This is a genomic window from Peribacillus sp. FSL E2-0218 (assembly GCF_037992945.1).
Taxonomy (GTDB): Bacteria; Bacillota; Bacilli; order Bacillales; family DSM-1321; genus Peribacillus; species Peribacillus simplex_B.
This window is the reverse complement of record NZ_CP150304.1, coordinates 2,051,070-2,166,412: the sequence shown is the minus strand read 5'-3', so window position 1 is coordinate 2,166,412 and position 115,343 is coordinate 2,051,070. Positions and strand designations below refer to the sequence as shown.

115 protein-coding genes and 2 pseudogenes (2 of these 117 cut by a window edge) are annotated in these 115,343 nt (G+C 40.9%); 35 read left to right on the top strand and 82 right to left on the bottom strand.

All coding sequences use genetic code 11. The annotated features are described in order from the left end of the window. Window positions 1-271 carry the 3' portion of a hypothetical protein gene (locus tag MHI53_RS10500; protein ID WP_061141622.1) on the top strand. It extends 86 nt beyond the left edge of the window, so the window shows 271 of its 357 coding nt (coding positions 87-357); its start codon lies off the left edge, out of view; its stop codon occupies window positions 269-271. 23 nt (window positions 272-294) lie between these two features. Here MHI53_RS10500 and MHI53_RS10495 read toward each other — a convergent pair whose 3' ends face one another. The 3 genes from MHI53_RS10495 to MHI53_RS10485 all read right to left on the bottom strand — a co-directional run bounded on the left by MHI53_RS10495 (window position 295) and on the right by MHI53_RS10485 (window position 3,612). Beyond that, window positions 295-1,686, bottom strand: coding sequence for a HAMP domain-containing sensor histidine kinase (locus MHI53_RS10495; protein ID WP_340373423.1), 1,392 nt, complete (start codon window positions 1,684-1,686; stop codon window positions 295-297). Continuing rightward, window positions 1,670-2,317: a response regulator transcription factor gene (locus tag MHI53_RS10490; RefSeq protein WP_061141624.1), complete on the bottom strand. Its 648-nt coding sequence runs from the start codon at window positions 2,315-2,317 to the stop codon at window positions 1,670-1,672. Before MHI53_RS10490 ends, MHI53_RS10495 begins: the two co-directional genes overlap by 17 nt. An 83-nt stretch (window positions 2,318-2,400) precedes the next feature. Further along, window positions 2,401-3,612, bottom strand: coding sequence for a cellulase family glycosylhydrolase (locus MHI53_RS10485; protein ID WP_340373673.1), 1,212 nt, complete (start codon window positions 3,610-3,612; stop codon window positions 2,401-2,403). A 603-nt stretch (window positions 3,613-4,215) separates the two neighbouring features. On the opposite strand from MHI53_RS10485, the gene MHI53_RS10480 reads away from it, so the two are divergent. Next, window positions 4,216-5,796 (top strand): histidine kinase N-terminal 7TM domain-containing protein, encoded by a 1,581-nt coding sequence (locus MHI53_RS10480; protein WP_340373422.1) that lies wholly within the window; start codon window positions 4,216-4,218, stop codon window positions 5,794-5,796. Between the two features lie 227 nt (window positions 5,797-6,023). On the opposite strand, the gene MHI53_RS10475 is transcribed toward MHI53_RS10480, so the two are convergent. The 8 genes from MHI53_RS10475 to MHI53_RS10440 all read right to left on the bottom strand — a co-directional run bounded on the left by MHI53_RS10475 (window position 6,024) and on the right by MHI53_RS10440 (window position 14,130). Beyond that, entirely contained in the window at window positions 6,024-7,247 is a 1,224-nt protein-coding gene (locus MHI53_RS10475; protein ID WP_340373421.1) for an MFS transporter, read from the bottom strand. 155 nt (window positions 7,248-7,402) lie between these two features. Beyond that, complete coding sequence (locus MHI53_RS10470) at window positions 7,403-7,873, bottom strand: MarR family transcriptional regulator (RefSeq protein ID WP_061141628.1); 471 nt, start codon at window positions 7,871-7,873, stop codon at window positions 7,403-7,405. Window positions 7,874-8,093: 220 nt separating this feature from the next. Then, a complete protein-coding gene (locus MHI53_RS10465; protein ID WP_340373420.1) occupies window positions 8,094-8,267 on the bottom strand; it encodes a hypothetical protein in 174 nt (57 codons plus the stop codon). Window positions 8,268-8,489: 222 nt separating this feature from the next. Next, complete coding sequence (locus tag MHI53_RS10460; protein WP_061141629.1) at window positions 8,490-9,320, bottom strand: carbohydrate ABC transporter permease; 831 nt, start codon at window positions 9,318-9,320, stop codon at window positions 8,490-8,492. Next, the gene (locus MHI53_RS10455) at window positions 9,320-10,195 is read right to left on the bottom strand and encodes a sugar ABC transporter permease (RefSeq protein WP_260320168.1); all 876 of its coding nucleotides are present in this window, start codon (window positions 10,193-10,195) and stop codon (window positions 9,320-9,322) included. The genes MHI53_RS10460 and MHI53_RS10455 overlap by 1 nt, the downstream gene beginning before the upstream one ends. A gap of 122 nt (window positions 10,196-10,317) precedes the next feature. Further along, window positions 10,318-11,583, bottom strand: coding sequence for an extracellular solute-binding protein (locus MHI53_RS10450; protein ID WP_340373419.1), 1,266 nt, complete (start codon window positions 11,581-11,583; stop codon window positions 10,318-10,320). Beyond that, window positions 11,580-12,692 (bottom strand): LacI family DNA-binding transcriptional regulator, encoded by a 1,113-nt coding sequence (locus MHI53_RS10445; protein WP_340373418.1) that lies wholly within the window; start codon window positions 12,690-12,692, stop codon window positions 11,580-11,582. The genes MHI53_RS10450 and MHI53_RS10445 overlap by 4 nt, the downstream gene beginning before the upstream one ends. Before the next feature lie 112 nt (window positions 12,693-12,804). Beyond that, complete coding sequence (locus MHI53_RS10440) at window positions 12,805-14,130, bottom strand: alpha-glucosidase/alpha-galactosidase (protein ID WP_340373417.1); 1,326 nt, start codon at window positions 14,128-14,130, stop codon at window positions 12,805-12,807. Window positions 14,131-14,258: 128 nt separating this feature from the next. Between MHI53_RS10440 and MHI53_RS10435 the strand changes: the two genes are divergently transcribed. Further along, the gene (locus MHI53_RS10435; RefSeq protein WP_340373416.1) at window positions 14,259-15,152 is read left to right on the top strand and encodes an AraC family transcriptional regulator; all 894 of its coding nucleotides are present in this window, start codon (window positions 14,259-14,261) and stop codon (window positions 15,150-15,152) included. A 406-nt stretch (window positions 15,153-15,558) separates the two neighbouring features. On the opposite strand, the gene MHI53_RS10430 is transcribed toward MHI53_RS10435, so the two are convergent. Beyond that, complete coding sequence (locus tag MHI53_RS10430) at window positions 15,559-16,020, bottom strand: GNAT family N-acetyltransferase (RefSeq protein WP_340373415.1); 462 nt, start codon at window positions 16,018-16,020, stop codon at window positions 15,559-15,561. Window positions 16,021-16,364: 344 nt separating this feature from the next. Then, window positions 16,365-17,765 carry an MFS transporter gene (locus MHI53_RS10425; RefSeq protein ID WP_340373414.1) on the bottom strand — a complete coding sequence of 467 codons (1,401 nt, stop codon included), beginning with the start codon at window positions 17,763-17,765 and terminating at the stop codon, window positions 16,365-16,367. Between the two features lie 493 nt (window positions 17,766-18,258). Between MHI53_RS10425 and MHI53_RS10420 the strand changes: the two genes are divergently transcribed. Next, window positions 18,259-18,447, top strand: coding sequence for a YetF domain-containing protein (locus tag MHI53_RS10420; protein ID WP_340373413.1), 189 nt, complete (start codon window positions 18,259-18,261; stop codon window positions 18,445-18,447). After that, window positions 18,440-18,646 (top strand): YetF domain-containing protein, encoded by a 207-nt coding sequence (locus MHI53_RS10415; RefSeq protein ID WP_340373412.1) that lies wholly within the window; start codon window positions 18,440-18,442, stop codon window positions 18,644-18,646. The genes MHI53_RS10420 and MHI53_RS10415 overlap by 8 nt, the downstream gene beginning before the upstream one ends. Before the next feature lie 325 nt (window positions 18,647-18,971). Here MHI53_RS10415 and MHI53_RS10410 read toward each other — a convergent pair whose 3' ends face one another. From MHI53_RS10410 to MHI53_RS10395, 4 genes and pseudogenes are all read right to left on the bottom strand, one after another. Further along, complete coding sequence (locus MHI53_RS10410) at window positions 18,972-19,226, bottom strand: hypothetical protein (protein ID WP_340373411.1); 255 nt, start codon at window positions 19,224-19,226, stop codon at window positions 18,972-18,974. A gap of 123 nt (window positions 19,227-19,349) precedes the next feature. Then, a pseudogene (locus tag MHI53_RS10405) lies at window positions 19,350-19,561 on the bottom strand (sugar ABC transporter ATP-binding protein); the annotation flags it as partial. A gap of 1 nt (window position 19,562) precedes the next feature. Continuing rightward, window positions 19,563-20,615: a Gfo/Idh/MocA family oxidoreductase gene (locus MHI53_RS10400; protein WP_340373410.1), complete on the bottom strand. Its 1,053-nt coding sequence runs from the start codon at window positions 20,613-20,615 to the stop codon at window positions 19,563-19,565. A gap of 23 nt (window positions 20,616-20,638) precedes the next feature. Then, window positions 20,639-21,364 (bottom strand): ThuA domain-containing protein, encoded by a 726-nt coding sequence (locus MHI53_RS10395; RefSeq protein ID WP_340373409.1) that lies wholly within the window; start codon window positions 21,362-21,364, stop codon window positions 20,639-20,641. 1,147 nt (window positions 21,365-22,511) lie between these two features. On the opposite strand from MHI53_RS10395, the gene MHI53_RS10390 reads away from it, so the two are divergent. From MHI53_RS10390 to MHI53_RS10370, 5 genes are all read left to right on the top strand, one after another. Further along, window positions 22,512-23,504, top strand: coding sequence for a LacI family DNA-binding transcriptional regulator (locus MHI53_RS10390; RefSeq protein ID WP_340373408.1), 993 nt, complete (start codon window positions 22,512-22,514; stop codon window positions 23,502-23,504). A 159-nt stretch (window positions 23,505-23,663) separates the two neighbouring features. Further along, a complete protein-coding gene (locus MHI53_RS10385) occupies window positions 23,664-24,893 on the top strand; it encodes an extracellular solute-binding protein (protein WP_061141642.1) in 1,230 nt (409 codons plus the stop codon). Between the two features lie 16 nt (window positions 24,894-24,909). Next, window positions 24,910-25,773: a sugar ABC transporter permease gene (locus MHI53_RS10380; RefSeq protein ID WP_340373407.1), complete on the top strand. Its 864-nt coding sequence runs from the start codon at window positions 24,910-24,912 to the stop codon at window positions 25,771-25,773. Continuing rightward, a complete protein-coding gene (locus MHI53_RS10375; protein WP_061141644.1) occupies window positions 25,773-26,594 on the top strand; it encodes a carbohydrate ABC transporter permease in 822 nt (273 codons plus the stop codon). Before MHI53_RS10380 ends, MHI53_RS10375 begins: the two co-directional genes overlap by 1 nt. Window positions 26,595-26,643: 49 nt before the next feature. Beyond that, window positions 26,644-28,317 carry an alpha-glucosidase gene (locus MHI53_RS10370; RefSeq protein WP_340373672.1) on the top strand — a complete coding sequence of 558 codons (1,674 nt, stop codon included), beginning with the start codon at window positions 26,644-26,646 and terminating at the stop codon, window positions 28,315-28,317. 193 nt (window positions 28,318-28,510) lie between these two features. Here the strand turns inward: MHI53_RS10370 and MHI53_RS10365 are convergent, their stop codons facing one another. Continuing rightward, window positions 28,511-29,767, bottom strand: a complete 1,257-nt coding sequence (locus MHI53_RS10365) for an ABC transporter permease (protein ID WP_340373406.1) — start codon at window positions 29,765-29,767, stop codon at window positions 28,511-28,513. Between the two features lie 243 nt (window positions 29,768-30,010). On the opposite strand from MHI53_RS10365, the gene MHI53_RS10360 reads away from it, so the two are divergent. Continuing rightward, window positions 30,011-31,359, top strand: a protein-coding gene (locus MHI53_RS10360; RefSeq protein ID WP_340373405.1) for an IS3 family transposase whose coding sequence is annotated in 2 segments (ribosomal slippage) — window positions 30,011-30,455 and window positions 30,455-31,359 — 1,350 coding nt in all. Because the reading frame shifts where the segments join, the coding sequence is not laid out codon by codon here. An 89-nt stretch (window positions 31,360-31,448) separates the two neighbouring features. Here the strand turns inward: MHI53_RS10360 and MHI53_RS10355 are convergent. The 7 genes from MHI53_RS10355 to MHI53_RS10325 all read right to left on the bottom strand — a co-directional run bounded on the left by MHI53_RS10355 (window position 31,449) and on the right by MHI53_RS10325 (window position 38,159). Beyond that, on the bottom strand, window positions 31,449-32,846 hold the full coding sequence (locus tag MHI53_RS10355; RefSeq protein WP_340373404.1) for a right-handed parallel beta-helix repeat-containing protein: 1,398 nt from the start codon (window positions 32,844-32,846) through the stop codon (window positions 31,449-31,451). A 476-nt stretch (window positions 32,847-33,322) separates the two neighbouring features. Further along, the gene (locus MHI53_RS10350; protein WP_340373403.1) at window positions 33,323-33,640 is read right to left on the bottom strand and encodes a putative quinol monooxygenase; all 318 of its coding nucleotides are present in this window, start codon (window positions 33,638-33,640) and stop codon (window positions 33,323-33,325) included. 191 nt (window positions 33,641-33,831) lie between these two features. After that, window positions 33,832-34,443, bottom strand: a complete 612-nt coding sequence (locus MHI53_RS10345; protein WP_340373402.1) for a hypothetical protein — start codon at window positions 34,441-34,443, stop codon at window positions 33,832-33,834. Between the two features lie 283 nt (window positions 34,444-34,726). Further along, window positions 34,727-34,990: a hypothetical protein gene (locus tag MHI53_RS10340; RefSeq protein WP_061141650.1), complete on the bottom strand. Its 264-nt coding sequence runs from the start codon at window positions 34,988-34,990 to the stop codon at window positions 34,727-34,729. Between the two features lie 181 nt (window positions 34,991-35,171). Next, window positions 35,172-36,887 (bottom strand): GMC family oxidoreductase, encoded by a 1,716-nt coding sequence (locus MHI53_RS10335; RefSeq protein ID WP_340373401.1) that lies wholly within the window; start codon window positions 36,885-36,887, stop codon window positions 35,172-35,174. A 21-nt stretch (window positions 36,888-36,908) separates the two neighbouring features. Next, window positions 36,909-37,670, bottom strand: a complete 762-nt coding sequence (locus MHI53_RS10330; protein WP_340373400.1) for a gluconate 2-dehydrogenase subunit 3 family protein — start codon at window positions 37,668-37,670, stop codon at window positions 36,909-36,911. A 279-nt stretch (window positions 37,671-37,949) separates the two neighbouring features. After that, window positions 37,950-38,159, bottom strand: coding sequence for a twin-arginine translocase TatA/TatE family subunit (locus tag MHI53_RS10325; RefSeq protein ID WP_061141653.1), 210 nt, complete (start codon window positions 38,157-38,159; stop codon window positions 37,950-37,952). Between the two features lie 385 nt (window positions 38,160-38,544). Here MHI53_RS10325 and MHI53_RS10320 point away from each other — a divergent pair, with 385 nt between their 5' ends. After that, on the top strand, window positions 38,545-38,892 hold the full coding sequence (locus tag MHI53_RS10320) for a cytochrome c (protein ID WP_081092365.1): 348 nt from the start codon (window positions 38,545-38,547) through the stop codon (window positions 38,890-38,892). 729 nt (window positions 38,893-39,621) lie between these two features. Here MHI53_RS10320 and MHI53_RS10315 read toward each other — a convergent pair. Beyond that, complete coding sequence (locus tag MHI53_RS10315; RefSeq protein ID WP_340373399.1) at window positions 39,622-40,473, bottom strand: aldo/keto reductase; 852 nt, start codon at window positions 40,471-40,473, stop codon at window positions 39,622-39,624. 736 nt (window positions 40,474-41,209) lie between these two features. On the opposite strand from MHI53_RS10315, the gene MHI53_RS10310 reads away from it, so the two are divergent. Then, entirely contained in the window at window positions 41,210-42,127 is a 918-nt protein-coding gene (locus MHI53_RS10310; RefSeq protein ID WP_340373398.1) for an AraC family transcriptional regulator, read from the top strand. A gap of 686 nt (window positions 42,128-42,813) precedes the next feature. Here the strand turns inward: MHI53_RS10310 and MHI53_RS10305 are convergent. The 3 genes from MHI53_RS10305 to MHI53_RS10295 form a co-directional block, all read right to left on the bottom strand. Continuing rightward, the gene (locus MHI53_RS10305; protein WP_061141659.1) at window positions 42,814-43,116 is read right to left on the bottom strand and encodes a hypothetical protein; all 303 of its coding nucleotides are present in this window, start codon (window positions 43,114-43,116) and stop codon (window positions 42,814-42,816) included. A 112-nt stretch (window positions 43,117-43,228) separates the two neighbouring features. Continuing rightward, entirely contained in the window at window positions 43,229-44,479 is a 1,251-nt protein-coding gene (locus tag MHI53_RS10300) for an ABC transporter permease (protein WP_340373397.1), read from the bottom strand. Then, on the bottom strand, window positions 44,472-45,371 hold the full coding sequence (locus MHI53_RS10295) for an ABC transporter ATP-binding protein (RefSeq protein WP_340373396.1): 900 nt from the start codon (window positions 45,369-45,371) through the stop codon (window positions 44,472-44,474). Before MHI53_RS10295 ends, MHI53_RS10300 begins: the two co-directional genes overlap by 8 nt. A 452-nt stretch (window positions 45,372-45,823) precedes the next feature. Here MHI53_RS10295 and MHI53_RS10290 point away from each other — a divergent pair, with 452 nt between their 5' ends. From MHI53_RS10290 to MHI53_RS10270, 5 genes are all read left to right on the top strand, one after another. Continuing rightward, entirely contained in the window at window positions 45,824-47,560 is a 1,737-nt protein-coding gene (locus MHI53_RS10290) for a HAMP domain-containing methyl-accepting chemotaxis protein (protein ID WP_340373395.1), read from the top strand. 267 nt (window positions 47,561-47,827) lie between these two features. After that, window positions 47,828-48,214, top strand: a complete 387-nt coding sequence (locus MHI53_RS10285) for a MarR family transcriptional regulator (RefSeq protein ID WP_061141841.1) — start codon at window positions 47,828-47,830, stop codon at window positions 48,212-48,214. Window positions 48,215-48,259: 45 nt separating this feature from the next. Continuing rightward, complete coding sequence (locus tag MHI53_RS10280) at window positions 48,260-48,898, top strand: nitroreductase family protein (protein WP_340373394.1); 639 nt, start codon at window positions 48,260-48,262, stop codon at window positions 48,896-48,898. Between the two features lie 48 nt (window positions 48,899-48,946). After that, window positions 48,947-49,240: a putative quinol monooxygenase gene (locus MHI53_RS10275; RefSeq protein ID WP_061141664.1), complete on the top strand. Its 294-nt coding sequence runs from the start codon at window positions 48,947-48,949 to the stop codon at window positions 49,238-49,240. A gap of 232 nt (window positions 49,241-49,472) precedes the next feature. Further along, window positions 49,473-50,147 carry a hypothetical protein gene (locus MHI53_RS10270; protein WP_340373393.1) on the top strand — a complete coding sequence of 225 codons (675 nt, stop codon included), beginning with the start codon at window positions 49,473-49,475 and terminating at the stop codon, window positions 50,145-50,147. 84 nt (window positions 50,148-50,231) lie between these two features. Here MHI53_RS10270 and MHI53_RS10265 read toward each other — a convergent pair whose 3' ends face one another. Next, the gene (locus tag MHI53_RS10265) at window positions 50,232-50,816 is read right to left on the bottom strand and encodes a LysE family transporter (RefSeq protein ID WP_061141666.1); all 585 of its coding nucleotides are present in this window, start codon (window positions 50,814-50,816) and stop codon (window positions 50,232-50,234) included. Between the two features lie 110 nt (window positions 50,817-50,926). Between MHI53_RS10265 and MHI53_RS10260 the strand changes: the two genes are divergently transcribed. Beyond that, complete coding sequence (locus MHI53_RS10260) at window positions 50,927-51,481, top strand: XRE family transcriptional regulator (protein ID WP_061141667.1); 555 nt, start codon at window positions 50,927-50,929, stop codon at window positions 51,479-51,481. A gap of 169 nt (window positions 51,482-51,650) precedes the next feature. On the opposite strand, the gene MHI53_RS10255 is transcribed toward MHI53_RS10260, so the two are convergent. The 12 genes and pseudogenes from MHI53_RS10255 to MHI53_RS10200 all read right to left on the bottom strand — a co-directional run bounded on the left by MHI53_RS10255 (window position 51,651) and on the right by MHI53_RS10200 (window position 61,686). Continuing rightward, window positions 51,651-52,430, bottom strand: coding sequence for a sulfite exporter TauE/SafE family protein (locus MHI53_RS10255; RefSeq protein ID WP_340373392.1), 780 nt, complete (start codon window positions 52,428-52,430; stop codon window positions 51,651-51,653). Between the two features lie 52 nt (window positions 52,431-52,482). Next, window positions 52,483-52,710: a sulfurtransferase TusA family protein gene (locus tag MHI53_RS10250; protein WP_340373391.1), complete on the bottom strand. Its 228-nt coding sequence runs from the start codon at window positions 52,708-52,710 to the stop codon at window positions 52,483-52,485. A 34-nt stretch (window positions 52,711-52,744) separates the two neighbouring features. Next, window positions 52,745-53,872, bottom strand: a complete 1,128-nt coding sequence (locus tag MHI53_RS10245; RefSeq protein WP_340373390.1) for an MBL fold metallo-hydrolase — start codon at window positions 53,870-53,872, stop codon at window positions 52,745-52,747. Between the two features lie 136 nt (window positions 53,873-54,008). Next, window positions 54,009-54,581: a sulfurtransferase TusA family protein gene (locus MHI53_RS10240; RefSeq protein WP_340373389.1), complete on the bottom strand. Its 573-nt coding sequence runs from the start codon at window positions 54,579-54,581 to the stop codon at window positions 54,009-54,011. 54 nt (window positions 54,582-54,635) lie between these two features. Next, on the bottom strand, window positions 54,636-54,932 hold the full coding sequence (locus tag MHI53_RS10235; protein WP_061141671.1) for a rhodanese-like domain-containing protein: 297 nt from the start codon (window positions 54,930-54,932) through the stop codon (window positions 54,636-54,638). Window positions 54,933-55,085: 153 nt separating this feature from the next. Beyond that, window positions 55,086-55,565: a DsrE/DsrF/DrsH-like family protein gene (locus MHI53_RS10230; RefSeq protein WP_061141672.1), complete on the bottom strand. Its 480-nt coding sequence runs from the start codon at window positions 55,563-55,565 to the stop codon at window positions 55,086-55,088. A gap of 326 nt (window positions 55,566-55,891) precedes the next feature. Then, window positions 55,892-56,425 carry a hypothetical protein gene (locus MHI53_RS10225; protein ID WP_340373388.1) on the bottom strand — a complete coding sequence of 178 codons (534 nt, stop codon included), beginning with the start codon at window positions 56,423-56,425 and terminating at the stop codon, window positions 55,892-55,894. Between the two features lie 289 nt (window positions 56,426-56,714). Further along, window positions 56,715-57,635 (bottom strand): ribokinase, encoded by a 921-nt coding sequence (rbsK, locus tag MHI53_RS10220; RefSeq protein WP_340373387.1) that lies wholly within the window; start codon window positions 57,633-57,635, stop codon window positions 56,715-56,717. Window positions 57,636-57,648: 13 nt separating this feature from the next. After that, on the bottom strand, window positions 57,649-58,662 hold the full coding sequence (locus tag MHI53_RS10215) for an aldose 1-epimerase family protein (protein WP_061141675.1): 1,014 nt from the start codon (window positions 58,660-58,662) through the stop codon (window positions 57,649-57,651). Window positions 58,663-58,742: 80 nt separating this feature from the next. Next, window positions 58,743-60,089, bottom strand: a complete 1,347-nt coding sequence (gene fucP / locus MHI53_RS10210) for an L-fucose:H+ symporter permease (RefSeq protein WP_061141676.1) — start codon at window positions 60,087-60,089, stop codon at window positions 58,743-58,745. A gap of 41 nt (window positions 60,090-60,130) precedes the next feature. After that, a pseudogene (locus MHI53_RS10205) lies at window positions 60,131-60,566 on the bottom strand (hypothetical protein). A gap of 97 nt (window positions 60,567-60,663) precedes the next feature. Continuing rightward, window positions 60,664-61,686 carry a LacI family DNA-binding transcriptional regulator gene (locus MHI53_RS10200; RefSeq protein ID WP_340373386.1) on the bottom strand — a complete coding sequence of 341 codons (1,023 nt, stop codon included), beginning with the start codon at window positions 61,684-61,686 and terminating at the stop codon, window positions 60,664-60,666. A gap of 289 nt (window positions 61,687-61,975) precedes the next feature. On the opposite strand from MHI53_RS10200, the gene MHI53_RS10195 reads away from it, so the two are divergent. Continuing rightward, on the top strand, window positions 61,976-62,755 hold the full coding sequence (locus MHI53_RS10195) for a hypothetical protein (protein ID WP_340373385.1): 780 nt from the start codon (window positions 61,976-61,978) through the stop codon (window positions 62,753-62,755). Window positions 62,756-62,843: 88 nt separating this feature from the next. On the opposite strand, the gene MHI53_RS10190 is transcribed toward MHI53_RS10195, so the two are convergent. The 7 genes from MHI53_RS10190 to MHI53_RS10160 form a co-directional block, all read right to left on the bottom strand. Next, window positions 62,844-64,439 carry a long-chain fatty acid--CoA ligase gene (locus MHI53_RS10190; RefSeq protein ID WP_340373384.1) on the bottom strand — a complete coding sequence of 532 codons (1,596 nt, stop codon included), beginning with the start codon at window positions 64,437-64,439 and terminating at the stop codon, window positions 62,844-62,846. A 73-nt stretch (window positions 64,440-64,512) separates the two neighbouring features. Then, complete coding sequence (locus MHI53_RS10185; RefSeq protein WP_340373383.1) at window positions 64,513-64,917, bottom strand: PaaI family thioesterase; 405 nt, start codon at window positions 64,915-64,917, stop codon at window positions 64,513-64,515. Window positions 64,918-64,991: 74 nt separating this feature from the next. Further along, window positions 64,992-66,176 (bottom strand): thiolase family protein, encoded by a 1,185-nt coding sequence (locus MHI53_RS10180; protein WP_061141680.1) that lies wholly within the window; start codon window positions 66,174-66,176, stop codon window positions 64,992-64,994. Between the two features lie 92 nt (window positions 66,177-66,268). Then, window positions 66,269-67,417, bottom strand: coding sequence for an acyl-CoA dehydrogenase family protein (locus MHI53_RS10175; RefSeq protein WP_061141681.1), 1,149 nt, complete (start codon window positions 67,415-67,417; stop codon window positions 66,269-66,271). A gap of 60 nt (window positions 67,418-67,477) precedes the next feature. Next, window positions 67,478-68,650: a thiolase family protein gene (locus MHI53_RS10170; protein WP_340373382.1), complete on the bottom strand. Its 1,173-nt coding sequence runs from the start codon at window positions 68,648-68,650 to the stop codon at window positions 67,478-67,480. Window positions 68,651-68,706: 56 nt separating this feature from the next. After that, on the bottom strand, window positions 68,707-69,984 hold the full coding sequence (locus MHI53_RS10165) for an MFS transporter (protein ID WP_340373381.1): 1,278 nt from the start codon (window positions 69,982-69,984) through the stop codon (window positions 68,707-68,709). A 92-nt stretch (window positions 69,985-70,076) separates the two neighbouring features. Continuing rightward, window positions 70,077-71,690 carry a long-chain fatty acid--CoA ligase gene (locus MHI53_RS10160; RefSeq protein WP_340373380.1) on the bottom strand — a complete coding sequence of 538 codons (1,614 nt, stop codon included), beginning with the start codon at window positions 71,688-71,690 and terminating at the stop codon, window positions 70,077-70,079. 420 nt (window positions 71,691-72,110) lie between these two features. Here MHI53_RS10160 and MHI53_RS10155 point away from each other — a divergent pair, with 420 nt between their 5' ends. After that, on the top strand, window positions 72,111-72,518 hold the full coding sequence (locus MHI53_RS10155; RefSeq protein ID WP_061141684.1) for an Hsp20/alpha crystallin family protein: 408 nt from the start codon (window positions 72,111-72,113) through the stop codon (window positions 72,516-72,518). A 72-nt stretch (window positions 72,519-72,590) separates the two neighbouring features. On the opposite strand, the gene MHI53_RS10150 is transcribed toward MHI53_RS10155, so the two are convergent. From MHI53_RS10150 to MHI53_RS10110, 9 genes are all read right to left on the bottom strand, one after another. Further along, window positions 72,591-75,722, bottom strand: a complete 3,132-nt coding sequence (locus MHI53_RS10150) for an SMC family ATPase (protein ID WP_340373379.1) — start codon at window positions 75,720-75,722, stop codon at window positions 72,591-72,593. Then, the gene (locus tag MHI53_RS10145; RefSeq protein ID WP_340373378.1) at window positions 75,719-76,864 is read right to left on the bottom strand and encodes an exonuclease SbcCD subunit D; all 1,146 of its coding nucleotides are present in this window, start codon (window positions 76,862-76,864) and stop codon (window positions 75,719-75,721) included. Before MHI53_RS10145 ends, MHI53_RS10150 begins: the two co-directional genes overlap by 4 nt. A gap of 462 nt (window positions 76,865-77,326) precedes the next feature. Then, entirely contained in the window at window positions 77,327-77,755 is a 429-nt protein-coding gene (locus MHI53_RS10140; protein WP_340373671.1) for a DUF2621 domain-containing protein, read from the bottom strand. 77 nt (window positions 77,756-77,832) lie between these two features. Beyond that, window positions 77,833-78,138 carry a DUF3219 family protein gene (locus MHI53_RS10135; protein WP_340373377.1) on the bottom strand — a complete coding sequence of 102 codons (306 nt, stop codon included), beginning with the start codon at window positions 78,136-78,138 and terminating at the stop codon, window positions 77,833-77,835. 124 nt (window positions 78,139-78,262) lie between these two features. After that, the gene (locus tag MHI53_RS10130; protein ID WP_061141689.1) at window positions 78,263-78,490 is read right to left on the bottom strand and encodes a sulfurtransferase TusA family protein; all 228 of its coding nucleotides are present in this window, start codon (window positions 78,488-78,490) and stop codon (window positions 78,263-78,265) included. A 37-nt stretch (window positions 78,491-78,527) separates the two neighbouring features. Further along, complete coding sequence (locus MHI53_RS10125; protein WP_340373376.1) at window positions 78,528-79,583, bottom strand: YeeE/YedE family protein; 1,056 nt, start codon at window positions 79,581-79,583, stop codon at window positions 78,528-78,530. A gap of 260 nt (window positions 79,584-79,843) precedes the next feature. Next, the gene (locus MHI53_RS10120) at window positions 79,844-80,305 is read right to left on the bottom strand and encodes a cytochrome c biogenesis protein CcdC (protein WP_061141690.1); all 462 of its coding nucleotides are present in this window, start codon (window positions 80,303-80,305) and stop codon (window positions 79,844-79,846) included. Between the two features lie 114 nt (window positions 80,306-80,419). Next, the gene (locus MHI53_RS10115; protein WP_100532534.1) at window positions 80,420-80,779 is read right to left on the bottom strand and encodes a response regulator; all 360 of its coding nucleotides are present in this window, start codon (window positions 80,777-80,779) and stop codon (window positions 80,420-80,422) included. A 208-nt stretch (window positions 80,780-80,987) separates the two neighbouring features. Continuing rightward, a complete protein-coding gene (locus tag MHI53_RS10110) occupies window positions 80,988-81,695 on the bottom strand; it encodes a cytochrome c biogenesis protein CcdA (RefSeq protein ID WP_061141692.1) in 708 nt (235 codons plus the stop codon). Between the two features lie 253 nt (window positions 81,696-81,948). Between MHI53_RS10110 and MHI53_RS10105 the strand changes: the two genes are divergently transcribed. Beyond that, the gene (locus tag MHI53_RS10105) at window positions 81,949-82,122 is read left to right on the top strand and encodes an aspartyl-phosphate phosphatase Spo0E family protein (RefSeq protein ID WP_081092349.1); all 174 of its coding nucleotides are present in this window, start codon (window positions 81,949-81,951) and stop codon (window positions 82,120-82,122) included. Between the two features lie 191 nt (window positions 82,123-82,313). Here the strand turns inward: MHI53_RS10105 and MHI53_RS10100 are convergent, their stop codons facing one another. Then, the gene (locus tag MHI53_RS10100) at window positions 82,314-82,703 is read right to left on the bottom strand and encodes a DUF4183 domain-containing protein (RefSeq protein ID WP_340373375.1); all 390 of its coding nucleotides are present in this window, start codon (window positions 82,701-82,703) and stop codon (window positions 82,314-82,316) included. Window positions 82,704-82,831: 128 nt separating this feature from the next. Between MHI53_RS10100 and MHI53_RS10095 the strand changes: the two genes are divergently transcribed. The 3 genes from MHI53_RS10095 (at window position 82,832) to MHI53_RS10085 (ending at window position 84,711) form a co-directional block, all read left to right on the top strand. Continuing rightward, the gene (locus MHI53_RS10095) at window positions 82,832-83,191 is read left to right on the top strand and encodes a DUF4183 domain-containing protein (RefSeq protein ID WP_081092350.1); all 360 of its coding nucleotides are present in this window, start codon (window positions 82,832-82,834) and stop codon (window positions 83,189-83,191) included. 133 nt (window positions 83,192-83,324) lie between these two features. Further along, a complete protein-coding gene (locus tag MHI53_RS10090; RefSeq protein WP_340373670.1) occupies window positions 83,325-84,071 on the top strand; it encodes a polysaccharide deacetylase family protein in 747 nt (248 codons plus the stop codon). 241 nt (window positions 84,072-84,312) lie between these two features. After that, the gene (locus MHI53_RS10085) at window positions 84,313-84,711 is read left to right on the top strand and encodes a DoxX family protein (protein WP_340373374.1); all 399 of its coding nucleotides are present in this window, start codon (window positions 84,313-84,315) and stop codon (window positions 84,709-84,711) included. Window positions 84,712-85,281: 570 nt separating this feature from the next. On the opposite strand, the gene MHI53_RS10080 is transcribed toward MHI53_RS10085, so the two are convergent. From MHI53_RS10080 to thrC, 5 genes are all read right to left on the bottom strand, one after another. Further along, window positions 85,282-86,406, bottom strand: coding sequence for an NADH-dependent flavin oxidoreductase (locus MHI53_RS10080; RefSeq protein ID WP_340373373.1), 1,125 nt, complete (start codon window positions 86,404-86,406; stop codon window positions 85,282-85,284). 65 nt (window positions 86,407-86,471) lie between these two features. Next, window positions 86,472-86,786, bottom strand: coding sequence for a thioredoxin (trxA, locus tag MHI53_RS10075; RefSeq protein ID WP_340373372.1), 315 nt, complete (start codon window positions 86,784-86,786; stop codon window positions 86,472-86,474). Between the two features lie 47 nt (window positions 86,787-86,833). Further along, window positions 86,834-87,220: an IDEAL domain-containing protein gene (locus tag MHI53_RS10070; RefSeq protein ID WP_061141697.1), complete on the bottom strand. Its 387-nt coding sequence runs from the start codon at window positions 87,218-87,220 to the stop codon at window positions 86,834-86,836. Window positions 87,221-87,306: 86 nt separating this feature from the next. After that, window positions 87,307-87,732 (bottom strand): Rrf2 family transcriptional regulator, encoded by a 426-nt coding sequence (locus tag MHI53_RS10065; protein WP_340373371.1) that lies wholly within the window; start codon window positions 87,730-87,732, stop codon window positions 87,307-87,309. Between the two features lie 653 nt (window positions 87,733-88,385). After that, the gene (gene thrC / locus MHI53_RS10060; RefSeq protein ID WP_061141847.1) at window positions 88,386-89,651 is read right to left on the bottom strand and encodes a threonine synthase; all 1,266 of its coding nucleotides are present in this window, start codon (window positions 89,649-89,651) and stop codon (window positions 88,386-88,388) included. 157 nt (window positions 89,652-89,808) lie between these two features. Between thrC and MHI53_RS10055 the strand changes: the two genes are divergently transcribed. Continuing rightward, window positions 89,809-90,696 (top strand): LysR family transcriptional regulator, encoded by an 888-nt coding sequence (locus MHI53_RS10055; protein WP_061141699.1) that lies wholly within the window; start codon window positions 89,809-89,811, stop codon window positions 90,694-90,696. A 244-nt stretch (window positions 90,697-90,940) separates the two neighbouring features. Here the strand turns inward: MHI53_RS10055 and MHI53_RS10050 are convergent, their stop codons facing one another. From MHI53_RS10050 to MHI53_RS10020, 7 genes are all read right to left on the bottom strand, one after another. After that, window positions 90,941-91,342 (bottom strand): RDD family protein, encoded by a 402-nt coding sequence (locus MHI53_RS10050; protein WP_061141700.1) that lies wholly within the window; start codon window positions 91,340-91,342, stop codon window positions 90,941-90,943. A gap of 390 nt (window positions 91,343-91,732) precedes the next feature. Beyond that, window positions 91,733-91,948: a YneF family protein gene (locus MHI53_RS10045; protein ID WP_034312934.1), complete on the bottom strand. Its 216-nt coding sequence runs from the start codon at window positions 91,946-91,948 to the stop codon at window positions 91,733-91,735. 84 nt (window positions 91,949-92,032) lie between these two features. Beyond that, window positions 92,033-92,473 carry a sporulation inhibitor of replication protein SirA gene (gene sirA / locus MHI53_RS10040; protein WP_061141701.1) on the bottom strand — a complete coding sequence of 147 codons (441 nt, stop codon included), beginning with the start codon at window positions 92,471-92,473 and terminating at the stop codon, window positions 92,033-92,035. 272 nt (window positions 92,474-92,745) lie between these two features. After that, window positions 92,746-94,749: a transketolase gene (gene tkt / locus MHI53_RS10035; RefSeq protein WP_340373370.1), complete on the bottom strand. Its 2,004-nt coding sequence runs from the start codon at window positions 94,747-94,749 to the stop codon at window positions 92,746-92,748. Between the two features lie 236 nt (window positions 94,750-94,985). Then, window positions 94,986-95,219, bottom strand: a complete 234-nt coding sequence (locus MHI53_RS10030; protein WP_061141703.1) for a DUF896 domain-containing protein — start codon at window positions 95,217-95,219, stop codon at window positions 94,986-94,988. 64 nt (window positions 95,220-95,283) lie between these two features. Continuing rightward, the gene (locus tag MHI53_RS10025; protein WP_061141704.1) at window positions 95,284-95,940 is read right to left on the bottom strand and encodes a recombinase family protein; all 657 of its coding nucleotides are present in this window, start codon (window positions 95,938-95,940) and stop codon (window positions 95,284-95,286) included. A 12-nt stretch (window positions 95,941-95,952) separates the two neighbouring features. Next, window positions 95,953-96,264, bottom strand: coding sequence for a LysM peptidoglycan-binding domain-containing protein (locus MHI53_RS10020; protein WP_061141705.1), 312 nt, complete (start codon window positions 96,262-96,264; stop codon window positions 95,953-95,955). A gap of 156 nt (window positions 96,265-96,420) precedes the next feature. Here MHI53_RS10020 and lexA point away from each other — a divergent pair, with 156 nt between their 5' ends. Beyond that, a complete protein-coding gene (lexA, locus tag MHI53_RS10015; RefSeq protein ID WP_061141706.1) occupies window positions 96,421-97,044 on the top strand; it encodes a transcriptional repressor LexA in 624 nt (207 codons plus the stop codon). A gap of 179 nt (window positions 97,045-97,223) precedes the next feature. On the opposite strand, the gene MHI53_RS10010 is transcribed toward lexA, so the two are convergent. Continuing rightward, entirely contained in the window at window positions 97,224-97,838 is a 615-nt protein-coding gene (locus tag MHI53_RS10010; RefSeq protein WP_061141707.1) for a glucosaminidase domain-containing protein, read from the bottom strand. 221 nt (window positions 97,839-98,059) lie between these two features. On the opposite strand from MHI53_RS10010, the gene MHI53_RS10005 reads away from it, so the two are divergent. Continuing rightward, the gene (locus MHI53_RS10005; protein ID WP_061141708.1) at window positions 98,060-98,347 is read left to right on the top strand and encodes a hypothetical protein; all 288 of its coding nucleotides are present in this window, start codon (window positions 98,060-98,062) and stop codon (window positions 98,345-98,347) included. Window positions 98,348-98,497: 150 nt separating this feature from the next. Here MHI53_RS10005 and MHI53_RS10000 read toward each other — a convergent pair whose 3' ends face one another. From MHI53_RS10000 to MHI53_RS09990, 3 genes are all read right to left on the bottom strand, one after another. Continuing rightward, window positions 98,498-100,090 carry a hypothetical protein gene (locus MHI53_RS10000; RefSeq protein WP_340373369.1) on the bottom strand — a complete coding sequence of 531 codons (1,593 nt, stop codon included), beginning with the start codon at window positions 100,088-100,090 and terminating at the stop codon, window positions 98,498-98,500. A 628-nt stretch (window positions 100,091-100,718) separates the two neighbouring features. After that, window positions 100,719-100,898 (bottom strand): hypothetical protein, encoded by a 180-nt coding sequence (locus MHI53_RS09995; protein WP_061141709.1) that lies wholly within the window; start codon window positions 100,896-100,898, stop codon window positions 100,719-100,721. Window positions 100,899-101,037: 139 nt separating this feature from the next. Then, window positions 101,038-101,262, bottom strand: coding sequence for a helix-turn-helix transcriptional regulator (locus tag MHI53_RS09990; protein ID WP_057913529.1), 225 nt, complete (start codon window positions 101,260-101,262; stop codon window positions 101,038-101,040). Between the two features lie 133 nt (window positions 101,263-101,395). On the opposite strand from MHI53_RS09990, the gene MHI53_RS09985 reads away from it, so the two are divergent. Continuing rightward, window positions 101,396-102,034 (top strand): XRE family transcriptional regulator, encoded by a 639-nt coding sequence (locus tag MHI53_RS09985; RefSeq protein WP_340373368.1) that lies wholly within the window; start codon window positions 101,396-101,398, stop codon window positions 102,032-102,034. Window positions 102,035-102,671: 637 nt separating this feature from the next. Here the strand turns inward: MHI53_RS09985 and MHI53_RS09980 are convergent. Next, complete coding sequence (locus tag MHI53_RS09980; protein ID WP_340373367.1) at window positions 102,672-103,361, bottom strand: N-acetylmuramoyl-L-alanine amidase; 690 nt, start codon at window positions 103,359-103,361, stop codon at window positions 102,672-102,674. Between the two features lie 329 nt (window positions 103,362-103,690). Here MHI53_RS09980 and MHI53_RS09975 point away from each other — a divergent pair, with 329 nt between their 5' ends. Together MHI53_RS09975 and MHI53_RS09970 are read left to right on the top strand one after the other, a co-directional pair. Continuing rightward, a complete protein-coding gene (locus tag MHI53_RS09975) occupies window positions 103,691-104,755 on the top strand; it encodes an ATP-binding protein (RefSeq protein ID WP_340373366.1) in 1,065 nt (354 codons plus the stop codon). A 76-nt stretch (window positions 104,756-104,831) separates the two neighbouring features. Continuing rightward, window positions 104,832-105,758, top strand: coding sequence for a phosphotransferase (locus MHI53_RS09970; RefSeq protein WP_340373365.1), 927 nt, complete (start codon window positions 104,832-104,834; stop codon window positions 105,756-105,758). 571 nt (window positions 105,759-106,329) lie between these two features. Here MHI53_RS09970 and MHI53_RS09965 read toward each other — a convergent pair. After that, a complete protein-coding gene (locus MHI53_RS09965) occupies window positions 106,330-107,688 on the bottom strand; it encodes an IS1182 family transposase (RefSeq protein WP_340373364.1) in 1,359 nt (452 codons plus the stop codon). A gap of 463 nt (window positions 107,689-108,151) precedes the next feature. Between MHI53_RS09965 and MHI53_RS09960 the strand changes: the two genes are divergently transcribed. Both MHI53_RS09960 and MHI53_RS09955 read left to right on the top strand, forming a co-directional pair. Beyond that, window positions 108,152-108,658 (top strand): AAA family ATPase, encoded by a 507-nt coding sequence (locus MHI53_RS09960; RefSeq protein ID WP_061141715.1) that lies wholly within the window; start codon window positions 108,152-108,154, stop codon window positions 108,656-108,658. 358 nt (window positions 108,659-109,016) lie between these two features. Then, window positions 109,017-110,231 carry a GAF domain-containing sensor histidine kinase gene (locus MHI53_RS09955; protein WP_340373669.1) on the top strand — a complete coding sequence of 405 codons (1,215 nt, stop codon included), beginning with the start codon at window positions 109,017-109,019 and terminating at the stop codon, window positions 110,229-110,231. Window positions 110,232-110,330: 99 nt separating this feature from the next. Here MHI53_RS09955 and dnaN read toward each other — a convergent pair whose 3' ends face one another. Together dnaN and MHI53_RS09945 are read right to left on the bottom strand one after the other, a co-directional pair. Then, complete coding sequence (dnaN, locus tag MHI53_RS09950) at window positions 110,331-110,942, bottom strand: DNA polymerase III subunit beta (protein WP_340373363.1); 612 nt, start codon at window positions 110,940-110,942, stop codon at window positions 110,331-110,333. Further along, window positions 110,903-111,466, bottom strand: a complete 564-nt coding sequence (locus tag MHI53_RS09945; protein WP_340373362.1) for a DNA polymerase III subunit beta — start codon at window positions 111,464-111,466, stop codon at window positions 110,903-110,905. Before MHI53_RS09945 ends, dnaN begins: the two co-directional genes overlap by 40 nt. Before the next feature lie 455 nt (window positions 111,467-111,921). Between MHI53_RS09945 and MHI53_RS09940 the strand changes: the two genes are divergently transcribed. Both MHI53_RS09940 and MHI53_RS09935 read left to right on the top strand, forming a co-directional pair. Further along, on the top strand, window positions 111,922-112,251 hold the full coding sequence (locus MHI53_RS09940) for a multidrug efflux SMR transporter (RefSeq protein WP_061141718.1): 330 nt from the start codon (window positions 111,922-111,924) through the stop codon (window positions 112,249-112,251). A gap of 28 nt (window positions 112,252-112,279) precedes the next feature. Beyond that, the gene (locus MHI53_RS09935; RefSeq protein ID WP_061141719.1) at window positions 112,280-112,633 is read left to right on the top strand and encodes a multidrug efflux SMR transporter; all 354 of its coding nucleotides are present in this window, start codon (window positions 112,280-112,282) and stop codon (window positions 112,631-112,633) included. Between the two features lie 128 nt (window positions 112,634-112,761). On the opposite strand, the gene treR is transcribed toward MHI53_RS09935, so the two are convergent. The 3 genes from treR to treP form a co-directional block, all read right to left on the bottom strand. Next, window positions 112,762-113,475 (bottom strand): trehalose operon repressor, encoded by a 714-nt coding sequence (gene treR, locus MHI53_RS09930; RefSeq protein WP_061141720.1) that lies wholly within the window; start codon window positions 113,473-113,475, stop codon window positions 112,762-112,764. Between the two features lie 15 nt (window positions 113,476-113,490). Continuing rightward, window positions 113,491-115,173, bottom strand: coding sequence for an alpha,alpha-phosphotrehalase (gene treC / locus MHI53_RS09925; protein WP_340373361.1), 1,683 nt, complete (start codon window positions 115,171-115,173; stop codon window positions 113,491-113,493). Window positions 115,174-115,255: 82 nt separating this feature from the next. Further along, window positions 115,256-115,343, bottom strand: partial view of a PTS system trehalose-specific EIIBC component gene (gene treP / locus MHI53_RS09920; RefSeq protein WP_340373360.1) — the end only. 1,364 nt of this gene lie beyond the right edge of the window; 88 of the gene's 1,452 nt are visible here — the last part of the coding sequence; its start codon lies beyond the right edge, outside the window; its stop codon occupies window positions 115,256-115,258.

Below are 115,343 nucleotides of genomic sequence, written 5' to 3'. Positions count from 1 at the left end.
ATATCTGGCAAACACATGTGGAAGGTCTGATCATCTGCGTCATCATCAAGATGTAAAACCTGTCTATGCGAAAATTGTCGATGCAGGCGATGCTTACTTTCGCTTCCATGAATGTAAAAAAGATTACCAATTGGACATGGCAAGGTCCAAAACTTTCCTAACAAAGGGGGCTAGTAGAGCCCTGATCTCTAAAATCCAGCGAACATTCGAAGATAATTTAAAAAGGGGTTCGGAATTTTTAATTCCGAACCCCCTCTTGTCTACAAACTGAAGTATCACCAATGTGGTGATGATTCACTGTGTTTCAAACCAGATCGTAAAGTGAATGTTCTCTCCTTTTAAAGTTGCTTCGTATCTTACATCATTTTTTGCCAATATATTGGCCACTATTGCCAGGCCTAAACCCGTTCCGGAAATTTCTTTATTTCTCGATTCTTCTATAACATAAAAAGAATTCCATATATTTTGTAAATGTTCTTTTTTAACTATCGTTGTTTTATTTATTATTTCGAATTTCAAACTGCCGTCGGGTTCATTGTTCAAAGTTATGAAAATAAAAGCCTCTTCCCCATATTTAATCGCATTGGCAATGAGGTTTTTGAAGACGATATCCATTTGGCTTTTATCTGCTTTCACCATGCAATTCCCGGCTGAAGCCAAGTCCTCGCGCACTTCCATGCCTTTATTACTCAATAAGATTTTATAGTGAACAATTAACTGTTGAAGAAACGCTCTTAAATCAAACGTTTCCGTGCTGATATCCAGTGCCTGCACTTTAGCAAGCAGAATTAAGTGGTCCACCATATCAGAAGTATTCTTCACCTGCTCTAGAATGACATTCGTATATGTACCATCATCTAAGCCATCCTTTATACCAACTGTATAGGCTTGTATTAATGATAAAGGTGTCTTCACCTCATGGGATATGTTAGATACCAAGGAATTCAAATTTTGATTTTTCTGTTCCAATTGCAGATGGGCATTTTTCAAGCGACAGCTCATATCATTGATAATGTGAGATAGATCTTCAATTTCATCACCTGACTTTATATGTACTTGTTTAAAGTCCAAATTGGCAATATCTTTCGCCACGCTTTTCAGCTTTTCCAATGGAGTAATGATTTTTTTGGAATAATAGGCAACCAACAATAACGTAATGATGGTCCCGAAAGCGATGGAGTAAAAATACAATTGATTGATAATTTTCATGGCATCGGAGTTATGGACGATAACTGCCCCGATTAAAACCAGATGTCCCTCCTGCTCATATAATAGTGTAAGCAAGCTGGATTTAATTTTCCCTTGGTTATAAAGCTGTTTGACTGGAATGCCCTCGCTTACTTTTTTTAATGTATCCTCGGACATCCAAAACTTGTTCAATGGAATTTTCTCTTTATATAGACTAAATTGCATCCGCTCATTCAAATCATCGATATTCCCTTTGTTTTCGATGACGACAATCGTGACATTGTTAATATTTTCAATGGAACTTTTCATTTCCCTTATTTCACTGATACTCATTTCATTTATTTCATCATAAGTTGATGTAAGTTTTTGTTTCATCTTATACAAATAATAATCAGATAGAAAATAGTTGTTCAATAAATAGGAAGCACCGAAAACGATAACCATTATGATGCTGACCATCGATAATAGCTTAATGCTTATTTTATTGCTCTTTATCATGAAAGCTATACCCCAATCCCCTATGCGTGAGGATATTATCGGCACCAATCTTGTCGCGCAATCTATTGATGTGAGTGTCGACTGTTCTTTCTTCGCCGATATAGCTCATCCCCCATACCATTGATAACAACGTATCACGAGCCAAAATCTGACCTTTATTTTTATACAAAAATGTCAGCAACTCAAACTCTTTTTTGGAGAGCTTGACCTCTTTACCATTTTTGTATACTTTCATTTTCAGGTAATCCATTTTTAAATCCCTGATTCTGACTGTTTTTTCCAAACCAAGCATTTTTTTGACTCTAATGATCAAAATTCGCGGGTCAAATGGTTTACGTATATACTCATCGGCACCAATATCCAGAGCACGGAATTCATCATCATTGGATGATCTTGCTGTAAGCATCACCACTTTCACCAAGCTCACTTTCTTTATTTCAGAACAGACTTCCATGCCGTTTAATTTTGGCATCATCCAATCGAGTACAACCAAATCGATTTTATGGGAAAAGAAGAGGCTCAGAGCCTCATCGCCATCGTATGCAACATACACATTGAATCCTTCCTTCTCAAAATAAGTCTTCAATATGTCTGTCAATCGTTTTTCATCATCAGCTATCAAAATATTCATTAAAAACTCTCCTTATACCATCAAAAAAGTGAAACCTTATTATTAAGACTTCACTTTTTTTTATGTTTTATTACAAATCGAAGTTAATTTCCCTTTAATTCCTTTTTCAACACATTCCAAATCGGATTATTTACTTCTATTTCTTCTCGGTTTGGCTTTTCTCCATTCTCCAGCGCCTCCCAGTATTTCCAATTTGGCGCCTGATTCCCGAGTTGATAATCCATCCCTTCCCACGTATCTTCACGGAATGCATAAAAGGCCCAATGCCATCCATATTGGTTGAAAATTGAAATGAGGTCAGCCATATATTTATCTGAGCCTTCCACTAATCGATTTATGCCAAATTCTTCGACGATAATTCGATTTGCTGGTATGTTGTTTTGTTTTGACCATTTCGTTACAGGTTCCAAAAATTCCTCTAATGCATTTTTGTTAAACACTTTCTCCGTTTGCCTTTCTCCCACTACTACCGGCCCAGGATATTTATAGGTAAATCCTTTTCGTTTATTTTGACTGGTCATTTCATATGGCTCATACATATGGAACGCATATAAAACTTTATCGTCCTTAATCGGTTTTAAATATTCAAATGCCCATGGCGTTGCATACAGACCCGAATTAAGGATTATGGGTGTTTCTTTATCCACCGTTCGAACAGAATCGACGATCGTTTTATACAATTCATTTAAATCGGCTGCTGTATGTTCTACATTGTTATACCACTCCCGATAATCCTCTGTCCAAAAATCACCGAAACCTGTAGCTGTTTCGGGATGTGGTTCATTAATCAGGTTATAGCCTACCACAGCCGGATGATTCTTCAATCTCTGTGCAAGATCTCTCCAAAATGATGCAGATTGTTCATGATACTTAGTATCTTTCCAAATACGATCATCATTTTCATAATGATTGAACTGCCTCCAACGGTTGCCCGGAAGACTAAGCACTGTCAGGACAACTTTTGATCCCCGTTCATACGCAGCATCGAGATCTGCCTCCAACTCTGCAAAATCCTCCTCAACGATCCCTTCGTATTCATTTGCACTACCTATCAGAAAATCTCTTTCAGGATGAACATCAGGCTTGTCATTGAACAGGAAGTCACGATCCTTTGCCCATTTATCCGGAGCCAAGCGAATAAATTCTATATTGAACTCCTTCGCCGCTTTGTAGTTTTCGGGTAAAGATGTGGAATTCATAAAATTCGCTCCTCTTTTCTGTTTATCCCAAAACGCCATTTTCCCATTTGATTTGTTAGCAATTAATTGTGGTTCATCTTCTTCCTCCTGTTGCATCGTACTGCAGCCCGAGACGGCTAGTATCATCATTGTCAATATAATGGATAGCAGAATTTTCATGGATTTCATTAGGTTCGCTCCTAAACTTGTTTTTTGAAGTCTTCCACTTCACATCCATTGTAGAAAATGTTTGTTACAGGAATATCACAATCACCACTGAACCAACAATCATGATTTGACTGGCTTGCAAAGTATATGTAAAGTAAGCCAATTCTTACGTGTATCATTGCTTTCTCTACTCTAAAAATGCAGGGGCACATTTTGTCATGTATCCTCTGCATTTTTATAGTCTGTTTTATATAACCTTCATATTCCCAATAGCGGTAATCACGTTTTTTTGAAAACCATTTCCTTTTTACTAAGAAAATGATTATCGTATCTATCTGACTTTGATTCGATAGAGTAGAATAATCCAGATTTGACGGGAAGTCATCACAAGAAATAGGATCCCTAGGATTAGTAGTCTGTTGGCTACGTCCTCTAAACAATCCCCTTTTTTAACAATAACGCTATAAAGAAGTTATTCTACAAAATCTCCCCATTTATTTTCATGTATGCTACATTTAGGATAAAGTTTTATTCAAAATGGGGTTTATAACCGTGAATTCACAATTGACTGCTTTTATTACTGTAATCTGTACCTCAGGAGTACTTAATTTGTATTTATGCCTATTTGTTTTTTTCAAGCGATATAACTATACCAATATTGCTAATTTTTTTGTTCTTTACTCTGCTTCCATTACGATATATTGTTTCGCTTCTGCTTTTTGCTTAATGGCGACAACACTTGAACAAATAAAGTTCTGGACGATCATTGAATATATTGGCATGCCCTTTTCTCCACCTTTAGGTTTAATGTTTATCATGCAGTATCTAGGAATAAAAATCACAAGAAAAATGGGTGTTTTTCTTCTTACTATCCCTTTTATTAGTTTAATAATGGTTGCCACGAATGATTTACATCATTTTCATTATAGAATATTTGAAATTGACCCAGCTTTGGGAGCTCCATATATTCACCAAGAGATAGGAATATGGTATATGATTCATGGTGTTTTCACATTTGCTTGTATGTTTGTAGCTTTTTTACTATTACTCTCTCACTGGAAAGAGACGGCCAAGATTTATCGACTGCAAATATTCTCGTTAATTTGTGGCCAATTTCTCCCTATGCTAACAGCTTTTATATACTTACTTGGATTAACTCCCCCAGGATTCGATCCAGTACCAATGGTTTTATGGATTTCTTCGCTTTTATATTTATGGTCCATTAGCTCATCACGTATGTTTACTCTCATGCCCATCGCAAAAGATACGATTTTCAATAGTATCAATGATGGTGTTATTGTATTGGATGAATCCTATCGTTTAATTGAGTTTAACAAAGCGTGTAAAAGCATGTTTCCAAAATTGAATGAATCCTTGTTTGGTATGGATTTTGCTAAGATTTGGTTCAAACTAACATCAGGAGACTCATTTCCTTTAAAGTTAGGGAATAATGCGTTTACTTGTGAAATAGAATTAGCTATCGATCATTCCAGACATATTTATCAAGTTCGTACTTCTTCATTGCATCTTGGTAATATTGTAGGCTCATTGATTATTTTCACGGATATCACGGAGCTTAAAAGACTGCAGATGAAATTAGAGCATCTAGCTTATCATGATGAGCTTACACAAATTTATAATCGTCGGGCATTTTTTGAAAAATGCGAGAAAGTGTTTCCTCCAGCAAAAGAGGTTTCCCTGCCATTTACGATCATTTTAATTGATATAGATTATTTTAAAAGAGTGAATGATACTTATGGTCATAATGTTGGTGATCAATTACTAAAACATGTAGTAAGCGCTTGTCAATTGCAATTGAGTGAAGATATTCTCTTTGCTCGTTATGGCGGTGAAGAGTTCGTGCTTGCACTGAAGGGGACGGTATCAGAAGGCGAAACCTTAGCTAATCAGTTGCGTAGGTTTATAGAGACAAATCCTTTAAGTACTGCTGATGAGATGATTTCTGTTACAATAAGCTGCGGGGTTTCCGAGGCAACGTTCGGGACAGGGGAAACACTACATCAGCTTTTACATAAAGCAGATGAAGCTTTATACTCAGCAAAACGAGCTGGTCGTAATCAAGTACATGTCCATAATAAAAAAGGCTCCACAATTATGGAGAGACCCAGTTAGTTAAATGAGGCAAGGAAAAAACAGCCGTTAATCGTATATGATTAGCGGCTGTTTTTCTATCGGCAAAAGAGTGTATTACACAGAAGAAGTTTACAAGCAAAGACAAGCAACTAAAATGGGCAGGAAACTCCAATCATTAATTTTCAGTATCGAGGGTGCCTCCCGCCATTAGTGGATCATGAATCGGCTGCACTAAGTTAGACAATGATGGCAATTTACCTATACGCCTACGTACCCTTATGCAAAACCGCTATTGCCGCTGCTATAAGGATCATCCCCATAAAAGCGGGTGCAGCATGACCAAATGTTACATAGATTTGACCGCCAATGAGAGGCCCAATCATTCTTGCGAAAGCCTGAATAGATTGGCTGGCTCCTTGAATCCTTCCTTGTTCACTGGAATCGACAGACTTCGAGAGCATCCCATTGAATGAAGGACCGAAGACCGAATCACCAAACCCAAATATAAACATCCCCGCAATAAAAAGAGGATAGAATGAAAATAATGCAGATAGTGCAATAAAACTGTAGCCTATGATCTCCGAAACCATTCCAAGGATGGCTATCTGATTATCACTGCATGTTTTCAAAAGCTTTGGCATTATGAAACCTTGCGAAATGATGTCCTGGAAGCCCATGATTGAAAACATAAGTCCGATTAGTGCAGGCTTCCAACTGAAAGTGTCCATGGTAAATTGTGAAAAAATTGCCTGTAAAGATCCGTTGGGGATCCAAAGCAAGAACGCTGAGACCAGCAGCCTTTTTAAGTTTTTCATGGAAAGTACGTTCACCAGCTGTGTAAAAGGATTCAGCCTTACAAAGGGAATCTCTTTCAGTCTATTATTTTTGTCAAGGCTCTCAGGCATATATAAGATTCCATAAACAACATTCAATAATGTTATTATGGCTCCAAAATACATGGGTACAGAATAACCAAACTTGGCAAGAAATCCGCCTAGAGCGGGGCCAATGACGGTGCCCATTCCAACAACCGCACTTACCCATCCAAAATATTTGGTTCTCTGTTCTGGAGGAATGATGTCTGCAAAATAGGCGAAGATCGTGCTTATGCTTCCGCCTGTTATACCTTCTATTATGCGCCCAGCAAACAACACCCATAAAGCTCCGCCCAATCCGAAAACTATATACCCGATTGCGGAACCAAAAAGGCAAACCAATAGCATTGGACGGCGGCCATATTTGTCGCTCAAAGCTCCAAGTACGGGGGCCGCGAAAAACACGCAAACGGCATATACAGAGGTCAGAAGCGTTACGGCTATAGCTTGTTCTCCCGGATTGCTTGTATAAGGCTGCACTAAAAATGGAACGACAGGCATTATGATACTGAAGCCTATCCCGCAAAGAAACACAGAGATAAGACCGAATATCAAAGCGTGTTTATTGATGGTTCGTTCTGTATTCCGTTCATTGTGTGATCTGAATTTGGACATTTGGATATTCTCCTCGACAGTTATCTTTTTGTTTCCTCGTCAACAAAACAATAACGTTATTTTGTTTCCCTGTCAACAAAATAACAGTAATAAAAAGGCAACCCGTTCTCCGTAGAGTTGGGCTGCCTTTGATTTCATTCCCTTGTTCAAATTTATCAAGACTTAATACCAAGATCCTGTTTTTTTATTTCTGCATCCAAATGGCTGTTATACTTTTCCAAGAAGCTTAGCATACTGTCAAATTGTTCCTCGGTTACCTGTTCAAATACACCTTTATCCCGCTCTTGAAATTCTTTGTGCAGCTCCTCATGGATTTTATAAACTTCCTTCCCTTGCTCAGTAAGCCTAAAATAAATTTCTTTCTTGTTATCCGACTTCTGGTAGCTTTCGATAAGGCCTTTTTTTATGAGCTTCTTAGTCAACCTACTTATGGCACCGCGAGTCATATAAAAGGACTCCGCAAGTTTTGTCACGTTGGAATCTATATTCTTTTCAATATATTCGATGCAATGTACTTCTGAAGGCTTATAACCCTTGAGGCCCTCTTCCATCTTATCTTTATTAAGCCAAACCATCTTGTTATATAATTCCCTGAAACCGATTATGAACTGTTCCTCTTTGTTCATGGCCTGTCCTCCCGCCCGATGGTGCATTACCCATATTATATGGAGTTTTTGTTTCCATTTCAACAATACGGAATTATTACTTCAGGGATTCATCTATAATAAAAGGGAGCAGCGTTTAATACTTAGTATATTCACGCTAGTTAAATAAACCAATATCCAAACGGCAAGCAACTTTGTCAGAAATAATAAAATGAACAATGAAAAAGAAAGAGTATTTTTATCACTGTTCCTTTTTGGCCATTTTATAATTATCTAACTTTAACGAAATGTCTCTTAGTAAAGTGTTTCTTTCCTTTTGAGTTTTGATAAAGCTGATTAAAAACCAAGCAATAAATGCTATTGGAATTAAATAAAATAGTATACCAGAAAGTGCCATGAAGTCTACCCAGTTCATTGTTTCTCTCTCCAATCTTTTATATTGGGAATTATAGCATAAATACCCTATGTATTTGTCGACCTTTATAATCGGAAAATCATTGGATACAGTGCTTGCGCTCGTAAAGACGCACATCTAGTTCAATTAAAAAACCTGATTTGATAATCCAAGGAAACAGTAGGTTTTCGAGGTGGGGGTGTTCAACAAAAAAAGGCCCGTTATAAAACCGGACCTGAACGATCATCCCTTTACACTTCCAGCCGCAAGTCCTTCGACGAAGAACCTCTGCAGAAATAGGAATACGATCACCATAGGAAGCGACGCCATTAAAGCGGCGGCAGCAACGAGGTTGAGCTGGCTGGCATTCTGTCCAAAGAAGCCTGCAAGTGCAACGGTCAATGTCTGCACACTTGAATCTTGAAGGAAGAAAATCGCAAATTGGTAGTCGTTCCAAATGTATACGGATGAAATGATCAACACTGTTGCTGTAATCGGTTTCAAAAGTGGAAATACCACTTTGAAAAATACACCTAGCGTGCTGGCGCCGTCTAGTTTTGCGGCTTCTTCTAATTCTTTGGGAATGGTTGAGCGGATAAAACCTGCATATAAGAAAATCGTCAATGGCATAAAGGCGGCGACGTTGTTTAAAATCGCAACCAAATGCGTATTCATGAGCCCGATATCGACAACAAGTCGGTACAATGGAACAAGTGCTGTCAGTGGGGGGATAACCATAACCCCGACAAATAGAAAATACATGTATTTGTTTAGCTTTGTAGTTCTTCTTGCCAGTGCATATGCTGACATGGAGCCGAAAAAGATGAGAAGCACGGCAGAGAGGATTGTAATGATTGCCGTGTTTACAAATGCATTCCCCAGATTAGCATGTTCCCACGCGAGCGCGAAGTTTTCTGTGTCAAAGTAATCGGGAAAAGACCATTTGGATGTAAAATCGCCCGTCTTTTTTAAGGACGTCGTAATCAAAATATAAAATGGGATCAGGTGAAACGCAGTGATTAACAGCGCCAGTGCGGTCAGCAACCATTTCGTCCGTGATGAAAGTTGCCCCATTAAGCTTCAACCTCTTTTCGTTTAAAGTAGAAAAGCGCAGCCATACTGATGACTAAAATAATCAGCGCCATTAATATCCCTTGCGTTGCGGCGTAACCCGCATCCTGTCTTGAAAAATACAAGTTATACATAAATGTCGACATCGACTGAGATGCATTTCCCGGACCGCCGTTCGTCAATGCAACGATTACATCAAACAGTTTTAATCCGCCGATAATGTTCAGTACGATATTAATCGTGATTGAAGGCATTAATAGAGGAATGGTAATGTTTTTAAACTTTTGCCAGCCAGTCGCCCCATCAATATCCGCTGCTTCAAAGTAATCTTTTGAAATGCTTTGCAAACCAGCAAGATAAATAATCATCGCAATACCAACAAACTGGAATGTGTTAACGAATACAATTATGTAAGGATTGACCGCTGGATTGCCGAGTGCGTTTATTGGCTCTTTGCCAAAAAACATCATAATATCGTTTAACGCACCGCCCTGGAATGCAAAGAAGAAATACCAGATGTACCCCATAATAAGTGGGCTGATAATAACAGGCAAATAAATGATCGTTCTCGTAAAGGATCGCACTTTTAAATTGTGATTGAGCAATAGAGCGTATCCTAGTCCAACGATGTTTTGTAAAATCGTGCTGCCAATGCCAAAAAGCAATGTATTTTTCACCACTAGCCATGTATCAGGGTCGGCAAACATCCGCTTATATTGATCAAGCCCAACATAGTCATACGTCTGTGAGAATCCGTTCCAGTTTGTAAATGAGATCCTGATGCCGTCCAAGAATGGATAGATAATAAACAAACACACAATCAGGGCACTAGGCAGATACATCCACCACAGTGAAGATTCCCGCCGGGTTTTTTTCATTTTTCGACTCGTCGTTTTCGTTTTTTCAGCTGCCTTCGTCAGCACTACAGCCATTTTATACAGCTCCTTTTTCTAAGCTATTGGAGAAAAGGAGCTGGTGTCCGCTCCTTTTCCAAATGCTGCTATTTACCTCTTAACCGTGTGTATTCCTGTGCCATTTTTTCAGAAACCTGTTCGGGCTCCATCGTCCCAGCAATTAGTTCTTGTCCCGTTGAGCCCATCGGATCCCACATACCGCTTGGCAAATACATGCGATCAAAATAAGGCTGAATCTGTGTTCCTTCATATTGTTTATAAAATTCCGCAAAGTAATTGTCTGCTTCTACATTTGTCAACGCTGATGGAAGAGACGTTCCTTCCGCGAATTTTTTCGCTACTTCCGGCTGGGCAATATACTCGATAAATTGCTTTGCTTCTTCAAGATGTTCCGATTTTTTCGATACGGCAAGCGTCAGTCGTTCTCCCCCGATCCAGCTAGGTGAATCGCCGGGATGAATAGCGGGAACCGGCATGGTGCCAACTTTCAATTCCGGATTCAGCTTCGTTACTTCACGGCCAATAGAACCGTTCAGCATCGTAAACGCAATTTTATTTTGTGCCATCAATTCTGGACCCTGTGTTAATTGGGCTGTCAGCACGTCTTTATTCAACAATCCCTTATCATTCATTTCTTTCAGCTTTTCAGGAAGATACGTGTAGTTGGACCAATCAAAGGACCCGTCCAAAAGCTCTTTTTTATAGCTGTCTTCTTTATCGGTGATAAGGAGCGGTGTTGAAAATTGATCAAAATATTGGCCAAATTGGCTTTTATCAGACCCTCCCAACCAAAATGGAACGACTTTTCCATTACTTTTTTCTTTAACGGCTTCAAGTGCCTCCATGAATTCATCGAATGTAGACGGTGCTTCAATGCCATATTCATCTAGCAAGGTTTTATTGTAAGACAATCCGTCCAGAGCCTGGTTAATTGGAAAGGCGTGAAGTTTTCCTTCATCGTCCGTCAAAATAGGCTTCATCGCCGGATCCAAGTTTGCTGCCCATTCCATATCACCTAAATCTTCAGTGTACTCCCCATACCGACTTTTTGCCCACCCGTGCGTGTCGAATAGGTCAGGCATGTCATCCGCTGCCATTTTAACGCGTGCAAGGTCTTCGTAACCGTCCCCTGGGTATGTATCTTCAATATCAATATTTGGGTTTTCTTTCTCGAAATCCGCTACGATTTCTTTAAACGTATCCATGTCCGCTTTTACCGTTGCCGTGGACATAAGTGTCAATTTAACTTGACCGCCACTTTCTCCTCCGCTATCCACGCTGTTATTTCCACAGGCTGTCAGTGCAATCAATGCTGATATAGAAAGTACGGATAATACCATTCGTTTTTTCATGGATTTCCCTCCAAATGAATATCTTTTAGTGGATGATTTTCTGCCAGCTTCTTCATTTTTACACCGCAGCTCTCCCGGACAATTAAAGAGGTTGGAACGATAATCTTTACAGGCATTTCCCGGCCTTCTAACCTATCAAGCATCATTTTGACGCCAAACCGGCCCATTTCTTCCGTGGGGATTTTCACGGTTGTCAGCGGCGGTGTTGTAAATTGGGCCATTTCGATATCGTTAAAACTGACGATTGCTACATCATCCGGAACACGGATATTTGCCTCCTGAAGCGCTCTTATGGCACCAATTGCCATTGAGTCACTCGCGATAAAAAATGCTTCTGGCAAGCTGCCCTTTCCAACCGCACCTTTCATTAAATCGTAGCCGGAGTGAATGGAATATTCTTTTACAAACAGTAAATCCCGATCATAGGCATTTCGCTCCTTCATTTTGCTTTCATAAACGGTTTTGCGCGCGTCAGGTATATAAACCTTCTTCTTCAATGCCTGTGCTTCTTCGACGGATATTCGTTCTGTCCCTCCAATATAGCCAATTCGCTTGTACCCACAATCACCCAGATGATCCATCGCCAGGCTGGCTGCTTTTTCGTAATCAAAGATGATTGAATCGAATTGATCTTTATGCGCGTCTTGGTTAATAAGAACAATATTGCGGTTATATTCGTAAATTGATTCAAGAATCTGTGTGTCTATCCGTCCAACCACAACTAATCCGTCCAGTTCTGAAAGATCATCTTTTGCTTTGACCATATGCTGAAGCCGTATTAACTTTAACGAAGTGATTCCCCTGTCGGCACTTTCTTTTTCAATGCCTTCCCGAATGGACTGCCAGTATGGATCTTTTGCTTCTTCCTTTTGTGACTGAATCAGTACCATTCCAATTTTTGTATCTCCTGTTTTACCTGCTTCTTTTTGATGGACCAGATTTTGCATGCGCCTGCTTTTGACCGTCCGATAATTTAATTCTCTGGCCATCTGGAAAACTCTTTGTTTCGTTTCTGGTGAAGCAGAAAGTGTTTCATCATGATTTAAGACTCGCGACACGGTAGAAGCGGATAAATTCGTTTGTTTGGCAATATCTTTAATTGTTGCCATTTGACTTCCCTCAATTTTTAGTAAATTTTACTGAACAAAATGAGTGTAGCATGGAAAGATATCGCTCACGATTATATAATCAGAATGTTCTGGTATTTAACTTCAGAAAGTTTTACTGTTTGATAGCTTTTTTATCCATTTTATATTCCGGGAGCATCTCGCCATGCGCTTCAATTAAGTCGTCACACAAGCTGATAATATCATCCATGGAAAGCTCAGCCGCCGTATGAGGATCAAGCATAGCGGCCTGATAAATTTTTTCGGATGATTTTGTCATAGCTGCTTCAATGGTCAATAGCTGTGTATTGATATTTGAGCGGTTCAACGCTGCAAGCTGTTCCGGAAGTTCACCCATATAGGCTGGTGTAATGCCATTTCGATTCGCAATACAAGGCACCTCTACAACTGCTTTTTCCGGCAAATTGGAAATGAGGCCGCCGGTATTTAACACGTTGCCGCCAAATACGAATGGTTCGTTCGTTTCCATCGCTTCGATAATGCGCGATCCATACTCTTTGGAGCGCTCATGCGTTACATTTTCGTCATTCATCAGCTCTTCTTTCGTTCTTAACCAATTGGCAATTTGTTCTTCACATCGACGTGGATATTCATCTAGGGGAATATTGAATCGTTCAATTAATTCAGGATATTTGTCTTTAATGAAAAAAGGATGATATTCCGAGTTATGTTCAGAAGATTCCGTCACATAGTATCCGAATTTGTCCATTAGCTCATAGCGGACCATGTCATGATGCTTTGATTTTTGCTTTTCTTTCGCCCGTTTCTTAATTTCAGGATATAAATCCTTGCCATTGGATTTGATTTCAAGCAGCCATGCCATATGATTAATGCCGGCAATTCGTTCTTCAATGTTTTCGTATGGAATAGCAAGATCTTTTAGTAGATCGCTTGTACATACTTGAACGCTATGGCATAAGCCAACCATTTTCACATTTGTATGCCGTAAAATAGCTCCTGTTAGTGTGGCCATCGGGTTTGTGTAATTCAAGAGCCAAGCATCCGGGCAAACTTCTTCGATATCCTTAGCAATCTCCAGCATGACGGGAATCGTACGCAGCGCACGGAACAGTCCCCCAATTCCAATTGTGTCGGCAATTGTCTGACGGAGGCCATACTTTTTCGGAATGTCAAAATCAATGACTGTACTCGGCTTGTATCCTCCGACTTGAATGGCATTAATCACATATTTTGCACCATGCAATGCTTCTTTTCGATCTGTGTATGTCTTGATCGTAACACCGGCATTTACTGTTCTTTTCAAAGCGTTGAGCAATACTCCTGATTCTAAAAGACGGTCGGGGTCAATATCGAACAAAGCAAATTCAAAATCCTGGAGGGACGGAGACAACATGCAGTCACCCAATACGTTTTTGGTAAAAATGGTACTTCCCGCGCCGATGAATGTAATCTTTTTCATTTGGCATCCTCCATTAAAAGTTAGTGTTGAAAATTTAGTAAATTTTAATTAACATATTGTTAAAATAAATAATACAGCGCTTCCAATATCCAGGCAATGGTAAATAAAATCGGAAAAGAGGTAATATATTGCTATCTCGATCAAATGACCATAACCATAGCTTTGTCTATCATATTTCAAAAGAGCCTTTAACTGAGGCAGCTCTGATAACCTCCATCGGTTTGGAAAAACGAACGTCGACTGATTATTACTGGGATGGCCGTATGCGACCAAATGATTTAAAAACGTGTATTTTCCAATATACACTGAAAGGATATGGAGAAGTCCGGGTAGGTGAAAAAACGTATGCAATTAAACCTGGCGAAGCATTTATCGTCAAAGTACCAAGTGAACATTGTTATTATCTTCCTGAAAAAAGTCCGGAGTGGGAATTTATCTTCATTACTCTGAAGGGAGATAAAGCCGAGGAATGCTGGGACCACCTGATCAAACAATTTGACTTGGTCATCCCAGTGGATGCCAATGCCCCGTTAATTTTTTTGCTGCAGAAAATCTATCAATTTGCGTTAAATGAAGGCATAGAGGATACCTTTACTTCTTCTGCATTTGCCTATGAATTTATCATGGGACTATACCGTTTTGCGAAAGGACTGGATAGCCCACAACCTGGGATACCGGATGATATCCTGATGGCGATTCAGTTCATGACGACACGCTATCAGGAACCGCTATCATTGGAATCCATCGCCAAGCATGCCGGACTGTCCAAATACTATTTTACGAATAAATTCCAAAAGTACATGAAAACGACCCCTATTCAATTTCTGACGAAGATACGGATACAGAAAGCAATGGAACTCTTATCAATCACAAATAAGACGATTCAGGAAATCGCAACGGAAACGGGCTATGATAATGCGAATTATTTTAGTAAAGTTTTCAAGAAAATGATTGGCAACTCTGCAGACAGTTTTCGAAAAGATAAGAAAATGCCGGAATTTCAGCATGTCATTATTGATTAGCTATGTAAGTCGAGAGAATGGATCTGCCCCACCTCATTCTTGTTTCTTAATAAAAAACCATCCGTGTAACAAAAGGACAAGTACGTCCCTAATTTCAAGCTGCCATGAAATCCACAAAAGGCCCCATAATTTTAAACAAATTTACCCTTAAAATCTGTCATTCATTCAATTAATTATGTTAAGAGCGTATTTTGAATCAATTCATATCAATTATTAGCGTTAACATGGATAAAACCGATCGATTTCATCCATTTCCGAGATCATCATGGTTATATAACCGACAGGCTTCCTTCATTTTGATGCATCTCCTATTTTGTCAGGATAGGAGATGGTTTTTACATGTATTTTTTAGAAGTCCATCCTTCTATCCTTAAAAACACCCCTTATTCATTCAGGAGAACCGTCGTTATTTTAGAGGCAGAAACCACACATCTTCTTGTCCATATACATCTCCTGTGGGAAGGAAGCCAAAACGTTTATATAATTCCCGTGCATTTTCGTTTTCTTTGAATACCGTGAGCCGAATTTCTTTACAACCAGTAAACCTTTTCGCTATCCAATGAACCATCTCAGACAGTGCCGCCCTGCCATACCCTTTACCTTGATGACTCTCATCAATCATGAATCCGTTTATCCAATACATATTCGCCGTATTTTCATCGTAAGCATGCATGATAAAGCCGATCATCATCTTTCCGTCATAGATGGCGAAAGGCAAATAAACGATATTATCCCCATCTGGTTTTATATAAACTTTAGCAAGTGATACGGCTACTGGCGGTACAAAGTTCCTTTGCCGTTCCTTCACTTTCAGTGCCAATGCCTCTTCCCAATTTTCTCTCGTTACACATTTCAAGCGTACTTTCATAAATTTCACCTCCAATTTTGTTTGACATACTTCTTTATTAAATTCAAGACTGATATGAAAATGCCCTTTTCTATTTCCTCCGATATTTTGGATAAAAATCGCTCCGCATTTCAGTCTAAGATCATTAATTGGGGAATGAGCAAACCACTTGCCGGATGATGCTTCCAAATTAAGCAAGAACCTTTGTTTGAATGGTCATTTCCATCCATAACTCCTTCGTGTTTCCTCATGACTTTATTGATCGTGATTACCAACATAAAACAAAAACCCGAAATACAGACGCTCTTGTTCGAGTGTCTATATTTCGGGTAGTCATTCGGCTGACTGATGTTATTTAATTACACTTATTTGTCTCTGTGTTCATTTTGCCACCATAGTGAATCTTTTGGATTTTCAACTGCTTCCTGAAAATCGGATTTAGATGCGACTGTTGGGTAAGACCCTTTTAGGGATTTTCCTGAAGTACTATCGAACAAGAATAATATCACTAAAAATCCGATAACACTCACCACTGTCAGATAAAATCCAGGTGCTAAGTTATTTCCCGTTTGGTGAACAAGCCATGTGCAAACCAATGGAGTGGTTCCGCCGAATATTGAAACCGAGACATTAAAGGTCACTGACAATGTCCGATATCGAATATCCGTATAGAACATCGTTGGTAACGATCCGGGTATCGTGCCTTCATAGGTTGAAAGCAGTACACCTAAAATGAAGATCCCTAACGAAATAAATACTAAAGCACTCAAGTTTATCAAATAAAAAGAAATGGCAGATAATAAGGTTAATCCGCCTAAACCGATTAATAAAATCGTCTTGTTGCCTATTTTATCACTGAGCTTTCCAAACATTAAAGTTAGCGGCACCATGATTACCATGATAACTGTAATTAATACGGTTCCTACAGTACTCGATAATCCAATGATCGTATCTAAATAAGAAGGCATGTATGATAATAGCATATAGCTTGTAATATTAAAGAAGGCAACAGCTACAAAGCATACGATAATATCTTTCTTGTGATTTTTTAGAATAGATAGGAAGCCCTCCTCTTGGACTTCGTCACCAGAAAGTTCATTTTCAAAAATCGGTGATTCTTCTAAACTTTTTCTTAAATACAATCCAATCAGCCCTAAGGGTAAGCCGAGTAGGAATGGGATTCTCCAGCCCCATGAGGCCATCTGTTGATCAGATAAAACAATAAAGAGTGCACTGGCAAGTATTGAAGCTAATATATACCCTGTCAGCGTACCAATTTCCAAACCACTACCAAGCATATTACGTTTATTATCTGGAGAAGATTCTGCAATATAGACCATTGCACCAGCGTATTCCCCGCCAGTTGAAAAACCTTGAATAATTCTGGCGATCAATAAAAGGATCGGCGCCCAAATACCAATTTGATCATATGTAGGTAATAAACCAATCAGTAAAGTTGAAAAAGCCATCAAAATGATCGTGGTTGTTAAAACGACTTTTCTTCCTAATCTATCTCCGATTTTACCGAATATAATACCGCCAATGGGGCGCATTAAAAAAGCGATGGCAAAGGTTGCAAAAGTGAACACTAATTTTAGCTCATCATTCTCAACAGCACTAAAAAAGTTTTCACTAATGATAACAGCCAAATAGGAATATAAGCCAAAATCAAACCACTCCATGGCGTTTCCCACACCTGTGGCAAACACACTTTTCTTCGCTGTTTGAATATCCACAACGTTGATTTTTTTCTTGTTAAACTTCAATAATCATGTCACCTCCATGCGATGCGTTTGTACAAGAATGAGAAATGAAGACTAGCTGGAGCAAAAACAGATCTCGAGTATTCCCTCTCAGGTTATCCCAAATAAAAAACTGTGCAAACAATTCCAATATTAGACTGCTTCACCAAAAACAGAAAAGCCTTTGGACATTCATTATTTTGATACAAAAACAGAATTATATTCATTCATTTGCTTACAATAGCCCTTTTGGATGATACCTCCGCTGCAAAGAGAAGAAAGCAAGTGAAGAAATACGCTGGCGTCTTTATATGGATACATTTTTTTGCGATCCCATAAAAACCAAATTTCTCTCCTTCGATACCCCGTATCCATTCGTTCAACCCATTTTCCTTCAGTCCATAAATCTCTACTCTATAATAAAAAGTGCCATTATAGAAAAATTAATCCTAGTACTATTTGGTTTAAATCTTGTCAATAGGGGAGAAATAGTACAGTAGATGAGGTGATTCAATGATTGATTTGCCATTTGCCTTTGGGGGTTTTTATAGAGGTTTGCGCCCTGAAAAAAGATAGCATGAAAAAGTTGCTCAAAGGGCAACCTTCATTGATAATCCGTAATGGCGAATGGGATATGAAACAAATGAAAAATAATCATCTGGATCTTGAACAGGTACGTACCATGCTTTCTTCGGGAAGTGCCTGATTTATATCTTGAGCCAGGCGGGGGAATCAGTGTAAAGCTTCATACGGAGACAGGAAGTGTCACACCTGATATGCTTGGACTGGATTCTGGAGATGAACCTCCTTCTATCTTAGTAATCGAGGACGGCAAAATAAAAGAGGAAGAACTTCAATCCGTAAAAAAATCAAAAGAATGGCTTATGAAGAAGCTTCAGAAATAAATTTATAAAACGAATGAGACTATTCTCTATGGGGAATGGTCGGAAACGGAAGGATTTTTTATCCAAACCTATCCTTCAAAAAATCCTTAGTGTTGTATTAGATGGACTTTTGGCATCTACGAATGCCTACATAATAAAATGAGGACAGATGGTGCTTCATCAGGAACAAGACTTACGACTATGCAGACGTTTTGTTGTGGCCATAGGAGTCCCTCATTTTCGCTTAAAGTATTGAATGACTATCATCGACCATCAGACAGTAGTACTGTCTGATGGCTTCTTGATTCGTTTTATATTTTTGGCGCATCTTGCCATTTTCTTCAATTTAGTCGTCACACTTGCTGATGATATCATCATTGAAAGTTCTGCCGCTATATGCGGATCCAGCGCATCGCTGCCTGATATAATATTTGGCCATTTTTGTCATCATGGCCTCTTCAATGGTCAATAGATATGTATTTGAACGATTCAGCGGCGCAAGCTGTTCTGGAAGTTCACCCATATACGCTGGTGTAATGCCATTTCGATTCGCGGCAAGGCACCTCCACAACTGCTTTTTCCGGCAGATTGGAACAAACAATCCTTATCCTTCACAATTTATTTATAAAGCAATATATCTCAAAGTCCATACAAGTATTATTAGAGACTGCTTTCTTTTTAATGGTTTCGATAGTAAGCGAAAAACGAATACCTTTATTACGATAGTATTTGGTGAGGCTTCAATGAAAACTGGCTCATCATGAAAATCTTCTGGACGAACGCCTACAATCAGTTTTTTACCTAAATATACTTGCTCACGTACAACTTTCATTTTCCTTCCGGCACCTTGATAGACGCTCGACCCATTTGATAGATAGCCTTTTTTAAGCTACCAGTAAAGAAGTTCATCGCAGGAGAACCAAGGACCCCGACAATATTAAACTGCTGCCTCTTTTATCGCTAAAAAGGTACTTACCATTTGTTTGGTTTCATGAGATTCTAAAGCGGCTAGAATAACAGATAGGGATTTTGCCCCTTCCTCACCTGAAACGGCTGGCTCTTTATCTTCTACGATGGCATCTACAAATTGCTCAATCACATGTGAGTTATCTTGGCCGCCCTCATCGTTTGATTGAATTTTGCCCAGCTCATAATTGGCAACTTCCCCTGTTGCGTATTGAACGATTAAGGAATACGTTGGATGATCTTCTATACGAAGAATTCCTTTCTCACCGTAAATAATCGTGGAGTTATCTTCTTGTCCAACGTACGCCCAACTAGCTGCGAGCGTTCCAATAATTCCACTTTCCGTTTTCAATACACAAACCGCATTGTCATCGACATTGGCAAAATCTTTGGCACTCGTTTGTACAAATGCACCTACTTCAACGATTTCTTCACCAAGAATGTAACGAAGTAAATCTGTTTTATGCACACCCAAATCTCCCATGGCTCCAATAAACGCTTCATTCTTTTTAAAGAACCAGCTCTCTTTACCGTCAACACTCCATTGCTCAGGCCCCCCATGACCAAATGCGGTCCGGAAGCTGTAGATTCTTCCCATTTCACCACATTCGATTAGTTCCCGTGCTTTTTGATGTGATGAAACGAAGCGTTGATTATGACCGATCATAAGTTTTTTGCCACTATCTTTTGCTGCTTGAATCATGGCCTGAGCTTCTTCCTTTGATGTAGCCATTGGTTTTTCACACAATACATGAACGCCTTTTTTTAACGCTAATATGGATATGGGTGCATGCAAATAGTTTGGCGTGCAAACACTCACTGCGTCCACCGTGCCGCTTGCGAGTAATTCTTCATGATTTTTATACGCTTTTGCACCATATTGCTTGGAAACTTCAAGGGCGCGCTGTTCATTTATATCACAAACCGCTACGATCTCGACTTCTTTGTTCATTTTATATTCCGGTAAATGGCGGTGTTGAGCGATACTTCCACAACCGATGATTCCTACTTTTACTGTTTTCATAATCAGTTTCCCCTTTAATAGCCTTAATTTTTCACTGCAATTCGTTCCAGTGGTTCAGCATTTCCGTATATAGGACGTTTTCTGTCAACTGGGTGTGCCCATTTCACGCCATTCATAATGACACGTTGAATATCTTTATTGTGATAGGTTGGATACGTTTCATGGCCTGGCCTAAAATAAAAGACTTTTCCATTGCCTCGTGTATATGTGCAGCCACTGCGGAAAACTTCCCCGCCTTCGAACCAACTCGTAAAGACTAATTCGTCTGGAGCCGGGATGTCAAAATGTTCCCCGTACATTTCTTCTTTTTCTAATTCGATAAACTCTCCAATTCCTTCTACAATTGGATGGCTTGGCGCTACAACCCACAGACGCTCTTTCTCATCCGCTTCACGCCATTTCAAATCACAGCTCGTCCCCATTAACGCTTTGAATATTTTGGAAAAATGACCAGAATGCAATACGATTAAGCCCATCCCATCCAATACACACTGTTTGACCTTTTCAACGACTACGTCATCTACTTCATCGTGAGCTAAATGTCCCCACCAAATCAGCACATCTGTTTCTTCTAAAACAGCATCTGTTAAACCATGTTCGGGCTCATCCAATGTAGCTGTTTTTGTATGGAATCCTGCTTCTTGCAAAAAGGCAGCAATTACACCATGAATACCTTCAGGGTAGACTTCCCTTACAACTGGATTTTTTTGTTCATGTCGATTTTCATTCCAAACAGTTACTTTTACCATCTTAAAAACTCCTTCTCATTTTAATTTCAAGTATTGGTCTTATTTTCTGTAAATCTCCAACTTTATATGCGGTAGATTCGGCCTACACAGAACTAAATCGTCAAAGCAACGTAAACGTTTACGTTGCTGAAAGTGGGTTCTGCCTCATAGGAAATGATGGCAAAATCAATGTTCGTGAGTAGACAGCCCTTTCATCACTTGAACAGAATGCGGCTTTGAGAACTGGTGGTTACTGTTGAATCAACATCATTTAGCGAATCCGGAAATCGATTACCCAGGGGGATTGGCGAAAAGAGATCTCCTGTTGTAATCTTTCTCAACATCAATTCGCTACATTGACAGCAATAGCGTAATAATCTAGTCTCTTCCAAACTTTTCTAAGCACTGCTTTTCTTTCCGAATGCCAGAAACAGTTACAACGGCTTTCTTTGCTGCATCTTTACTTGTAATTTTCACCCACCTTCTGCGTAAACGTTTTCTAAAAACACCCTAGCACATGCGTAAAACGTTTTCAATGATTTTTCAGATATTTTCGAATTTTATTTCTTCACAAAATACTCCGTTACTGCAAAATTAAGTATGGTTAATCCGCTATGGATAGACAGTAATAACAAAAAAGTTACTCTGTTGATTGATGAATCAGTCCTAATAAACGGAGCCTCTTCCTTCTGAACGAACCCGGGGTCTAACGGAAGTCGAGCTTATTTTCAGCCGCGAACTTCCGCTTCCAAAAGACGCTTCATTTATCCTGATTCAGAGCTGAGGTTTCCCTTGTTTGGTTCATCTTCCATCGCCAAAGCCTGGTTTTTCTCCCAAAGAAGTAGAAATAATCGCCTATATGCTTAGATAATTTCTGTTCTAGATATTTTTTTATATTCAGTGATTGTTTTTTTGATTTCGTTTATGTGGTGCATTTACTATCTTGGGCATTTCTACATATCTCGAGGCCGCTATAATTATCACCGGTGACCCTTCCCCACCCTTTTCCACTGCTTTTATAATATTTGTCTTTTTTAATGATTGCCTATGAAACCATTCAAACGATCTGTGTTAGAATATTCAAATTTTGAAATAAATTGTATTGAAACCGCTTTATTTATATGTTACTGTTTTTTAAGAAAACGTTTACGTAGAAAGTTGGTGCAACATGTCGATTACCATTAAAGATGTAGCAAAACAAGCAAATGTATCCGTTGCGACTGTTTCTCGTATTCTAAATAACTTGCCTGGCTACTCGGATGAAACACAACAGCGAGTGAAAAAGGTAATCGAAGAGCTTGGTTATCAACCTAATGCCGTTGCTCGAGGTTTAATTAATCGCAAAACTAAAACGATAGGAGTACTCGTTCCCAATGTATCCGATTTATTTGCAAGTGAGGTTTTAGCCGGAATCGAAGAACAGGCACATGAGTTCGGTTACAGTGTAATGATCTGTAAAACGAATCATGATGGTAAACGAACGATCAACTACTTGCAGGCATTGTATGAAAAACGAGTGGATGGCATTATCATCGTCAGTGAATTTATTACGCTAGATTACTATAAAACAATTGAAACAAATAAAGTACCGGTTGTATTAGTAGCCACAGAATCAGAATATCCACTTCCATTTATTAAAGTAGATGATTATCAAGCTGCTTACGATGCCACTACATATTTAGTAAAAAAAGGCCATGCTGATATTGGAATGATTGCAGGTACGGAGAGCGATGTCATTTCGACAACTCCACGTATTGAAGGCTTTAAAGATGCATTAAATAACGTTGGAATAACAGTGACCAAGGAAATGATCACGTTTGGAGATTTTTCTTTCAAGAGTGGTATTGAGGGGATGAAGAACTTATTGAAAAGTTACCCGAAAGTAAGAGCTGTATTTTGTGCAAGCGATGAAATGGCTGTAGGTGCATTATCACTATTATATAAAAAAGGCATCAGTGTACCGGAAGAAATATCCATTATTGGATACGATAATACCGCTACAGCCGAGAAGGCCATTCCCCCGCTTACGACGGTAGCGCAGCCCTTATATAAGATGGGTAAAGATTCCATTCAACTTTTATTGAATCCAACTTTAAAAATAAACCAGCGTTATCCCCATCATATTGCGGAACGTGATACAGTCCGTGCCTATAGCGATTAAAAAGGAATGTATGAATTGGGGTGGACATAGTGATTGCACTATTATCACTCCAATTATAAACGGCTTAACGTAAACGTTTACTCTAAATCATTAATAGCATTTAAGTAAACGTTTACTTATGCATAAAATAGACGAAATTTTCAGACGGGAGTTACGTATATGAAGAATAAGTGGCGTTGCCTCTGTACTACAGCATTTATAGCCAGTTTACTTGCAGGATGTACGAATCAAACGACGGCCGATGAAAAAATCCATATTGAATTTTTTCAAAATAAGCCTGAAGCTGTAGCGACATTCGATCAGTTAATTGAGAGGTTTGAAAAATTGCACCCCCATATTGATATTGAACAGAATAACGTTCCTGATTCCGAGACGGTATTACGGACGAGGTTGGTGAAAGAAGATGTACCGGACCTTTTAGCGATTGGAGGTAATGCTACGTATGGAGATATTGCAGAGGAAGGATTATTTTACGATTTTTCAAAGGATCCAGCGATCAATAAAGTTATACCGGACTATGTTAATATGCTCAATTTATTAGGCAGAACGAGTAATGAGGATAATGGAATTCCCTTTGCGACGAATGCTAATATGCTTTTGTATAACAAGGATAAATTTAAAGAGTTAGGCTTACAAGTCCCTGAAACATGGGATGAATTGATTAACCTATCGAAAAAGATTCAAAAAGAGGGAGAATTACCTTTTTATTTTACGTACAAAGATGCTTGGACTGCAATGGTCTCTTTTAATGCTTTAGCAGGTAACTTGCAGGGGGACGGCTTTATTCAAGACCGCATTTCCAATAAAACAACTTTTACGGAGCGTTACAAGGAAACTTCGGAAAAAATGCTTACATTGCTCGATTACGGTCACAAGGATAATTTTGGTCGTGACTATAATGCAGGCAATCGGGCGTTTGCAAATGGCGATTCAGTTATGTATATCCAGGGAAGCTGGGCCATCTCAGCCATTAAAGCCATTAACCCAGATATAAAACTCGGCTCCTTTCCCTTACCTGCATCCAATGATTCTTCTCAAAACAAACTCGTATCGGGTGTAGATACTGCATTAACGATGTCCAAAAATACACCACATAAAAAAGAAGCGTTAATGTTCATTCATTTTTTATTAGAAAAGGAAAATTCACAGTATTACATTAAAGAACAAAACAGTTTTTCTGCTGTTAAAAATGTTTTACAAAATGATGAAGCTTTAAAGGAGCTAAATCCTTATTTTGTACAACAAAAAATTACTGGTTTTCCGGAACACTATTTCCCTGCTAGTATGCAGGCAGCCAATTTAGTACAGGATTTTTTAATTAAAGGAGAAGTCAAACCGTTCCTTGCAAAACTGGATGATGAATGGAATAAAGTCAAAGCGAGAGAGTGACAAGGGGGAAAAACGAGTGGTCAAACAATCCAAGACCTATTACTGGATGGTGCTTCCAGCATTTTTAATATTTTTTGTATTTCATACAGTTCCAGTTTTTCAAGGAATGATTTATAGTTTTACAAATTATAAAGGGTATGGGGATTTTAATTTTGTTGGCTTGAAAAACTATGTGAATTTATTCCAAGACCAGCGTATCTTGGCATCCTATGGCTTTACATTTAAATTTGCCATTGTTTCCACTTTACTCGTAAATATCATTAGTTTGGCCATTGCCATAGGACTTAATGCCAAGATTAAATTTCAAAATACACTTAGAGCCGTGTTTTTCGTGCCGAATATTCTAAGCGTATTAATCGTTGGGTTTATCTTTAATTACCTATTTGCATTTTTCATTCCTCAAATTGCTGAAAAGCTGGGCATCACATCTTTAACACAAAATATTCTTGGTAACCCGGATTTAGCATGGGTTGGAATTGTGATTGTGGCTGTATGGCAAGCCGTGGCATTTAATACCATTCTCTATTTGGCAGGATTACAAACGATTCCAACCGAATTATACGAAGCTGCCAGTTTAGATGGGGCGGGGAAATGGAAAAGTTTTAAACACATTACATTTCCACTTATTGCATCTTTCTTCACCATAAATATGGTGCTCGCGATGAAAAACTTTTTAATGGTGTTTGACCATATTATTGCAATGACAAATGGAGGTCCAGGTCAATCAACGGAAGCCATTTCGGTATTGATATATAAAGGGGGCTTCTCAGGGGGGGAATTCGCTTATCAGGCGGCAAATTCCGTGGTCTACTTTATTTTAATTGTGGTTATTTCAATCCTCCAAATTAAATTCCTTCGAAAACGTGAGGTGGATATGTAATGGAAAGCAAAAAAATAAATTGGCCTATAACCATACTGCTCATTATTTGCTCATTGGTTATCTTATTTCCCCTCTACCTTACAATCGTGACAGCATTCAAGTCACCAGATGAAATGAGCAACTCACTTTTGGCACTGCCCCAAACATTACGATGGGAAAACTTCGCCGAAGCCATTCGCCTGACGAATTTTTTCCAATCTATTAAAAATAGTTTTATCGTTACCGTTTTTACAGTTGCTCTTACCTTACTGACTAATTCGATGGTGGCTTATGCCATTGCCCGTAATATGCATAGACGATTCTTCAAGTTGCTTTATTACTATTTTGTCAGTGCGATGTTTGTACCTTTTCCGATCATCATGTTGCCTGTTGTCAAGCAAACGAGCCTATTTGGATTGAATAATATGACAGGACTTATCTTTCTCTACATTGTATACGGCTTGGCTTTTAATATTTTTATTTATGTGGGCTATATCCGTTCGATCCCTAAGTCATTGGAAGAAGCAGCTTATGTGGATGGCGCAAGTATTTGGACAGTTTTTTGGAAAGTCATTTTTCCGTTATTAAGCCCAATCAACGCAACAGTCGGAATTTTAACATGCTTGTGGGCATGGAATGATTTTATGTTACCGCTTGTTATTTTAAGTGATCGTGATTCGATGACATTGCCGCTGGTCCAATATGTATTCCAGTCACAGTTTACAACCAATTATAACTTAGCATTTGCCTCCTATTTAATGGCACTCTCCCCTATGGTCCTTGTTTATATCATCGCTCAAAAATGGATTATTAGTGGCGTGACGAAAGGTGCTGTTAAATAACGGCAGAATGAGACTTAAGAAACAAATTAAAAGTGGAAGGAAGATGAAATTGGAGAGAAAATGGTGGAAAGAAAGTGTTGTTTATCAAATATATCCCCGGAGTTTCATGGATAGTAATGGGGACGGAATCGGCGATTTGCCTGGAATTATTTCAAAACTTGATTATTTACATGAATTAGGAGTCAATGTCGTTTGGCTATCCCCTGTTTTCAAATCTCCAAACGATGATAATGGCTATGATATTAGTGACTATCAAGACATTATGGATGAGTTTGGTACCTTGAATGACTGGGAAGACCTTTTAGAAGGATTACATTCACGAAATATGAAATTGATGATGGATCTTGTTGTTAATCACTCATCGGATGAACATAAATGGTTCATTGAATCCCGTTCATCAAAAGATGATCCTTACAGAGACTACTATATTTGGCGCCCCGGCAAAGATGGAAAAGAGCCAAACAACTGGACATCGGTCTTTAGTGGTCCAGCTTGGCAATATGATCAAGAAACAGATGAATACTACCTTCATCTGTTTAGCAAAAAACAGCCTGATTTAAATTGGGCAAACCCTGCGGTAAGAAAAGAAATTCATGACATGATGATATGGTGGCTTGATAAGGGCATTGATGGTTTTCGAATGGATGTGATCAACCTCATTTCCAAAACGGAAGGATTGCCCAGCACGCCAGGCGGAAAGCGATACGATTGGGGCGGCGATTTCTTCATGAATGGTCCTCATGTCCATGAGTATCTGCAGGAGATGAATCGTGAGGTACTTTCGAAATATGACATGATGACAGTCGGCGAATGTCCTGGGGCATCGGTTGAAGATGCCACTAAGTATGCGAACAGTGAAAGTACTGAGCTAAATATGATTTTCACATTCGAGCATATGGATTTGGATTCAGGACCAGGCGGGAAATGGGACGTACAGCCTTTAAAGCTGGACGATCTTAAAGAATGCATGACAAAATGGCAGAAAGGATTGGAAGGAAAAGGTTGGAATAGCCTATATTTAAACAACCATGATCAGCCAAGAATGGTCTCTCGCTTTGGCAATGATACATCTTACCGAGTGGAATCCGCAAAAATGCTTGGAACCTTCCTTCATATGATGCAGGGAACGCCTTATATCTACCAAGGTGAGGAAATAGGCATGACAAATGTTACATTTGATCTTGATGATTACAAGGATATCGAGATTCTGAATATGTACCGTGAAAAAGTGATAGAGGGTCAAGAGGATCAAGCTAAAGTAATGGAATCCATTTATATGAAAGGCCGTGATAACGCCAGGACTCCCATGCAATGGGACGATAGTCAAAATGCAGGTTTTACTACAGGCACTCCTTGGTTAAAAGTGAACCCAAACCATGCGGAAATTAATGTGAAGCAAGCATTGGAAGACTCGAGTTCCATCTTTTACTACTATCAGAAACTAATTAAGCTAAGAAAAGAACATGACATAATTGTGTACGGTGCATATGACCTTGTATTAAAAGAGAATGAGCAAATATATGCGTATACACGTACATTGGATCATGAAACATTACTGGTTCTATGTAACTTTACAGAGGAAGCGGCCCCCTTTGAATGGCCAAGGCATCTGAATGGTGAAGCTGGACAACTGTTAATCACTAACTATGCGGATCAAGGCTGTGATACGATTTCTTCAAATACATTAAAACCTTATGAAGCCCGCGTTTATCTCTCGAAGTAACTTCTAGCCGAAAAAACTTACCCACTAGGTAAGTTTTTCCCATTTTTCCTAGTGCTAAGATGCACTCTACAGCGATATAGCCTTTTTTTTGGATGTTGCTCCATCCGCAAACTCAATCCGATCTACAAACCTGTATCTTTCTTTTTGCTCCCGTAATTCGGTCCTATCCAATTCTTCTTCCATACGGTAATCATTATTTTTTGACATGAATTTCACTGTCAATTGGTACTTGCATATTCTCTTCCTCTTCCTCACTCGCATTATTTCTGTCTCTATTTGATGAATATACAATGAAAGCAATGATGATGGCGAGGGTGACAATGAAATAAACGGATATGGCGAATAAAGCCGTGCCGAGTCCTGCTTGCATCCTGCCATTATAATATAGCAGCGCCCTCATGCCATCTACCATATATTTCGTAGGCAGGATATAGCTAAATATGCGATGGACAATAGGCAGGGTTGATAATGGTATCGGTCCGCCACTTGAAAAAATGCCCATGATGTTTATTGGAAACATCACAAGCATTCCCCATCCACCAAAGATTAAGGAAAGCGATTTGAATAAGGAAATCATGGTCAGACAGCAGAAAAAGGAAAATGGATAAATCAAAAAAATGCTGGACGTGTGTGAACTCCCAAAGAAGCCAAAAACACCTATTTGGGAAACGGAGGAGACACCAAAGGCTAAAATGATGCTAAATATCATTTCTGCTTTAAGGATTTTTGTATAGCTCAAGGAAGAATCATTGTTTTCAAGATCGCCGTTTGCTTTCCTAAGGTACCCGCGAATCATATTTGCCCCCATCATCCCTGTTATCGAAGAAATGATGACCATTACGAATGGCGTCATTCCTTTATTGAGATTATCCGGAAGCCCAAGGACATTTTCCGTCTTGAACTGAACTGGATTATCCATCAGGGATGCGTTTTCAGGGGACAAAGAAATTCCTTTTTGATTTAATATAATTTTTATTTCACCGCTGACTTCCTGGTTTGTGGACGCAGCAACCAGTTGCAGGACGTTGCTTGCAATCATGGACGATGATTGGCCAATCCCTTCATTTAATAAAATCTTCAATGTTGCTGGTTTTCCCGTTTCTTTTCCTGACAGTAGCGATTTTTGCACCTCGGAAATTTCTTTTGAAAAATTAGCCGGAATAATTAGTGCACCATGTGCCTGATTGTTTTTTAATTGATTCAATGCTTTTTTCTCTTTGTCAGCGGCCTTCCAATTAAAGGAGTTTCCATTTTGTTTTTCTTTAAGTTTCATTAATATAGAGGCTCCAACAGTGCCTTGATCTTGGTTCACAAAGATTAAGGGAACATTTGGTACATTTTTATTCGCGCCACTAAAGACAGGTAAGTAAACACTTATCATGATTAACATGAGTAATGTAATTAACCAAACTGGAAACCAAGCAGATCTTAGCTTAAATAATTGTTTCACAATTTTCTTCACCTCACTCAGGATTAAACCACTTTCATATAGCTATGTCCGATAATGAATACAATTATGATAAGGTTCAAAATCGGTTTTTTTGCTATGTTAACCAAACCAACCAATGATTCATTATCAATCAAACCTAGAATGCAGATCTGCCGATTTTTTCTTTTGCAATAAAAAAAGGCAACCAAATTGAACTGCACCCCAATTGTTAGACAACATCTAACAATTGGAGGTGCAGTTTTTTTGACTAAATATACGATGGATGAAAAATTACATGCAGTTTTAGAGTACTTGGAAGGGAAAAAATCCTATAAATCCATTGCACAAGAAAGAAATGTAGGTTTATCCCCTCTGAAAGGATGGGTCGCTCGCTATCTTGAACATGGGATGGAAGGACTTGCTTCATCCTATACAAATTACACTCTGCCCTTTAAACTAGAGGTACTTACATATATGAACGAAAATAGGGCATCGATCAGCGAGACCGCTGTACACTATAACCTTCCTTCCGATTCTATACTTTGGAATTGGGCAAATCAGTTGAAGGAAGGAGGTATAGACGCCCTTAAACCAAAGAAAAAGGGGCGTCTATCCATGAAAAAAGAAACCAAGAAAACATCGCCAGCTAAAGGCTCTCAAGAAGCACTTCTTGCAGAATTAGAATACTTACGTGCAGAGAATGCCTATCTAAAAAAGTTGAATGCCTTAGTTCAAGAAAAGGAAGCCCTACAAAGAAAGAAAAAGCGACAGTAGTCCATGAACTAAGGAAACAATTTAATTTACATCTACTTCTATCCATTTCTAACATGGCACGGAGTACATACTATTATTGGGTAAACGCCTTCGGGCGTGAGGATAAATACACAGAAATTAAATCCCTTATCGAAGAGATTTTCCATACGCATAAAGGACGTTATGGGTATCGAAGCATCACCCTAGAATTACGTAACCGAGGTGCTCACATCAATCATAAAACAGTTCTCCGATTGATGAATGAACTAGGATTGAAGTCTTTGGTTCGCATGAAGAAATACCGTTCTTACAAAGGGAAAATCGGTAAGATTGCACCCAACATTTTAGCACGTGATTTTAAGGCGGAAAAGTCCAATGAAAAGTGGGTAACAGACGTCACAGAATTCCATCTTGTTGGGGAGAAACTATATTTATCGGCCATTCTTGATCTGTTTAATGGAGAAATCATCGCCTTTAATATGGAATCTCGGCCTGTTTATCCGCTCGTTTCTAAAATGCTGGATAAAGCTTTTGACGGCTTGGAATCGAAAGATTCACCCATTCTTCATTCAGATCAGGGCTGGCATTACCAAATGAAACAATACTCTCATAAATTGAAAAGACATAACATTACACAAAGCATGTCCCGTAAGGGAAATTGTCTCGATAATGCGGTCATTGAAAACTTCTTTGGCCTATTAAAATCCGAGTTACTCTATCTTCAAGAATTTGAAAGCATGGTGCATTTCAAACAAGAGCTAGAAGAATATATCCATTACTACAATCATCAACGAATCAAGGTAAAATTAAAGGGGATGAGCCCAGTAGATTACCGGGTTCATGCCCTCAAGGCTGGCTAATTAAATAACGTGTCTAACTTTTTGGGTTCACTTCAAATTGGCAGCCTTTTTTTTATGTTAATAAGGGAGTTTATGTTAACCTGCGACATTCAGTCTACAATGGACTTTGCAGGTGAATCTTTTTTCAGCCTAAAATCATATTTATTCGAATTAACAAATCCAGGATCTAAATAACTGGATTTTGCATCACTTTTTGAGGCTTTTTTGAAAATAGGAAAAGATGTATAGTCTTCTTCCTTCCAAACCCATATCCCCTTTTTTCCTTTTTCTTGATGAAATACATTCTTCACTAGATCATTTTCTTTATTTGTTGAAAAATAGTTAGCGATGAATATGCGGGATGGTCCGGCAGTCAAAATATTCTTTTCGATCACGTTGTTACTTATATCATGCTGCAATAAAAGCTGGCCACCATCGATACCCTTTGTATCATTGCGATACATAATGTTTTGCGAGATAAGAGAATTTTTAGTCCCGCCCCGCTTTTCATCATACCCTCCAATTGATATTCCTGTGAAAAAGTTATGATATATCGTATTGTTTGTTATGTTTATCTGATCAGCATATTTTCCAGGATGCTCTGAGGTTGCTTCTATTCCGATATCGCTTTGATAAACGGTATTTTTTTCAATGGCTATATTCTTCCCGCCATCCACATAAATTCCTGCGGCGGAATACTCTTCCCCATAAGCTGGATTGCCAAAAGAAGATATTTCATAAACCCGATTTTTTTTTACGACTCCATTACGTACAAAGTCAGCATTTTTATCAGTAGAGGTGCCTTCGTAACCAATCAGATCAATGCCGATATTGTCATTTCGGCGAACTATGTTGTTTTCCACCTTAAAGCCGTCAATGTTTCCATTAAGAACAAGAGATTCGCTGAAACCAAGTTTTAAATCTTCTACTGTATTTCCCAAAACATTTATGTCTCTCATTTTACCTGTTCCGTAGATCGCGATTCCATGACCATTGCCATCAGCTGCACGTGTTTTTATCCGGTGCACATGGTTATGTTCCAATGTAATGTGACTGCTGGACCCTGTTACATAAATCCCCATGACTGTTTCATCCGATAAATCGGTCGTTAAATCCTGTATCATCAAACCTTTTATTGTAAGATTATTTTTATTATTAATCGTAATTAAGGATGTATCACCTTCAACATCCTTTGAATTTTTCCCACTAATAATCACTTTTTCCGTTTTGTAAGCTCTAAAAATGATTGGTTTTAATTTTGTTCCGCTATGTTTCACGACTAGCTTTTCATTGTAAATTCCTTTTCGTATGTAGACAGTCGTCCCTGCTTTCGCTTCAGAAGCGGCTTTATTGAGTGTGCGAAATGGCTTTGATTTTGTGCCGGCACTTTGATCATCTCCATTGACAGCAACATAGATGGCCTTATCCTTCTTGGCAATCGCATGATTCAAGACCAACCCGATCATGATAACAGCTGCAGCCAAGAACATTAATATAATTCTTTTCATTTAATCATTCCTTATCCATCAATTCATACCTACATAATATTGACTTGAAATTAGCGAAATGGCAAAATTTTTATCATTAAGGAAAGTTACTTTCAAGTGAACGACAAGCAACGGCTTCTATTGATCATACATTAACGTCTTGTTACACCTGAACGGAAAACAAAAAAAACGCTCCAAATTAAATGGAGCCTTTCATTTTTATGTTTATCTTCCGTTTAAATCTTTAAGCAGTTTTTTGATTTCGTTAAGTTCGGACCTTAAAGCCTTACCTTCTTTTGATTGGTTAATCCCCATACTAATGACTTTTTGAACAATAAAAAATATAATGACCAAGCCAACAAAGCTGTAAAATGGAAAGTATGATACCCACAATTTTGCTGTATCTGGTAACTCGTATTAATGGTAAAGATTTATTCTTGTATCCTGCCCGGTTCATTTATTAACGGGATTGTACCCTTGAATCCTTGAATCGTGAATCAAGCATCGTGTGAAATGCCCTTCCCTCCCCTTGTCTGTAAGGTGCCGATTCTCTCCATTCCAGTAATGATTGGCTTTGCACGCTTTATTAAGGTTTGTGTTGCTTCAAGTGTAAGTGACGCTTGATGGGCAGTTTCATTACTCCATACTTCATAAACATAAACAGTATTTGGTTCGGTTTCAGAAATATTCACAAGATATATCTCGCACTCATTTACATTCTCCATTGATTCCGCTGCTTCCAACAAGATTTCCACCATTGTGTCACGTTCGCCTTCTTGTACACTGAACTTGCCAAACAAACTGAATTTACTCATAGTGTCCTCCTTATATTTGTCTTCTTGTTCATTAGTTCTACAGCAACACATGATTATCCTACCATTCCCATAATGAACGTTCATAGGAACCTCATCCGCTAGCCCGCTTCCTCAGTGGTATCAGAGAAACGTGCACCTTCGATTCGATACGGCTTACCTTCATAAGTATATGTACATACAATATATCTGTTTTATTTTTTTTCAATTTTCATTTTAAGCAAAAAGACAATTTTATCATCACTTATCATCTTCTTCACTTCATTTTCGTCTAGTAAATTGTATGTCCTTATCGAGTTTCCATCAGATTCTCTATAAGCACCTAATACATAGGTTTCGCCCAATTTTAATGTCATTTTATCTTCCCCTACAGCATAATCCCATCCTGTAAAAACATGATCAGAATGGATTTTGTCTATATTTTGTGGCGGTGCAGTTACATGGGGTGCGTAAAGAAAAACTAAACGCGAATCATTCGTATTTATCATTCCAAATCCTACATTTCCTTCCTCCACTTTGTTGGGGCTATTCCCATAGGATAGTTTAGCTAACGGTTGAGGCTCTTTCTTTCCATCTTTGTAACGTTCCATCCACACATTTACCCACGTTTTATCTGCTTCATTTAATTTGAAATCAAAATCATACAATTCCCCTACATTTAATTTTTTAAAAGTATTCGTATATTCAGAATCGGAATTAACCGAAATGGATGCTATGCTGTCTTTGTTAGCTTGACCAGTGCACCCAGAAATGATCATCAAAGATACTATTAATATAAAGCATATATTGTAATGATTAGTTTTCAAAAGATCTTTCCGCCGTGTATGTATGTTTTTTTTTCATATTCATACATTCTACCAAATTCACCCAATGATTTGTTAAACGATCCTGCCCCTTATTCCCCAAAAATAAAATAAATAAAATAAGCTCGGAACTTCCAAGCTTTTTTTATATGATTCATTTTCATTCTTCCGCTAAAAGTCCATAAATAACGAGGTCTACATAATGATAATAAAGCCAATCATCTTTTTCCTTCTTTTGCAAAGTATCATCAAAAGATTTTAGCTGATTTTTTTCTCTGGTCAAGCTTTATAAGTCACCTCTTGATTTGTTAAATTCAAGATTATCGCCCTTTTCCATTTGCTTGTCTGTTTGATCTGGGTTTTCATCATGCTTGAATGATCGATTTTCTGCATCATTATTATCCGTTGGATTCGTGTCGCTTTCATAGCGGACGGGACGGTAATCTACGTCCTCTCGATCATTAAAGTCCTTATTACCGGCATTACAAGCTGTTAGAAAGCTTACAGAAAGGATAGAGGATAAAATTGTGATCTTCCATTTGCCTCTCATTTTTCAAACCTCCGCATTTACGTTTTTGGTATGTTGTTTAATATGTCCATTAAACAAGGCAATTAGACTGGAATGAGACATGCAATAGTTGTTGCTTTGAATAAAATTCACCAAAAAACAGGACCAATCCCCAATTTTTTTGGGAACAGATCCTGTTTATGTACGGTCAAAGGAAGAGCTTTTAGACGAGAGAGCCGCCTTTTTTAAGGTATTTCACGATTCCTTCAGCCGCTCGATATGAAAAGGCTCCTAGTGTACCAGTCGGGTTAAACGAGCTGTTATGTGGAAATGCCGAAGAGCCGGCAACAAATACATTTTCAGCATCCCACATTTGCAGGTATGTGTTAACGGCTGAATCGTTGGGATCGGTCCCCATGATGACTCCGCCTGTGTTATGCGTATTCGTATCTGTGTTTACGTTAAAATCCGCTTGTTCAGCGACCGTATCAATATGGTCCGGACCCATTTTTTTAGCAATCGACCTTGTTACTTTCGCCATGTATTTAACTAACTCGCGATCTTGGGCGGTATAGTCATACGTCATCCGCAATAAGGGCATACCGTAAACATCTTTGTAAGTGGGATCCAAATCAAGGTAATTTTGTGTATGTGGCATACTGGCTCCTTGAGATTTGACTTGCAGGATGCTATTGGCATATTTGATTGATTGCTTCTTGAATTCAGCACCCCAAGAAGGTGTTCCGATTGGTGAGTTATTATTCGCTATCGGCCTGTTACCATACTGGGTTGTCCGAATTCCTGCTCCATGAAGGAAGTTTACATCCGAATGGTCAAAATTATCACCTGCGAAATCCGGGATTTCTATACCTAAAGCTCCTGCACCACCATATATATTGAACTCACGATCATTATAATAAAGGCTTGAATATCCTGAACTTACTTGGTAACAATAGTTCTTGCCGATTACACCGTTTTTCGTTTTTGGATCATAAGGTGTTCCGAGCTTGGAATTAAGCAAAAGCCTGACATTATTAAATACATAACTCGCTAATACCACTACTTCTGCCGGCTGCTCGAATTCTTCGCCAGTGAAGGTATCCACATAAATAACACCTGTCGCTTTCCGTCCGTCATTTACAATACGGGTGACGTTTGAATAGGTGCGCAGGTCAAGGTTACCCGTTTCTTTTGCAACGGGAATGACCGTAACGACCGGATCTGCTTTTGCCCCGTACTCACACCCGAAGTTTTCACAATACGCACAATATTGACAGGCTGAACGGGAAATGCCATCCGGGTTTTTGTAATTCTCTGATAGATTTGCAGAAGGAATCATATATGGTTTGTAGCCCAGCTTCTTCGCTGCTTGTTCAAATTCCGCCAAAACAGGTGTTTTTACCATCGGACCTGTTGGATAGGGATTGGAACGTTTTCCATATAGTTCAACGGTTTCACCGGAAATGCCTGCCATTTTTTCAAAGGTATCATAATATGGTTCCATTTCGTCATATGTAATGCCCCAGTCCTGAATGGGATAGTCTGATTTAATTTTATTTTTGCCATACCTTTTTTCAGTTAGCGACCTAATTTCAAAATCATAAGGAAGGAAACGGTAGGTTTGCCCATTCCAGTGACTTCCAGCCCCCCCAAGACCTTCACCTACGATAAATGTTCCATAACTTCGCATAGGGAGCGCTCTCATCTTCAGATTATTGCGGTGGGTAATCGTCTCTTTTGACAGATCTTGCATCAATTCTTCACGGTGTTGGAATCGCAATTCGTCATGCACCATTGAATAATCGCTCATATCCCGTTCTTTCCCGCGTTCAAGTCCAACAACCTTAATTCCCGCTTTCGTTAATTCCGAGGCGATGATACCCCCAGCCCATCCCATACCGACAATGACGACGGGTACCTTTGATAGTTTTTTTGCCATATGTTTCAGCCCTTTCCAAGATTAATGCTTCATATGACTCTGAAGGCTATTTGGATCTAGCTTTACAAATTCCTTGCTTTGGATTTCCTTTGTATACCCCATTCGAGAACCAGGGTATTTCCGCATCTGCCAACCAAGCATCTCCTTATTTCCTCCGTACAATGGATCGGCATAAACCCCTTCAATAGTCAGAGTTCTTAACAATTGGAAAAATGCCGATGAAGATACGCCAGAAAGTGAACTCGCTTCGCCTTTCTCAAATGCAGCCAAAACTTCATCCTGTCCAGTAGCGTCCAAATCCGTAAATTTCTTTTGATAGTTTTTGTTACTATAGGCATTCAATTCTTTTAAGCCTAGCCTGAACAAGTCCTTTCGGTAAAGTTTGACCTGTTCACCTTGTGTTGGCCCTGGCTTATAATAGGGTCCAAGCTTATAATCTTTTTCATTTACGCCCCATCCACTGTTAAGTTGATGGTCAATGTATATCGCCGCATTTAATTCAAGCGCCCCTGGTCCCGTTTCGTCCTTTGGGAAAATGCGCTCAGCTGCTGCCGCTGTCGTCTGATATTCTTCTGGATAAAAAAACATCAAGGCTTCATTCGGATTATTGCCTTGAGTTTGATTCTTTTGTTCTGTTTTAACACCGCCATCAGAATTCCCATCAAATATGCTTCCCACGGCGCCCCCTAAAATGAGGCCACCGACCGCTAATCCGGAATTCTTTAAAAAGGTACGTCTGGTACTGCCCCGTTTTTCAATTTGACTTTTCTCATTGTCCGACATAAAAAAACTCCTATCTGAATATAAGGTTTGAATCACCTTATCTTATAGATGATGATTGATTTAGTAACACTCCATCCATAAAGGATGAGCGGTGGGATAATCTGAAGGAGTGATGATAATAGGCACGACTATCAAGGAAAAAAGATCCTTTGCTCTCGCCTTGCCAATTTCATTGGATCGAGAATTCCCATCCTTGTCAAAGACAGCACTATCCCCCTGACTAGCGGACCTACTATCCGTCCAGGACAATGACCAGCAGTATATTAAGAATGACCTGATTTATCCCTTCTTCTTTTCATCAATCGGAGGTTCAGGAGGTTTTTCTTCCGATTTATCGGCATCGGATATCAATCCACTTGTTGCGCTCTTGAATTCCGAGAAAGTCCGTCCAAATGCCCTTCCAATTTCAGGTAGTTTTTTCGGACCGAAAATCACCAGTGCGATGATAAGCATGACAACCAAGCCTGGAATCCCAATATTTTGAAACATCCTCAACCCTCCCTTATAAGCATCAGCAGCATTTCCTGGTAAATTCATTATGTAGCCTTACCGGAGAACGATAACGTTCCCACCTCCGCAATAAACGGATGGTAAGGAGAGTGTCTTATTATCCTTTATACATATATTCACAGAACGGCTCATTTTTATACCTATAATTACCAATTAGAATGATAGTAACTAGATTTATAAGAATAAATCCTGCCCATTAGAAAAATCGAGTCATACAATAATATTTTTTGGGGAAAGATAGGAATAATAAAATAGGAACCATGGATGTTCAAGTTAAATACAGCCCAAAAATGAATTCTATGAGAATGAAGAAAATCATATTTCATACGTTTTTAACGCTACATACTTTAATAGGGAGGTATTTATGAAAAAAATTTGGCTTACCTCTGGAGTCAGTGTTGTTCTTGCAGGATGTTTCGTGTTTTTACTATTTTTTTACAAAGGACAGCAACCTTCACCATCACCAAGTCCAGATGGGGGCACACAGGGTACTTCGGCTGGTGCAGAAGAGATTGTAAATAATAGCTGTATATCATGTCACGGCGAAAATCTACAAGGAGGAGCGGGTCCAGCTATAAATAAAGTTGGTGCAAAATATGACAAAAGTGAAATAGAAGATATTATCAATAATGGTAAAAACGGCATGCCGGCTGGGGTTATTTCCAACGAAGAAGCTGCAATCGTGGCAGAGTGGCTGTCAAAGAAAAAATGAAGAGAATAGAATATAAAAAAACCATAATAGCCGATTCCATGAAACATGAATTAAACGGTTATATGTTTTATATTCAGAAAAATGAAGACCAATTCAAAACGATGGACCACACCAGGGTGTTCAATAATAAGCCGATAATAAAAAGAGGCCATTGGTGCTTCTTTTTTTCCCAACAGAAAATTATGATAGCAAGACCTAATGAAATTCCGATGAAGGCAAGCCATGGAAAAGTATCGGTGAACTTCGAAAGAAAAATTGCAAGGCAGGCTGTAAATAATAATGACATAAGATACTCGGTAAATAATGATAATTCGCCTTTAACATGTTCGCTCATTTCTTCCTCCTTAAAAACCATCTTGTCTTCATATAGTACTTCATGCGGATTTTTTTATGCAAAATAGGAATTGGAGGTAATTACTAATAATCACATGTTTAAATCGGGTGCCGTTAGTTCATTATTTCTTAATATGAGGAGGCTTTCCCGCTTGTACTTTTGGGGTAATATAAAAAAGATTAACAAAAAACCCCCTCTCACTCGAGAAGGGCTTTTATTGATCTTCTGCAATATCATCGTATCGAATTTCCAGGACTAATTCGGAAGCGCATGTATGAACAAACAGTATCCTATATCCTTCAATATGCATTATGGCCCTCTTTTTTACTTAAAAACCAAACATCTTTATTGTTTCTATTCGATCTAGCTACGAGTGTTCCGGTTGATATCAAAATTTATATATCAAGTTTACGGGAACTGAGTGATTTTACCATTTCAGGATCTCTATGTGAGAAGAACAAGCTCTCATTCGTATCTAACGTCGCAATCTTTTCCATATCCCCTTGGCTTAATTCAAAGTCAAAGATAGTAAAGTTCTCAAGGATTCTTTCTTTGCGAACAGACTTAGGAATCACCACGACGCCTCTCTGTGTCAGCCAACGTAAAATTACTTGAGCAACAGATTTATTATGCGTTTGAGCAATGGATACCAACACTTCATTTTGGAAGATGTCATTTTTACCTTCTGCAAAAGGCGCCCAGGATTCGATTTGAACCCTATTTTCTTCCATAAGTTTAGCGCTTTCTATTTGCTGGCAGAAAGGATTGGTTTCAACCTGGTTTACAGCCGGGACCACTTCATTATGTGTAATTAAATCGACTAGACGGTCTGAGTAGAAGTTACTAACACCGATTGCCTTGATTTTTCCCTCACGATACAATTGCTCCATCGCACGCCAAGAGCCATAGACATCACCAAATGGCTGATGAATTAAATACAAATCCAGATAATCCAATTGCAATCTTTCCAGTGAGTTTGCGAATGCTTTCTTTGTATTCTCGTAACCAGCATCTTGAACCCAGAGTTTTGTCGTAATGAATAGCTCCTCTCTTGGAACGCCGCTTCGTTTGATGGCCGAGCCGACCTCCTTTTCATTTAAATAAGACGCAGCCGTGTCAATCAAGCGATATCCTGCCATAAGGGCATCATATACGGCTTGTTCACATTCCTTTGGATCGGTCATTTGAAAAACACCAAAACCTAGTATAGGCATCTCAACACCATTGTTTAACATTACTTTTTGCATATTATATCCTCCTGTTTTTCATAGTAAATGTCAGTTATTTATCTTCTCTCCTTTGGTGCTATCCGAACTCAATCCGTTCAATCCCCAAGCGCTCACCGAAATGGATACAATTCATTTATCTTGCGAGTAATTAAGGTCATTACTCTTCCCCCTGCTTCATTATTCCACATCAGTTCGACCACCTGATTTGCTTGATGCTACTCCGGCTAGAAGCGAGGTGGAAATACCGTCAAAGGCAGAGCTAATAAATGCGGCATGATCATCCATCTTCGATATGTTTTTATATCAGTTTATCTCTGTCTTTAAAATCCCAGCAAATAAAACTTCGCAGCTATCATCAATGATAGTTAAAAGCTAATGACCGCTTTTGCATAAAGAATGATAGAATAATCCGTTTTATTAAGCAATTCATTTGTTAGGCTACGGGCTATTTGATCATTAGCGCCTAAAATTAAAATTTTCATAACACCGCTCCTCGTATGATAGATCTTGTTCCTTGAAAATACCGTAGCCGAGTATGCTTTAGCGGTTAACCATCTCCCCCTTCTTTGCATTCTTATCGCTTTAAATGGTTATATTACTTACCTGCATCCTTATTATGCAACAGCTGAAAAAGCAACCGGTATCCCATTCGACTCAAATGATTGCCTAATCCTCTCAGTTACACTTACATCACAGGAAGATATGCCTTATAATTGCTATCAGATCATAGAGGAACAAGGAGGACCTTATTATTATGTCCGAACAAATTTATCAAGGGCAGGGTAAACTTGCTAAACTGATTGAGAGCCATTCAGGTCGGGATGGTACCCACTCAACTGCTATTCCTTCTTTATTTTTCAGTCGTCAATCCACTGCCATCGGACCGAATTATGGAGTTTACAATCCTTCCCTATGCATTATCGTCCAAGGTAAGAAGGTGGTATCACTGGCCCAGGATCGCTATACATACAGTTCTGCCGATTACCTTGTTGCATCTGTTGATTTGCCGGTTACCGCACAAGTTATAGAAGCCTCCCCCGATGCTCCTTATCTGGCTTTCAAACTTGAATTTACACCAAGTCAAATCTTAGCCGTATTAGGGAATGCTGAATTTCAGGCTGATCCGAAAAAAAGTGCCAATAGGGCAATGTTTGTCAGCCCTTTAGACTCGACCATGTTGGATGCTGTGCTTAGATTAGTTTGTTTGCTGGATAACCCTAAGGATATTCCAGTGCTTGCGCCTTTGTTCAAGCAGGAAATTCTCTATAGGGTTCTTCAAGGTCCACATGGAGCGACACTAGGGCAGATGGCAATGGAAGGAAGCTCTACCTATCGAATTAGAGACGCAATCGAACATATCATGCATCACTATAAACAGTCTTTTCGAATTGAGGATCTTGCAGATATAGCAAGCATGAGCGTATCCTCGCTCCATAGACACTTTAAAGAAGTCACGGCGATGAGTCCGATCCAGTTCCAAAAACAACTAAGACTGCAGGAAGCCAGGCACTTGTTATTATCCGAATCGACAGACGCAGCTGATGTTGCTTTTCGGGTGGGATATGAAAGCCCATCGCAATTCAGCCGTGAATATTCCAGGATGTTTGGATTTCCGCCTAGAGAAGATATTAAGCGTCTGAAAGAGAAGAATAATCAAAAAATAAACGCATAATGTCCCTTGCTCAACATTATAACCGGAACTCGAGTAATAAAAAGCCTTACTATCCGCTTTCCCTAGTAAGGCTTTTCATGTTATCTTCTCAAAGAATTTCTCCATATTCAGCTGGTGGCCATTCTCTAATAAATTCGAGTTAGATTGATTACGGATAAATCTAATGGAGGATCGTATAAAAATAAAGGCGGGCTCTCTAACTAGCGAAACTTGGCCAATCAGATAAAGTGTCAGCCAATTCAACATATCGGCAAACATAAAATGGGTATTAGAAGGTATAAGCGTACAGCACATTTCATTAAAGGTAAGGACCTGCAGGGGCACACCCTTATATAACGTTACTGCCCTGCAGCGGTACCATTTCATCATTCCGAGCTTTTTTTATTCTTAAAGCTCCTGATTAAAGAAATCCGTTAATTTAGGTACAGCTAACCCTACATATTCCGGGATATCATACAGTGCACTATGCGTTGCACCATCAACTCAGAACAATTCCTATGGTCGGAGGCATTTATTTAAAAAAACAAAGCCAATACCGACTGATAAAAAAATCTTTGGAATATGTCGAAATATGACTAAGGTCCTTTTCCTTCATCTTTCCTATATTATTGCTTTCACAAATATAAAAATGCAGGGACTGCAATTTTCATGTAGTCCCTGCATGAATCATTTCCTAAAAGCGCTGATCACGGTTCTTTCGGAATATCATGATCCGCTTTCTTTTTTACTACTAGAAGAATGATTGCAATGATAAACGCTATGGCGCTATATAACCAGGTAAACATAAAAGCAAGGCCCAGCCCTATATTTGCATCTGCATAATTGCTGTTCATATCGTCTATGACAAAATATAAAAGCGGCGCTCCTCCGATGATGCTGAGTACAATTATCAAGGTCTTTTTGGATTTCCCGGTAGATACATACATAATGAAGAAGGATAGCAAAAGAAAAGCTTCTGAAGCGATTGCCAAAGGTATCGGATTGTTCATCTAATATACACTTCCAATCATGGTTGCCTTAACATTCGTTAGCTTTTTATGAATGCGCCATTTATTTAAAGCCTGGATTTTTCCGAAGGAAATGGAAAGTCCAGGCTTGCTGCTAATTTTTCTTTGATAATTGCAGGGCATTCTTGATGCTTTTCAGGGATTTTGAGCTTCCGTACATCAAGACGCCACCACGATAGATTTTTGCCCCGATGATACCTAGCAAAACAATGGTGATGATCATCACGGCGATGCTGAGGGCAATTTCCCAGAATGGTACATCGAGCATGCCTACACGCAGAAACATGATCATTGGGGTGAAAAATGGAATGAATGATGTAAAGGTGATATAACTTGCCGATGGATTTCCGAGCCCGAACATCGCAATCAAAAAGGCAATGACAACTAACATGGTCATCGGTGAAATCATTTGTTGAACATCTTCTATTTTGCTGACGACCGATCCTAGACAGGCCGCAAGCGTCGCGTATAGGAGGTAGCCGAGCAAAGCGAAGATGATTGCATAAATGATGGTTGAAATTTTCGTGTTACCAAAACCAAGAAAGGAAAAGAATCCTTCATCCATACTTGCCAAGTTTTGTTTGATCGATACATAACCGACGCCAAAAAATAAAATCATTTGGGTAAGGCTAAGCAATGCGATGCCCATGATTTTGGCAAACATCTGCGTCACTGGCGGGACACTTGAAATCAGGATTTCCATGACTCGTGATGTTTTTTCAGTGGCCACTTCCATTGCTATCATCGTTGCATACATCAGTACACCGAAATAAATGACGAACAAGAGCACATAAACAAGACCGCGGGCTTGATCTAGGTCTTCTTCGGTTTTTGCATTTTCCTGAAGCGCAATCGTTTCAAAAGCAGGCGGTGTATTCAATTGGCTGATTTGCTGATCTGTCAATTTCAAATCATCCGCAGTTATTTGGCTTTTCAGCTGGGTAAGTGCCAGAAGCAAATCATTGCTTACCTTTGAATCTGAAATTTGATTCGCTTTATATGTCCCCCTGAAGCCGAGGCGATCTTCCTTCTCGATTAAAAGATAGCCTATAATTTCATCTGCACTTACCAGCTTCTCCGCTTCCTTTTCATTCTGGGCAGAAATGATCGAAAGGTCTTCGCTCATGCCTTTTACGGCTTTTTTATAAGGATCGAATAAGCGATCTTCAGTCTGGTCGATGACGGCCACCTTTTGCGTTTCATCATCGCCGAATGCATCAATCAGCTTGGAAATATTCGACAGGACAAGAATCAGGGCCATCATGATGATGGTGGAAATGATAAATGATTTCGTTTTTAATTTTGATAGATATGTATGAGAAAGAACAATCCAAAATTTATTCATAGACTGCACCTACTTTTTCAATGAAAATATCCGTCAGCGATGGTTCCTCCAATTCGAACTTTCGAACGAATCCTTTTGGAACAAGATCACGAATCATGTTCTCAGCAATATCTTCCCCTGTGACCTGAAGGACCTTTCCTTCCATCGTATTTTTAACTTTCGTTACGCCAGCGTAAGTATCCAAGAAAGATAAATCAAAATCAGCTTTGATTGACACATTCTTTTTACCAAAAGAACGTTTGATTTCTTTTAGTTTCCCGGCAACGACCGGAGATCCTTTATGCATGATGCAAAGATGCTCACACATCTCTTCCACATGCTCCATCCGATGGCTTGAGAATACAATCGTCGTCCCATTATCCCTCAGATCGATGACTGCCTTCTTCAATATTTCCACATTCACCGGGTCCAGTCCGCTAAACGGTTCGTCAAGGATAAGCAACTCGGGCTTATGGATCATGGATGCAATCAGCTGGATTTTTTGCTGATTTCCCTTGGAGAGCTCCTCGACCCGTTTATCGATGTATTCCGGAACCATAAAGCGATCAAGCCAATACTCCAACTCTTTCAAAGCATCACGTTTGTTCATTCCTCTCAATCTTGCCAGATAGACGATTTGATCGCGCACTTTCAGCTTTGGATATAAGCCGCGTTCCTCAGGCAGGTATCCAATTAATGAACTGGTCGTATAATCAATGTTCTTACCCTTCCAAGTCACTTCTCCTTCGGTGGGGTCAAGCAATCCCAATACCATCCGGAACGTGGTCGTTTTACCGGCTCCGTTACCTCCTAAAAAACCAAACATTTCTTTCTCGGGAATCGTTAAATCAAGCTGATTGACAGCCGTGAACTCCCCGAATTTTTTTGTAACTTCATTGATTTGCAGACTCAATGGGCAACCTCCTATAATATGACTCTCACCATTACATGTTAACGGAAATGTTTTCCAAGTTCAACCTTCTTCACAAGTCCGATACCTTCTTTTCCCCTTTGATTATATGCAAAGTCATACAAACAATGTCTCGTTAGACTCCCGGATCATAGAGCCACCATTATCAATTTTTTTCAACCATATAGATCCATTCCGCTGATCATCAAGGATAACATGTTTTTGTTTCATGAAAGTTGTGATGTCTTGTTGCCTCATAAGTAATTTCCTTTTCTGTCGTACTGCCGAACAAAAGAATGAAAAAGGAAAAAACTGATGCCTAACTTCTGGTCATTTTTAAATTCAAGTTAATGGATAGGTAAAATATATTTGTTTTCCTATGCTCTCTTTAAATCCCTTTCATTGCTTCCGATATATACATGGATAACTTATCACTTCGAGAAGGAGTAACAAAGATGAATAAACTTAGTACGAAAATAGGTCTCGTTCTGTTAGCAGGGATGGTCATTACATTAATCGGAAGTTTACTTTTAATGTATAAGAGTACAAATGATACGGTCGAGAAAACGATAGCCATGAGCAGCTTGGACACGGCAAGCACCATCGCCCAAGGCATAAATCAAACGGATTATGCGGAGTTTCTAGGCAATCAAACAGAAACGCAAGCATATTGGAAAATCCGGGAACAGTTACATGACTATAAGCAAAAAACGGGAGCGTTATATGTATATACAATAGGGATTGACGAGAAAAGCAAAAAGGTCCATATTCTGATCGATGGAATGAGTAAGGAAGATGAAAAGGCAGCTCCCATCTTAACTACTACAACTGCCACTGCATATTCTGATGTAAAAAGCGTAATGAAGGGAAAGGTTTCTACCACTTCGATAGTTCATGATCCTGAGTACGGTGACTATTTATCCGTTTTCGTTCCAATAAAACAAGGAAATGAGGTCATTGGGATATTAGGGGTGGATATTGATGCGAGCAAAGTGGATTCTACAGCCAGCAAGGTTCTGGGAGGAATCCTTCCTCTAACGATCATCATCAATGTAATCCTGATAGCAATCGTTGTGGGAGCTTTAATATGGTACTTGACCAGAAAGTTAAAGCCACTTCAAAAGGTCAGCATGGCTGCAAAGGAAATTGCCGATGGGGATTTAATCGCAGCCAATCAACTGATTAGCCATACGAAGGTAAAGGGTAATGACGAGATCAGCACATTGGTGAAATCATTCGAAGAAATGATCAACAATACGATCATGATTGTCAACTCGATGAAAAGCTCATCACTACAGCTTTTGGCAGCATCAAGTGATATCGAACACAAAATTAGTGAAATGGACACGTCCACACAATATATCGTGAAAGGCATTCAACAAGTTGCGGGAGCTACGGAAGTGCAATTGCACAGGAGTGAAGAATCATCAAGGGTCATAGAGGAAATGACCATAGGGATTCAAAAAATTGCCGAAGCGTCGTCAGAAGTCAGCGAACAAACAAATCAGGTGTCCATCCAAATGTCCAATGGAAATAAAGATTTAAATGGACTCTCCAATCAAATCATACAAGTAAAAGATGTGATGCTGCAAGCAAGTTCAGAAATAAAGAAACTGGACGAACAAGCAAACGAAATCGTGAATATCGTCCATTTAATTACGGGGATAGCAGAGCAAACAAACTTGCTGGCACTAAATGCAGCGATTGAAAGTGCTAGGGCTGGTGAACATGGGAAAGGTTTTGCCGTCGTATCGAATGAGGTGCGAAAATTAGCGGAAGGCACCAAGGAATCTGCTACCAATATCCAAGAATCCCTGCTTCATTTTAAATCGATCATCAATAACTCAGTGGCCATGATGGAAACGGGTACGAAAGAGGTCGAAGAAGGAACGAAGGTTGTCCTGAATACAAGGGAAACATTTAATGAGACGATAAAATCTTATGAGCATGTTAGTGATCAGATTCAGGAGATATCCGCCATAACGGAGCAAATGGCTGCAGGTTCTCAGGAAATCAATGCTTCGATTGAAAATTTTGCCGCTCTAACTAAGGAAACAGCTGAGGTATCACAGCAAGTGGCACTTTCAACCGATCAGCAAGCAAAATCCATGGAAGACATCTCATTCTCGACCACTTCGATGGTAAAGCTCGCTAACGGTCTGGAAAAATCTGTCGAACAGTTTAAGGCTTAACCTATTGATCCGCCATGCTCCTATGGCATTGGAAAAGGGATTTTGCTTTTAAAGCAGAATCCCTTTTGGTCTCTGTTCATGGCTTTTTCAGATAAATACATAAGAAGGTACAATGGTAGGCAAAAATAGTTACAACATAAGTACTTGCTTTATTTTTTGGGTTATAGTATATTAATTGATGCATCAATCATTGACCTATCAATTAAGAAAAGAGGATGTTTATTGACGAATTCTTCATGTTCCAATGAATCGCTTATTTTATATAAGATGAACTGCCTTAACAAGCAGATAAGTTCAAAATTCGAGAGTTGTATGGGTATCAGTCAATCAAGACATGATATTTTATATCAGCTTTATCAAGTGAATGAAATGAGTCAAACAGCTCTTCAAAAAGAGGTCAAAATTGACGGTGCTGCGATTACCCGGCATTTAAAACAACTTGAAGCGACTGGGATGATCACAAGGCGTAAAGATCCGGATGATAATCGATTCACGCTCGTTTCCCTTTCAGATCCCGGTCGTCAACAAATCATTGCTTCCCAGGCTGAAAAGGCTCGTTTCGTCACGTTAATGCTTAAAGATTTCAATGAAACGGAACGTAAAGAGTTAACGGAAATGCTCATACGGATTCAAAATAATATAAGTGAAGTATGATGCCTGCTTCCTTACAAAAAAACGGATAAAAGGAGATTTTCATCAATGACTACTGCACAAATTACAAATGACTTCAATGAAATACTAACAGGTCGCCGCTCGATAAAAAAATATGACACGACTGTCAAAATAACCCGCGCTGAAATGGAGGAAATCCTGACATTAGCTACACTTGCCCCTTCTTCAGTAAATATGCAACCATGGCGCTTCTTGGTCATAGACAGCCCTGAGGGGAAAGCGACACTTGCCCCCCTTGCCCGCTTTAACCAAACTCAGGTCGAAACATCTTCAGCTGTAATCGCTGTTTTTGGTGATCTGAACAATTTTGAAAACGCCGAGGAAATCTACGGAAAAGCTGTCGAAATGGGACATATGCCTATGGAAGTAAAAGAAAATATCCTGACCTCGTTTGCTGGATATTACGAAAGAATCTCGACTGAAGAAATGAAAGAAGTCGTATTGGTTGATGGCGGTCTGGTGTCCATGCAACTAATGCTAGCGGCAAGAGCCTTTGGATATGATACGAATCCGATTGGCGGCTATGAAAAAGACAAAATTGCAGAAGCCTTTGGAATGGACAAAGAACGCTATGTACCAGTCATGCTTATCTCCATTGGGAAAGCAGCTGATGGCGGGCACGCATCCGTTCGCCTTCCAATTGATAAAGTCGCTCAGTGGAAGTAATGGATTGAACTTTTTTAAGATGCTTGAAAAAAGAGAGGATGAACTTACATGATTATCATTCATGCCGTATTCAATATCAACCCAGCCAAACAAGATGCATTTCTAGCTGAGATTCAACCGCTTATCGAATCATCTAGAGCGGAAAGCGGTAATGTTTCTTACAACCTTCACAAAGACACAGAGAACGACAATCAATTTACAATGGTTGAGATTTGGGAAGATAAGCAAGCTGTTGCTAGCCATAACTCAAGTGAGCACTTCACTTCATTTGTCGGGAAAGCTAAAGAATTCCTCACCGCTCCTTTGGATGTTAAAGCTTTTGAAGGGCAGCCTTTGAAATAATCCCAAAACGAATGGCCTGCTTTTCCTGATATCACGTTAATACAAAGACTGATGAACCAGCACACGCTGGATCATCAGTTTTTTTATGGATGACGGACATCCCCCTTCCCCCCTTCCTGTTCTATTATTGCTCGTTACGTTCATTTTTAAGACAGGGTATTTTCCTTTTTCCTGACAGCGGATTTCGTTATAATGAAAGAAATGAACCTAAACCAGTAAAGGGGACATATATTTGGATACCATTCTGTATTTTTGTTTTTCACTCATTTACATCATTCTTTTTCTAATGGGCATTACCCTCATGCGACGGCATGATAGCCCTTCTTCCCTTTCAAGCTCTCTCCTCTTCGTTACGCTCGCACTCTTTGTGGACAATATCATCATCGCTTCCGGGAAATTCATTAATGATGGACCTTTGCTTGAGATGCTCAATATCTCCCGTTTCTGGATTCACGGATTTATCACACCGACATTGATTCTGTTTGGTTGGGGAATGGCAAAAAGAATCGATATTCCTTTTACAAAGAAAATTGCCGTTTTCTATTTTTTCCTTTGTCTTACGGCAGGACTCATCATCTATGAATGTATTGAAAATATGCATAAAACCTTTATACCTGTCCGCGAGTATGGCGTTTTAAGATATGTTAGCGAGGGATCTTCTGGTCCGCCTTTCATGGTGCTTGTAGTAACCCTTGTACTATTGGTGATAAGCATCAACATCTTCCTGAGAACTCGTTGGATTTGGATGCTTTTAGGGGTCTTGATCATGGTAGGCGGCAGCGCCATCCCTATCCCCTTACCGAGTTCGGCACTCACGAATGCATTTGAGTTGATTTTTATATGTTTATTGTGGCTTACACACTATAAATTAACCCCTCAAAATTACAAGCCCTCGTGGCGAGGTTAACAGAGAACGAAGCAAAAAGAAGCCTTTTATATGTATAATAGGCTTCTTTACTACGTATTTCTTCCTTATATTAGATAAGGTGTTCTATCCTACAAGAATGGATATGGCACTATACACCAATAACAAGGCCATGACGATATTGAACTGACTGCTATATTTTGTGAGGAACTTTTGAAATAGTGAACCGAACACGCTCCAGCTCATCGTACTCAGGAAACCGATAAATGCAAGAAATAAGGAGAAAAATAGCAGACTGGCATTGGAAGTATGATAGGGAATGATAAAAGTTGAAACGGCCGTTATGCCATACAAGATACCTTTTGGATTGATGAACTGCAGCAGCATGCCTGACAGAAAACGGTTATTTTTATCTCCATCTTCATCCTCGCTTTTGTTTTTACTTTTGATTATTTTCGTGGCCAGATACAGCATATAGATGGCAGCAAGGACTGTCATGATAAATTCGATTTTTGGAATGAAATTTTTCAGCAGCAGATTAAAATAACTCGACAATAACATGATCACAAAGAAACCTGCTCCTACGCCTAAACAGAATTTCAGCGTCCGCTTAAAACCGTATTTGTTAGCGAATAACATCGCCATGATATTGTTGGGGCCTGGGGTGAAGCTGGTGACAAAAACATAAAGTAAAAATGTTACTAATGGCATGGGTGCGCCTCCCTTAGAGATGTATGTTATAATGTTTAAAAAGAACGATATAACGACTTACTTTTTATTGTACAATACGATCGTTATATTGTATATAAAGGAGTGCACTTATGGAGGAAATAAATCTTATACTTGCGAAAAACTTAAAAGCCTTCAGAGAAAATAAAAAGTTAAGCCTCGAAAAGGTTGCAGAGCTGACTGGTGTAAGCAAAACAATGATAGGCCAAATTGAACGAGGGGAATCGAGTCCCACGATCACAACGATCTGGAAAATTGCCAATGGTTTAAAGATTTCCTTTTCTTCGCTAATCGATCATCCCCGGCCAGATACAACGGTTGTTCTTAAAAGTGATATTCGAACATTAACTGAAGACAACGGCAAATATCTAGTTTATCCTCACTTTCCCTTCGAAGCTGATAAACGTTTTGAGGTTTATTCGATTGAGATCGAAGCAGGTGGACTTCATCGTGCCGATCCACATCAAGAAGGAACGGAAGAATTTCTGACTATTTTTGGAGGCGAGCTGACTGTCCGCCTAAATGATCATGAATACATCTTAAAAGATGGCGACTCCATCAGATTCAAGGCAGACAAGCCCCATGCTTACCTGAATACCGGCGGAACGCTGACCCGGTTAAGCATGATTTTATATTATCCAAACTAAAAAACCCCGTTTTACGAGAACGGGGTTTTCAGATTGGAGACAAACTTCATGTTAATGGGAGTGTCTCCAGTCTTCCTGGTTTGTTCAACATTGAATGCAGATGTTGAAGATTTTCCCCCATGCTTTCTAAAGGGTCATTTTTTCGACACCTGCATATCCCCAAATCATCTCAAGTCATGATTCCCAGCCAGGTTTTCACAGCTGTAGCCAAAATCAAGAGGGCCAATAGGACTTGCAGGACTTTTACATTCATTTTTTTGCCGACCATCGCCCCGATTGGAGCGGCTATCAAACTAGCTGCAACGATGATCAGTGCAGGATAAAAATCAACTTGCCCAGTCGTGATTTTCCCTGCCGTCGCACCGATTGATGAAATGAGCGTGATGGCCAGTGAAGACGCGATCGTGACCCTGGTCGGGATCCTTAACACGATAAGCATGATCGGGACTAATAGAAAACCGCCTCCTGCCCCGACTATTCCTGCCCCCAAACCAACGAGTAGAGCCAGGATGGCCGCCAGCCATTTGTTAAAGCTCACTTGTTCCTTAGTAACTTGATCCATTCTTTTTCTCGGAATGAACATCATAAAAGCAGCGATCAACGCCAAAACACCGTAGACAAAATTCACTCCGTTTTCCGACATCTCTCGTGATCCGAAACTTCCGAGCATGCTTCCGATCAACACGCTGATTCCCATATAAAGAATGAGCGTTTTATTTACATGTCCGCTTTTCCGATAGCTCCAGACCCCTCCGATGGAAGCAAACAAAACTTGCACCGCACTTATACCTGTTACATCATGTGCACTAAATGCCGCTAAACCGAAAATGGGAGGAACGAATAGAAGCAATGGGTAATTAATGATCGCACCGCCTATACCGAGCATTCCGGAAATGTATGAACCTATGAATCCAATCAGGAAGATGGTCATGATAAAAGTGATATCCATATTACTTGCCTCCCTTAAAAATAAGGGAACCTAAAAGGTTCCCTTCACTTCTTTAGCCTTTTCTGATCCAAAATTTAAGGATCTCATGATCCATCGCTGTGTCGATTAGATCATGACCGCTTGATTTTGACCAAGCCGCCAAGTCGGCTTTAGCACCTTTATCGGTTACATGTATTTCCAGCACTTGCCCCGGCAGCATTTCATTCATCGCTTTTTTCGTTTTGATGATCGGCATTGGGCAAGCAAGCCCTGTAGCATCCAATACTTTATCTGAATTCATCCCATATCTCTCCTTATTCGGGTTTCATTTATACTTAACGAACGGCACACCGATTGGGTCCGATTTCCATTTCGCGCTGTTTTTCATCATTCGGTTGGATTTTCCCCATATTGGTTTCACGAATTTCTTGATAAGCATTTGGCTGAGGCGGTAAATTCCCCGTTAACAATGCTCTGAACTCTGACTCATCTGCCATGTTCAATCCATGATTCTCAGCAAATAAATAGCCTAGCTTTTTGGCGACACTACCGTCATGATTCAATTCTTCATGAATCATGAAATGTGAAGGTAATACCAGTAACTCTTCTGATAGTTCTCGATAACGTGTATATAGGGTTTCTCTCAAATCGCCTACCCAATCCTCGGCCAAGCCTGCTAAGTCCGGTCTGCCGATGGAGTCAATGAATAAGATGTCTCCAGAAAGCAGGTATTTTTCATCGATGACGAATGATGTCGAGCCTACCGTGTGGCCTGGCGAATATACGGCTTGGATATCGATCGCCGTATGACCGATTCTAATCACCTTTCCGCTTTCCAATGGCTGGTAATCAAACGTTACTTCCGTTGCATCTTTTGTTGGCAGCCAGTAAGTTGCATTAGTCTTTTTTGCTATATTTCGGCCTCCTGAAATATGGTCAGCATGTAGATGTGTATCCAACACATGCGTGATTTTTGCACCTATGCTTTCGGCAAAATCGAGGTAAACATCGATCATTCTTGTGGAATCAATCACGGCAGCTTCGCCATTGGATACGACCATATAAGATAAACACCCTTTGCCGTGACGGACAAATTGATAAATTTCTCCGCCATCAGTCAATGTTCCGATCTTCACCCGTTCCAAGTGCTCACTCCACGCTTTCATGCCCCCCTTTAAATAAGCAACATGAAGTCCAGCTTCAGCCAGCATTTCAGCCACCATCATTGATGAGCCTTCTTTTGCGCAAACCACCAGAATGTCTTTATTTTCCGGAATCCGTTCGATGATTTTTTCCACACCATCCAACAAATCAAAGTATGGAATATTAAGGATTTCAAACCATTCCCCTTCAATTTTCCAATTGATATAGTCCGTTTCATTTCGAACATCCAAAATGAATAATTCATCTTCATTGATAACTTTCCTTGCAACCTCCGCTGCAGTCATCGATTTATAGATCATCCTTATACCCCCTATAGTATATTAATCATTAAATTTTTTCCCTCCATTAGCGTCCGGGGCGAAATCCCCATGAAAACGATTGAAACAATTGCACTCGATCATAAAGAAGAAGGCCGTTCCACAACTAAATGTTCGATTATTTTTTGATTGATGTTTGTGAAGGACCGTTCCATTGGCTCATGCCAGGTAAAACATTGATGACTTCCTTAAATCCAGCTGCCGTTAGTTTTTGTGCAGCAAGGTCACTTCGGCTGCCCGTACGGCAAATGACAAAAAGCTCAGATCCTTTATCCAGCTCCTCCAAACGGTGTTCCAAATCACCGATTGGAAAGGATATAGCCGTTGGAATATGATTGAAAGCATACTCTGCCCTTTCTCTTACATCGAGGATGATCGTGTTTTCCTTTGCTTCGATTTTTTCCAGGAGCATTTCATTTGTAATGATCTTTTCATGGATTCTTTCTTGTTGATCTTCAGCACTAGCTTTGCGAAGATAATGCTTCATAACCACTCCATCTTCCACCGTTCCCAAATATTGATGACCTAAACTTTCCGCCCAGGCCTTCAAATCGGCAGTTGATCCTTTATCAGTCGCTTGAACCTCAAGCACTTCTCCAGCTTCCAGATTGTTCATCGCTTTTTTCGTTTTGACGATGGGCATGGGACAGGCCAATCCTTTTGCATCCAGTACGGAATTCGTTGTAATCATCATTTTCCTCCTTGTTCAATTAATAGGGGGCGGGGTATATAAAAGGTCAAAAAGTCATTCTGTTGCACCCTTCCATTCATTCATGCCCCCCACCATGTTCATCACTTTATATCCATGCTGCTCTAGTAACTGTGCAGCCCTTGAACTTCTGCCCCCCGAACGGCAGACTAAGATGTACTCTTTTGATTTATCCAGGTCCTGCATGGTACATTCCACTAAAGCCAATGGGATGTTCATGGCATCGGGAATCTTCCCGCCCTTCACTTCATCCACTTCACGCACATCAATGACATGAACTGGCTTGTTCCCTTTCACTAAATCATTCACTTCATTAGGCAATATTTCTCTCATGATTTTTATCTCCTTTAATTAGCACCAGGAACTCATGCCGCTTTTATATCGATGGGTTTTCCCTTTTGTTATGCTCATATTCATCCTGAGTATGGACATCAATGAATGACTCCCTTTTTTAAACGCGTATGGAAACCGAGCATCGCACTGCCTTTAAATGAATAAGTTTACATTCCCATCCTCAGCTTCCGCTAAATAAGCAGCCACACCTGCATACTCGATACCAGCCAATAATTCCTCTTGTTGTAAACCGAGCAAGTCCATTGTCATCGTACAGGCGATTAGTTTCACCTCTTGTTCTTGAGCCAGCTCGATTAAATGCGGCAGTGACATCGCCTTATGTTTTTTCATGACATGCTTGATCATTTTAGGTCCCATTCCAACAAAATTCAATTGGGATAAGCCCATCTTATCAGCACCTCGCGGCATCATTTTGGCAAACATTTTCTCAAGCCACCCTTTTTTCACCTTCAACGGCTCGTCCTTCCTCAATGCATTCAATCCCCAGAATGTATGGAAGATGGTCACTTCATGATCGTAGGCTGCCGCACCATTTGCAATGATGTAAGCAGCCATCGCCTTATCATAATCACCACTAAATAAGATGATTGTCGTTTTTTTCTGTTCAGTCATCTCTGTTTTTTCTCCTTTTCGCTTTTTATATACCCACTGGGGTATATTTTATGCTAAAAAATATATTACGTCAACACTCAGAAGCGTAAATTTGTGTACTTTTATTCTTGCGTAAAAGCTGTTTACTCGAGAATTCGGCTTGTAATAGGGATTTTCCCTTTTTCATTTTCCATTTTCAAGGATTGATTGCTACCTAACAATCCTTCTCTATTCATCCGATCAAAAGAGAGTTAGGAAGAGGGTGAAATGCAGTGGCAATCACAAATGGACAGAAACATCCATCTCCCAAAGGTAATCACCCAATCCTTGCAAATGGTTGTGAACCTTCATATGAACCAGCGAAACACAGGGCTTTTGAGATCCATCGTGAAAAGGCCATAATCAATGACGACCATTTCTTGTTCTTCGGAAAAAGCGACATTTGCGATTCGCAAATCGATTGGAATCATGCCATACTTCAGAAATATAATTTCGAGCTTGATAAGCTTCATATAGTCAAGGACTACATGCCGCACGCTTGTGTCCATCTTCTTCATGATGATCCAGCCAGAATCATATTCACTAACCGGACAAATATACTTTCTAACTTCCTCCCTGCAATTATTATAGATGTGTGCTTCATTTGCGTTGGCCACCATACCTACCTCGGACAGGGCAACTTTTAATATATAGCCATTATCCAGATCATAAACGATTCGATTATAGCCATGCCCGATCATTTCATATTGAAGGTTCAGCGTTTTTGTAGCGGAAGTCATTCTTTGTGTTGTCGTTTCAAAAAAATGGTGCTTCCCCATTTTTGCTACCCATGAGTCAATGGCTTGTATCTCTTCAGGTCGCAACATGGAACCTTTATTCATTTGTAGGCCTTTTTCTTTTCCACTGTTATTTAGCAACAATTTTACACGTCTCCTTTTAAGTAAATGTGCCAGACGATTGTTTTTTAGAAAGGCCCAAGATCACCAAACTAAGCCTTCCATACAGTATCCCTTTTGTAACATGATATGGATTTACATATAAATGGCTTGTACAATCATCAAAAATCCCAGTGGAGACCGGAGCTGTTGCTTTTTGTGGTTGATTGATGATACAAAAATAGACAGGCGGCAAAAAGTTTGCCACCTGTCCGGCTTGTCCTACCCTCTTGCCTTAATTTCGCGACATTAAGAACGCTTCCAATTCCACACTCGTTGGATAAGAAGACTGAGTTCCCCGTTTCGTGACACTTAATCCGGCAAAGGCTGCAGCCTTTTTTATCGCCTGGAGTACATCCCCATTTTGCACTAAGAAGTGGGCAAAGCAGCCTATGAAGGCATCCCCCGCTCCGGTTGTATCTACCGCTGTCACTTTCTGCGACGCAACCTTCACACTTTTTTCCTTCGTTATCCACATGACTCCCCGGTTTCCCATCGTTACGATTACATTTTCAACGCCCTTATTTATGAGAATGGACGCCGCTTCCTTAATTTGTTCATCTGTAGCAACAGGCATGTTCGTTAAAATCTCCAGTTCGCTCTCATTAGGGATAAAAAAGTCACTTTTGCACACATAATCAAAATCAAGTTCTTTTGACGCAGGAGCCGGATTTACTATGACCGGAATGTTATGTTCGCGACCAAAATCAATCGCACGGTAAACGGTTGGAAGCGGAATTTCAAGCTGAAGGATAATCAAGGAAGCTGTCTTAAGCTTCCCTGCGGCACGGTCGACATCCGCCGGCAGCAAGTGCTGGTTTGCTCCCTTAATGATCAGGATGCGGTTTTTTGATTCTTGATCGACAAAAATCGGTGCCACCCCGCTTGATGTGCCAGTCACTTTACTGGTGAATTCCGTATCAATCCCATGGCTTTCAAGATTTTTGATCGTGTTATCCGCAAAAAGATCATCGCCGACCTTCGTTACCATCATCACCTTTGAGCCCATTTTGGCGGCTGCAACCGCTTGGTTGGCACCTTTCCCGCCGAAGCCCATTTTAAAATCCGGTGCCTCAAGCGTTTCTCCTTCTTTTGGCATGTCCACGATGTACGAGATCAAATCCACCATATTCGATCCAATCACTGCTATGTCCATTTATTGTTCCTCCTTATTTCTTTCCGGTCACTATCGTGAACGTCCTCTCTTCCCCTGCTCCAAGCATCATCAACGTTCCTGCTTTTTCTGCGGCGCTGAAGCCTTCTGGACGGCTTGTTGCCGGCAGGACGAAAGAAGCGACATGCTGATTGACGTTATGCAATAACCACCTTGTGGCGTAGTTCAATTCAGCTGTCGAAAAACGGGTAAAAAACGTGATTCCGTCAGGTGAAACCATCTCGAACTCTGCTACTTCCTGATAAAGATTCAGCTCGTCTGCAAAAAACACGATTTCGGGATCATACATTTCAGGATGATTTATTGCTTTAAGCAATGCCTCGCCATTTAATAGCTTCTTATTATAACCCAGCCATTTATCGGTCGGTTTCACATGATCTGGAATCGACTCCCTTAGCTTGAAAGCGCTGTTCGGGATATTTTGCTTCATTTCGGCATTTTCCAAGTAAGCATAGTTTGTATGACACATATACTGTAGCGGCATCACTTCGCCCGATAGATTTTTCACAGCCATGGTCATCTGGATCGACCCTTTCGCTTTGAACATTTCAACGCTCGGAGAAGCTAGGTAATGGTGGCCGAAACCTTTTATATATTCGGTCCGGCCGCAGATTTTTACGGACGAATCGGTTATTTCCAGCCAGGCACTGTCCATCTCGGCACAGGGCATTTCTCCATGCATTTCATGGTCATCATCAGGCCCCGGACAGCCATTGCTGATAAGCCCTGAATGGAAAGCAAAGCAACCATATGTATCTATGATGCTATCAGCCTTTTTGGGCTGGGCGAACATACTCTTCATTTTAAGATCTACACCGTCAAATTCCAAATCCCAAATCATTTGGCCCATGTATGGTAGAACCACCATCCTGCCTCTTGAATTGGTAATCTCGATCGCTTCAATGCCTGATGGATAGCGGAATAAGTTAACAGTGAATTCTTCGTTGGTAAAAAACGGTGTGCGGCTTTCTTTAAAATAATTCCGTTGCAGTCCGATTATTCCCTTCATTCCTTCCACCCTTTCACTTTATCTTCGCACAGGGAAGCGGTGCTTGAACTTTTCCCTATGCCGAAGATTCGTTTCTGAACTTACAATGATGATGCTGGCTTTTCTGCAGCCTGAATTGTGACTTTTTGCGTTTTCATTTCACCGAAGAAATAGAAGCCAACGTAGATGAAGCAGGCCATGGATACAAGGAAAGCCAGTTGCATCGAACCGAAGAAATCAGATGCAAACCCTTGCAACGCAGGAATGAAGGCTCCCCCTACAATGGCCATGACGAGGATCGCACCGGCCGTTTCGGTATATTTCTTATCTTGGATGACTTCAAGCGTTTCCGCATAAATCGTCGCCCAGCATGGCCCGAACAGCATGCTGACCGCAACGGCTGCGTACACCGCTGTCATATTCGGTACGAATGCCACATAGGCAAGAAGCGCTGAACCAATAATGGCGTAACTGACCAATACTTTTGCTGGCGAAAAACGGGTCATCAAGAAATTCGCAATGAACTTGCCTGCAAAGAAAGCACTGAAACTATATACCATAAAGGTTGATGCGGTACGCTCATTGATGTCGGGATTTAAATCGAGCGCAAGGCGAATCGTAAAGGACCAAACCGTTACCTGCATCCCCACGTATAAAAATTGCGCGGCCACTCCTTTCCGGAATCGTTTGTTTCCACCCAGGTATTTAAGCGTTCTCATGATCCCAGGTGATTTCCCAGAAGCATTGCCGCTCTTCCCTTCGGGCTTACATGATGGGAACTTGGTCAAAATGAACAAGATCAAGATACCGATCAGGACGAAAATCATAAATCTATACGGTTCCAGCGTATTTTCAAGCATTTTCAGCCCAAAGGCCTGAGCCTCTGCCGGCGACATCGTCGCCATCCTTGCCTCGAGGCTTGCCCCTTCCTGGAATACAAGGTATTTCCCTAATAAGATTCCAGAAATCGCACCGATAGGATAAAAGGTTTGGCTGATATTCAAGCGAAGAATCGCATACTTTCGCGGCCCAATCATCGAACTATATGTATTTGCAGCCGTCTCAAGAAACCCCAGGCCGATCGCGATGGAGAAGATCGCGAATAAAAACATCGTATACGTAGCCATATGCGATGCTGGATAAAACAACGAGCAGCCTATAATATAAAAAAGCAAACCGGTAATGATGGCAAATTTATAATTCGTTTTCTTAATCACCATTGAAGCTGGTATCGCAATCAGGAAATACCCCCCATAAAATGCGCTCTGCACTAAAGCACTCGCAAAATCTGTCAACTCAAATACATGCTTGAACTGTGCGATCAGGATATCGTTCAAACTGGCGGCAACCGCCCATAACGGGAAAAGCAAAGACAACAGGATAAACTGAAAAATAGGCGTACGATTCAAATAACCATCTGACAGCTGAATTAAGTTTTGTTTTTTCATTTTTTAACATCTCCTTGTGTCCATTAGTTTTAAAAAAGCCCTTACACGCTATATCGGTATTCACCTTCGACTGCTTCGCCGTCCATGATCGCCGCCCCGGAGCTTGCCCCTATTTGAGTGGCACCAGCCCGAACCATCGCTTTCAAATCCTGATGTCAGCCTCCGCCTCATCATATTCATCTGATTTCCATAATCCAATCGCTAAAATCATAGCACGTCTTCGGCGCCATTTTGAACGGCATTCTCTGTTTCCAACGCTTTTATCGCAGCCGTCGAGGCACTGAGCGGAAAGCTGGTAACCGTGCAAACCTTCACATCACTTCCTTTAAATTCTTCTGCCGCCGTTTTCACCCAGACCGGATTCACACATACAGAGGCAACCCCCTATTCTCTTGCTTCATCACAAAGAGTCATGTTCTGTTTTTTTGTTGCTTCAGCCTTTCATAAGGTATGGTCAATCATTTTTTCCTTGTTCATTTCACACTCTCTTTCCCCATTTAAAATAAAGCGCTTTCAATTCGTGAAAGGAAATGGACGACTGGATGATTGAATGTCCAGTGCCCTTTTCATACAATTAAAACGTCGGGTTCACCAATCGGCAAGACTGCCTGATTTTAAGCTCCGGAGACAATAAATACTCCCGTTTTGGAAGATTCCCCTTTAAACTAATCCGTTCATGCAACAGTAAAAAGGCAATCTCTCCTATGGAATTCATTGGCCTTGCTACGACACTAAGCTTAGGGTTCAAAAATGTTGCAATATCCACATCATCAAAACCTATGAACGATACCTCGCTGCCAAGCCTCCAGTTTACATCCTCCAGCGCCTTCATACAGCCGATCGTCATCAAATTGTTGGAAGAAAAAATGGCAGTCGGCCTCTCATCAAGGTCAAAAAGCCTCTCTGTACACTGATAGCCGCTTTGCTCCCCGAAATCACCTTGAATGACATATCGTTCATCCAATTCGATTTTGTAATCTGCCAAGGCTTGTTGATAGCCCAAGTACCGCTCAAGCCCAGGGGTCGTATTCAAGGGTCCGCATATGATCGCAATCTTTTCATGCCCTTGTAAAATCAATTGCTGTACTGCCTGATAGGCCCCCTTCTTGTTATCTACAAGAACCGTATCCACTTCCCATTTTTTAATGCTTCGGTCAACCGCTACGACAGGGATTCCTTGTTCTTCAAGAAGCTTTAGATGATCGCCGTTTTCATTTGCCGTTGTGATGATCACTCCATCCACGCCACGCTCAATGAAATTTTTCACGATTTCTTCTTCAATCTTGGGCGATTCATTCGTGCTGCTTAAAATGGTGAAGTACTCCTTTTCACGTGCTTTTTGTTCGATTCCTGCCATTACTAGCGGAAAGAACGGATTCTTGATATCAGGTACAATGACGCCAATCGTTTTCGTTTCTTTTAGCTTCATGGTCCTTGCTGCTGCACTGCGGATATAGCCCAGTTCCTCGATTGCCTTAAGGATCCGTTCCTCCGTTACTTTACGGACTCCTCCTTGGTTATTGATGACCCGGGATACCGTGGCAATGGAGACGTTTGCTAGACTTGCAACATCCTGAATATTTGGTTTAGATTCCATTTTGTTGACACCTCAAAATGTAAACGTTTAGATTTTTCAAGACAAGCATCAGATATATCAAGATACGATTCTCATTTAAGAGTTTATAAAAATGTAAACGTTTAGATTATTCTTAAAAATAGATTAACAGGTTTATTTTGTAATGGCAAGCGTTTTTGTATGCGGTTACAAGCATAGCTCACATTTTTCATGTTTTGCAAAGGATGGATGGTAAAGGATGGATGGTATATTATAGTATGGGACATCAATGATGTAAGACAAGGAGTGATGAAATATCAGAAAAAGATGGATGCTATCAGCACTGGCTGGATTATTGCTCGTTTCATTAGGTGTATTGGCCTTCAATAATTCCAGCAGCGAGAATGAACCGCAAAAACGTGAAAGTAGAAAAACCGAGAAGTCCAAGATCCCTGTAGTTGAGGAATTTGGCGGACCTCACCTTGAAAAAGTCGGGGATAAGGTCCATCAAAAAAATTGGGGAACACTCACCTTACTTGAGACCAAGCCAGTTAATAAGTCGTTTGAATTAGCTCACATGGTGATCACGATCAAGGATATTCGCAGAATTCAATTATCCTCGCTTACTGACGAAGCAGAGAAAGAGCTGGAGTCTTATACTGGTCTGAGTTTTGAAGAGGCCTACTCGATCTATTATAAAGACCATTTAAGCATGGAGGAAATCGACCAAAAAGCCGCCTGGTCCAAAGCGGATATTGACGAACGGGTTTCTTACCTGGAAATTACTTATTCCGTGGAAAATAAAGATTCGAAGGAGCTCCAGTTCTACAGCATGGAAAATGTCACCTTCAATGGTAACCTTACATATGATGTGCCCACTAAAAATTTCATCCACTCCGGTGATACGTTCATCGGGACAAAAAAAGTCAGCCGCTCGGATTACCAACCAGGCGAAAAGAGGGAAGGCACAATTGGCTTATTGATCGATCCAGAGGAAAACATTGAGGAGCTCGCGTCCTTTTCATTCACGACAGACGATATATCAGATGGTGAATCACATGAATCATTGATGAAGGGCACTTCGTTTGAAGTTCCCTTAATAGGAAAATAGTGTAGTAGTTAAGATAAAACCGCCAGACAAGGGAATGTTCTCTTATTTGGCGGTTGTTTGATTTTCGTGTCAGCTGCCATACAGCAACTCATAGTTCACCTGCTGTATGGCGCTGCATTTCTTCTTCCAATAAGATACGGCGCAATATTTTCCCTACCGCTGATTTTGGGAGCTGTTTCCTGAACTCAAATTCCCGCGGCACCTTATAACGGGCCATGCGTTGACGGCAGAACGCCCGGATTTCCGCTTCCGAGACGGTTCGTCCTTCCTTGATGATTACAGCCGCTTTAACCGTTTCCCCGCGATATGTATCCGGCACGCCATATACACACGTTTCTTTCACGGCAGGATGCTGATAAATAATGTCCTCCACTTCGGTTGGATAGATATTATAGCCGCTTGCAATGATCATATCCTTCTTCCGGCCCACGATATAAAAATACCCTTCTTCGTCCATCGTCGCGATATCGCCGGTGTATAGCCAGCCATCCCGCAAAGCTGCTGCCGTATCCCCTGGATTTTTCCAATAGCCCTTCATGACCTGTGGCCCTTTAATGATCAATTCACCTGCTTCGCCTGGTGTCATACCTTTTGTCCCCGTTTTCAAATCTACGATTCTTGCGTCGGTATTAGGGTATGGTATCCCAATGCTTCCGGGCTTCTTTTGTCCATTAACAGGGTTTCTGTGAGTCGTGGGTGAGGTTTCGGACATGCCGAATCCCTCCGATATCGAGATACTGAAAGCTGTTTGGAATTGATGGATGATTTCTATCGGGAGCGGGGCTGAACCACAGCTGCAGTATTTAAAGCAGCTTAAATCGTCTGCCGTTAAATCCCGGTGATTGAGTAAGGCGATATACATCGTCGGAACACCTGGAAATATGGTGGGCCGATGTTTTCGGATCAGCTCGACCACTTTATCGATTTCAAATTTTTCCAATGTTATATATGTCGCCCCTGCATAAACGGCACTATTCAATCGTCCATTGCCAAACACATGGAATAATGGCGTCAATCCAAGCATCCGTTCGCCAGGACTTTGGAGTTTGAGAGGTTCCGCCGTAAAGGAAAAGTCTTGAAGAACGTTGGAAATCAAATTAAAGTGGGTGAGCATGACTCCCTTGGATTTCCCGGTCGTTCCTCCGGTATATTGCAGCAAGGCCACCGCTTCCTTTTGATCTAGGGAAATCTCAGGCAGTTCCTTGTCAAGCGTCGTTGGAACTGGTCCACCCTTCCGTACTGTGTCGGCAGAAACGAACGTCACCAACTCAGAAAAACTTGTCGCCCTCAATTTCTCCTGTTGTTCCTCACGACCAATGAACCATTTTGCCTCGGAATCACTCAATATCTCATCTAATTCATTGGGCTGATACAAGGGATTCACTTGAACGACCACACCTCCCAAACGATGGATCGCATAGTAAGCAATGATATATTCCAGACAATTTGGCAGCATGATGGCTATCCGGTCATTCATCTGAAAACCCCTATTGAATAAATCCATGGCAAACCAATCTGAGGCATCCTTCAATTCCAAATAAGTCAGCTCATTCTCGCCGGCGATGACGGCTTTCGTTGAGGGGTAAAGGTTGGCAGAGCGCTCCAATAGTCCATATAGGGACAATAAGGGAATCTCAATTTCAGGAGGGGTTTCTTCTGGATAAAATCTTTGCCAAGTTTTCATCAATCTCTCCCACTTCCTTGTCGTTAAAATGCTCGTAACTTTAAGTTTTGCTTACCGCTCGTTCATCCTCGTATCATTTGTCTCGAATGATTTTGAATATTCCCGTTCCCTTTGCAATGATATTACCGTTTACATCTTTTATCTCTCCTTCAGTAAAGGCAATTTTATGCCCTTTTTGCAGGACTTTTGCTTCTGCAAACAATTCACCGCTCGATATGCTCGCCAAATAATGTACGGTCAAACTTGTCGTCACCACTTTTGATCTGGTCACGGAACGGGTCACCATTCCAAGGATGGTATCCAGCATGGTAGCGTGAATCCCTCCGTGCAATGTCCCATTAACATTCAGTAAATGCTCTTCAATGTTTAACTTGATCCTAACATTTCCTTCCTCAAAGCGAGTGATTTCAAACCCGATATGTGAAAAGAACGCACTGCTTTCGAATTGGTTGCGAATATCCTCCACTTCAACAGACACACTATTCCCCCTTCCTTTTCCAACTACTCGAATACTATCTTAAAAGGATCAGAACCACGTCGGATCTCCACTCCTTATACGGTTTCAACCATGATCGCCATTCCCTGTCCCCCGCCGACACAAAGTGTCGCGATTCCGTATCTCTCTTTCCTGCGAATCAATTCGTGAATGAGTGTTGTCACGATCCGCGCACCCGTTGATCCAACTGGATGCCCGAGCGCAATCGCCCCGCCGTTTACATTCACTTTGCTTTCATCAAGCGCCAGCTCCCTGATGACCGCCAATGCTTGTGAAGCGAATGCTTCATTCAATTCAAAAAGACCGATTTCTTCAATCTTTTTACCGGTACGCTCCAAAAGCTTTCCGACGGCTGGTACAGGTCCAATCCCCATCACTTCAGGAGAAACGCCAGCCGCCGCCCAATCTACAATTTTCGCGATTGGCTTCAGTTGCAACCGTTTTGCCTCACTGGCTTTCATTAATACCAATGCCGAAGCCCCGTCATTACGGCCGCAGGCATTTCCTGCCGTCACGGTTCCATTTTCCTTGAAAGCCGGTCTTAAAGCTGCAAGCCGTTCCATTGTGGTATCCGGACGCGGATATTCATCCACTTCTATCGTAACCGTCCCCTTTTTCTCACTTACCTGGACAGGAACGATCTCTTCCTTGAATTTCCCTGTTTCGGTCGCCTGTGCCGCTCTTCGTTGGCTTTCAATCGAAAAGGCATCTTGCTCTTCCCTGGAAATGTTGTATCGCCGTGCGACATTTTCAGCCGTTATTCCCATCCCTAATCTGCTTCCATACATCTCCTGAGGCTGTTGCCCTGCTTCGGTATTCGAGTCTACCAGTTCGGTCCGATCCCCGCCAAATCGGGCACTTCTTAAATAAAGTGGAGCACGACTCATGCTTTCCGTACCGCCGGCAACGACGATATTGGCTTGTCCCGAGCTTAGTTGCTGGGCGGCCGAAGCAATAGCCTGCATGCCTGATGCGCATAAACGGTTTACCGTAAAAGCTGGTGCAGATTCAGGAATCCCTGAACGCAGAGCTGCCACCCTCGCGACATTCGAGGATTCGGTCGTTTGCCTTACCTCCCCGAAAATGACTTCATCCACTTGTTCAGCTGCTATATTGGCCCGTTTAATGGCCTCGTTGATAACGAGGCTAGCCAAATGCCCAGAACTTATATTCTTTAATGCCCCTCCGTAGCGGCCGATCGGTGTTCGGACAGCACTCACGATTACAATTTCTTCGCTCACTTCACATCTCCCCCTCAAAGTTCAGATACTCGTATTTTTGCCTTCACGCCATTTCATGCATCGGCATTCCGCTCATCAATGCTTAAGCGCGGTCAGCACTCTTCCAACACATTCCTTGCAATGATCAAACGTTGAATTTCATTCGTTCCTTCATATATTTTCGTAATGCGGGCATCACGGTAAAAACGTTCAACTGGATATTCCGCCATATAGCCCATCCCGCCATGAATTTGGACCGCTTTATCCGCCACCCGGTTGAACACGTCAGAAGCGAATAGCTTTGCCATCGATGCTTCCTTGATCACCTTTTTCCCTTCATCGATTTTTTGCGCCGCCATCATCGTCAAGGCCCTTGCCGCTTCCGTTTCCGTCGCCATATCAGCCAGCATCCATTGAATCGCCTGGTTATCGGCAATCGGTTTGCCGAATTGAATGCGCTCCTTTGCATACTTAGCCGATAATTCTATCAACTTCCCGCATGAACCCACTGCCCTAGCCGCCAAGCCGACACGGCCCTCGCCCAAAATGGTCAGTGCTGAAATATATCCCATTCCAACCTCACCGATAACATTTTCTTCAGGTATGATACAATCCTCGAATATGACTTGTGAGGTATACGATCCTCTCAGCCCCATTTTTTTGTCCTTTTTGCCGACAGTCAATCCAGGAAAATCTCTTTCTACTAAAAAAGCTGTAATTCCGCCTTTGGCCCCTTTACTCTTATCCGTTAAGGCGAATACGGTAAAAACATCGGCTATTGGCCCGTTGGTGATGAAATGCTTCGTGCCGTTCATCACCCAGCAATCGCCCTTCTTTTCTGCGCATGTAGCCAAATTGGTGGCATCCGAACCTGCTCCGGGCTCAGATAATGCAAAGGCTGCTATCTTTGTGCCTGCTGCCATATCAGGCAAGTATTTCTCTTTCAAATGTTCGGATGCAAGCTTGACCAGCCCCGTACTGCCTATCCCGGTATGAGCGCTGATCAATGAAACAAAGCCATTATGCGTCCTGCCTAACTGCTCCAAAACGGTAGCCTTGCCCACTGTATTCAAGCCAATTCCGCCGTATTGTTCGGGAATGCTGATTCCGAATAAACCAAGGTTTTTTGCTTGTTCCACTAAATGCTCGGGAATGGCATCTTCTTCTTCAATTTGAATCGCGAATGGCTCCACTTCCCTTTCAACGAAATGACCGATCATGTCCTTCATCTGCTGCATTTCCTTGGTTAACGTGATTGTCATGATTATTTCCTCCTTTGATTTTTTCCTGGAATTACGTTTTGTTTCCCACCTTATTCCAAATCAGGCTTCACGCTCAATGATCGTTGCAATTCCCTGACCGCCACCAATGCATGCCGTTATAAGAGCGAACCTTCCTGATATGCGCTTTAATTCGTAAACCGCCTTTGTCATGAGAATGGCCCCAGTCGCACCAAGCGGGTGTCCGTGGGCGATGGCTCCCCCATTCACATTGATTTTGGTTGCATCCATATTAAGCTCCCTATTGCAGGCAATCACTTGTGCCGCAAAGGCTTCATTGATTTCAATGATGTCCATGTCAGCCAGGGTGAGCTTCGATTTTTCCATTACTTTTTTAATCGCGGGAACAGGTCCGATGCCCATATAATTTGGATCGACACCGGCAACAGCCTGTGCTTTGATCGTCGCTAGAGGCTTGATCCCCCACTCTTCCGCTTTTTCCCTCGACATGATGACCAATGCAGAAGCAGCATCATTCAATCCTGAACTATTGCCTGCCGTCACGGACCCACCTGCCAAAAAAGCTGGTGATAAGTTGGCTAGCCCTTCTTTCGTTATTTGCGGGCGAGGATGTTCATCCACCTTAAATTCGCGTGTTTCACCCTTTCTGCCTGGTATGCTCATTGGCATGATTTGTTCATCAAAACGGCCCTCTTCCATGGCTTTGGCCATCTTTTTTTGACTTTGGAGAGCAAATTCATCTTGTTCTTCCCTGCTGACCTCATATTTTCGAGCTAAGTTTTCAGCAGTGATTCCCATTGGCGGATCGCCAATTTCTTTCGGGGACAACTGCGACTTCCTGAACTGCGGAGGCTTTGCGTTATATGCTTTTTCCGGACGATCCATCAAGTAAGGGGCCCTGCTCATGCTCTCCACGCCACCGGCGATATAGATCTCCCCTTCACTGGCAGAAATCGCTTGTGCCGCTAAATTGACCGCGTTGATTCCGGAACCGCACTGACGGTCAACCGTCAAACCAGGAAGCTGTATCGAAAGACCTGTTTCCAATGCTGTCAATCTGGCTATGTTGCCGCCACCGCTCAAAACATTCCCCATGATGACATCATCAATCATTTCGGGATTTACCTTCGCCCGGTTTATCGCTTCCTTCATCACTTCCGCCCCAAATACATGAGCCGGGACCGAAGCAAGTGCACCGCCCTGTTTTCCAATTGCTGTACGTACTGCTGATACAATGACCGCATCTCTCTTCATTTTTCATCCACTCCCTTTTTTTATCTCACACCTGAACTTATGGATTTTCCCGTTGCTTATGAGGACTTAAGGTCCATGTCCCCAGTTTGTTTATTTGTTTGATCCCTGGTTGACTTGACAGGTTTTACGAATATGGCAAATAAGATGCCAAAGACCAAGACAAGAGCCGCCATGAACAAAATCGATAGATTATAGCCCAATAGTTGGTTACCTCCAGCCAAACTTATGATATACCCTGTTACAAGAGGGGCAATGATGCCTGCTATGTTACCTGATGAGGTCAGGATGCTCGTCATCAACCCACCCCGCTCTTGCATTTCATTGATCATGATCGTTGGCCCGATCGGCAAAATCGCATATGTCAGTCCTTTCGCTAAACACATGGCGCCTATCACCCAGATTGGATTTTGAAAAACCATGATGGAGGAAAAAAACAAGGCCCCCAGAATCATCGATCCCGCAACGACGTACACCCTTGACGATCGCCAGTTTTGATTCTTCTTGAATAAATGATCGGAAATCATCGAAACCCCCATATAAATGCATACGGAAACGACTCCGATTATTGCTACGCTTGATCCCATTTGGCCTGGAGTCATTTTTACGGCTTCCACTAAATAAATCGGGAGCCAAACCGAAAACCAAACGACTAAAATATAAGTGGAAAAATAGGCGAGAGTGGTGAATAAAGCCGTAGGTGATGCCAGTAGCGCCAAGAAGTCCTTCCATTTGATTTTTTCCAGCTTTGCTTTCTGTTTCTTTTGCACCTGCTCATGGACTTCGACTGGGTTTTCCTTTGTTAAAAATTGAAAAAGGAAGAACCAAACAAAGCTTGCTGCACCAAGTGCAGCAAAGGCAGCCTTCCATCCGAATATCGTGATTAAGGAAACAAGGATGGGCGCCACGATCATCGCACCGACCGTTCCCCCGCCGACAACCACTGAATTGGCAAAGCCTTTTAGCTTCGGGGGAAACCACTTATCGGCATGGCTGTATGCAATTGGACTGTAAGGCCCTTCGAATGCGCCCAATAAAATCCTGTAAAGAATGAGAAATGGCAGCGCGGCGATGGCCAATACGCCGAATTGCAGCACAGTCCAGGTCAACATGATGAATCCAAGCACTTTTTTGGCCCCAAGTCGATCAGCCCATGCTGCTCCAAAAATCCCCGTTACGGGATAGAGCCAATAATAACTGCTGCCAACAAGGCCCCACTCCGCATAAGAAAGATCGAATTCCTTCATGATGGGAACAGCTGCAAGTCCTACAATCGATTTATCCGCAAAATTAATGACGGCACCAAAGAATAATAGAATGAGAACAACCCAACGCATAACAGACCCTCCTTTTTATATCTACCTTCAAAAATCCGCATGCCCCACGCGAATGGATGGAGTTGAAATGTATATAGCATCCACCTCGTCCCTCAATCGTTTCTCCCCTCCCTTTCAAGCTCTTCTTTTACTAATAATCTTTTCAATAGCTTACCGACTGTGTTGCGCGGCAATTCATTTCTTACTTCAAACACTTTCGGCACCTTGTATGGAGTAAGTTGGGAATAGCAATATCCTTCTACCTCTTCAAGGTCGATGGAAGCGCTTTCTTTAGGGACGATGAACGCTTTTACGACTTCGCCTTTTTCTTTATGGGGGATGCCCACCACAGCAGCTTCCTTAATCGCTGGATGTTCATACAGTACCCCTTCCACCTCTTGCGGGTAAATGTTGAATCCGCCCACGATGATCATTTCCTTTTTCCTGCCGACTATATAGAAATATCCTTCATCATCCATGACGGCAAGGTCGCCGGTGTAAAGCCATCCATTCTGTAGTGCTTTTTTTGTTTCGGCCTCGTTATTCCAGTATCCCTTCATGATTTGCGGTCCTTTTATGAGCAATTCACCGACACTTGTGTTGGGAACTTCATTATTATCATCGTCAATGATCATGCAATCCGTACCTGGAAATGGAATGCCGATGCTTCCCACCTTCCTTTTACCAAAAGGAGGATTACGGTGGGTCGAGGGCGATGCTTCCGATAAACCGAACCCCTCTCCTATTTGGGCGCCGGTCAGCATCTCGAACCGCTTAATCACTTCAACAGGAAGGGGCGCAGAGCCGCAAGAGCAGCTTTTTAAACAATCCAGTCCATATGTTTCGATTTCAGGATGGTTGACGAACGCATTATACATCTTAGGTACTCCTGGAAAAAAGGTTGGACGATATTTTTTAATGTTTGCCAGAACATGCGGGAGATCGAATTTCGGAAATAATAGAATGGCGGCCCCTAGATAGATTCCGAGATTCATCGCACTTGTCATGGCATAAACATGATAGAGCGGTGTAGCGGCCAAAACGATCTCTTTTCCTGGTATCATCGAATCCCCATACATTTCATAGCTTTGGATGACGTTGGAAGTCAAATTATGGTGGGTCAGCATGACTCCCTTCATCTTCCCTGTGGTCCCCCCTGTATATTGAATGACCGCAATATCTTCAAATGGGCTGATGCTTTCCGCCGCTTGAATGGCCTCCCCGGATTGAATCATGGATTGAAGCGAATATGTCCCATCTTGATCACCTTCCGTCTTCATGCAGACGGAAAACTCATATATCGCTTTCGTTTCCTCGACTGTACTGGCTGCGGTTTCATCGAATACAATATATTTAGCTCCAGAGTCAAGCAGAATTTGCAATAGTTCCCTTGGTTTATACATGGGATTCGTCTGCACGACGATCAGGCCAAGCGCCTGGGCGGCATAATAGCTGATGATGAAATAAGGATGGTTGGCAATCATCAGGCCAATTCGCTCTCCTTTTGCAAAACCCATTTCCCTCCATTTTCCCGCAAGCTTGTCGACCTGCATTTTAAGATTGAGGTAATCCAGCGTTTGATCTTCATAAATGATGGCAGTATGGTGAGGAAACTTTCTTGCTGCCCTATCAAGCAAGGAATAGACGGATATTTCCGGTAGCTTCATAGTTTTCATCCTTCCCACATACCATTGCTCCCACGGTCGATCTATCGTTTTACGCACCATTCATCCCTCCAGATATAAACGAATCTCCTGTCGTGCCTGTTTAATACGTATTTATCATGCAACTTACATGCCAAGTCAGAGCCGGGCATTTGTAGCATAAACTGCTAAAGCATTAATTCATTATTGAATTTGGATCCTTTTAATTGCCTCACTGCAAGGGATTCATCAATAATTAAATAATTCATTATTGAATTATCGATAACAGGGAAAATATCTGCTACTTATTATCCTTTTTTAAACATAAAGCGTCTGATTTATCACTCTTTAACGTTCAAATTTTCTTGCAATCATCATTCCTTCTCATGAATACAGCGGCAATGAATGGATTGATTTTTCATGTAAACATTTTCACTTTTCCATTCACCATTCTTCATCCTACGGACATATAATACAAACAAAGGAAAACCGGGGGTATCAATAATGCAAGACTATCAACATGGATCGCAAAAGAATGAAGTTGAAAAGTTTGATGAATGGGTGAAAAAGTTTTTTCTGGATCCGGAAACTTGTGCGTTGGATCATCAGCTTTTTTCAATTGATATATACGAAAGTGACGATGAGTATATGGTGGAGGCGGTTTTGGAAAATCATGATGTCGAGGATATTAAGGTGTGCCTGAGCGATAATGAGCTATCGATCATCGTTGATGAAGCTCATAAGCCTTTTATTGATAATAAAGCGGATACAATTCCCACACAGAGAAATATTCCCTTCCCCTTTTCGATTTGCACACGCAGGATTACCGCTGAATTCTCGAATCCCATTTTGGTGATTCGCATCCATAAGTTTTCCCCCGGAAAGAAAGCAGAGGATATTAATATTGAGTAGTTCGTTCATCATAACAAAAAAAGAATGGTCTTGAGAGCATCTTTGCTCCCAGGCCATTCTTTTTCACTTGAATTATCCAGCAAAGTGAAAGGCCGTCCGGCTTCCCTTTTGCGTCGAAATGACTTGGAGCTGGGCATCGATCCTTTCCTTCAATTCCGGTACATGCGATATGATACCGACTAACCTTCCCGTGCTTTGTATCTCCATCAACGCTTCAATCGCCTGCTCCAGTGATTCAGGATCGAGCGTACCGAACCCTTCATCGATGAACATCGTCTCGAGCGATATTCCACCCGCATTCTGCTGGACGACATCCGCAAGACCTAAAGCGAGAGCAAGTGACGCCTTGAAGCTCTCTCCTCCCGAAAGGGTTTTGACATGCCTTTCCTGTCCTGTATATTGGTCATAGACGGATAATTCCAGCCCGCTTTGGATGTTTCTGCGTGTTGGATCCAGTTTTCGCAGCAGCTGGTAACGGCCGCTGGTCATTTTCAGCAATCTTGAATTGGCTTCTTTTAAGATGTCATCTAAAAAGGCTGCCAATACATACCGTTCAAACGTAATTCGGAAGGAGTTTTGGCCTTTGGAAATTTCTGATAGATGGCCGACGATACTGTACCTTTCATCGAGGCTTTTCTGATCTTCCCTGATTTGTGCCAATTTACTCTCGATTTCTTCATTCGTCTGTTTTTCCGCAAGTAATTGGTTTAGACTTTGGCGCATGGACTCCAATTCTTCATTTATGAATTCAAAGGTCTTCTGCAATCCTTCCATATCCGGTTTGACGACATCTTTTAATTTCATCTCCAGATCATGGAATAAACTTAAAACACTTTGCCAATTTTGATTATACTGCTGGATTTGCTCTTCCAAGTTTCCGAGAGCCGCTTCCGATTTTTTCGCTGTGGTATATTCTTTATAGTTGGAAAAACCTTGATGGGTCATATCTGCAATGAACTTTTCCCGTTCCGCTTTCAATTCTTCGTTTAATGCCTCGATATTTCCGCTTCTGGACTCTTTCTTTGCCTGGATGACCGATTCTTTTTCCTTCACCATTTGAAGGTTTTTCTGTGCATCTTCCAAGGCAGTTTGTAATTGTTTCTGTGTTTTCACGGCAATTTGATAAGCAGCAGCATATTCGTCCTCTGTCCGGATTCCTTCTGGGAGGGAATCCGTTAAGCCCGCTAATTTCGTGGAGCTTTCAATATATCTGGTTTTACCCTGGTCTTCGTTTCTTTCCAAGGCGATCAAATTCTCTTTAAGCTTGGCTGCCTTCTCTTTTAATGCCAGCATCACTCTTTCCAATTCAGTAACTGCCGCTTTTTTTCGCATCGTTTCCATTAATTGCGCATGGAGCGTTTCGCCTTTTTCCGTGAATTGCTTCAAATGCAATTCGATATCTTCCGGATTGAATTGCGGCATGTCAGCTTGCAGGTCCCGCAATTTTTCCTGAGAAGAGGCGGCCAGGGCATCATATTTGGATTGGGCCCGGTAATATTCGCTTTCCGCTTGGCTTTTTTGCTGCTCTGCCATTTTCAGCTTGTTATCTTGCTCTTTCAGTTCCAAATCCGTCGGCATGTCCTCATGCATCCGTGCTGGTTTTGGATGACTTTCCGAGCCGCACACAGGACAATTCTCCCCAGAGTGCAGTAATGAAGCAAGCTTGCCAGCTTGACCTGAACGCCACTTATGATTGAGTGCCTCCAGTTTCTCCTGCTCCGAAACTTGCATTCTTTGACTCTCCTGGAACCGTTTATTCTTATCATCCATATCCTGCTTCATATATTGTATCTCGGAGAAGGATTCTTGAAGTTTTTTCATTTTCATTAACGATCGATTCAGTTTTTCTGCTTCCATTTCCTGCTCCCGATGAAGGACCGCCGCTTTTTCGGCTTCGCTTTTTTCAACTGCCGCCTTCTCTGCGTCGTTTTCGACTTGCTGATACTGGGCCACATTTTTCTCACGAAGCTCTTTACTATTCCGCCACTCTTTTTCATCCAACGTAACTTGGGCTGTCAAACTGGCAAAACTCATGACAGCCCCTTTTAGCTGCTCTAGCTGATGCACATTTCGTAAGGCCTGCTCCCTTTCCTTTTCCTTCAGCATTTCCCTATCAAAGGTATCCTGCTTCTCCTTACGGTCCGCTTGCAGCTTCTCCGCTTGCTCGCCTAGCTTTTGCAGTTCCTCGTTCGCATCTTGCACTTGCTTGCCAATGCGCAAATAATATCGTTCCTGCTTTTCAAGCGATGCCGCTTTTTGTGCCATTTTGATTCGCTGCTTCACTACTTCCATTTCCGGCTGCCTCGATTCAAGGTCCGCCTTCTCATTTCGCAGTTTCTCTTTATCCGAGAACCGATTCAGCAAATCAGCCGCTTTAGAAAGCTCTTGATTCACTTGATCACGAGCCTTCTGCTTTTCCTCGATTTGTTCCTTGAGCTGTTTGCCTGTTTCACTGGCGGCCGATATGACATCCTGTAAAAGGGGAAGGACCTGCTGTTCGTTAGGCTCTTCAGCTTGCAGTCGCTCCTGCAATTCTTCATGATTGCCAGCTTTGATCCCCTTCATCAATTCGATTCGCCGCTGCGCGCTTTTTTCACTTTTCCGCTTAAGGACGGATGCTTCTTCTTTTAATTTTTCTTCTATACGTTTATAAAGTTCTGTATGAAATAACTTCTGAAGAATCTGTTCCTTATCCTTGCTATCGGAAGTTAGCAGTTTACGGAATTCATTCTGCGGAATCATCAGGATTTGCCTAAACTGATTGGCATCAAGCCCAATGAGTGATTTGATTTTGTCTTCAACCTCACGAACATTCGCTCCTAGCAATTTGTTTCCATCAGCCAATATTTCATATAATTCGGCTTTCGCTCCTACTGTTGTCGTTCCTTCGCCAGCCTTTTTCTTCCGTTCCTGCTGTGGTGACCGGATCACTAAATAGGTTTTTCCGCGCAAGGTGAATTGCAGCGAGACTTCCGTCAACATATCATCTGCGGCAAACTGGCTCCGCAAATCTTGACCGCTGCGGTCCTCTCCGCTTGCCTTTCCATATATCGCAAAGCTAATCCCATCAAATATGGTTGTTTTTCCTGCACCTGTCTTACCAGAAATGACAAACATCGTCCGCTCCCCAAGGGAATTGAAGTCAATGATTTCCCTTCCTGCATAAGGACCGAATGCCTGCATCGTTAAAATATGTGGTCTCATTTCAAGGCCTCCTCTTTCTTAACGGCTTCGATTACCGACACCATCAAATCTTGTTTTTGGGAATCAAAATGGCGATCCGTCATTTCTTGGTAAAACGATTCAAACAGATCCAGTTCCGATTTCTGTTCATCCTTGATCGAGGAGAAGGCTTTTTTTCTTCTCAGATCGGTCAAATCCCATTTTCGCTCGAGGTGAAGCACATTCGGGTATATTTGGCGTAAGCGATTGATCGGATCGATGAGCGAGCCCTCATCATTCAAGGTTATTTTCAAGTAGTCATCCTGTTTTTGCAATTGATAAAAGGCAGGATCGAGCAGTTCCTCCATCGTCCCGGCTATTTCCCTCATATCAAGCTTAGGTGCCAAGGATCGATAGCTTAGTTCAAAGCTCCCATTCTCTTTCATATCGACGACGGAAAGCGATTTTTTTTGCTTGGCCTCAGAGAATGAATATTTCAGCAACGATCCGGAGTAAAACACTTTAGGGTGACGAATGGCATCCGGACTATGCAGATGACCAAGTGCCGTATAATCGAAAGCATCGAATAGGTCCGAGGTAACGCAGCCTGAACCACCTACTGACAAAACACGCTCCGAATCACTCGTTTTGCCGCCTAAAACAAACGCATGTCCGACAAAGACATTCGGTTCATCCTGATTGAGGTTCTCCGCGATCTTGCCGGTTATCCGCTTCATGGCGTCTTGATGGGAATGGATGCTATCATCTTCAAAAAGATGGCGGACCGTCCCAGGTTCAGCATACGGGACGCAATAAAAATTCACGCCCTTGATGCGGACCGGCTCACATGTTTTTGTCAATTTCCCCTGAATGTATAACTGGCTATGGCGATACCATGATGAACCGAAGGAAAGCCGTTGTGCCGAATCATGGTTTCCTGATATGGCAACGATCGGAATGTTCATTTTCACATTGATCGTATAAAGGATTTCATCAAGAAGCTCCACTGCTTCAATCGGCGGGACCGAACGATCATATAAGTCCCCGGCAATCACGACCGCATCCGGTTTTTCCTCCTCGACTATATTTATGAATTGCAGCAGTGCATACCTTTGATCCTCAGTCATATGTACACCGTGAACGATTTTCCCTAAATGCCAATCAGCGGTATGGATAAATTTCATAATTTCACTCCGTCCTCATTTTTACTTACTATTATTATAGCAAAAATTCATAGAATAGCATGGATTGGGCACAAACGTTCTAACTTTTACCATTCTTTCGAATCTGCTGTACAGATGAAAGAAGGGCTTCGGAATTATCCATTCCGAAACCCTCTTGAATTTTTATTGAATTGGTAGCAGGTAGGGAGGCTTGGTGGAGAAACGCTCCTTTTCACTGCGGGCACTTAGCTTTCTGCGGGAGGTCCCGTGAGCCTCCTTGGCTCAATGTGAAGTGCATGGCCTGCGGGGTCTCCCTTGGACTGTATTCGAAAGCGGGTGTTTCACCTTTCGCACCAGTCCACTCTCCGTTATCGTCCATTTCACTGTTGGCAGTCAGGCTGATGGAGAATACTAGGCAAAACAAAAAAACGGCAGACAAACTCCCATACGATCGGGTTTGCCTGCAGCCGGTCCTTATTCACCTTAACTGAATAAATGTTCATATGGAATCATATTCACTTCTCGTTCAGCCAATTTTTTTTGTAAGAACTTGTGATCACGCTTTGGTGTCGCGATGATATATCCTCGGATCACCAGGTCCTCGGTAATATCCCCCGCTTTTTCCTTGATGGCCAATTCACCGATTTTCCCGGCAATCTTATGCCGGGCAACATCCCGAAAAAGTTCCGGTACAGGGCTCACTAAATCTTCAAGCAAATCCTTTTGCTGTTTTGTCCATAAGTGCTTGGTTTGATCCAAATAGTATTCTTCCCAATCCATATCCGACTTTCCGTCTTCTTTAGGAAATCTTTTCAGGAACTTTCGAAACATGAAAAAGCCGCCAATGCTCATCAATATGATTAAAAGGACTACCCAAAATAGAATAAACCATAAAAACCAGCCACTAAGCAAAGTATCACCCCATATGTATAGAATCGTCACTATCATTATAGACAGTAACCCATATCTTTACAAGACTGGCAAAGTAATCATTCCGGCTCGTTCACTTCCAGTAGAACCAATGAAAAATCCCCGACTGCATTTTCTTCATAGAGATTTGTAACGGAAGTAGCATAATTATGAATTTCCGCTCGAAACTCCTCGTTCAGCTGCGGAATCTTTATATCGAATATCATTTGATAAAGCAGTGTTGTGATATCATGGTATTCCTCATTCGTTACCTCGAAATTAAAACTGACTTTTCTGATTTCTCTACCTTCAGATCCTTCTACAGTGTCAGCAAGAAAATCAGTAACAATCAGCCGAACATCATTTAAAATGACCTCATCCACCATATTATCCACATCTCCTTAAATGTTCTTTCAATCATGTTATCACTTGAAACTGCCCTAGCCAACGATTCAGTCTTGAAAAAATAAAAAAACGTGCAAAGGAATTCCCCGCACGTTTTTTTATTGATCAATTTCCCTTTTTGACGATGATGCGCCATTTAGCATCATCGATCTGTTCGAACTCCGTAATTTCATGACCTTCAGTGGCAGCCCAGCGCGGAATGCTTTCGGTTGCTTGGGTGCAATCGAAATTAATGATCAATTCCTCTCCCATTGCCATATCCACAATTGCTTCTTTTGCTTCCACTAACGGGAACGGACAAACCATCCCTGTCGTCTCCAGTACTTTTGCCAAGTGAAATCCACTCCTTGTTCGTATTTTTGCTGAATTCTTAAGCAGCTTTGGAAGAACCAACCTTCTGCTTTTGCTGACGGATAATCGTGAAATAAGTAGCCACCCATGTACCTAGAAGGAAGAAGATAATTGCAATCCAGCCTTGCCAGGCAAATAATGCAGAATTCACCAAGCCATTCCCGATTGTACATCCTCCTGCGACACTCGCCCCGAATCCCATGATTACACCGCCAAAGGCATTATTACGTAATGTTTTCATATCTGGCAGGCGCCAACGGAATTCCCCGCTTCCTTTTGCCGCTATGAAAGCCCCGAGGAAAATTCCCAATACTAAAAACGTCCCCCAATCGATTAACGCATCATCCCCGGTAATAAGGAAAGTCAGGATGTTCGCGGATGGAGCCGTGATTCCGAGACCAAACATCCTGCCTGTCATCGCACTTAACGGCCAGGCGATGATGGCAATCAGGCCAACCAACAATGCCGTAATAAATGGATGCCACCGTTTTTCGAATAATAGGTGAGCCAGCCCCTTTTTCTTCGGTTTCATTTGAAAGATTGGCAGTTTAGGCTTCCTTAATTCACGTATCACCAAGATGCCTACCGAAACGGTTACGAGGATCACAAGCACCCAAGGCGAAACATTCAATGTCTCGTGAATGTACGTGTCGCTTGTACGATAGGATAACAGATGATCCCCAGCCACTTTCCAGACACCGTACTTCGTCATGGCTGCTCCAAGCATATAACCAAAAAGAGCTACCCAGCTACCAATCATTCCTTCTCCAGCCCGGTACCATGTACCGGTAGCGCAACCGCCTGCGAGAACCATACCGATACCGAATATAAAGCCGCCCACGATTGTTCCCAGCCATGGAAATCCATCATTTCCAAACTGAATGACCCCTGTGCCATTCAAAGCATAAACACCCATACTTTGTATCGCTATAACAACGAATGTAGCTAAAAACATCCGGCCATCTTTAGCTAAAATCAAATCACGATATGCACCAACAACACAGAAACGGCCCCTTTGAAGCACAAATCCGAGCATTAGCCCACATATAATCCCTAACACAATCATATGTAACATCAACCGTCTCCTCCTCTTGTAAATTTATCATAATATTAATATAATATAATTCAGATGAAATTACTAGGTTTACATTTTCTAGATCGCGCTGTTTTTCCAAATTCATTCCATATCAATCATCGATTGTAAGGGATTTACATGCCTTTACGCTCCCTAACAATAAAAAAACCTGGGTCGCTTTGAAGACCGACTCAGGTTTTTTTGACTTCTTTTACTGGCATTCGTGAAAAGCAGGACATGCAATGAAATTCCACAACAAATCAGCTGAAACTGGCTGCCTTCACCTTTTTATATTGATATAGCATCGCAATTCTCCAGGGGACGATCATAGCAAAAGCGAGTAAGAAAAACATTCCGCTCAAGACGCCTATTTCAAGGGTGCTCCCGAGCATAATTTTCGCGACGAGCCGAATCACCATAAGGCCAATAAGGATGAATATGAACGCTTTTGAGCGCAAAATGTAAATCTTTTCATCTCTCACTTCAAATTTTGAGGTTTTGATGAGCAAGATGGAAAATAGCATCCCTGCGACTAGAGCCTCCAAAAATTCGTATCGAGAAACCCGGAACATGGGGAAAATAAACATCAAAGCTCCCGTACTCATGAATAACGGCGGCAAGATGATCTTCTTTTCGTTCACTGGTTTTTTTGTTTCCTTCATCCGCAACATGAAAACACCCATAGCCATCACGATCGCTATACCCGTTGATATATATATCATCTCTTAACCATCCCTTTTAACTAAAAATAGGTAAGTACCATAAAAAATTATATATGACTTCAATTAATAAACAAAGTATATATTACCTATTTAAGATAAACAAGGAGCGTGTACTTAATCAAGCGCCCTATTGATGGCATCCACTACCCTGCTCTCGTCAAAAGGCTTGACGATAAAATCCTTTGCTCCAGCTTCTATCGCTTCGACAACCATTTTCTGCTGACCCATTGCCGAGCACATTATAACCTTTGCAGCCCGAAATTCCTTTTTAATTTCTTTAACTGCATCCAACCCGCTCATGAGTGGCATCGTTATATCCATAGTCACCAAATCAGGTTGAAGGTGTCGATATAGTTCAATCGCCTCTTCGCCGTTCTCCCCTTCACCGATCACTTCATGTCCAGCCTTTGATAAAATATTTGAAAGCGTCATTCTCATAAACTTAGCATCATCAACAATTAATATTCGGGCCATGGTCTTCCTCCTCATTTCCAACAACAAGATTCAAAAAAACTGCGTGAGAAATGTAATGATTTATCCAGTATGTATAGGATATAAAACTTTAGACCTAAAATCAAGAATTATCATCCAATTAATAAGTATAAAATCATTTTTTAAGGGTAATTAGACCTAATTACATTTAATCAGTTTGAATTTTTTTGAAAAACTAGCTTTTTATGGACTAAAATCCGGTAAAGCCACCGAATAGTCTAGACAGGACTGCAATGATTTGGGTCATCCAATCAAAAAACAAAATGACACCCATTACAATCATGAGGTATCCGCCAATCTTCATAATGGATTGGCTATACTTTTTGATCCACTTCAGCTTACCGACAAAGAACGATAATATGAAAAATGGTATGGCAAAACCTAAAATGTAAGCAGCCATATAGCTCATGGCGGCACTAGGGTTCGTTGCGCCCAATGATATGACTGCCCCTAATAATGGACCTGCACAAGGTGTCCAGCCAGCTGCAAAGGCCAATCCGATTAATATGGAACCGATATAGCCGCTCGGACGGTTTTTGAATTCGAATCGGCTATCCTTCATCAAGGATTTCGGCTGAAAAATTCCAACGATGAATAATCCAAAAACGATGATCAAAATGGCACCGATCTGACGAATTAATTCTTTATAATTGGTAAAGAATGATCCTAGATAGGTTGTACTGAAACCGATCGCAATGAAAACCAAGGAAAAGCCAAGCAGGAAAAATAAAGTATGCAGCATACTCCTTCTTTGTAGCATGGCGTTCTCCGATTTGATTTCCCCGACGCTCATACCCGTAATATAAGACAAAAAGGCTGGATACAGCGGTAGGCAGCACGGAGAAATAAAACTTAAAAAACCTGCGCCAAAGGCCAAAAATATATTTATGTCATTCAATTGAATTCACTCCTATGTATATCAACCTATAAACATTGTAACAAATAAGATAACTGAATACATGTATGGGACTATGAAGATTCATTGACAGCTACTTACGATCCACAACAAATAAATCTGTTTGATCAATAAGATGAACACATATTTGAATTCATTGGTCCAAGCCGATATAATTGTTATATTCATACAGATTTTACAACCAGCTCACATTAAAGGGTACCTTATAAAATGCTAGGGCCAGAAAGGAAATATAATGGCTAAACAGAATGAATTCCTTGAACAAATCGAATTAAAGCGGAATGAATTGATAAAAGTCGTCGCTGAAGATGGTTTGAACTCAACTATTGCCGTGGAGTACAGCCAGCAGCTTGATCGATTACTGAATAAATATGATGAACTCTTTTATAAAACCGGTGCAGGTTTTTAATCGTTAGTATCGTGGATTTTACCCAGGGTAATCTCCAGCCGTATTCTCTCCTGTCAGTATCAGTATATGCTTCCTTTCCCGGAAGAACTCCTTTATTCATTCTTTCTCCTGATGAAATTCCTCCATAAAAACAGGCAGCACGTTCGGCGCTGCCTGTTTTCTTATTTTAACTTAAAGAAGGTCAGATGGATTTACGTTACAATATCGACATCCGAGGTAGGTGCGTAGTTTGTCACGACAAGAACGACAGGTGACCCTGCCAAAATGGATGAACCATCAGGAATGGTCAGCACGAGGCTGCCGACACCAGTAGCACCTGGAGTGTATGTGGATATATCCTCCATTTGCAGCACACCATTAATAAACACTTCAAATGAGCTGTTTTCAGCAGTCAATACAGGAAGCACTGTAGCCGCACCGCCAGTGTCCGTCCAAAAGCTTGCAGGATCGATCGTCAGTTCAGTTGGACCTTCCAATGCTGCAGGCACCTCATAAAATAAACGGGTGATCAATGGATTTACACTAATCAGCGAGGTAGCCTCAATGGCTAATTTCATGATCTTTAACGGCAATATATTCACCTCTCTTCTCTATAAGCTATGACTTCAAGGACGGAAGTGTATAGACAAATTCCAAAAATGGTCCTCACGATAATCGGTATTTTATATAAAATATATAGGAGATAAGAAAAAGGGGAGAATTTAAGAAAATGGACAATAAATATTGCCGTTTTATCAATGAGGATGAAGAAATCCCTAAACCTTTGTTGTTTTTCCCTGCATGCTCTTTCACGGAAGTTCGCACGAAAATCCCAAAACGTATCGTTGCATATGAATTTTATGCCGTCGCAAATGGATGCCAACGGGTTTTTGTTGAAGAAGATGGGATATCGGACATTGAAAAACAGGTCATACCAGATCCAGCAACAGTATCTTATATCAATTTATTCATAAATGGCGTCCTGCAACCTCATGATAATTACACCGTTGAAACCGGAAAGCTTACATTGAATACCGCAGATGCCCCAATTAAAGGAACACCCATCATATTGCAAATGTTCATTATCTAAAAGGGAATGATCTCTTTGTAACCTCAATGTCATTGAAGTTAATGCTTTATTTACCCACCACCGGCTAAATAAAATGGAACTCCATATACTAACTCATATACACACAAGTACAGGGGGGACTATTTTGAAGACCATGATGATGACTTTCTCCGTTTTCTTTCTTCTTTTCTTCTGTAAAGCGAACCATATTGACGCCTTAACATCCAGCCGAGCGGTATACGAAAAAACTGGAAACGTTATTTGGGATGGAAAAACCAATGAAAAAATTGTCGCAATCACTTTTGATGATGGTCCACACCCTTCCTATACCCCTCAAATCCTGGATATATTGGCTAAATATAATGCCAAAGCCACGTTCTTTGTTTCAGGCAATAAAGTGAAAAGCAATCCTGGCATCCTCAAAAGAGAAATCAAAGAAGGACATGAAATTGCGAACCATACGTATCATCACTATTACGACAAAAATATGACAGCTGAAGTATTATCTTCCGAATTGGACAAAACCGATAAAGTGATTTGGGATATTGCCAAATACAAACCGACATTATACCGGCCTGTAGGTGGACTTCATAACGATATAATCATTAATACCGCAGTAAAAAAAGGATTCAAGGTTGTTTTATGGTCCTGGCATCAAGATCCCCAAGACTGGAAACGGCCGGCACCGAATAAAATATCCTCCCACATCATACATTCGTTACGGGCTGGTGACATCATTCTCCTCCACGATTGGAGCGATCGTCCCCAAACGGTAATGGCTCTGGAACCGACCTTGGATTATCTATATAAAAACGGCTATAAGTGCGTGACCGTATCTGATCTATTATTTCGTTCCAGTCAAAGCTCACCCGGTTTTTTCCAAACATTCCCTGTCGAATGAGCGTTTATGCAATGTTTCGCCGTTAGGTAACTAGCAAAGAAATGATGTGATTGCTTTTTCCCTAACGGACAGCATCGCCATCTTGTTAACATTTTGCATGTATAAAATAAATGAATTTGACAAATCACATACAATCATTTATTCTTAATTCGAGATAATTTAATTCGAGATATTTTTTACGCTTCACTATCTCGAATTAAAGATATTTAACTAACATAGAAAAATTTAGGAGGAATCATAAATGATAGGTTTAGGTTTATTACTAATACGATTGGTTATTGGTCTATCGTTCGTTGGTCATGGCGCGCAAAAATTGTTTGGCTGGTTTGGCGGTCATGGATTAAAAGGAACTGGAGGCTGGTTTGACTCGATCGGCATGAAGCCGGGAGTTACGATGGCCCTGTTTGCGGGTCTTTCGGAGCTTATTGGCGGTGCATTATTCGCTGTAGGTCTGCTTACACCTCTAGCTGGGATATTGATAGCCGCTACCATGCTTGCTGCGATTGTTAAGGTTCACGGAGCAAATGGCTATTGGGCAACCCAGAACGGATATGAATACAACCTTGCCATCCTCGCAGTTGCGATTGGTGTCGCTTTAACTGGAGCTGGCCCTTACTCACTTGATTCCATTCTTTTTTAAGCTATGTACCATTGTGAAAAACACGGAGTCGGATATATCCACTCCGTGTTTTTTTCTGCTACTAAACATAGTCATACTTCTCAAACAACGATCATTTAATTCAAAAATGCCTGTAAAACTGCAAATTCGAGGCGCTGTTCCTTCCTATTTACGATTATATAGCGTTTTCATGATCACCTCATCCCGCATTGCCCCTTTTTCATTATTAAAATTGGCTGTTTTCGCATATTTTGCTGCAAATCACCAAGTAATGCGGTGCGGTTGATTTCTGCTTCATTCATTGCGAAAAGAGCCTTAACATTTTGCCAGAACTGTCATGGTGGGAATACCGCCATAACTATGCAAAGCGTATGAACAAGAGAAAGATAAAGGTACTAATGCAGGAAAGGTCTTCTGTACACAATTATTTACGAGTCCTATCCAACATTAAAAAAACCGCGGATAAAGGACACTTTTCATGTGTGTCCCATATCCGCGGTTTCACTCAATTATGCGTGAATTCTTTTCCTTAAAAGTCATTCAACTACAATCTCATCTATGGTTCATTGTATATTCCATGGAGGCGTCGGCCTATTCAATCCCTGGAAACCACCCTGGAGAATGGATGATGGCTTGCCATAATGGATCAGGGATATCTAATTGCTGTTGATGATTTTTGTTTATTTTTGTGATGATTTCTGTTTCTCTTCCTTGCTCCACTTTTTGTACCCATTCCGGATCGATGATCAATTCACGGCCCAAGGCAAGCAGCGGAACGCCTGATTGCAGTGCATTGATCGCATCATCTGCCGTGTAGATCGAACCGACGCCGATGACAGGAACTTGACCTCCGACACGTTCTTTAATGACTTCGATCCGTGCTCGGTCAGCATCTGCTCCCCTTCTTGCTTTTGACCAGAATTCCATTAATGAAACATGAAGATAATCCAAATTCTTACTCGCAAGTCCATCAATTAATGCAAGTGTGTCGTCCATCGTGATTCCCGGTGTTTCAGGCTCCTCTGGTGAAAAGCGATATCCTACGATGAACGGTGCTTTGGCATGGTTTGCCACGGCTTTTTGGACTTCATCCACCACCGCTAACGGAAAACTCAGGCGCCTTTCAAGTGATCCTCCCCACTTGTCTTCGCGACGGTTCGAATGTGGGGAAAAGAATTGCTGAATCAGGTAACCATTGGCACCGTGAATTTCGACACCATCATATCCAGCTTCTATGGCACGTCGAGTGGTTTCACCAAAATCGAGAATGATCGATTCGATTTCCTTTTCGGTCAGTGGACGCGGAACCGTTTTCCCTTCGCCAACTGATGGGATATCACCTGCGCTTACAACATCGCCATTAGGCACTAATTCCGGTGGAACCTCGCGGCCGCCATGAAAAATCTGGAGGATTGCTTTTGCACCTTTCGCTTTTATCGCCGAAGCTAAACGACTTAGGCTAGGAATCATTTCGTCCGTATCACCGCCAAACTCCCCATGAAATCCTTTGCCATTTGCCGTCACATACGTACAAGCCGTTATCACCATGCCCACCCCGCTTGACCGGCGCTCATAATAGCTTATTTCTTCATCGGATACGGTCCCGTCAGGATTCGAAGAGAAATTGGTCATCGGTGCCATCACCAGACGATTTTTCACTTCCACCCCTTTCCCTATATTGAATGATTCAAATAATGGTGTATATTTAGAATTCATTTGACAGTCCTCCATTTATAAGTAAGTTACCAACAACCGAATAAGTAACGATTGTCATTGAATGATCACGCATGCTTAGCGATTAACGCCGAAATTGCTTCTTTAGGTTGCAGGCCCACTGCCTGATCGACCTTTTCTCCATCTTTGAAAAGAATAAGTGCTGGTATTCCCATTATCCCGTATTGTTGTGTCGTCGCTGTATTTTCATCAACATTGAGTTTAACGATTTTAACCTGTTCACCCATTTCATCGTCCAAATCGTTAAGGACTGGTGCAATCATTTTACACGGACCGCACCATGGGGCCCAAAAATCAACCAGCACTAACCCCTCGTTAATTTCAACAGCAAAATTTGCATCTGTAACATGCTCGATAGCCATGATCATTTCCTCCTCGTTTTATCCGTTATAAACACCATTTTAAGACCTCATTTATTAAAATCAAGATTCGCGATTCGATTTTCCTCCATAAGGAAATCGGATTTCTCAGCCTTTAATTTGGGATGTATCTTAACCGATTCCAATTTACCTGATAACTCCATAAACCAAGTCTCATCTTTGGAAAGTAACGCTAAATCAATTAATGCCAATAGATGGCTTTCGTTACTAATTTCTAAATCGGGCAGCTTTTGAGTCCATTTACTTGGGATCCAAATCGATTTACCAACCGCCTTTTCATTATCACTTTCCACTACATTCACTTTAATGATATCTTGATTTCGGCCTATGGTTTCGATGAACCCATGAATGAGTTCCCCCTCCCTCGACCTTCCTTGTACCCAATCACCGTTTTCAAATGGTCTATTTCCTGCCATATCGAAACACCTCTTTTATATTCATTTTAAGAAAAACCCTTAACTGTAAAAATAAAAGATACAGTAAGGATAAAAGAAAAAACTAATCAATATCGAGGACATTGCTTAATTTTTTCCAAAAACGTGCTAAGTGTAATATTTTCTAAATACTTTTCAAAATATAGCTCGGCTTCATCGAATATTTGATCCATGACCACCTGGGTATTGGAAGAAATGACACACTTTTTCTCCGGATCACCCGTACACCATTTCGGTTTCAATGTCCCATGTGAGACGGTTATATAAATATCCCCTAAACTTACCTCTTCAGGATTACATTCGAGAATATATCCTCCGCCAACACCTTCTTTAGTCTTGACATACCCTTTATTCCGTAAGCAGCTCATCACTTTCCTAATTCTTGCCGAGTTCGTACAAACGTTTTCTGCAATAGACTCACTACTTGCCATATGATCTGGCAAATAAGCCAAATAAACCAAACTATGCACAGCTATTGTAAAATCACTATTCACTTTTGGCATCCTCCTCAAGGAGATTACTGTAATTTTAATCATTACAGTTGCTAAAGTCAACTCTCACCACTTTATGATCATGTCATTCATTTTGCCACACTCAAGAAATGGATCGGTAAAAAACGTCAAATGATACCCCATGCTTGTCGGAGATGGCTTTGATTACATAGTGAGGTAAGGTCATTCCCAATAAAAGAATAACCTGTTCCAATTGTGGACAATATCGAGTCTTTGAAAAAACAGATAACAGAGGAAGAGTAAAGTATTGAAGAAAGTGCAACCAGCAAACTGGACGAGGTGAAAAGCCAATGACTAAACGGCTTACCGAAATCAAAAGCTATTTACAATAATTGGTTATCCAGAGAAATATTTAATGTTCGAAGCGAACAAGGCGTGGTCCAACTTGCCAAAGGACCAACGCCTTATCATTCATACATGAAAAGGATATTCAGGTGATATGTTTCGAACAGGTCCTAATTACACCAGAACCGATCATATCTACTAATTCAAACTATAAACGATTCCAAAAACGACTCAGTCACCGAGCTCCGTTTGAATTTCGTTTTTTGATCACTGCCCTGTCTTTTAATGTTTGTCTTCTTGTCGGGGATAACCCCAATTCCCTAGGTTTCATTACGAATAAAATAAGGTTTCTATACTATATACTTTTTAATAGTGTCATATGTCAAACTAGTCGGTTGCCATTCATTTTTAAAGGTTGAATGATTACTTTCTCCAAAATGATACTCATTCAGGGCATCTGTATCCTTTAAGATATTTCCCGTTAAGATACAGAGTGCTGACTCCTCTTTGTCAATCACCTGCTGAGACACTAATTTTCGTAGTCCAGCAACAGTAGCTGCCGAAGCAGGTTCACACCCAATGCCACTTTTATCAATTATAGCTTTTGCGTCAAGAATTTCATCATCTGTTACGGAAATGGTCGTCCCATTTGTTTGTCTTAAAGAAAGCATGGCTTTTTTCCAACTAGGTGGATTTCCGATATTCAATGCAGAAGCTCTAGTATATGGCCGAGGTTCAGGAATAAGTTCACTCTTATTTTGAGCTATCATTTTATGGAATGGGCTGGCACCTTCAGCTTGTACAATTGCTACTCTTGGCACCTTGTCTATAAACCCGAGTGAAAATAAATCCTGTAATCCTTTACCTAATGCAGTTGCGTTACTTAAAGCTCCACCAGGTACTACAATCCACTCAGGTAAATTCCAGTTTAAATAGTGGGCAATTTCATAAATAATACTTTTTTGTCCTTCTATCCGAAAGGGATTAATGGAATTGCATACGTATAAACCAAGATCACTAGCATTCTCCTCTAAAAACTGAATTCCGTCATCATAAGTACCCGAAATACTAAAAACATGTGCACCGTACGCTATTGTCTGTAATACTTTATTAATCGATATATCTTTATTTGGGACGAAAACATAAGAATTTGCATGAGCGATTGAGGCATACATAGCTAAGGAAGAGGATGTATTTCCTGTTGAGGTGCAAGTGAAGTTTTTAAAACCCAAGGATTTCCCATGAGAAACCGCAACCGTCATACCATTGTCTTTAAATGAACCACTAGGATTTTCACTTTGCGCTTTTAAAGAAACTTGACTCAATCCCGTATATTTCCTAATCAACTCAGAAGAGTATAATCCTGTGTTTCCTTCATATTTGGTAATAATGCAGTCTTCAGGTAACTCAGGAAAAATTAATTCTTTGTATCTCCATACCCCACTTGCGTATGGTGTCATTCTTTCAGAAAGGCGTTCATTGAATAAATGCTTCAAAAAGTCAGCATCATAGTTGTGAAAATCTTGGACAATATCTAAAAGTCCGCCACATGTACAATGGTGGTTTAAATTATTGGAAGACATTCCTTGACCACAGTCGATACATATTAATTTCATTTTATTAGGGACATACAAGCTGCCCTCTCACCTCTTTACTTAGAAATTTTCTTGAGTTGGAACTTTTATAGTCTTATAATAACGGAAGAAAACCAATACATATAATATATCTTTTTATGGTATTCATACGTTTCATTTATGATTATAGAGGTGAATAATGAACCTACATGCATTACGACTATTTCATACTGTCGCTGAAAAGGGAAATGTTACTCGTGCGGCTGAAGAGCTGAATATAAGTCAGCCTGCTGTAACGGCACAAATTAAAAAATTAGAACAAGAAATCGGGTTAAATTTATTGTCTCCTAAGGGTAGAGGCATCTTATTAACCCAAGCTGGCCTTCAACTTGCTAAACAAGCTAAAAGATTATTTTCCCTTGAAGCCGAAATAGACTCTTATATTAATCAACTCAAAAATGGAGCAGTTGGAAAGCTACGTATTGTCGCAACATATCTTCCAGCAAATTTTTTATTACCAAAATGGATAGGGCGATACAAACAAAGATACCCTGAGGTAGAGGTAGAATTAACAACAACTAATTCTCGTAGTGCAATCGATCAGTTAATTAATTATGAAGCAGAAATTGCTTTCATAGGTGGAAGAAAAGAGTTTAATCCATTCATTCATAGTAAGGAATTACTTGAAGATAAAATGGTATTTGTCGTGCATAAAGATCATAAGTTTGCCTCAAAACATATTACATTGGCTGAAATGGCAAGAGAACCTTTTGTGTTTCGAGAAGAAGGGAGTTCCTCAAGGGAAAAGTTGGTTTCTTTATGTAAAATCCATCATGTAAATGAACCAATCGTTGGCTTACAAATTAATGGATTGAATGAAACAATCAGAACAGTGATTGAAGGTTATGGAGTTACCTTTGTTTCATCTCTAGAAGTTAACGAATATATTACCCGTGGAGAAGTAGGCACAGTATATGTAGATGAAATTCAATTAAAAAATCCCATCTCATTATGTACAAGAAAAAAAGATACACTTGCCGAAACTGCGCTTAATTTCATACAAATGATTGAAAAAGATGAAAATTAACCGAGGAGGCGCGCAGCCTCGAACAGAATTGTCATTTTCAACATTCAGCATTCTAAATATTGAGTTTAGATAGATTGAAAAAATGCATCTTTCCAACAGATATCGGTATTTGCTCCAAGAGCATTTTCAAAAGAAATAGTACGAGACCCGAAAACGGATGTTGATAAAATTAAAAGACCTGAGTAGGGTAGCTTACCGAACTCAGGTCTTTTAATTTTATGTAGCTTATACCGCTCATTTTTTATTAAGGTTTCTCCGATGTCACATATGTACCAGCAATGAAATCATGAATCGACCGATGATCCTTTCTTATACCGACCATGAATGCGCTAATAATAAAACCTATCCCAATTGTAAGGATATAGACTATACCTGCAACGAATGTTCTTAACAGCATCGTGCCTATACCTAATTTCCTGCCATCGACCCGTACGATACGGATGCCCATGAACCTTTTCCCGACTGTATAGCCATACCAGACTATCGGGACGATCAGCATGTATAGCAAGTCCAATATTGTTGAGAAATCTTCATTTTCCCAATCACCGGTTATCCAACCAAAAATCAATGTTAAAGGCAAAGATATTATTAGTGCGTCGAGAATTCCTGCGAAAAATCGTTTCCAAAAACCTACTGAATCGTTCATCAATGATCCTCCTGTTAGCAGTTGTAGTAGTTACAATTAACTATTTTACCAGATATGAGCTATTGTAACGAGCCTTTTTACATATTCACCAACCATAATCCAAACATTTGCGATATTATTACCCTGACTTGCAGATCCTTTGACTCCGTTTGCATGGAAAGGCCGGTCAGAACCCCTTGCTATGTAACGGAACAAGACCACTCAAAGACTTCTTCTGCAATACAAAAAAACCCTCTCTCTGGCTCATTCATGCAGAGAGGGGGTTTCGGATCTGTAATTGAAAGATAAAGCAAAAACAATGGAAATTTATGATGAAAGATTCACTCTTCAAAGTAGTTTATGATTTGCTTATCTTATAATTGCCATTAATCAATGGATGAACCCTTGAGTTTATTTTGTTTGTTGTTTATTCATGGCGCTCATCATTTGATTAATTTTCTTTTGGGATGGTTTCATACCCATTTGCATCATCATCATTTTCAGCATCTGTTCGTTAATTGGCGGATTTTTCTTTAAGTAATCCATCATGTATTTACGAGCGATGAAAAATCCCAGCACTACTCCAGCAATCAATGCCAGTACGCCAACTAGAATGTAAACCCACATACTATTTCCTCCTTCGTGTTGTCTAACATCAGTGTACTAGACCAAAGGTTATTATACAATACCCGCTGCCGAAAAGTCCCCCATTTAGACAAATTTTCTTTCTTTTATCGGTTTTAACCAGCCGTATTTTTCGTGTTCAAAATCTATGGCGAGAAAACTCGCCTCATATTTTCGAATACATTCAAAAAAGGCAGTCTCCGCTTCGTAATCTCCATCAGCTTTTAGTGTAATGGATTCATTCTCGATAATTAAAACGGCTTTACTTGATCCATTTGTTTTTTCTAGATAGTATTTGCCATTTTGCGTCCAAAAATTCATCTTTCTTTGCAAGCGGTGCTCGATGGCCAACTTCAATTGGATGGTCGGGACTGTCTTGGTGACAAATTCGATTTGTTTTTGCAAAATACTCTTCAGTCGGCCCCGTGCATGAATATATTCCAAAAACAAATTGAAAAATAGCTTTTCTCGACCGTAATAATGATGGGCAAATTCATCTTCGATTAAAAAAATTTGATAGGTTCTCATCAGCCAATGCCTCCTAGCATTCCTATTTTGGTCACACGGACAACACAACACCAAACCCTTCCATTTTTTACTATCTATGATGACTTTCCCCTATAATTGACATAATTAAACGAAAATTAATTATTCTCATTATATATTGACAAACGGACGGTATATGTTGTTTGTTGGAGAAATTTTCTTCTTTTTTTGTCGAATCGAAGAATTCCCCCTTACAATAAGAAATTCCAATAAAAAACTGACACCAAACTAGTTGGCGTCAGTTCCATTTACGATTAATTTAACAATTCTTTAACACGGGCCACTACATTATCGACTGTGAACCCAAACTCTTCCATGATCTTGTTTCCAGGTGCAGACGCTCCAAAGTGATTGATGGCCAAGATTTCACCTTCATCACCTGTATAGCGATCCCAGCCAAACGGTGAAGCCACTTCAATGGCTAGACGTTTTTTCACAGCCGGATTGATGACACTCTGTTTATACTCTTTCGATTGCGTTTCGAATCGATCCCATGAAGGCATGCTGACTACAGAGACATCAATGCCTTCTGCCGCTAAAGCTTGCTGTGCTTCCACAGCCAAGTTCACTTCGCTGCCTGTCGCAAGAAGCAAAGCATCAGCTTCTTCTTTTTTCGAGTCGGAGATGATATAAGCTCCTTTTGAAACACCTTCATAAGCATTTTTATCCGTGTCCTTAATTGTCGGTAATCCTTGACGAGTAAGTACAAGGGCAGTTGGTTTATTTGTAGACTCCATAGCCACTTTCCAAGCCGCTGCCGTTTCATTCCCATCTGCTGGACGGATAACACCTAGGTTCGGCATCGCCCGTAATGAAGCCAATTGTTCGATTGGCTCATGGGTCGGACCATCTTCCCCTACAGCAATGCTGTCATGTGTGAATACATACGTTACAGGTAAACCCATCAGTGCTGCCATTCTTATGGCTGGGCGCAAGTAGTCAGAGAAAACGAAGAAAGTCCCCCCGTATACTTTAAGTCCGCCATGGAGAGTCATCCCATTCAATGCAGCTCCCATTGCGAATTCACGTACACCAAACCATATATTACGGCCACTGTAATTACCCGGTAATAAATCCGTCTCACCTTTGATGGCCGTGTTATTCGAGCCGGCTAAATCTGCCGATCCACCTATGAAGCTAGGCACCCTTTTGGCAATCGCATTTAAAACTTCTCCGCTTGAAGCACGGGAAGCCAATGTTTTTCCTTCTTCATAAACCGGTACTTCCTGATCCCATTCAGCAGGCAGCTCACCTTTGATGGCCAGTTCCAATTGTCCGGCTAATTCAGGATGTGCTTCTTTGTAATTCTTGAACAGTTCGTTCCAAGCTTCTTCTTTTTTCGATCCAGCTTCAACACAAGCTTGATTGAAATGTGAATACACTTCCTCAGGAACATGGAAATCTTCCTCGAACGTCCATTTATATGCTTCCTTAGTCAGCTTCAGCTCATCTGAACCAAGCGGAGCGCCATGAACTGCTGACTTACCTGAACGGTTTGGTGAACCGTAGCCGATAACTGTTTTCACTTCTATTAATGTTGGACGATTTTCATCCGTTTTCGCTTCTTCAATCGCTTTAGCAATTTCTTCCAGATCATTCCCATCCTCAACTCGGATATATTGCCAGTTATAGGATTTGAAACGTTCTGCTACACTTTCACTGAATGACTGACTTAAGTCTCCATCAAGGGAGATATCATTGGAGTCATATAAAACAACAAGTCTTCCAAGTTGGAGATGCCCAGCTAATGATGCCGCTTCAGCAGAAACACCCTCCATTAAATCTCCATCTCCGCAAATGCTATATGTATGATGATCGACCACATTATAAGAATCACGGTTATAGCTTTCTGCCAAGTGTCGTTCGGCCATTGCCATTCCAACTGCCATCGCGATCCCTTGTCCTAACGGTCCTGTAGTCGCATCTACGCCTGCAGTATGTCCGAATTCAGGATGGCCTGGAGTTTTACTGCCCCATTGACGGAACCCTTTTAAATCATCAATGGTCAAGCCATACCCAGACAAGTGCAGGAGGCTATACAACAGCATCGATCCATGTCCTGCTGAAAGAACGAAACGATCTCTATTGAACCACTCTGGATTTTTCGGGTTATGATTCATATATTCAGTCCATAGTTTATACGCCATTGGCGCTGCACCCATAGGCATCCCTGGATGGCCAGAATTAGCCTTTTCAATTGCATCAATCGATAAAGTACGAATGGTATTGATAGAAAGTGCATCTAATTTATCTAACATATAGTAAAACATCCCTTCCTGTAATGTACCTCTTTATATTATAGTGACCCGCTAAATATCACAACTAAAATCACTATTCGATACCCAATATTATACATCCTTTAGCCAAAATTAAAGAATTCCCCTATTTAGATTAAACTAAATAGGAGAATACATACATGAATGCACTCTCTTTTAAGGATTACTGTCCAAAAGAAGCTTAAAAATAGAGAGTTCCCGTCAGGAAAGTCCCAGCATTAATGTAAGTTTCTTTTCTCTTTAATATCTTTAATTTTCTGTGGAGTGACGTCATTACCTTCAGGATCGACCACTTTCACGTGTTCTAACGTATCGGACATCGATCGCCTGAATGTTTCTAAATACTCGCTTCTTAATAGCGTTTGCTCTTTCGCTTCCATTTCCGTCAAGCCGACTTCCTTAGCCTTTTTGGAAAGTTCATTAATGCGGGCCAATTTTTCTTTTGATAGCATAATTTCGCTCCTTCATATCTGCTGATATTGTCATGGTATTAAAAAAGAAGCGAAATTACAAGTTCTATGATTGACTTTCCTCTGTATTTTGCTGATGCTCAAGATAACGGCGGTTCACGGTAGCCTTGGATACTTTATAGCCAAACCCCCTTAAGGTGGCTGCAATTTCTGCAAACGTCAATCCGTTCGCACGAAGTTTAATGATTTCTTCTACAGGAATTTCCTTGCGGTCCCTTCCGGTTGCATTCCTTTGGTTATGCAGGTTTTTTTGAGGGCGGTAGCCTTTTTCGACAGCCCTTAACATCCCGCGTTTTATTTTCAAATTATGTAGCTTCCTTTGATATTCCTCCACAATCCCGACTATTTGGATGACCATGGCATCTGAATCCGATAGCTCAAGTTCCCCATCATGCGAAAGTGTGTAAATTTTCACGCCTTCTTTAAGGATGACATGGAAAAGCGCGATTTTGGCATTGCCTCTTCCAAGCCGTGTCTCGTCCTGGATTAATAGGACTTCAGCTTCCTTGGTTTTAAAAAGCTCCAGCATATCAAAAATCCCGTCACGGTTTAGCTCATACCCGCTCGCCTGCTCTTTTATTACCGCAACCACGTCCACATCCATCTTCCCGGCCAACTTGACTAGTTCATCTTCCTGCCTTGCCAATGATGTTTCCTGTGTCTCTTTTTCCGTGCTGACCCTACAATAGATAACTGCCTTCATAATACCCTACCTTCACTGCTGACTGGCCAAATTCTGAACGAGCTTTTCCCCTTTTACAGGTATCACGATTACTTGTCCGGGTTTAATCGAATCCCCACTGATACCATTATGCTCTTCTATCCAACCAATGAATTCTTTTTTTGTCAAATCAGCTTCTTCATATTCTTCGGCGATTTCCCATAAGGTATCGCCTTCGCTTACTTCTATAGAAAGGAAATCCTTTTTTTGATCATCGTTTATTGTGCAAGAGAATAAAATTGAAAATATAAATACTGAACCGGCTAATAGAATCGTATAAATATAATTTTTGTATAATTTTTTCATGAATAATCCCTCCGACACGAATGTTCGTTCGCATTTTATATTTAAATTATAATAAGAACACCTGTTTCAGTCAACAACAAAATTCGAACTTATGTTTGTATAGGATTGGCCTCCATGCTATAATGAAGCAAAGAACATTGGGGAAGAGGTGCACATATGACTAAACTATCAAAACGGCAGCAAGATATTCTTGATTTCATTAAAGAAGAAGTTCGCCTGAAAGGGTATCCGCCATCCGTAAGGGAAATCGGCGAAGCAGTTGGGCTTGCATCAAGCTCGACCGTACACGGACATTTATCCCGCCTGGAAAGCAAAGGACTGATTAGACGTGATCCAACCAAACCGAGGGCCATTGAAATCCTGAATTTGGAGGATGCTAACAATATTCCGAAAGCCAATGTCGTGAACGTTCCATTACTTGGTAAAGTTACAGCCGGCATGCCGATAACGGCAATTGAAAACATAGAGGAATACTTTCCGCTTCCCGAAAGCATGGTACCGCATGATGATCATGTATTCATGCTTGAAATCATGGGGGAAAGTATGATCGAGGCAGGAATTCATGACGGTGATTATGTCATCGTGAAGCAACAGAGCAGTGCCAATAATGGAGATATCGTCGTGGCGATGACTGAAGATGATGAAGCCACAGTAAAACGATTCTTTAAGGAACCGGATTACATAAGGCTGCAGCCAGAGAACTCGAATATGGAGCCCATCATTCTGCGGGATGTATCCATACTCGGAAAAGTGATAGGCTTATATAGGCAAATACACTAAAAGCGCTAACCGCGCTTTTTTTGTTTGTCTCTTAATTTATGTAGAGAACTCTCTCATTATGCGTAGGGATTTTTTGATAGGATTATTTTTTACTAGAAAAGAACACATTTCCCTTCCACTATGCAATCGGCAGACAAAAAAAAGAAAGCAAGTGCATAGCACTCCCTCCCGATTAACGTTCATTTCACTCTTAATCTTTGGTTCACTTTGATTAAGTTTAGATCGGCCAGCCCGTTCCATTGCTGAATCTGAACTTGCGTTGAACCATATGCCTTGGCAAGCGCAGAAACGGTATCCCCTTTTATCACGATATGATAGACCTCACCCACCATGGAGTCAAACTTGGTTAAATCGCTCGTTTCTATAAGGTTCACCAGTTTTTCAATATACTTCGGGTCTGTGGCGTAGCCTGCATCGTATATTGCCTTGAGGGCTTTTTTAAAATCCTTTTCACCGATGACGGCCGTATATAAATTTCTATTCCACGAAGTCCCGAATGCATACAGATTGGCAAGATCGCGAAGACTTTCCTCCCATGTCGGGTACTTTCTGAATTTATTCCTTACTTGGACAGGTGCTCCGTTAACATATTCGATTGTTTGCATAATGATAGATTCGCCTTTATAGTCACCTTTCGTACCGAATATATTTTTTGCTTGCTTGGCTAAAGTGCTTGTCCCATATCCACTCTCCAAACATGCTTGGGCTATTATGACGGAAGGTAAAATTTTAAACTCTTCATGAATTCTCAGGGCATAGGGTGCAATTTCATTTATAAACGTTTCCTTGCTCATTCCGACCTCCCGATAAGATTCTCCAGTAGATTAATGCATGCCTTCACTCATATCGTATTCAGAGGGATAAGAAAGGTTACAGGTCGTCCAACCAATTGGGTATCTAGTTGGACTCGCCTGCAAGATTAGAGCCAAATCATCAGCAATATTACGATAGTATATTTTGTTTATACATGGTAAAAAATAAGCTTGAAGAATTTCTTACTTAAGGTGGTGCACTGATGGACTTTCCAACTATCCATACAAACTTTTGGGATGCTGTGATAGCGATACCTATCATCATGATCGTCACGCAGGTCGTCAAGATCATGTTCCATATCCCATCCAAATTCATCCCTACCATCGTATTAGGTCTCGGTTTATTCATTTCCATTTTCATCAGTCATCGACAACATTTGGTTGCAGGCATTTTCATGGGCTGGTTTTATGGATATGCAAGCATTGGCAATTATGCCGCCCTCAAAACTGGTATATTATCCTATCGATCATCCAAACAAAAGACGGAGTGAATATGTTTAGTATCGAGGAGGCTCGCCTTCATTCCATTCGCCATAGGCTTGCTCACTCGTAGGTACTTGATGTCTTTTTCCTCTCCCGCCCGCCTTTTTTCAAAATAAAAAATGCCTTCTATAAGAAAAGGCATCTTCCAAGCATCCACGCTATTTTTCAATATAGATCGAACGAATCAGGGTACGTATTCGTTCAGTACCATCCGCCCCTTTTTCCTTAACATCGATCGTTACATTATATACACCGGATTTAGGCACCTCCGGAAGTGTTCCAGTAAAATTTTCATTGTCCTTTATATGCATGGAGGTTGTTGGGCTGATCTCCTTCCCGAATTCATCGATTAGATGAACCTTAAAGGTTGTGAGTACTTGCTCCTTTTTACCATTGAGCGGTTTCTTTATGAAAAATTCGGCATCCTTTTGTTTAACTTTTCCAGGCATGCTCAATGTAATCGGATCACGTTCGTTAAATTGTGCCGTTAATAAGTATGCGTCCAAAGGGGACTTCGTTTTCATCCGCACCCGCCATGTACCCATTTCCAGCTTGCTTTTTTTAAATGTTTGGATGGCTGCTCCCTTAAAAAAGGAAGTCTCATTTTTTGCGGAGTGTGCTATGGGTGAAAGGGAGTGCCTTTCATTAGACGGAGATACGACTTGGATTTCCACATCTTTTGAGGCTGTGTATATGGTAATAACACCTGGTACCGCTTCATCTACATGGAAACTATGTTCATTCCAAGCATTTTGTTGCAGATCGCCTCCGAAAACGGTTTGAGAGAGTGCAGAAGTGATGGGCTCATCCTCTCCTTGCAGGTTATGTTGGATATCCATATCAGGAACGAATGCAATCGAAGTCCTTCTTAAATACGGTTCAATTCTTGAAAATACGGCAGCCCCCATGCGAATGTTATCGTGATCCAGGTTTGAATCGGTAAATAAATGTTTCGCGTAAGGGATTTTGCTGCTCCAGACATTCACAAGCCCATCGTTTTCTCCATAGGAGGACAAGTACTCTCCTCCAAGTGATAAAGCAGTCAACGCTGGTCCTCTATTCATTCCAGCAACGGTGAAATACATGTTTTTCCGGGAGTTTATATGGTTATCTGTTACAGAACGAAATTCCGCCATTTTCCCAACCTGTAAAGAATATGTTCCATCATCTTTTTGCCCCAGCAGTGAGCCTAGCCAGCCTGCATACCAGCTATATGCCAAATCAGCGAGGTTCGATCCATGGTGAGGGGATGCTAAGGTGATGACCCTGCCGACATATTGGTGTGCTCCATAGTGCACAAGGGCCGCTTGGGTGTCCGGGCCCCCTTTGCTATGTGCTATGATATTTACTTTTTCACCATCGAAATGTTTGCTTATATCCTTTAGCATGGAAGCTAACAGCCTGCCATTGTCGTATTGACTAGCGGAACCGTTTCCGGCTGAATCATGAAGCTGTACGAAAACGGTTTGATAGCCCGCTTCATATGCTTTGGTATACATATCATTGACCCCGTGATAATCCGTTTCACCATACCAGCTGGTAGAACTGCCATTCTTTCCTTGAACAAATACAATCGGCGGTTTATTTTTGTCATGGTTGGGAGGAGTGCCCCCCAAAAACCAATCGCCAGGGGTGAATGTTTCAGAGGGTGGTTTTAATTTTCCAGCAGAGGTCATGTCCGGCTTTGCCATAATCAAGAATGTTACGATGAGGATAAGAAAAACGACATAATTGATGACATTGCTTTTCAATTGAGTTCTCCTCCTAATTCCTTTGCTTTTTTTTAAAAATACACTACAGACAATACCCCCTTTACCAATTTGCCCTTTCTTTAAATAGTATTTGTACGTTCGCCACGCATTACCTGCCATCTCCATAAAAGATGGGAAAAAGATACTAGGCCGAAACCATTGTCGTAGTGATAAAGCACGATGCTTATCTCTCGAATTTCAAGGATCTTCCACAATCGTAATAACCTATACTTGGTGCTTCGAGTAACAGGTCCATTAATGTAACCGAAACAGGGCATTTTTTATGGATAGGAGTCGCTCAAAAACGAGGAAAAACCCTTCTCCTAAAAAGTGGAGAGGGCTTGACCATCATTAAGCATGCTAACTGCCAATTCCTTCGAATGTGCCACTGTCCATGTACCTCTAGTCTTGGTATTTTCAATAAGCCAGTCACCATGAAATAAGCCGTCAGTAAAAGTTTTCACAATAAATGGCTTTCATCGATGGGATACTACTTAAAGTCTTTTATCTTTCCATTGATGTGCTTTCATCTGAGGATGGTTGATGAGAATTCTGTTAAAGCAAGCTGAAATACTTGGATACCTTCTTCTACGCTACAAATCCCCCTTCACTTCTTCAATATTTCACACTAATGACAGGTAATTTGGTTTAAGTGATAAGCTCGTCCATTGTATAATTTGAACACTCCATCATGTTGGATAATATCTGAAACGACTTCCCCGCCAACTTCGTTTCCAATTGCAACGGTACTAACAACAAATCCATCAATGACTTCAATGGATTCAATTTCTCTTTCCAGTTGTTTCACCTGCCTCCCTTCCTCCGTACGAAACGCCGTAACTATGGATTTTTGTACTCCATCGATACGTTAGGGGTGCTCATGATTAGATTGCCCATTGCCGGCTTGCCCTCTCTTTCGTCAAAAAGCACAGTTCTCCCTTGTCTCTTCAACTACATTTGAAGTGTACATCCGGGTCAAAAAAAATGATGTCATCGATTGAAAAACCTACACATTCAGCGAACATATACGCTTTATCGACCCTTAAAGGAATCTTATATTGTTCATAGTCAATGTATGTCCTCTTGGCCATCCTTAGCACTTTCGCCATTTCATCTTGGGTTAAACCTTTATACTTCCTAGCTTGCTTTAGTGTGAATTTAACCTGTGTCATATCTTGCCACCTCCTTTATAAAAAATGATATCACACTTGAAGTATAGTTACCATCAATTTTTTGTAAAATTCGCGCACTATGAGTTTACTCACTTTCACCCATGGTGTATATTCAAATGAGAGGTGAAGAAAAATGCACATTGGGGAACGGATAAAATTACTTAGAAAAGAAAGAAAAATGACTCAAGAAGATTTGGCAAAGATATTAAAGGTCGCCCCGACGGCAGTTTCCGCCTGGGAGTCGGGCCGCAATAAACCTTTGATGGATAAGTTGAGCATGATGTCCACTTGCTTTGACATACCGCTTTCTCACCTCGTTGACGGAACACCGATCGTTAAAAAGGATTCTTCCATTGAATTTTTGAACGAAAAGAATGTTAGATTAATTGGTGTATATGGAAATATCCCTGCTGGAGAGCCTAATTTCACGAACGAATATATAGAAGCCTATATGCCTACATTGAATTCGATGCTAAAAAACAACAAAGACTATTTTTTTCTCCGAGTAAAAGGAAACAGCATGAACAAAGAATTCAGCGACGGCTCCTTGATTCTTGTTGAAAAAACAAGCTACCTTGAGGACGGGAATATAGGTGTAGTCTTGGTAAATGGTCATGAAGCTACAGTCAAGCATGTGAGAATTGCAGCAGAAACAATCACGCTCATTCCTTGCAGTACTGATCCTTTTTATGAGAAAAAAACCTATCATTTCAAAAACGATCAAGTCAATATTCTAGGAAAAGTGGTTCAGGCCATCAAATTATACGATTGATATCATTTCGTTCATTTCCGTCCAATTGACTAAGTACAAACCTTATACGGGTTTGTACTTTTTTATTTCCGGTACATATATAGATGTCTTCGTAAAAATAGGCCTACCTTACATCAGTTTCAGCATTGTAAAAATAATAATAGGACGGAAGAGCGCCGGAAAACTTTGTAGCCACCTATTCTCTGACAAGCAAATTAACCGGAGACAGGTGAAAATCCTTAAGGGAGCATGTCCTCCCCTACCCTATGCTTCGAAAGGAGAGTGGGTTTGAAACCGTCAGAGGCATTTATCAAGAACATTGAAAACCATTCTTCATTATGGAGGATGGATTTCAATGCTCTCCTCTTCTCCCCTCGCAATCCAAACCCTTTCAAAACTTCGGGGTTGTCTTGATCCTGCCTTCGCATTACTCCAGCTTGGATTGGCATTGGTGCGGGCGGCGCGAGACTGAATTCCGGCCCCACTGCTATACAGCTTCTTGGTTTCTGCAGTCGAAAGCAACGTTCACTGGGCAAAACAAAAACCGCAGGCAAACTCCCTTACCATCCGAGTTTGTCCGCAGTTTGAGCCTCCTGCTTAAGAGGCATACTCTATTTGAGGTTAACATTCCTCTTATCCTATAATCATAACGGCAAATTCATTTCACTCTTACTTTCTGGTTTACGACAATGGTGTACTGGCTGTCAAGGTCGTTCCACTCTTTGATTTTTTGGACGGTACTGCCATAAGCCAGGCTTAAAGAGTAAACGGTGTCGCCGCTAACAACCGTATGATATACCGCTGTATCTTTTTTCTTAAGCTTGAAGCATTTCACAAGGCCGTTTACATGCCCGCGAGCAAGGGATTCGATAAATGATGCCGTTTTTAACTTGGCTGCATCATTGACATTATCGACAAAACCACTTTCGGTTAGAATTGCTGGCATGTCCGTTTCACGAAGTACATGTAAATCCCCTGTTTTTTGTCCCCTATCCGGAATGTCGATCAGCTTCATGACCTCTGTATGAATGGTATCTTGATACGTTTTCGTCTCGCTGCTCGTTGACGTATAGATATAATCCTCATATCCAGTGCCGCCGCCAGCATTGATATGGATGGCAAGGTAGAAGTCGGCTCCCCAAGCGTTCGCTTGATTGGTCCGATCGCTTAAAGAGGGAAATGTATCCGATGTCCTGCTCATCTTTACAAAAACGTTCGTATATTCAATCAACAAGATGTCCTTAATTCGCGTCGCGATGGATAAGGTTAAGTCTTTTTCCTTCAAGCCATTTCCTACAGATCCTGGATCGCTACCGCCGTGTCCGGGGTCAATAAATATTTTTACCATTTCAATCACCTCTATTAATCTTATGTACCGGCTTGATAAATGCTTGTACACGTATACTAACAGCAAAAAAAAATCTCTAGTTCAAGAAATGTTTGATATTTCGACACGGCCCCTCAGCTCATGCAGCTGATGCCTTCTCCCCGCCGGATTTATTTAAAATTGTACCTTCCCACATATTTTAGCCGCTTTACATTATGCATTTGAAACAACCTGAAAAAAGCTTCCTTCTATTATTTTACTTTGGTAAAATCTTAACAAGAACTTCCATTAATAATGGTCGTGCGATCAAATCCGTTTCACCATACATATCCTTATAATGGAGCTGAGACATGGAAAAGAATGATAACAAGGCATTGGATAATGATTACCGGGACCTTATCCCGAGAAATGGATTCTTATTCAAATTCATAAAAAAAGATAACGACTTCATACACACTTTCGTTGAAGGCGATTTCATTACAAAATCAATCACGCCAACCGCGATGGTCATCGGGAAAAAATTATCTGACTTTTTGCCAAATAAACAAGCTCTTATAAAACAACGGTTTTATGAAATAGCATGGGATGGAGAAACGGTGAATTATGAAGGCAAAGTCGGTGATATTCATTACGTTGCGTCACTGAATCCTTTGATGGTGAATGGTAAAGTAACCGAGGTCATCGGAACGGCAATCGATATCACAGATAAGAAAAGAAACGAAAACAAGCTTCTGGAGCTGGAAAAATTGGCTGTAGTGGGCGAATTGGCTGCTGGTATAGCTCATGAAATCCGTAACCCGCTAACTTCCATCATTGGATTTACCCAAATCATAAGCGAACGTGTTGATGACGCGAGCATACATGATTATCTTGGAATTATGATGAGGGAATTGGATAGGATCAACAGCATTGTAAATGAATTTATGTTTATCGCAAAGCCGGATGAAACCATGAAAGCCAGCAAGTACAATATCAACTCGCTTATTTCAGATGTCAATAAATTCATGGAACCACAGTCAAATTTGAAAGGAATTAGAATCAATTTTGACTCTCAATCAGAGCAAATTACGGCTGTTTGCGACCAAAATCTAATGAAGCAGGTATTGATTAATCTTATCCAAAATTCGATTGAAGCTACTGAGGAAAACGGAGAAGAGATCAAAATTTCCTTGGGACAGGCATCCGATGACAAATTTTTCATCCATATCACGGATAAAGGTAACGGGATGACGAGCGACAGACTCAAAAGATTGTTCGAACCTTTTTATACCACAAAAGAAAAGGGCACTGGATTGGGACTGATGATTTGCAGAAGGATTATCGAATTACATCAAGGCACGATTGAATTTAAAAGCGATGTAGGCACCGGGACCGAAGTTACCATTATATTGCCCGTAAAAATAGCAAGTACATAAAAGAATACGCTACCATGCTATTGTCAGTCGTGTTACCTTGCAATTTATCGTCCATTCGAAAAGGAGTGTCGCAGTGATGGACTTCAGAGCATCTGAAACGATTAGGTTTGAACAATTGGTGCAGAAGTTGGATCAAGCAAACAAGCTTATTCGTTCATGGGATTTAAAAGGGGGAATATCGGCGCAAGTTACAAGGTTGGAAGTATTACAACCTACAGGAAAAATCGTACAAATGATCGTTCGTCAGCATGGCGTGAATGACTTGAAACGCAACCCCCATATTGCGGCGGATGAGTACAGGCTTTTGGAGATATTGACAAACGATGGGTTGCCCGTTCCAACACCTTATTATTTTGAGCAAGCCGGGGGAGCTTTTACTAGGCCATGTTTACTTATTGAATATGTGGAGGGCGGGCCGGAGTTTGCCCCGTCCAATCTGGCAGATTATATTTTCCAGCTCGCGGCCAATCTAGTTCACATTCATCGTCTCGAATGTGAACATCTTGAGCTTTCTTTTCTTCCTAAACAGACAGAATTGCACGAAAAGATGCTCCACGAAAAAAGGGCAAATATGGACGAAACCTTAAATAACAGCTTGATCCTCCATGTATTAAAATCAGCCATTCCATTTCCCTCATTGAATAGAGATGTAATCCTTCATGGTGATTATTGGCCAGGAAATATATTATTCTTTGAAGATACCCTCGCTTCGGTAATCGACTGGGAAGACGCAGCCTTAGGTGATCCTTTGGCTGACCTTGCCAATAGCCAGCTTGAAATATTATTTCATTTTGGAGCGGCAGCAATGGATAACTTCACCGACGTCTATGTATCCATGATGCCACACTTGAATTTGGCCACTTTACCATTCTGGCAATTATATGCGGCATTACGGTTATCTTCGTTTCCTGAATGGGGCTTGGAAAAAAACAAAGAAAAGATCATGCGGAAGCGATTCACGTCATTTGTTCAGCAAGCGATGAAAATGGTTGGCCATTGCTAAAAACCTATAAACGAAATCGAATATTCAGCAACGTTACAGACATTTTTTAGAAAAAGGCGTTTATACTAGTCCCTTTGCCATTTCATTTCATAAACTAATAATGACCAAAAAAATGACGGGAGGTGTTGAAATGTATAATAAACCATGGGGGCACCCACATGGCGGCCAGCGCCCACCGCAATATTGCCCGCCGCAGACCATGCCTGTACAGTACGATCCGTCTCAATCTTCCCCCACCAGACATTATGTTAAAACAAATATCATTAATACTGTCATTCCAGTTTTTCACCCCGCACATACCACTACCGTAAATAAACATGTCATCACATATAAACATTTTTTTCCGCACAGGTGTAACGGCATGAATGGATATCCCCCCCAAGGCTTGGTTGGTGCTCCTCCAGGCAATTTTACGAGGAACCAGTTCAGATATTAACAAACAAAACCCCGATCCGGGGTTTTCAGTTTGTAGACAAAAGGGGTTCGGAATTAAAAAATTCCGAACCCCTTTTGAAATTCCTTTGAAATTTTGACCAAAGGTTACGAGATTTGGGCTCTTCGAGCCACTATGTTAAGCCATTTTAGGACCTTGCCATGTCCAAGTGGCCATCTTCTTTACATTCATGGCAGCGAAAGTAAGCATCGCCTGCATCGACAATTTTTTAAGTCCCCTTAAAGTAGTCCAACGCATACCATGCTTTTCTTTTGCATCTGCGAATACACGCTCAATCGTTTCTTTGCGTTTCGCATATATAGGTTTTACCTCTTGATGATGACGCAGATGATCTGCTTCTTCCACATATGCTTGCCAGATATGCCGTGTCACTACTTTTTGATGGTCTTTGCTTTCCGTACACCGTGATAAAAATGAGCATGTTGCACAAATTTGTTTTGGCGATTTGTATTCGCGATAGCCCTCTTTATTTGTTGTTGAGTACTTTAAAGTTTCTCCCGAAGGGCAAAGGTAACAATCAAAGTGTTCATCGTAAACATAGTCATGTTTGCGAAAGAATCCTTCTTTTGTACGAGGACGTGTATAGGGTAAAGCAGGTGTGATTTCTTTGTTAAATAGGTAGCTTGTAATCGCTGGTGTTTTATAAGCTGCATCTGCGGCAACTGCTTCTGGTTTTCCAACTTTCTCAATCACTTGCTCAACAAGTGGCTCCAAAATATGACTGTCATGTGTATTACCAGGTGTTACAATCGTTCCCAATACAAAACCGTTGCCGTCTGCGGCCGCATGGAATGAATAGGCAAACTGTTTTGTTCGTTCATCTTTCACATAGTAGCCACTCTCAGGATCCGTAGTACTTTCTTTAATTGCTTTGGTTTCTTCCTTATCAAATTTATCTGGTGGAAAAGGCTTCTTTCCATGGTTTTCACGATCTTGATTGATTTCTTCTTGAAGACGTCCTTGATACGCTCGTGTTTCTTTACGAACGATTTTCTTTTCAAATTTCCGTTTATTCGCACTGGCTTTCACATGGGTGGAATCCACGAAAACGTGTTCTACACTTATTACCTTTTTATTAGCAGCTGTCATTAAAATGCGACAGAAAATCTGTTCAAACAGGTCTGTATCTTTAAAGCGTCGCTCATAATTTTTTCCGAACGTAGAGAAATGAGGTACTTTATCATGGAAACCATAGCCTAAGAACCAACGGTAAGCCATATTGGTTTCAACTTCTTCAATCGTTTTACGCATGGAACGAATACCGAAGGTATATTGAATGAAAGTCAGTTTAACTAAAATAACTGGATCAATACTTGGGCGTCCTACCTCTGAGTACATATCTTTCACCAAGTCATAAATGAAAGTGAAGTCAATGGCAGCCTCCATTTTACGAACCAAATGGTTCGGTGGCACCAGTTGATCTAAAGTAATCATTTCAAGTTGATCTCGCTGAATAGAATCATGTTTAGAAAGCATCCTCATCACCTCAAGTTTTAATCCTTCAATTTTAAAACAAAAATGACTCCAGTCAAAAGTGTTCTATCTAAAAGGTAAGACAAAGTTGATTGGAACGGAAGGTACGAGACTCCTGCGGGAAAAGCGCGTCTAGGGGAGACCCCGCAGGCAAAGCCGAGGAGGCTCCCCGACCGCCCGCGGAAAGCGAGTGCCTGGAGTGGAAATCAACGTCTAAATTGTACAGGCCATAAAAATAGACAAACTCGATTTTCATCGAGTTTGTCTACAGTCTGAAAACCCCGATCCGGGGTTTTTTATTATGGATTATCGCCCTGACCCCATGTAAAGCTGGAAAAAGCGTTCAAGTTTTTTTTTCGCTCTAGGTATACGAAAGATGCAATTCCAGAGCATCAACATATGATACATAAGGTGTAACTATCATATGGGATATCAGTAGCCCATTCCCTTAACACATTGGAAGGTGATGATCATAACGTACCCTATTTTTATTGTGACTGGCATCAGTGGTTCCGGTAAATCGGCAACCTCATTGGAACTACAGAAAATCATGGTTGATTTAAATGTAAATGTTTTTGATATGGATCTTATTGTAAATGATGAAAATTATCAGCAAGCTTGTGATAATTGGTTGAAAATTGCCTATTATAGTGCATATTCCGGGCGGAATACCGTTTTGTTTGGCCATGTACCTGACCCATATAACGTAGAAATCTGTGATCACTTCCCTTTTTTTGGTCCTGTGCATTATCTCCATCTTTTTTGTAATGACAAAGCGCGCACAGAACGGCTAGCGGCACGGGGGAAATGGACGGAAAATAGCATCGAATATATGAATGTACTATCTGAAAAATTGGTTCAGGAAGCTCAAACATCCTCTCCTCCCATCCCAGTAATAGATACCTCCAGCACTTCGCCACCCCAGGTGGCCAAGCTGATTAAAAAATGGATACTGAAAAACATGCCTAAATAAAGAATATATAGAAATCGGAATGTGACAATTACGGTTTATTAGCTACTTGTTTTACGAAGTTGTCCATCATGTTTTTTTCTCTTTTCTAAGAAAAGGTATTGATTTTTATTGCTTAGCATTCCGGGCTGGGTAGTAAAGGACAAGTCCCACATTATTCGAACCCCTCCGCCTATTAAATGATATAATGGGAGCATCAGTATAAGAATGCATGAATGGACGATAAGTCTTCCATCAAATATAGGGCTTTTGTCATTCTCCATGAAATCATGGTATATGCTGCATAGGAATGTCTCATGTCATGAACCACTTTACTGTGCGCATGGCAATCTTTGAGACATAGGAGGAAAATTAATTGAACATGATGGAAATTACCCCACATGAAAAAGAACGTATAAATGCCCTACAGCGGTATCAAATACTTGATACACCGCCGGATGGCGCTTTCGATAGGGTTACGGCCCTTGCATCACAGCTCCTGAATGTACCTATCGCCATTACCAGCCTTGTCGACGAGGATCGGATATGGTTCAAGTCCCATCATGGCTTGGATGTGGAGGAAATCGAAAGGGAGCCAGGTCTCTGTGCTTCAGCCATACTTCACAATGTTCCTTATATACTTAAAGATGCCAGTTTAGATCCACGATCGCTAGCAAACCCTTTGGTGGCAGGAGAAAACGGGTTTCGTTTTTATGCCGGCATCCCTTTGAATACGCATGACAACCATAATCTTGGCGTTCTTTGTGTCATTGATTATAAGCCGCGTGTCATCACGGAACAAGAACTGGAAATTCTCCGGTCCCTTGCCCAGATCGTCATGGATGAAATGGAGCTGCGTTTGGCATCACTCCAAATTGATAAACTCAGTAAGGATAAATCCGATTTACTGGCTGTCCTCAGTCAAGAAATTAAAGATCCCATGATCGGTATTTTGGGAATGACGGAGCTGCTGCATTCTACTGAAATGACGGACGAACAAAAAGAATATACGGAAATCATCGAAACGAGCGGCAAGGCGCTGCTTACGATGGTAAGTCATATATTGAATTATTCTAAAATGGATACGGGTAAAATGGAAATGAACATCCAGCCTTTTGATATCCACTTCTGTGTAGAACAAGTATTCAAATCATTCAAAGCTGAAGCCGATAAAAAAGGAATGAGATTACTTAGTGATATCGATCCGGAGATTCCGATGGTATTATTGGGCGATGATCATAAAATCCGTCAGATCCTTGTAAATTTAATAGAAAACGCCATTAAGTATACGGATGATGGCAACATTAACATTTCCGTCACCTTAATGCCCGGAGAAAACAATCCTGATTTCATCCATTTATCTTTCCATGTAAAGGATTCAGGAAACGGTATTCCAAATGATCAAGTAGCGAGCCTTTTTAAGCCTTTCAATCAAGTGTATCCAAAAGGCACGGCAACATTCAAAACAGGGACGGGCCTTGGCCTTTCCATCTGTAAACGATTGACGGAAATGATGGATGGAAGCATTTGGCTTGAAGAGACTAGTAAACAAGGGTCGACATTCTCCTTCGAAATAAAGCTGCCGGCATTAACCTAGTAACTGCTCGTTGATTATTTATACGATGGATACCGTGGCGAAAATAGGCGGTATCCATCTTTTACTTTATTAAAATGCAAGCGTGCACCTATGTACACATCAAGCTGATGGTGATCTTACAGGTGAAATGAGATGAAGCTGTGAAGTACCATTGACAGGCTCGATTAGGACTGGCTTCATGGCTCCGCCAAAGCTTAGTTTGACCTCTTTTTCCTTTATCACCTTCAAGGCATCCAATAAGATATATCCATCAAGTGAAACATTTACTTCTCCTTCACCTTTTATGCCCTTGATAGTTTGGATTTCTTTTATTTTCCCTCGTTCTGTTGAATTGGAAGAAATTTGTAATCCATTGCCCTCCAAGAGATCTAAGTGTACATTGTTATTTCGGCAATCCCTAGCAAAGAGACAGGCTCTATCAACTCCTTTTACTAGTTTATTAGTGTCCATGATGATGGTCGTTTTCGAATCTCTTGGCAGCATTTCCAATACATTAGGATAGCTGCCATCTATCAACCTGGTAAAAAGTGAAATATGGCTTGATTTGAATCCCACGTAACTTTTTGAAACAAAAATATGTACGACACCCGCTTCATCATTCATTAATTTGGTCAGCTCATTCAGGCTCTTACTTGGGACGATGAACGAACCAGTTATTTTGGTCTCTAACGCTAGCTCGCTTGACGCCAAGCGATGCGAATTCGTCGCCACGCAACAAAGCATTTTTCCTTGAATGTCATATTGACTCCTGCCAGTGCAGGCCTGGACTCGCTTTTGGATACGGCAAAAACCGTCTGCTTAATGATTTCCTGCAATCCTTCACTGTGTACCTCAATGAATGCGGAATCATCAATGAACGGAAGATCAGGATATTCTGTCGAATTGAAACCATTAAGATCAGTAACGATTTCAGCCGATTTAATCGTTACTGAATGGTTTGCGTTGAGCTTAATATGGATGTCATCGGATAATTTTTGGATGATATCACGTAAATATTTTGCTGGTAAGACGACACTTCCCTTATCATACACCTCCAATACTCTTTCACCGCCAAGCGTAACTGGAATGGTTTTTTCGATGATAATGTCTGAATTGCTGCCTAGGAGGATTAATCCATCCACATTTGCGACTATCTTTATCCCTGTTAAAATGGATGGTGTCGTTTTTGTGGAAATTGCATGCCCGACAGCTGAAAGAGCTTGATGAAGGCAGTTTTTGTTAACCATAAATTCCATAAGAAAAACCACTCCTTGATATTCGTTTATAAACTCTATTCGACAAATTTCCTAAGAACCCCTTTTTGACCTTTTTTACAAACAAAGTTTGCAGCACGAGTTAGGCTTTCATCACATCGGAGTTGACAACACCACTCAGACAGTTTTGATTCATTTGGTGTTTCCTTCTCTTATGCACTCTATTATGTGATATATTGAGCACTAGCTTGCTTCTTCAAGCAGAGCTGCAGCAAAAACATGGAAGATCCATTCAGTTCTTGGAAATGATAGATTGCCTATGAACAGCATCGAAAAGGAATAGGGAAGCAAGATAGCATGTGAACCGCTGTGACATGCTGAATGATGATAGAATGTTACATTTTGTTGCGAGACTTTTTATATGGCTCCCTTAGATGATAAGATGCTTGAGAAAGTAATTTAAAAATTCATGAACAGCAATATAGGAGGAGATCATTTTGTATCCATATGCATTCTTGGCAATAGCGATTGTAAGTGAAGTGTTTGGCAGCTCCATGTTAAAAGGATCGAACGGATTTAAACGTTTTTTCCCTTCCTTGGGTGTCATAATCGGAATGGGTTTAGCCTTTTATTGCCTATCCATATCCCTCATGACCATTCCACTTGGAACGGCGTATGCGATATGGTCCGGCATTGGAACCGCCTTAACAGCTTTAGTGGGGGTAATCGTTTATAAAGAAAGCTTCAATCTGAAAAAATTCATAGGTTTACTTTTGATCATTGGCGGAGTCGTCATTTTGAAGCTTGCTGCTGGTGATTCTCAATAACGTTTTTAATTATATTGGAGGTAATGGAATGAAAGGGTACATGGCACTGGGGATATCCATCATAACCGAAGTATTTGGGACGACCATGCTTAAGATATCTGATGGATTCACTAATTTTTTCCCGACATTAGGGGTTATCCTGGGCTTCGGAACGGCGTTTTATTGCCTATCCTTATGTCTTAAAACGATTCCGTTAAGCTTGGCTTATGCCATTTGGTCTGGAATCGGCACCGCTTTAACTGCATTGATAGGCGTTATTCTCTGGGATGAGCCCTTTAGTACACTTACGTTAGGCGGGTTAATCTTAATCATTGGCGGAGTTGCTTTATTGAACGCTTCCCATTCTTCGAAGCAAACAAAGAAATCATCTCTAACTGAATGAAACAGCTAGATGAAAGGTACAAAATGACCAACTCAAGGCGGAATTTGACAGGTAAAAAGGGGGTTCGGAAATGTTAAATTCCGAACCCCCTTTTGTCTTGAACTATTGGGCATATACGGCTGAAGTCTTTACCAAGTCCGCCGTGCAAAGTCGGTGAACTTGAATTTATCCGGCCTATGCCTGGATTCACTATACTGAAACAAACTTCCATCCATTAAATGGACAGTACTTCTCACGACGGCGACCATATCATAGTCTTCAATATCCAATAGCTGTTTATCTTCGTCACTGCATGGCTCCACGGTGATTTCCTTATTCGAAAATCCAATCTGAAGCCCCAGTTCTCCCTCGATATAACGATAAATCGAATCCTCACTGATTTCCTTTGTCAGCTTAGGGACAAGCTCACTATTGAAATAATCTTTATCAAGGATGATTTTTTTGCCATTGATTTGCCGAATCCGAAAAACCTTCCATATTTCCTGATCTTTCGTTAGGTCAAGATGCTTCATCATGTTTGAGTCCGGGGACTCAAGCTCCAGCGTATGAATGATCGTTTTGGAATGCAGATTCAGCTTCTCCGCCATTTCCTTAAAGGAAATCAATCCTGCCACAGGAAAATTGAATTTGTTGATATCGAGCACGAAAGATCCCTTGCCCTTGATTTTGTGAATATACCCATTTTGTTCGAGTAAATTCAAAGCCTTCCTCACAGTATCCCTTGAAATACCATACTCTTCCATGAAGCTGCTTTCGGAAGGAAGCTTTTCATTGGCGGAAAAAGTTTTTTCTTCAATCTTTGTAACGATATCACCATATAGTGATAGGTATTTGCTGTTCATTTCATCACCACAATATTATTTGTTAACCGGCTGTCCCTTTTCCAACAAATAGACCACCGATTCATAGGGCCTCAGCACACATTGATCTATAAGCTCTTTTGAATCGGCATAGTTGGAAATTAGAAGCTCTGACTTGAAGCCGGACAGGTTTGCATCCTTTGGCATCTCGAAAAACGCTTCTTTTGCATAAAAATTATTGATGACAAGGAGCTTCTTATCTTCATGACTGCGGATATAAGCGAATAATTCGGGATGGTCACCAAGGATTTCCTGGTATTCCCCATATGCAATGATATCATGTTTCTTCCGTAAACATATTAGTTTTTGGTAATGATAGAAAATCGAATCTTGATCGCTCAGTGAATGCTCAACGTTGATTGCCTCTGCATGATCTGGGACTTCAATCCATGGCGTCCCCGTCGTGAAGCCTGCATGCTCCGCATGTTCCCACTGCATCGGGGTCCGGGAATTGTCACGGGACTTAGCTTGGAGAATTTCCATTATTTCTTCTTCATCTTTTCCTTCTTCTTTTAAAATATTGAAATAATTAATCGATTCGACATCGCGATATTGTTCAATTTTGGTGAACTTCGGATTCGTCATTCCTATTTCCTCGCCTTGATATATGTAAGGCGTTCCCCTGAGCATATGGATCGCTGTTGCCAGCATCTTGGCCGATTGCTTTTGATACTCTTCATCATTGCCAAACCTGGACACTATTCGCGGCTGGTCATGGTTGCACCAGAAGAGTGCATTCCATCCGTTACCTTTTTGCATGCCGTATTGCCAGCTGCTGAGGATTTCCTTTAACATCCTGAAGTCAAAATCGGCAATGGACCACTTTTCCCCATCCATGTAATCCACCTTGAGATGATGGAAGTTGAATACCATGGACAGCTCCTTTTCATCAGGCGCGGAATATTGGATGCAATGATCGATCGTCGTCGATGACATTTCTCCTACCGTCACCACTTTTTCTTCTTTCCCAAACGTTTCTTCATTCAATTCTTTAAGGTATTGATGGATTTTGTCGCCATCCGTATAAAAGCAGCGGCCGTCCCCTTCCAAATCATTTTCGAATAAGCCGGGCTTGGAAATGAGATTGATGACATCCAGGCGGAACCCTTTCACACCCTTTTCCATCCAAAAGTTAACGACATCATAGATTTCTTGCCTTACTCTAGGGTTTTCCCAGTTAAGGTCAGCTTGTGTACGGTCGAACAAGTGAAGGTAATATTCATCAAATTCTTCTACATATTCCCATGCTGGGCCGCCAAATTTTGAAATCCAATTCGTAGGCGGTTCGCTGTCGGGCGATTTTTTGAAAATATAATAATCCTTATACTCCTTATCGCCTGCCAATGCCTTTTGGAACCATTCATGCTCTGTGGATGTATGGTTGAATACCATATCCAGCATGATTTCCATATTCCTTGATTGGGCAGCCTTCACCAATCTCCCGAAATCAGCCATTGTCCCGAACGCTGGATCGATGGATGTATAATCCGCTACATCATAGCCGTTATCATTTTGCGGTGAACGGTAAAATGGCGTCAGCCAAATATAATCAACTCCAAGTAACTCGAGGTAATCCATTTTTTCAATCACCCCATTGATATCCCCGATGCCGTCCCCGTTGGAATCCTTGAATGATTTCGGATAAATTTGATACACGGTGCTTTTTTTAAAATCCTTCATTGTAAAATCCTCCTCTGCTATTTCAAACGACCTTTTGCCAGTATGATAAAAAAAAGAGGGAGACTCCTCCCCCTTTGCATGGTTACGCATTTAATTTCGTTGGTTTCGTTCTCGTTTTCAAGTTCATTTGAGGCCGTTTGGAAAAGACGATGGTCAAAATGAACGGCACG

What these genes read in the sequence shown, in the direction of transcription:
- treC (WP_340373361.1), bottom strand. Translation starts at nt 115,173, where the DNA reads ATGAAGGATTTTAAAAAAAGCACCGTGTATCAAATTTATCCGAAATCA.
- MHI53_RS10375 (WP_061141644.1), top strand. Translation starts at nt 25,773, where the DNA reads ATGGAAAGCAAAAAAATAAATTGGCCTATAACCATACTGCTCATTATT.
- MHI53_RS10330 (WP_340373400.1), bottom strand. Translation starts at nt 37,670, where the DNA reads ATGTCGGACAATGAGAAAAGTCAAATTGAAAAACGGGGCAGTACCAGA.
- MHI53_RS10490 (WP_061141624.1), bottom strand. Translation starts at nt 2,317, where the DNA reads ATGAATATTTTGATAGCTGATGATGAAAAACGATTGACAGACATATTG.
- MHI53_RS10230 (WP_061141672.1), bottom strand. Translation starts at nt 55,565, where the DNA reads ATGACTGAACAGAAAAAAACGACAATCATCTTATTTAGTGGTGATTAT.
- MHI53_RS10085 (WP_340373374.1), top strand. Translation starts at nt 84,313, where the DNA reads ATGATAGGTTTAGGTTTATTACTAATACGATTGGTTATTGGTCTATCG.
- MHI53_RS10045 (WP_034312934.1), bottom strand. Translation starts at nt 91,948, where the DNA reads ATGTGGGTTTACATTCTAGTTGGCGTACTGGCATTGATTGCTGGAGTA.
- MHI53_RS10010 (WP_061141707.1), bottom strand. Translation starts at nt 97,838, where the DNA reads ATGAGCAAGGAAACGTTTATAAATGAAATTGCACCCTATGCCCTGAGA.
- MHI53_RS10135 (WP_340373377.1), bottom strand. Translation starts at nt 78,138, where the DNA reads ATGGTGGATGAGGTCATTTTAAATGATGTTCGGCTGATTGTTACTGAT.
- MHI53_RS10225 (WP_340373388.1), bottom strand. Translation starts at nt 56,425, where the DNA reads ATGAATAAAGGTTCCATGTTGCGACCTGAAGAGATACAAGCCATTGAC.
- MHI53_RS09945 (WP_340373362.1), bottom strand. Translation starts at nt 111,466, where the DNA reads ATGGAATTTATGGTTAACAAAAACTGCCTTCATCAAGCTCTTTCAGCT.
- MHI53_RS10470 (WP_061141628.1), bottom strand. Translation starts at nt 7,873, where the DNA reads ATGAACAAAGAGGAACAGTTCATAATCGGTTTCAGGGAATTATATAAC.
- MHI53_RS10475 (WP_340373421.1), bottom strand. Translation starts at nt 7,247, where the DNA reads ATGTCCAAATTCAGATCACACAATGAACGGAATACAGAACGAACCATC.
- MHI53_RS10125 (WP_340373376.1), bottom strand. Translation starts at nt 79,583, where the DNA reads ATGTTACATATGATTGTGTTAGGGATTATATGTGGGCTAATGCTCGGA.
- MHI53_RS10030 (WP_061141703.1), bottom strand. Translation starts at nt 95,219, where the DNA reads ATGCTATCAAAAGAAAAATTGGCCCGCATTAATGAACTTTCCAAAAAG.
- MHI53_RS10280 (WP_340373394.1), top strand. Translation starts at nt 48,260, where the DNA reads ATGACTACTGCACAAATTACAAATGACTTCAATGAAATACTAACAGGT.
- MHI53_RS10445 (WP_340373418.1), bottom strand. Translation starts at nt 12,692, where the DNA reads ATGGCAACAATTAAAGATATTGCCAAACAAACGAATTTATCCGCTTCT.
- MHI53_RS10275 (WP_061141664.1), top strand. Translation starts at nt 48,947, where the DNA reads ATGATTATCATTCATGCCGTATTCAATATCAACCCAGCCAAACAAGAT.
- MHI53_RS10240 (WP_340373389.1), bottom strand. Translation starts at nt 54,581, where the DNA reads ATGATTACAACGAATTCCGTACTGGATGCAAAAGGATTGGCCTGTCCC.
- MHI53_RS10485 (WP_340373673.1), bottom strand. Translation starts at nt 3,612, where the DNA reads ATGCAACAGGAGGAAGAAGATGAACCACAATTAATTGCTAACAAATCA.
- MHI53_RS09955 (WP_340373669.1), top strand. Translation starts at nt 109,017, where the DNA reads ATGATGGAAATTACCCCACATGAAAAAGAACGTATAAATGCCCTACAG.
- MHI53_RS10050 (WP_061141700.1), bottom strand. Translation starts at nt 91,342, where the DNA reads ATGAACGATTCAGTAGGTTTTTGGAAACGATTTTTCGCAGGAATTCTC.
- MHI53_RS10120 (WP_061141690.1), bottom strand. Translation starts at nt 80,305, where the DNA reads ATGATATATATATCAACGGGTATAGCGATCGTGATGGCTATGGGTGTT.
- MHI53_RS09985 (WP_340373368.1), top strand. Translation starts at nt 101,396, where the DNA reads ATGCACATTGGGGAACGGATAAAATTACTTAGAAAAGAAAGAAAAATG.
- MHI53_RS09970 (WP_340373365.1), top strand. Translation starts at nt 104,832, where the DNA reads ATGGACTTCAGAGCATCTGAAACGATTAGGTTTGAACAATTGGTGCAG.
- MHI53_RS10020 (WP_061141705.1), bottom strand. Translation starts at nt 96,264, where the DNA reads ATGAAAAAATTATACAAAAATTATATTTATACGATTCTATTAGCCGGT.
- MHI53_RS10450 (WP_340373419.1), bottom strand. Translation starts at nt 11,583, where the DNA reads ATGAAAAAACGAATGGTATTATCCGTACTTTCTATATCAGCATTGATT.
- MHI53_RS10005 (WP_061141708.1), top strand. Translation starts at nt 98,060, where the DNA reads ATGGACTTTCCAACTATCCATACAAACTTTTGGGATGCTGTGATAGCG.
- MHI53_RS09980 (WP_340373367.1), bottom strand. Translation starts at nt 103,361, where the DNA reads ATGGTAAAAATATTTATTGACCCCGGACACGGCGGTAGCGATCCAGGA.
- MHI53_RS10165 (WP_340373381.1), bottom strand. Translation starts at nt 69,984, where the DNA reads ATGCGTTGGGTTGTTCTCATTCTATTATTCTTTGGTGCCGTCATTAAT.
- treR (WP_061141720.1), bottom strand. Translation starts at nt 113,475, where the DNA reads ATGAACAGCAAATACCTATCACTATATGGTGATATCGTTACAAAGATT.
- MHI53_RS10340 (WP_061141650.1), bottom strand. Translation starts at nt 34,990, where the DNA reads ATGAGAGGCAAATGGAAGATCACAATTTTATCCTCTATCCTTTCTGTA.
- MHI53_RS10260 (WP_061141667.1), top strand. Translation starts at nt 50,927, where the DNA reads ATGGAGGAAATAAATCTTATACTTGCGAAAAACTTAAAAGCCTTCAGA.
- MHI53_RS10400 (WP_340373410.1), bottom strand. Translation starts at nt 20,615, where the DNA reads ATGAAAACAGTAAAAGTAGGAATCATCGGTTGTGGAAGTATCGCTCAA.
- MHI53_RS10310 (WP_340373398.1), top strand. Translation starts at nt 41,210, where the DNA reads ATGTCCGAACAAATTTATCAAGGGCAGGGTAAACTTGCTAAACTGATT.
- MHI53_RS10315 (WP_340373399.1), bottom strand. Translation starts at nt 40,473, where the DNA reads ATGCAAAAAGTAATGTTAAACAATGGTGTTGAGATGCCTATACTAGGT.
- MHI53_RS10460 (WP_061141629.1), bottom strand. Translation starts at nt 9,320, where the DNA reads ATGGGGCAACTTTCATCACGGACGAAATGGTTGCTGACCGCACTGGCG.
- MHI53_RS10335 (WP_340373401.1), bottom strand. Translation starts at nt 36,887, where the DNA reads ATGGCAAAAAAACTATCAAAGGTACCCGTCGTCATTGTCGGTATGGGA.
- thrC (WP_061141847.1), bottom strand. Translation starts at nt 89,651, where the DNA reads ATGAAATTAATATGTATCGACTGTGGTCAAGGAATGTCTTCCAATAAT.
- lexA (WP_061141706.1), top strand. Translation starts at nt 96,421, where the DNA reads ATGACTAAACTATCAAAACGGCAGCAAGATATTCTTGATTTCATTAAA.
- trxA (WP_340373372.1), bottom strand. Translation starts at nt 86,786, where the DNA reads ATGGCTATCGAGCATGTTACAGATGCAAATTTTGCTGTTGAAATTAAC.
- MHI53_RS10440 (WP_340373417.1), bottom strand. Translation starts at nt 14,130, where the DNA reads ATGAAAAAGATTACATTCATCGGCGCGGGAAGTACCATTTTTACCAAA.
- MHI53_RS10070 (WP_061141697.1), bottom strand. Translation starts at nt 87,220, where the DNA reads ATGGCAGGAAATAGACCATTTGAAAACGGTGATTGGGTACAAGGAAGG.
- MHI53_RS10090 (WP_340373670.1), top strand. Translation starts at nt 83,325, where the DNA reads ATGATGATGACTTTCTCCGTTTTCTTTCTTCTTTTCTTCTGTAAAGCG.
- MHI53_RS09935 (WP_061141719.1), top strand. Translation starts at nt 112,280, where the DNA reads ATGAAAGGGTACATGGCACTGGGGATATCCATCATAACCGAAGTATTT.
- MHI53_RS10190 (WP_340373384.1), bottom strand. Translation starts at nt 64,439, where the DNA reads ATGAAAACTTGGCAAAGATTTTATCCAGAAGAAACCCCTCCTGAAATT.
- MHI53_RS10495 (WP_340373423.1), bottom strand. Translation starts at nt 1,686, where the DNA reads ATGATAAAGAGCAATAAAATAAGCATTAAGCTATTATCGATGGTCAGC.
- MHI53_RS10055 (WP_061141699.1), top strand. Translation starts at nt 89,809, where the DNA reads ATGAACCTACATGCATTACGACTATTTCATACTGTCGCTGAAAAGGGA.
- MHI53_RS10325 (WP_061141653.1), bottom strand. Translation starts at nt 38,159, where the DNA reads ATGTTTCAAAATATTGGGATTCCAGGCTTGGTTGTCATGCTTATCATC.
- MHI53_RS10395 (WP_340373409.1), bottom strand. Translation starts at nt 21,364, where the DNA reads ATGGTAAAAGTAACTGTTTGGAATGAAAATCGACATGAACAAAAAAAT.
- MHI53_RS10160 (WP_340373380.1), bottom strand. Translation starts at nt 71,690, where the DNA reads ATGGTGCGTAAAACGATAGATCGACCGTGGGAGCAATGGTATGTGGGA.
- MHI53_RS10095 (WP_081092350.1), top strand. Translation starts at nt 82,832, where the DNA reads ATGGACAATAAATATTGCCGTTTTATCAATGAGGATGAAGAAATCCCT.
- MHI53_RS10385 (WP_061141642.1), top strand. Translation starts at nt 23,664, where the DNA reads ATGAAGAATAAGTGGCGTTGCCTCTGTACTACAGCATTTATAGCCAGT.
- MHI53_RS10300 (WP_340373397.1), bottom strand. Translation starts at nt 44,479, where the DNA reads ATGAATAAATTTTGGATTGTTCTTTCTCATACATATCTATCAAAATTA.
- MHI53_RS10430 (WP_340373415.1), bottom strand. Translation starts at nt 16,020, where the DNA reads ATGAAAGTACGCTTGAAATGTGTAACGAGAGAAAATTGGGAAGAGGCA.
- sirA (WP_061141701.1), bottom strand. Translation starts at nt 92,473, where the DNA reads ATGAGAACCTATCAAATTTTTTTAATCGAAGATGAATTTGCCCATCAT.
- MHI53_RS10265 (WP_061141666.1), bottom strand. Translation starts at nt 50,816, where the DNA reads ATGCCATTAGTAACATTTTTACTTTATGTTTTTGTCACCAGCTTCACC.
- MHI53_RS10170 (WP_340373382.1), bottom strand. Translation starts at nt 68,650, where the DNA reads ATGAAGAGAGATGCGGTCATTGTATCAGCAGTACGTACAGCAATTGGA.
- MHI53_RS10390 (WP_340373408.1), top strand. Translation starts at nt 22,512, where the DNA reads ATGTCGATTACCATTAAAGATGTAGCAAAACAAGCAAATGTATCCGTT.
- MHI53_RS10215 (WP_061141675.1), bottom strand. Translation starts at nt 58,662, where the DNA reads ATGAAGGGAATAATCGGACTGCAACGGAATTATTTTAAAGAAAGCCGC.
- MHI53_RS09960 (WP_061141715.1), top strand. Translation starts at nt 108,152, where the DNA reads ATGATCATAACGTACCCTATTTTTATTGTGACTGGCATCAGTGGTTCC.
- MHI53_RS10145 (WP_340373378.1), bottom strand. Translation starts at nt 76,864, where the DNA reads ATGAAATTTATCCATACCGCTGATTGGCATTTAGGGAAAATCGTTCAC.
- MHI53_RS10155 (WP_061141684.1), top strand. Translation starts at nt 72,111, where the DNA reads ATGCAAGACTATCAACATGGATCGCAAAAGAATGAAGTTGAAAAGTTT.
- MHI53_RS09990 (WP_057913529.1), bottom strand. Translation starts at nt 101,262, where the DNA reads ATGACACAGGTTAAATTCACACTAAAGCAAGCTAGGAAGTATAAAGGT.
- MHI53_RS10150 (WP_340373379.1), bottom strand. Translation starts at nt 75,722, where the DNA reads ATGAGACCACATATTTTAACGATGCAGGCATTCGGTCCTTATGCAGGA.
- tkt (WP_340373370.1), bottom strand. Translation starts at nt 94,749, where the DNA reads ATGTTAGATAAATTAGATGCACTTTCTATCAATACCATTCGTACTTTA.
- MHI53_RS09965 (WP_340373364.1), bottom strand. Translation starts at nt 107,688, where the DNA reads ATGCTTTCTAAACATGATTCTATTCAGCGAGATCAACTTGAAATGATT.
- MHI53_RS10025 (WP_061141704.1), bottom strand. Translation starts at nt 95,940, where the DNA reads ATGAAGGCAGTTATCTATTGTAGGGTCAGCACGGAAAAAGAGACACAG.
- MHI53_RS10175 (WP_061141681.1), bottom strand. Translation starts at nt 67,417, where the DNA reads ATGACAATCACGTTAACCAAGGAAATGCAGCAGATGAAGGACATGATC.
- MHI53_RS10080 (WP_340373373.1), bottom strand. Translation starts at nt 86,406, where the DNA reads ATGAATTCTAAATATACACCATTATTTGAATCATTCAATATAGGGAAA.
- MHI53_RS10250 (WP_340373391.1), bottom strand. Translation starts at nt 52,710, where the DNA reads ATGAATTCAGATAAAGTATTGGATGCTACAGGGCTTGCTTGCCCAATG.
- MHI53_RS10285 (WP_061141841.1), top strand. Translation starts at nt 47,828, where the DNA reads ATGAACTGCCTTAACAAGCAGATAAGTTCAAAATTCGAGAGTTGTATG.
- MHI53_RS09975 (WP_340373366.1), top strand. Translation starts at nt 103,691, where the DNA reads ATGGAAAAGAATGATAACAAGGCATTGGATAATGATTACCGGGACCTT.
- fucP (WP_061141676.1), bottom strand. Translation starts at nt 60,089, where the DNA reads ATGAAAAAACAAAACTTAATTCAGCTGTCAGATGGTTATTTGAATCGT.
- MHI53_RS10195 (WP_340373385.1), top strand. Translation starts at nt 61,976, where the DNA reads ATGCTATCAGCACTGGCTGGATTATTGCTCGTTTCATTAGGTGTATTG.
- MHI53_RS10105 (WP_081092349.1), top strand. Translation starts at nt 81,949, where the DNA reads ATGGCTAAACAGAATGAATTCCTTGAACAAATCGAATTAAAGCGGAAT.
- MHI53_RS10320 (WP_081092365.1), top strand. Translation starts at nt 38,545, where the DNA reads ATGAAAAAAATTTGGCTTACCTCTGGAGTCAGTGTTGTTCTTGCAGGA.
- MHI53_RS10355 (WP_340373404.1), bottom strand. Translation starts at nt 32,846, where the DNA reads ATGAAAAGAATTATATTAATGTTCTTGGCTGCAGCTGTTATCATGATC.
- MHI53_RS10200 (WP_340373386.1), bottom strand. Translation starts at nt 61,686, where the DNA reads ATGGAATCTAAACCAAATATTCAGGATGTTGCAAGTCTAGCAAACGTC.
- MHI53_RS10290 (WP_340373395.1), top strand. Translation starts at nt 45,824, where the DNA reads ATGAATAAACTTAGTACGAAAATAGGTCTCGTTCTGTTAGCAGGGATG.
- MHI53_RS10255 (WP_340373392.1), bottom strand. Translation starts at nt 52,430, where the DNA reads ATGGATATCACTTTTATCATGACCATCTTCCTGATTGGATTCATAGGT.
- MHI53_RS10350 (WP_340373403.1), bottom strand. Translation starts at nt 33,640, where the DNA reads ATGAGTAAATTCAGTTTGTTTGGCAAGTTCAGTGTACAAGAAGGCGAA.
- MHI53_RS10115 (WP_100532534.1), bottom strand. Translation starts at nt 80,779, where the DNA reads ATGGCCCGAATATTAATTGTTGATGATGCTAAGTTTATGAGAATGACG.
- MHI53_RS10245 (WP_340373390.1), bottom strand. Translation starts at nt 53,872, where the DNA reads ATGATCTATAAATCGATGACTGCAGCGGAGGTTGCAAGGAAAGTTATC.
- MHI53_RS10465 (WP_340373420.1), bottom strand. Translation starts at nt 8,267, where the DNA reads ATGAACTGGGTAGACTTCATGGCACTTTCTGGTATACTATTTTATTTA.
- MHI53_RS10235 (WP_061141671.1), bottom strand. Translation starts at nt 54,932, where the DNA reads ATGAGAGAAATATTGCCTAATGAAGTGAATGATTTAGTGAAAGGGAAC.
- rbsK (WP_340373387.1), bottom strand. Translation starts at nt 57,635, where the DNA reads ATGGACATAGCAGTGATTGGATCGAATATGGTGGATTTGATCTCGTAC.
- MHI53_RS10455 (WP_260320168.1), bottom strand. Translation starts at nt 10,195, where the DNA reads ATGAAAAAAACCCGGCGGGAATCTTCACTGTGGTGGATGTATCTGCCT.
- MHI53_RS10305 (WP_061141659.1), bottom strand. Translation starts at nt 43,116, where the DNA reads ATGAACAATCCGATACCTTTGGCAATCGCTTCAGAAGCTTTTCTTTTG.